Source organism: Limisalsivibrio acetivorans, assembly GCF_000421105.1.
Lineage (GTDB): Bacteria > Chrysiogenota > Deferribacteres > Deferribacterales > Geovibrionaceae > Limisalsivibrio > Limisalsivibrio acetivorans.
This window is the reverse complement of the sequence record NZ_ATWF01000001.1, coordinates 1-115,343: the sequence shown is the minus strand read 5'-3', so window position 1 is coordinate 115,343 and position 115,343 is coordinate 1. Positions and strand designations below refer to the sequence as shown.

The window sequence follows — 115,343 nt, the reverse complement described above, 5'->3', positions numbered from 1 at the left end:
TATCGGCTTTTTCCCCCGATTCAGAATATCGGTTATACACCTCTCTGCGTTTTCGAAGAAATCGCCTGCAGAGTATGTTTCCGAAGGGTCGAGTATATCGATGAGATGATGAGAGATCCCTCTGCGTTCCTCCATGGAGGGTTTTGCAGTGCCGATATCCATATACCTGTAAACCTGATAGGCATCGGCGCTGATAATCTCGCCGTCTATTCTATCCGCAAGCTCCAGAGCAAGCTCGGTTTTTCCCGTGGCGGTGGGGCCTGTTATTATCGGTATCCTCATCTGCCGAACTTCCTGAAGAAGAAATCCTTCTCCATATTAAACATTATCGGCCTGCCGTGGGGGCATGTGGAGGGGTTTGAGGTTTGCAGAAGCTCGGTTACTATCTTATCCATCTCAGCAGGGGTAAGCTTCTCACCCGCCTTAACGGCGCATTTGCAGGACATGGTAAGCACCCTCGCATCCGCATCATGCCCGGGGGTATCGTCATTCATCTCGGCAAGCATCTGGCGTATCTCCTTCTCGATATCCATACGGAGCATATCCGCCGGAACACGGGAGATCTTAAGCGCACCGCCGAAGGGCTCTATGTCAAAACCGAACTCGGAGAGTGCATCGCTGTTCTTCTCCGCCGTGTCTATCTCCTCGGCGTCCGCCTCGAAAGCTATGGGCTCGATAAGCACGACGGTGGGTATGTTCATCTTGCGCTCATTCAGAAAACGCTCATAAAGCACACGCTCATGGGCGACATGCTGGTCGATAAACACCGCCTCACCCTTGTCGTTCTCGCAGACGATGACCGAATCGAAGAGCTGTCCCACAATCCTGTAGCCGGATACGGAGGAACTAACCCGTTCCCCCCTGCTGTCACTTATGGCATAGGGGGTGTTGCGCACCTCTTCCTCGGTTTCGAAGACGCTTCGCATATCAAAGCCCCCCGATAAATATTTATCGGAAGGGGGCTTTTCTCCGCTAAAAGGTCGAGGGCTCTCTCTAACAGGCTCCCTCGCCTCAGCGGTTTTTGTGGCCTCACGGGTGTAGTCATAATCCTGCTGTTTCGGATTTTCTGTTTCGGTGAGGCTCACTTCGGCACCTTTCTTAACCGTATCGTGGATCAGGGAGTAGATATCCCGTGCATTGATAAGCTTAACAACCGATTTAGCTGGATGGACATTGGCATCCACATCCTCGGGGAGGGTGTGCAGGTCAATGGCCGCGGCCGGAAAACGGTTCTCGGGGATAAGCCTGTGGTAGGCTCTTGTTACGGCGTGGATCATGGACTGGTCCTTAACAAGCCTGCCGTTAACACAGAAGAGCACAGCATCACGCCTGTATCGCTGAACGGAGGGGAGGCTCACTGCACCCCGTATCCTGACGCCGCCGTACTCACCCTCAGCCTCGGCAAGCTCCCTTGTGGACAGGGATTCCCTCGCACGATCGATGAAGGGTGTTCCCCGCATTACGGTGAAGTTCTCCCGTCCGTTGGTGCGAAGGATGAAGGAAACCCCCTCGTGGAATATGCTGAACTGTTTAATGAATTTGGTTATCTCCCGCTCAAGGGCCGTTGAGCCGGAGAAGAATTTGAGCCTTGCGGGAACGTTGGAGAAGAGATCCCTCACGGTGACGGCGGTTCCGTCTATGGGAGGAGCTGGACGAAGGGGCTGTTTCTCGCCGAACTTAACACGAAGCTCGGCTCCGGAGTGCCCTTTTCTGGCTGATTTTATACTGAAATCGCTGACAGAGGAGATAGCCGCAAGCGCCTCACCCCGAAAGCCGAAGCTGGCTATGCGGTATACATCATCAATGGTGCTTACCTTGCTGGTGGCGAAGCGGTCTACTGCGCTTTCGAGATCATTGGGAAGTATCCCTTTTCCGTTATCTGTCACACGGATAAGCCCCAGACCGCCGTCCTCGATCTCTATGGTGATGTGGTCAGCATCCGCATCAAGGGCGTTTTCCACAAGCTCCTTCACTGCATTGAGAGGCTTCTCAACGACCTCGCCCGCAGCAACTTTATTGGAGACGCTTTCGGGAAGGTGTATTATCTCCTTCATTATTCGGAGAAAACACCCATGGAGCGGAACTTCTCGTACCTCTGCTCAAAGAGCTGTTCAGGTGAAAGAGCCTTGAGTTCCTTGAGGTCTTTGGCTATTGCAGACTTAACCCTGTAGGCGGTTTCGTGATGGTTTCTGTGAGCCCCGCCGAGGGGTTCCTCTATGATTTCATCGATAATCTTAAGTTCTTTCAGGTCCGCGGCGGTGAGTTTCAGTGCCTCAGCGGCCTTGCCGGAGTATGCCGCATCCTTCCAAAGGATAGATGCACACCCTTCGGGGCTGATAACTGCATAGGTGGAATGCTCGAGCATAAGGACACGGTTACCCATGGCGATGGCGAGTGCGCCTCCGCTTCCCCCTTCACCGGCTATTACGGTAATCATAGGAACGGTGAGTCCCGCCATAACCATAAGGCTTCTGGCGATGGCCTCCGCCTGCCCCCTCTCCTCAGCTTCGATGCCGGGGTATGCTCCGGGGGTATCCACGAAGGTGATAACAGGCCTGTTGAACCGCTCGGCGAGGTCAAACATCCTCTGGGCCTTTCTGTAGCCGTCGGGGTTTGCCATGCCGAAGTTGCGGTGGATATTCTCCTTGGTGTTGCGCCCCTTCTGGTGGCCGATAACCATCACAGGCTCATCCTCGAACTTCGCCATGCCGCAGACGATTGCGGGATCGTCCCTGTAGAGCCTGTCGCCGTGGAGCTCGAGGAAGTCATCACACATAAGGTTGATGTAGTCCAGCGTGTACGGACGCTCGGGGTGCCTCGCAACGAGGAGCTTCTGGGCGGGGGTGAGTCTCTGATAAACGTTGGCCTTCATCTTGTCCAGCTTCCGCTCCAGAGATTCCATCTCCTTCTGCATATCCTCATCGGTTAGGGAGGACATAGTTTTCAGCTCTGCGATCTTGTTCTCTATCTCAATAATAGGAGCTTCGAATTCAAGGGGGGCTGCCATTATTCACCTCTACTGTTGATCCGGACCTTATAAAAAAATAGCCCATATGTGTCATATACTAGGCTTTATTTGGGCTCTTGTTCAAGTAAAAAAATTAAGAAAGGGGGCAGAAAGCCCCCCTGACTTGCTTATTTAAATGATTCTATCGCTTTGTCGTACATATCTGTTTTGTATCCGCCAACGAGTTTTCCGTTGAAGAAGAGAGCGGGTGTTCCTCTAACGCCAAGCTCCTGCCCCCTCTTGCTCTGGTTGAGAACTTTCTGCTTAAGCTCCTCGCTGTTCACGAGCTCCTTAAACTTCTCGGGGTTGTCGGTCTTAGCTGCGAAGTGCTCTATGATCTCTTCGTCGGGCTTCTTGTCGAACTGCTTTGTGGTGCTGTAAAGCTCGTCGTAGAAGTTTGCACCAGTTTGAACACCAGCTTCGAATACCCTTGCATAAAGCTCCGCCTTCTCGTGGAACGAGAGGGGGAAATGCATGAAGTAGATCGCAACATCCTCACCCTGAAGCCTCTGCTTAAGATACTCATGTGCCTTTCTGCAGTAGGGGCACTGGAAGTCGCTCACTTCAACTATAACATTCTTCGCATCCTTGCTTCCGTATGCAAGGGAGAGGTTGGATGTGTCTATATCAACGTTCTCTGCATGCATGAACATGAGAGTATCCTTAAGCCCCTGGCCGGTGGCTACGCTTGTGAGGTCGGGCATAAGATACTCACCGTTGGAGAACACATACTGCTCCTGGGTTTTGCCTGTGTTTGTGTCGGTGAAGGTGATCTTTACGAACTTGATATCCTCAAGCCCCTCCACAGCTGAAATAACCTCAGCTCCGAAGGTAACGCCTTCCATCTGCTTGTTTGCAAAGAACTTGGCAAGATTATCGTTAAGCTGCTGCTGAACAGAAGCGGTGTTGTCCTTCTTTTCAACTACCGGCTTGTCGGCTGCGGCGGTTTCCTTCTCATTTCCTTTGTCGTTTGAAGCTCCGCAGGCTGCAATAGCAAGAGCCAGCGTTAGAATCAGTGCGAGTTTCCTCATTAACAATTCCTCCAAAAATAGTAGTCTTTATCTAGACAGCAAAAGCTACCACATGTTCTGAAAAAAGACAATCGACAGCTTGTTTAAAGGAACTTGATTATCCGCATGATTGGTGTTATGTATTTTGTTCCTTAAAAGAACTGAACAGAGGTGCTCAGATATGGATTACAAAGGCACATTGAATCTGCCGAAAACCAGCTTCCCGATGAAGGCGAACCTTTCCCAGAGAGAGCCCGAAAGGCTTAACAGATGGGATGAAATTAACGCCTACGATAAGATTATGCAGAGCCGTAAGGAGAGCGAGCGCTATGTTCTCCACGATGGCCCCCCCTATGCCAACGGCCATATCCATATCGGACACGCCCTCAATAAGATCCTCAAGGACTTCGTTGTTAAGCTTAAAACCTTCGAAGGGTTCCAGACCCCCTACGTTCCCGGATGGGACTGCCACGGTCTTCCCATCGAGCATCAGGTGGACAAGAAGCTCGGCAAGAAGAAGCATGATATGACCAAGGCGGAGATAAGAAAGCAGTGCCGTGATTATGCCATGAAGTTCATCGACATCCAGAGGGATGAGTTCAAGCGCTTCGGCGGCTTTGGCGACTGGGAAAACCCCTACGTAACCATGGACTACGTATACGAGGCAAAGACCCTTGAGGAGCTTTACCGCTTCTTCGAAAACGGCGGAGTATACAAAGGGAGCAAGCCCGTTTACTGGTGCACCAGCTGTGTTACAGCTCTGGCCGAGGCGGAGGTTGAATACGATGACCACACATCCATATCAGTATATGTAAAGTTCAAAGCGGATGAGAAACTGGCGGAGATGCTCGGCACACCGGCAAGTGTTGTTATATGGACAACCACACCCTGGACACTCCCCGCAAACCTCGGCGTTGCCGTTCACCCCGATTTCAACTACTCCCTTATCAAGGTGAAGGAAACGGAGAACGGGAACCTTGAGGCCGGTGAACACATACTTATAGCCGAAGACCTCGCCGAGAAGATGACGGCGGAGTTCAGGATAACAGACTACGAAACGGTAAAGATATATAAGGGTACGGAGCTTGAGAACTTCAAAGCGAAGCACCCCTTCTACGACAGGGAATCCCTCATAATCCTCGGTGATCACGTAACCCTCGAGCAGGGTACCGGACTTGTACACACAGCCCCCGGCCACGGTCAGGAGGACTACGCCGTGGGAAGGGAGTACGGCCTTGAGGTGTACAACCCCGTTGATGATTACGGCAAGTTCAAGAATGATGTGGAGCTCTTCGGCGGCGAGCATATAAACAAGGCGAACCCGAGGATAGTTGAGCACATGCAGGAGAACGGAAGCCTCCTCTCCAGCGGTGAGATACACCACTCCTACCCCCACTGCTGGCGATGCAAGAAGCCCGTTATCTTCCGTGCCACACCCCAGTGGTTCATCAGCATGGAGACAAACGACCTCCGCAAGAAGGCCCTTGAGGAGATAAACCGTGTTCAGTGGTACCCCGCATGGGGTCAGAACAGGATAACATCGATGATAGAGAACCGCCCCGACTGGTGTATATCACGCCAGAGAACGTGGGGTGTTCCCATAGCAGTATTCCTCTGCGAACAGTGCGAAGAGATACACCTCCCCGAGGATATCAGAAGAAAGGTACTCGAAGAATTCCGGCTGAACGGAGCGGATGTATGGTTCGAAAAAGAGGTGGAGGAATTCATCCCCGCAGGAACCAAATGCTCCAAATGCGGCCATGACAAGTTCAAGAAAGAGACCGACATCCTCGATGTATGGTTCGATTCCGGCGTATCCCACTCCGCAGTGTGCGAAGAGCGGGAGGAGCTCGGGTGGCCTGTAAACATGTACCTGGAAGGAAGCGACCAGCACAGGGGATGGTTCCACAGTACGCTCCTCGAATCGGTGGGCACCAGAGGAAGGGCTCCATATGATGAGATACTCACCCACGGCTTTGTTGTGGACGGAAAAGGGCGCAAGATGTCCAAGTCCTCCGGCAACGTTGTGGCTCCCGATGAGATAATTAAGAAATACGGTGCTGAGGTTCTCCGCCTCTGGGTATCCGCAGAGGATTACTCCGAGGATATAAGGATATCCCAGGATATCATAAACCGCCTAGTGGAGTCATACAGGAAGGTAAGAAACACTGCACGCTACATCCTCGGCAACATAGACGACTTTAACCCCGATGAGGATATGGTAGATTTCGAAAAACTCATCGACCTTGATAAATACATACTGATCAGATGGCAGGCGGTGAAGAAGCGTATATATGATGCTTACAAGAAGTACCAGTTCCATACCTTCTACCACGCCTTCCTGAATTTCTGCATCAGCGATTTGAGCAACTTCTACTTCGCAATCATAAAGGACAGGCTCTACTCCTACAAGGCGGACAGTCTCATGAGACGCTCAGCCCAGACCGTTCTCTTCACCCTGGCAAAGGAGATGAGCATAGTGATGGCTCCCGTACTCTCCTTCACGGCGGACGAGATATGGGAGTTCACCCCCGAATACTCCGGCAAGTGCGAACTGGTGTTCCAGGAGATATTCCCTGAGGTTAAGGACTTCTCCTCAGCAAACCTTGAGGCGAAGTGGGCAAGGATACTTGAGATACGAAAGGATATAAACAAGGCGCTTGAGAACGCCAGGGCGGAGAAGACCATAGGCCATCCCCTCGATGCAAAGGTTATCGTAGGGCTTAACGAGAAGGATATGGAAGTGATGAAGGCGGACGAGGGGATCGAGAAGATCTTCGTAGTATCCGAGCTTGAGATCAAGCCCCTTGCGGAAGTGGCGGGACACACCTCCGAGGATGGACAGGTTCGTGTTGCCGTTACCCCGTCTGCACACGAAAAGTGTGAAAGATGCTGGGTCCGCTCCGAAACCATAGGCGAGGACAGCGAACACCCGACCATATGTTCAAGGTGTGCTGAGGCCGTAAAGTAAGATGAGGAAAAAGCTGATTACCCTTTTCACGGTTATCCTCATCCTGGATCAGGCAACCAAGGTTTTCGTCAAGGAGACGATGCACCTTCACCAGAGCATCGAGGTTATCCCGGGGCTTTTCAATATCACATATATACTCAACCCGGGGGCGGCTTTCGGTTTCCTTGCGAAGCTGAACGAGTCCTACAGGCAGATCTTCTTTGTCCTTGTTACGATTGCAGCGGTCTTCGCTGTGCTTTATCTGCTGTACAAAGAGTACGATAACAGGCTAAGAGCCTTTTCATACACGCTTATTCTAACCGGTGCGTGCGGTAATCTTATAGACAGGATTTACATCGGTAAGGTTGTGGACTTTCTGGACTTTTACGTGTCCAGGTACCACTGGCCCGCCTTTAATATTGCGGACAGTGCTATAACAGTCGGGATCACCATACTGCTTATGGATCTCATCCTAGAGAAAAGGGGAAAACAGATATGACCTTAACACCAAAAACAGCCCTCATCAGTGTATCTGACAAAACAGGCGTTGCTGACTTCGCCGCAAAGCTTGCCGAAAGGGGAGTGAAGATAATCTCCACCGGTGGTACAGCAAAGCTTCTTCGTGAGAGCGGGATCGACATAGTCGAAATCGGCGATTTCACAGGCTTTCCCGAGATGCTGGACGGACGTGTGAAGACTCTTCATCCGAGAGTGCACGGCGGAATCCTGAATATCAGAGACAACGAAGAGCACAGAGCCACCATGAAGGAACACGGCATGGACGATATCGACATGGTGGTCGTGAACCTCTATCCCTTCGAGAAAACAGTCGAGAAGGAGGGGGTTGAGCTGGACGAGGTCATCGAAAACATAGACATCGGCGGCCCCTCCATGGTGCGCAGTGCGGCGAAGAACCACAAGTTTGTTAACATCGTTGTGGACACTGCGGACTACGAAAGGGTCATTGCAGAAATGGACAACGGCGGAACCACCCTCGAAACGAGGCGTGACCTAGCCAGAAAGGCATACAGCCATACAGCCCTCTACGACAGTATAATCGCAAACTACTTCAACAGGCTCCTCGATGTGAAGTTCCCCGAGGAATTCACCCTCCCCGCAAGGAAGAAGCAGTCGATGCGCTACGGCGAAAACCCCCATCAGGATTCAGCCTTCTACACCCACCCCCTTATCAAAGAGGCGGGCGTTTCCACAGGGGAACAGCTTCAAGGTAAGGAGCTCTCCTTCAACAACATCGTAGACATCAATGCGGCGGCGGAGATCATTAAGGAGTTCGCAGAGCCCGCAGTTACTATCATAAAGCACACCAACCCCTGCGGTACTGCCGTAGCAGAGGATGTATCAACGGCATATGACCTCGCCTTTGAGTGCGACCCCGTAAGTGCCTTCGGCGGCATTGTGGGCGTTAACAGAGAGGTGGGGGCTGACCTTGCAGAGAAGCTCGCCAAGATCTTCCTTGAGGTTGTTGTGGCCCCATCATTCAGTGCAGAGGCAAAGGAGATACTCTCCGCCAAGAAGAACCTCCGCCTCATCGAACTCGGGGAGCTTGACGGATACCGTGACCCCGAGCTTGAGATGAAGAAGGTAACCGGCGGAATCCTCCTTCAGGATCGTGACCTCCACGTCTTCGAGGACATCATGGAGCTCAACGTTCCCACAAAACGCAAACCCACCGAGAGCGAATACAAATCCCTCGCCTTCGCATGGAAGGTTGCAAAGCACGTTAAGTCCAACGCAATAATATACGCCAACGAGAACCAGTCCATCGGAGTTGGAGCCGGCCAGATGAGCCGTGTGGATTCCTCAAAGATAGCCGCCAGCAAGGCGCAGAAGCCTCTTAAAGGAACCGTTATGGCCTCCGATGCCTTCTTCCCCTTCCGTGACAGCGTTGATGAAGCGGCGGCAAACGGTATAACCGCCATCATATCACCCGGAGGATCTATCAGGGATGAAGAGGTTATAGAGGCGGCGGACGAACACGGCATAGCCATGGTGTTCACCGGCATAAGACACTTCAAGCATTAATACAGGGTAAACCTATGAAAGTTTTGGTAATTGGCGGCGGGGGACGTGAACACGCCCTCGCCTGGAAGATAGCCTCTGAGAAGGATGTGGAGAAGGTGTATGTAGCACCCGGAAACGGCGGAACCGCCGTTGAGGAGAAGTGCGAGAACATCGACATCAAAGGAAACGAGGCTCTTGCCGCCTTCGCAAAGGAGAACGGCATAGACCTCACCGTAGTCGGCCCCGAAGACCCCCTCGCCTCCGGAGTTGTGGACGTATTCGAGAATGAGGGGCTCAGGATCTTCGGCCCACGCAAGGATGCAGCCAGGATAGAGGCGAGCAAGGCCTTTGCAAAGGAGATTATGGTCGCCGCTGGGATACCCACAGCTTATTACGGTGAATTCACCGACTACGACTCTGCCATAGCCTATGTAAAAGAGAGGGGAGCACCCATAGTTGTCAAAGCGGACGGACTCGCCGCCGGCAAAGGGGTTACCGTTGCGTTCACAGAGGCAGAGGCGGAAGCCGCATTGAAGGATATATTCCATGAAAACGTCTTCGGCGAAGCTGGAAGCAGTGTCGTAATCGAGGAGTTCCTTGACGGCGAGGAGGCGAGCTACCTTGCATTCACCGACGGAAAGACCGTTCTTCCCATGGTATCAAGCCAGGACCATAAACCCGTTTTCGATAACGATAAAGGCCCCAATACCGGCGGTATGGGAGCATACTCCCCCGCTCCTGTGGTTACGGACGAGATCTTCGATTACGCCACGGAGAAGATTGCATATCCGCTCATACAGGAGATGCAGAGACGTGGTATAACATACAAGGGAATCATATACGCCGGCCTGATGGTAACCGGTGATGGGGTTAAGGTACTGGAATTCAACTGCCGCTTCGGCGATCCGGAGACCCAGCCGGTTCTCTCAAGGATGGATTCACCCATAACCCCCATATTCGAGGCATGTATAGACGAAACCCTCAACAAAGCTGAGCTTATATGGAGCAGTGAACCCACCGTATGCGTTGTTGTGGCATCCGAAGGATACCCCTCCTCATACGAGAAAGGGCGGCCCATAACCGGCCTTGATGATGCAAACAGCATCGAAGGGGTCAAGGTTTTCCATGCGGGAACAGCATTGAAGGACGCAAAGATAGTCAACTCCGGCGGAAGGGTCCTCGGCGTTACAGCAAGAGGTCAGGAGCTTGGAGAGACGATAGAAAATGCCTATAAAGCTGTTGAACGGATACAGCTCCAGGGTATGCATTACAGAAAGGATATCGGGGCAAAGGCCCTCAGGAGGTTGAAGGGATGAGTAAGGTAGGAATCATTATGGGAAGCAAGTCCGATCTCGGGGTTGCTGAAACAGCTATCAACATTCTTGATGAATTTGAGATACCCTATGAGGTTATCGTCTCCAGTGCGCACAGGACACCCGAAAGAACAGGTGAATGGTCCAGAAACGCCCAGAAGAACGGTTTCTCCGTTATTATAGCCATCGCAGGCGCAGCCGCTCACCTTGCTGGTGTCGTGGCGAGTGAAACCAATCTCCCCGTAATCGCAGTGCCCGTTTCTGCAACGAGCCTCGGCGGTATCGATGCTCTTCTCTCCATGGTACAGATGCCCGGCGGAATCCCCGTCGCCACCATGGCCATAGGAAGCGCAGGCGCTAAGAATGCGGCTATCTTCTCCGCACAGATCCTCGCCGTTGACAACTACGACATCCAGGCAAGGCTCAAGAGCTACCGTGAAAACATGAGGGACAAGGTTTACAGTGCCAACGAAGAGGTCCAGAATATGCTCGAAGCAAGAAAGCAGGATGCTGGTTCTTAAGGCGAACAAAGAGAACTCAATACATATTTTCAGGATGGCGGGTGAGCTTAACGAGCCCGTCATTTTTCCCACCGACACCATCTACGGCATCGGTGCGCCCGTTACCGACATCGAAGCTAACAGAAAGGTATACGAGGCCAAAGGAAGGGAACGTAACAAGCCCTTCCCCGTCCTTGCAGGCAGTATCGAGCAGGTGCAGTCTCTTATCAGAGGCCCCATCCACGAATACGCATACAAAGTCTGGCCCGGCCCTGTTACCCTCATAATGAACGCCGCAGAGGGGCTCGCCCCCGAGCTTGTAAAAGATATGAAGATCGCTGTTCGTGTACCGGCGGATGAGGATCTTAGAGAGCTACTGCTGAGCATAGGTGCACCAGTTTCAGCCACCAGTGCAAACCTTTCCGGCAAGGACTATTCACCGTATATAACCAATATTATCAGAGACTTTAAAAATTCGATCAAGTTCATACTGAACGCCGGTTCCCAAAGCGGAGAGCCCTCCGCCATCGTTGACTTAACCGAAGAATACCCGAAAATTCTACGTGGAACCCCTGAACATCAGCCTTGACAAGAAAGGGGCTTGTGATATTGTTTTTATCAGCATAATAAGTGTCAAGGAGTGTTATTATGAAGAAAATGATTATGGGCGTTTTACTCGTCTGTCTTACTGCAATGATAGCATTTGCAGCTGCCGGCCCCGACAAAGTAGACCTTTCTAAGTGGGTTGACGGCAAGCCCAGCAAAAAGGCAGTTGAGTTCCCCCACGCCTTCCACCAGGAAAAGAACGAATGTACTGAGTGCCACATGAACGCAGACGGCGGTCCCCTCAAGAGCATCAAAACTGGTAAAGAGATAAGCTTCGACGGAGCTATCAAGCCCAGAAAGATGTCCAACGATGCTCATAAAGAGTTCTGCTGGGAATGCCATCAGGAAAAGAAGGTACCCGGCGGAAAATCATGCTCTAAGTGCCACTAAGCACCAGGGCTAAACTGAATAAGAAACACCAGAGGCTCCCTTTGCGGGAGCCTTTTTTTATTTGAATGTAAGCTCCGGTTCAACTTCCTCAAAGGGCTCAAGCTGGGCGAGTTGTTCCCCGATACAAGGATCATCAAGCCATTCATCCGCCCTTTTCAGCAGTGCCTTTGCCTGCCCCGCATACCTCAGAGCCTCCTCTTCATCATCGATCTCCTTTGCCTTTTTGATAAGCCTCAGGGCATGACAGCTGAGGCTCTGACACATAAAACGTATCTGCTTGCTCTTATCTATCTTCATGGCAAAACGGATAACAAATGAAGCCACAAGGAGATAGCCTATCCAAAGGAAAATATTAAAAGGAAGAGTTATCATATAGACAGTGGACATTATGAGGGCTGTCATAACCATAGCAACAGTCAGTCCGGGAACGCCCACAAAAAAAACAGGGACATTGTCCTCCCCATCGGACTTATAGTACTTAAAGGGGCGAAAGGAGCTTCCCTTGTTCTGCTGTTTCACATTCTTCTCGCAGAGGGTCTCCAGAGATTCGATAATCTTAATATCAGCTGTTTTCATGGCCTACCTCAACTTTTCTCGAAAGAATATCCTATAGAACGCAGAACCTGAAATCAACTGTTAATAGCTGTGCTAGAACCAGAAGACTATGTCAACTGGTCATAAAGATTGTCCATCGGCCTGAATCAGCGCATACCGCAGTCTTATCAATAGCTGTTGCAAGTGATAAAATGTGAATATTCTGAAGATGCTCTTAGAGCTTAACCAATATTTTACACATATACTCAATAATACAGGTTATTAAAATTTAAAATGTTAAGTTATTTTAACCCAAAGTGAATTACTGAATCCTATCTATTCTCTTGGTTATCACAAATTATAAACTCCTGAAACAAGTGAACTATTTTTCTCATGTATATAAAAAGCATTCAGATATTGCATACAGTGTTTTTTAATATTGAATATACCTATATTTCATGTTAAATAAAAAATTGCAAAAATAGAAAATAATTTTAAATTAGGAATATAGGTTAACTGGTATTACCATTCCGGCAAAGGCGTGTTTGACGGAGACTAAAAAGAAATAAATAATTTGAACGTACTTCATTAGCTCTTGAGGGTAAAAAAAATGAGTGTGAAACTTAAAGTAACAGCGTCCTACCTGATTATAGCACTTATAATCGTGGTCCTTGCTGTGGGCTTCATCACCTCCAGCAAAAGAATCGGCAGCTTCATTAACGGCAATCTTACCTATCTGATCGAAAACAGAAGCGCCATCAACGAACTCAACAGCGAGTTCACCCACATCGTTCTCCTGCTTAAAAACATTATACATACAGAGGAGCTTGAAGAGGCCCAAAGTATGCAGGCTGAGGTACAGAAAGATCTCAACAGTCTGGACAAAAAGGTTCAAAAGCAGGTTGAGAACGACTCGATGTGCCAGGAAATCAAGAACGTTGCAAAGCTTCAAAAGAGCCTTAAGAGCGAAATCGATCTTCTCTTTAACGCAAAGCTGCAGGCAATAAGAACAGATAGCCGCATGGAAGAACTCTTTGCCGAACTTGATAACCTATACCGTCAAAATAAGGGCAGGATCATCGTTGTAAAAACCACACTCAAGAACAACCCTGAGCTCCGTGATGAATATATGTTTATGGATCTTCTCATGGAGGACACGCTTGAAATCAAAATCTATGCAAACCAGCTCGTTGGTGCAACGGATATGGAGACCATTGAGGATTCATACCTAAGCCTCAAGAGTTACTCCAACGCCTTTGAAGCAAAAGCAGAAATACTCACAAACGGCGGCTCCTATAAAAACATAAGCTACCAGCCCCTGCAGGGCAAACTCGCAACATCCAGCCTAAAGGTGCTTCGTGATAATAATGCAGAGATCCAGAATATCATAGAAGAGCTCGATCAGGCAGCAATACAGTCCTACGAAACATCTGAAAAGCTTCTGGTAAGCATAGAGAAGATTGAGAACACACTTACCAAAACCACTAAAACATTCGATAACCTTCTTAAGCTTTCAGAAAGGAATATGGGCGAAGGTATCTCAGACATTAATGATCTAATGAGGAAAACAAACCTCACAACCTTCGGACTCGTTGCTGCTGCGATTATCCTTTCTATAATCATCGGGCTCTATTCATCCAGAAAGATAAGCGAGCCCCTCGTTGCCATAAACCGCATTGCAGAAGCTATCAAGCATGGAGATCTCACCGTTGAGGATATCACTTTCCACTCGAATGATGAGTTCGGCTCACTCACCGATTCAGTAAATGAGATGAAGACAAACCTCAAAGGGCTTGTATTCAATGTTAAGCAGATATCAGAATACATCAGCTCCAATGCGGACAGCACCTATCATCATATGCAGAGCATGAGTAACAACCTCTCCATGATAAACTCCGATCTCGCAAGCACTGCAGCCAGTACTGAACAGCTCTCTGCAAGCTCCAGCGAGATTGTCGAAAGTGTAAATAGCGGTATACAGCAGGTTCAGTCCACAAAGGAGCTTGTAATCGAAGGAAACGATAAGCTTCAGGGAACCGTTAACCAGATAAACAATATTGCATCAAACCTTTCCGGTGTTGCAGGGAATCTGGATGAACTGAACAAGGCCAGCGAATCGATCAGCAACATCATCGGAATCATCGTAGATATCGCCGAGCAGACAAACCTCCTCGCACTCAACGCCGCCATCGAAGCCGCAAGAGCGGGCGAAGCCGGAAGAGGATTCGCCGTTGTTGCAGACGAAGTTCGCAAGCTCGCCGAAAAGACGGGACAGTCTATCCAAGAGATCTCCTCCATGGTTAAAACTATACAGGACAACGTGGGCAACGTTGTTGGTACCGTTCATCAAGGCATCGAGGACGTTGAAAAGGGTTCAAAGGCCATCACCAGCGTCGGCGACAACTTCGGCGAAGTTGCAGAGCAGATGGAGGTTACAACCCAGTCTGTGGAGCCTATCATAGGCATTATGGAGCAGCAGAACGAAGCTATCATGACCATCTCAACAACGGTAACAAACCTGAGCCAGAACTCAGAGCAGGGACAGGAGAGCGTTGAGGAGATTAATACCATGACGAAGAAACTGGAGGATCTTTCCGAAGAACTTGCTGATGCAATTTCTAAATTCAAAGTGTAGTATGGTGCATGGCACACGAACTTGTTAAACTTGAGAAACTGACCAAAACATATAGATCCTTCGAGGGACTTTTTAAAGGCTCGGGCACCGGCTTCAACGCCGTTGACCGGGCCGATCTTTTATTAACCGAAGGTATGCGTCTGGGAATCGTCGGCGAATCTGGAAGCGGCAAAACAACCCTTGCAAAGATGCTCTGCGACCTCACACCCCCCACCGAAGGGCATGTTCTATACAAAGGAAGGGATATCCACAGCGATCCTTCCATCTATGACGAGTACCGCAAAAACGTACAGATGGTATTTCAGGACCCTTTCTCCAGCCTTAACCCAAAGCTAACCATAGGCTCCGCCCTCTCCGACGGGGTGGCAAAGCATATTACACAGGATAAAGCTGAAATACGGGACAGATGCGTATCCATCATGGAGATGGTAGGGCTGGAGGAGGAACACCTTGAACGCTACCCCCACGAATTCTCCGGCGGACAGAGGCAGAGGATAAGTATTGCAAGGGCTTTGAGCCTTGAGCCGAAGGTGCTTGTGGCGGATGAACCTGTAAGCTCCCTTGATGTCTCCGTTCAGGCGCAGATACTTAATCTGTTGAAAAAATTGTGCGAAGAAAATAGTATAACACTTGTGCTTATCTCCCATGACATTGCCGTCGTCTCCTACCTGTGTGGAGATATGATAGTTATGAAGGACGGTATCATCGTCGAGAGGGGCAAAACTGCAGAGATAATAGCCAACCCAGCAGAGGAATACACCAGAACCCTGCTGGAGGCCTGCGTTATCTAAGAGAGAGGAAAGGATGCTTAAGCTCTATAATTCACTCACCAAACAGAAAGAGGATTTCACCCCCCATTCAGATAAAAATGTAAACATGTACGTCTGCGGCGTTACGGTGTATGACTTCTGCCATATCGGGCACGCAAGAAGCTCTGTGGTTTTCGATGTTATCAGGCGTTACATGCTGTATTCCGGCTACAACGTAAATTTCGTGAAAAACTTCACCGACATCGACGACAAGATCATCAAGAGAAGCGGCGAAACGGGGATGGACTGGCGGGATCTAACAAAGAAATATATCGATGAACACGACCAGGATATGACCTCTCTCGGAATCCTCCCCCCAACCCACACACCAAAAGCTACCGACTTCATCGATGAGATGATCACCATGTGCCAAACCCTTATCGAAAGAGGACACGCCTATGAAGCGGACGGCGATATATACTTCCGTGTAAACAGCTTTGAGGGGTACGGCAAGCTCTCCGGCAGAAGCCTGGACGAGATGCTCGCCGGAGCAAGGGTCGAGGTGAGCGATAAGAAGGAGAACCCCTACGATTTCGTTCTATGGAAGGCTTCCAAAGAGGGTGAACCAAGCTGGGATAGCCCGTGGGGCCCGGGAAGACCCGGATGGCATATCGAATGCAGCGTTATGAGTGAAAAGATACTCGGCCTCCCCTTCGATATCCACGGAGGCGGACGTGATCTCATATTCCCCCACCATGAAAACGAGATTGCCCAATCCGAGGCATATTCAGGCAATGACTTTGTAAAATATTGGATGCACAACGGTTTCGTGAACATAAATGAGGAGAAGATGTCCAAGTCACTCGGCAACTTCTTCACCATACGGGATGTCACGAACGTCTGGGATCCGGAGATTATCCGGTACTTTTTGCTCACAACCCACTACAGAAGCTCCCTCGATTTCAGTGACTACCGCCTGGTCGATGCGGAAAGCTCGCTTGACAGGATATACACGGCCATCGACGAGATAAACAGCTATCCTGCCGGCAAAAAGGGGCAGGATCTCAGTGAAGATGCACGCAGGATACGTGATGAGTTCATAAACGATTTCTGTAAAGCCATGGATGATGACTTCAACACGCCCATCGCCCTGGCCGCACTCTTTGAGGCTGTGCGTGGCTTCAACAGGCTTCTTTCAGAAAAACCGAATAAGGCCTGCATCGAAGAGGTAAGGAGCTGTGCAGAGGATGTATTCAAGGCAGCCAGAGAGGTTCTGGGAATAACTGTAAAAACACCCCAGGAGTGGTTCAGAGCGAACCTCAGCATACCCGAAGAGGAACTGAACTCGCTCATTACCGAGCGTAATGAAGCCAGGAAAAACAAGGATTTCGCCAAAGCTGATGAGATAAGGAATAAGCTGACGGAGAAGGGGATTGAGCTTCTCGATACCCCTGAAGGGACACGGTTCAGGGCGAAAAAGATAAGGGAGCTGCATGATTAATCTGGGAAATTCCATGCATCCTGATTTTATCTATGGAATTTTCCATCCATGGAAATTCCATTGCTGTTCGGGCAGGGAAACCCTGCCCTCTCGCACTTCCGGCTTCGTGAATTGTGCAAAGCACAATTCAGCTTCGCCTTCAGAGCCAACATCCATGTTGGCTTTATCCGCTTCAACCTTAAACGTATGATTAGCAACTGACTTCCATGGATGGAAGCTTGTTATATCTTAACCTTAATACTTTTTTCAAAATGGGTTTTTGAGGGGTGCGGGGAACTTTGTTCCCCCTGGATTCAATAATTAAGTGCAACTTTTAAGTAGTGGTCAAAAGAGGTCAGGTGCGTTAGCATCGTAGCTCTTTAACCACCACGTCAAAGGAGCACCGAATGAAGAACTATACACACCTGACCCGTGAACAAAGGTACCAGATTTATGTGCTGAGGAAAACCGGACATTCTCAGACGGACATAGCTGATTTGCTTAAAGTACATAAATCTACCATCAGCCGAGAGTTACGCAGAAACACAGGAGGTCGTGGTTATCGCCCAAAGCAAGCTCATCGCAAAGCTATTGAACGAAGAATGGACAAGGTCCCAAGACGGATTGCACAAACTGAATGGTATTTTGTTGAACGTCTTCTGCTTGAAGACTGGAGCCCTGAGCAGGTGAGCAATTGGCTAAATCAAAATTATGGAATAAACGTAAGTCATGAGCGTATCTACCAGCACATTCTTGAAGATAAAAGTCATGGTGGAACACTTTATACTCACCTGCGTTGCCGAAGAAAACGCAGGAAGCGATATGGTGTTTATGAACGCAGAGGAGAGATACATGGCAAGTTAAGCATTGAGCAGCGTCCAAGTATTGTAGAAGAGAAAGCGAGATTCGGAGACTGGGAAGTGGATACAGTTATAGGAAAAGGGAACAAGCAGGCGATTGTTTCTCTTATTGAGCGGAAGTCTTATCTGACACTTATACGCAAGGTAGAAAGAAAGACTGCTGTACTGGTGACAAAAGCGGTTATAGAAATGTTGAAACCGATATCACACCTAGTCCATACAATCACTTCCGATAACGGGAAAGAGTTTGCAGGACATGCCGAAATATCTGAGATACTAGGGGCTGAATTCTACTTTGCTCATCCATATGCTTCGTGGGAACGCGGAATAAACGAAAATACAAACGGACTCATTAGGCAGTATGTACCAAAGAGTAGGATGCTTGAAAGTGTTGATGATATAGAGATTCAGAATATTATGCAGAAACTAAACAACAGACCAAGAAAAGCAACTGGATATAAAACTCCTAACCAGATACTATTCTCTATAGACCCCGTTGCACTTGCTAGTTGAATTCAGGCCCTAAAAAGTTCCCTGCGTATATTTAGGAAATTCATCATCTTGATTTTATCTATGGAATTTTCCATCCATGGAAATTCCATTGTTGTTCGGGCAGGGAAACCCTGCCCTCTCGCACTTCCGGCTACGTGAATTGAGCAAAGCACAATTCAGCTTCGCCTTCAGAACCAACATCCATGTTGGCTTTATCCGCATCAACCTTAAACGTATGATTAGCAACTGGCTTTCATGGATGAAAGCGCGCTTGCGTAAGTGAGAAGGAAGCTTCTTTCTTCGAATGGCAGAATAATTTCCATGGATGGAAAATTATTCAAAATAGATTTTGAAATTATAAAAAAAGAAGCAGGCCGTTAAGGCCTGCTACTCTATAAATGGAACCTACAGGGGATTAGATTATGCGGGCTTCTGCCCGCTGGAAGCTCTCTTGTTATATTACTAAGATAGACCAGATTATCTTTAGTTCAATTGTTTTTCTATTTTTTTTCGGAATTTTATTATCCTTCGCCATAAAGCACTTATACAACCGAGGTATATAGAACGTTTATAACATACTCATACTATAGGATATGTTTTTTGAACATTTTCTAAGGTTGTAGCGAACCCTGGTGAAAAATACCTAGGGATTGAGGGCGTTCATCTTATCCACAGCATTGTAAATTGCTTCAGGGACGATTATTTCAGCAGGATTAACAGGTCCGACAATCTTCCTTTTATTAACAACAGGCTTTGCAAGGTCAACGATGAAAGGTGTTTTGTCATTCCCTCTGCCGTCCTTGAATACGATAACATTCGGCTCGGTGGGCTTTCGTGTGTTCACCCTTCCCACCATTGCCAGCTCATTCGTATTTAGCAGCACTAGGGTTCCCACCGGGTATATGCCGATGTTGGTAACGAAGAACTCGAAAACCTTTTTGTTTATATGTGAGTCCGCCCATTTGAACATCAGCTTCAATGCCTGTGCGGGCTCCATCCCTTTGTGGTATACCCTGTCGCTGGTTATTGCATCGTATATATCCACAACCGCACCAATCTTCCCATGCATGCTGATCTCGCCGTCCTTTAGTTTTCTGGGATAACCGGAGCCGTCGAAGCGTTCGTGGTGTTCATGGGCAAGGGCAAGCATCCGCTCGTCCACACCATTCTTTTTGAGGTATTCGTATCCGTACTCCACGTGCTTCTTCATTGTGACAAATTCCTCATCGGTGAGCTTTCCGGGCTTGTTCAGTATATCAGGGGGAACCATCATTTTGCCAACATCGTGCATGAGTCCACCGGAGGATAAAGCCCTTAGCTCTTCCTCATCAAGTCCCATATGCCTGCCCAGCGATGTGGCGAAAACACTTACGTTCATGCTGTGCTGAAAGGTATATTCATCGAACTGCTTAAGCTTGGATACGCTGGAAAGAACACCTTGGCTTTTGAGCGTTATATCAACAATTTTGTCGGCAACGTTGTTTAAAGCACCTTTGTCAAAGAGCTTTCCTGCACGGATATCGGACATGACATGCTTAACAATACGAACGGATTCCTTATAAAGACCGACGGCACTGTCGAAGTTGTCAAGGTCCACATAGTTGTCCTTGACGATCTCCTCCTGCACCTCAAGAATAGCTTCCTCATCCCCGGCAAGTATGGCCTGGGCGGCCTGCTCTTCTGCTGTACGCTTTTCAATATAGACATGCTCAACACCTTCTCTTATGAGCCTGTCGATAACACCCTGCTCTTTAATTATGAACTTATGTTTAAGAATTGATGTTTGAAGCCAGTTGCGGTCAAGCTTAAGAACCTTATCACCAAGTTTAAGATCTTTGGTTTTAACCTTTAACATGACGCACCCTGAAATAATCGTCTTAGTATTGTGTGTAGCCTTATATATCAGATGTTCAGAAAAAGGTGAAGTATTAAAAGAACTCTACTGAGGAATGATCGCTGGAATCAGCTATTATATCGATTATTTCCGCAGACTGCCGCCCCTCTTCAAACTCCGCTGAATTCATTGAGGCACTGCTTAATGCTGTTTTGTATTCATCAAAGTTTCTTTCAATGGTTTTATCAAGGTCATCAAAAAGTAAGTTTACACTGGAGATAGCCTCTTGCAAGTGCTCCATAAAATCGCTTCCTGAGAAGCGGCTGCGAAAGTATGAAAGTTCGTCATCAAGCTTATCAGCCTTCACTGCCAGGTCGTCAATTTCCCCTTCTCTATGCAGATTCCTCAGTTTCTTAATGTCACCCTCAGCAGAGGTGAGAACATCGCCAAAATCCTCCTTAAGCTCCTCCCAGACCTTAAGACTGCTAGCTAACTTTGATACCAGCTGGCTCAGAACCTGCTCTGTGTCATTCATGGAAACAACAACACTCTGCAGGCTTTCATCGCCAATGCGTGAGACCTCCACAGAGGTTATCACAACAAGGTTTCTGAATGATTTGCCAAACTTTTTGAGATGGTGGATACCCTGGTTAGCGTCACGTATCTGTGAATCGGTGCTATCAATCATCTCCACAAGATCTTCTACAATGGTCTCAATGCTTTCGGAGTATTCCCTTGCCTTATCGAACTCCATACGAACGATATTCGCCCGGCTGACAATATTCTGGATATCCGTATTTATATGATAAAGAAACTCGGAAGTTACACTTTTTATCTCTTCAAAGGTGTTAAGGGTTCTTTCACGAACCTGGGAAATACGTTGACATGCAATCTCGAAAACGCCGTAACGTTTTCCAAGAGAGAAGTTATCATCCTCCTCCGCCTCTGCAAAGGCTCTCTCAATCGCCTCGATCTCCTGTACGATAATATCGTGGAACTGGCTGAACTCTATAAGTCTTGAGATATCCGAGCTTACCTCAAGCGATTCACCATCATCGTCCTCGTCAACTGTCAGTGTATCAACCTTTACACTGTTCTCTGCAAAGGTTTCGGATATTTTCTTGAAGTCTTCATAAATTGACCCAAATGTCTCGGAGATATCACCAAGAAGATCCTTTGCGCTGTTGGAGTTTTTCTTGATCTCCTTGCTTATATGGGCGATGGTTGCGCCCTTGTTACCAAGGGACATGGTGCGGCAGATAGTGTTGTATGAAAGTAGCTCCAAGTCGTCTGTTATGCGGAGGAAGGTGTTGGTTGACTCAACGATTTCATCCTTCATCGCTTCCACATCAAGGTTGTCCACCTTTTTATCAAGAGCGCTTGAGATGTTTCCTGTTATCTCAGCAGTGTTGTTCATGAACCTGTGGGCGGAGTCCTCAAGGTATGAGTTTATCTCAAGCATACTGGCAAAGTTCTCACTGCGCAGATCGACAAGTTTGTTGATAATATCCACAATCTCGACGAAGTAATCGGTAAGCTTCTCTTTCAGGTTCTGCAGTTCGATCATCTGCTGTATTTTTCCACCGCTTCGCTAAGCATCTTCTCAGTTATGGGCTTCAGTATAACCCCTGAGAAATCATTCCTCTTCAGCTGGGCCTCTTCGGATACATCAGCTGTAAAAGCGACGCACCTTGTTTTCGTCCATCCCAGCGTTTCCTTAACATACTTAAGCACATCAATACCGGTTTCGTCCACACCGAGCCTGTAATCTATGAAAAAGATATCCGGCTCGGAGCCGCTATATGCCTTCAATTCACCCAAACTTGAGAATAAATGAACATCATGCTTCATCTTCTCAAGGATGAACCTGCACATCTTGAGGTGCAGGCTGTTGTCATCAATAATAAATATTTTCATTCCATCTCCGTCAGATAAGTCTATTCGTATTTAATACAAGCACTGCCTGACCGTCACCCAGGATAGTTATTCCTCCGACATATGAGAGATGTGAGAAGTATTCGGGAACTGGTTTAATAGCTATGTCGATACGGTTGACGAGCTCATCTACAACGATACCCACCTTACCCTTTTCGGTGTTCGTTATAACAATGCTCACCTCTTCTTTAAGCTCATCCGGATCATTGTCCAAGAGCTCACTCATGGTATAAACGGGGAGAACCATACCACGATAATGTATGGCCATACCGTAATGCAGGTCCTTAACCCTTTCACGCTCAAGCTTTATAGTCTCCGCTACGTTTTCGATTGGTATGGCGTAGGTCTCATCGCGCAGCTCAACAAGGAGAGCAGTGGAAACGCCTATGGTAACAGGTATTTTGAGGATAATCCTTGTCCCGTCACCGAGGTTTGACTGTATATCCACCATTCCGCCAAGATCAAGAACACTCGTTTTAACAACGTCCATCCCAACCCCGCGACCGGATACATCGGTTACCTTTTCCGCCGTGGAGAAACCGGGCTCAAGGATGAGCTGCTTTATCTCTTTATCATCGAGCTGGTCACTCTCGCTGACAAGCCCTCTGCTGATAGCCTTTTCGAGAACCTTCGCAGTATTGATCCCCTTACCATCATCGATAACCTCGATATAGACAAAGCTCCCTTCCTGATAGGCCTTGAGTATAACCGTACCCATAGGGGTCTTGCCTGCACTCTTACGCTCTTCCACATTCTCAACGCCGTGGTCGCAGGAGTTGCGAACAAGGTGCACAAGGGGATCGCTTAGGAGATCGGCAACCTTTTTGTCAATCTCCGTGTCCTCGCCGATTATCTTAAGGTCTATCTGCTTATCCTGCTTCCTTGATATATCCCTCACGATTCTGGGGAACTTATGGAATATCTGCTTAATGGGAACCATGCGGAGCGAGAGAATATCCCTCTGCAGATCCTGTGCTATGCGGGAAATAAGATTAGCTGTATCCTTAAGATCCTTAACAAGGTTTGTGGGCAGACCATACTCCTTGGCAAGGTTGTGAATAAGGTACTCATTAGCGTTCTTTGCAACAACCAGTTCGCCGATAGTGTTTGTGAACTTGTCGATCTTCTCCTGGTCCACCTTCATCAGCTGTGGAACAGATTCAACGCCCTGGGTCTGGGGCTGAGCCTTTTCGGGTATCTTGTCCTTTACAGTATCGGATACCGCCTTCATAACCTCCTGTCTTTTCAGGGCATTATCAAGGTCTTCCTTTTCGAGACGCCCCTCTTCCACAAGGATGTCACCGATCTTCTTCTGCTTGCTCAGGGCGTATTTTATGTCATCCTCGGAAATCTTTCCACTCTCCACAAGAAGCTCTCCCAGCTTCTTTGGGGGTGACTTCAGCGTTTCGATACTTTCGTGGATATCGTTGAGAATGTCCCCATGGGAATCACCGTTCTTGATGGCCGTTTCAAGCCTTGTGGCGGTTTCGTTTATCTCGGTGAAACCTACAAAGCGAGAGGCATTCTTAAGACCCGCCGCACCACGTAGAAGTTGCTTCTTGTCCACGGTGTCGCCGGAGGCGGCCATGTTCATAATCTCCATAAACTGATCCACCTGGGTAAGGAAGATCTTAACCTCATCGTTGAGAACGGTTACAGAATCCTTCATCTCATCGATGTTGGTATTGAGCTCCTGGAGCATCTTATAGGTCTTTGGCACAGGAGCCTGACCCTCACTTTCCAGCTTTTTGAGGAACTCGTTTATGTCGGTTATGACAGTGAGTATAAGATCCGCCGCCTTCTTATCAAAAAGAACCTTGCCGCTTCTTATATCATCCAGAATACTCTCAAGGAGATGGGAATACTTCTCCATGAAGGTCAGGCCCACATAGCCGCAATCCCCCTTGATTGTATGGAAAACACGGAAAAGATCATCGATTCCGGAACCGATCTCACCGTCACCCTTTTCCAGACGGAGTATCAGGGACTCTATAGATTCGAAGTAGTCCTCAACGCCCGAACGCAGCTCGGAAAGCATCGCCGTATCCACCCCTTCGAGGGTTATGACCTCTTCGTCCTGATCAACGGCATAGGGCTCATCCTCTAGATGCTTCTCTTCCATTGCCGGCTCCGGAGGTGTTTTCTCCACGGGCATATCCGCCGGAGGAGCGCTAAGGGATACCTCATACACATCCACAGCTTCGGGATCAAAGGCAAAGTCCGCCAAGTCTTCAGCAGAAAGTTCAGAGATGAGATAAATCTCAGGTTCAAGATATATCTCAAAGGGGTTAACCTCATCTATTTTAGGCACTCTGGAAATGTCACAGGAGGAAAGATAAACGCTTGAACTGTTCTTTATGTTCTGCAGGAAAGGGAGGGGGTCGTATCCGTTTTCGAGCATCTCGGAAGTGAACTTTAATTCAACACGGTAAACCTTACCTTCTCCGTTGAATTTTGAGCGCAGTTCCTCTCTCTTTTCATCGTTAGGTATATAGCGTTCAGATGACTGCTCTGCCTCGGTGGGAGTGTCTGTTGATGAAGGCTCCTCCGGAACGGCCTCACCTTTCATAACAGCAAGCTCCTTAATCAGCGTTTCCGTATCAACGCCATGCTCCTTCCCCTCCTTTGAGGCATCCACCATCTCAAAAAGGCCGTCTACAGCTTTGAGGATGGTGTCCACAAGCTCGGAGGTGAGCTGCAGTTCACCGTTTCTGAGCGAATCGAGCAGTGTTTCAAGATGATGGCTGAACTCGGAGATATGGTCAAATCCAAAACCCGCAGCGCTTCCTTTAATGGTATGGATGGAGCGGAACATCGAGTTGACCAGCTCAGGATCACTATCCGATTCCGCTTTCAGTATATCTTCATTAACCTGTTCCAGAAGCTCCGTTGCCTCATCCAGAAATGAGCGCCGGAACTTCTCCATATCAAGTTCAACCATAACCTTCTCCGTATCTATGTAATGCCGAGCAGCATCTTGATGTTTATTATAAGCTCATCCGGTTTAACCGGTTTTGTTATATAGAGGTTTGCGCCGGAGGTGTAACCAAGCTTCCTGTTCTCCGCCTCCTCCTGGGTTGTTATTATGATAACAGGTGTCTCCTTGCCTGTTTTACGAAACTCCTTGATAAACGTAACACCGTCCATGCGGGGCATATTGAGATCGCAAAGGAGTAGAGAATAGCTGTTCTGTGTGGTTTTCTCCAAAGCATCCATACCATCAATAGCCTGATCCGCATCGAATCCGGCGGACTTCAATATATTGGCATGGAAGTGTCTTACCATATCCGAATCATCAATTATAAGTACCTTAAAAGCCATTTCTTACCCCTTATAATACACAACATTGCGGCCGAACTTCTTAATGCTGAACGCAGTGGTTATTCTGCCTACAGATTCACTGTGACCGAGGAAGATGTAGCCCCCCTTGTTAAGGGCGATGTAGTAATGGTCCACAACCTGCTTCCTCGAGATTTCATCGAAATAAATTAACACGTTGCGACAGAAGATGAAGTTGAACCCTCTCTTCTTACGCATTGTAAGCCTGTCCATCAGGTTCATATGCTCAAACTTCACCATTTGGCGAACTTCTTTCTTAGGCATATGAAAACCGTTCACATAATCGAAGTACTTCGCATAATACTCATCGGGGACATCCTTTACGCTGCGGTCATCGTATCTCGCCTCTCTCCCCTTATCGAGGGCAGTCTGGTCTATATCTGTGGCGACAACCTCGATATTCCAGTCATCAGGGCTGTCGAGCATTTCCCTTGTTATTATGGCGAGGGTGTAGGGCTCTTCACCAGAGGAACAGCCTGCAGACCAGATCCTTATTGTTCTGTCCCCTTCTGCGGCCTTCTTATCGGCAATCTCCTGCAGGCAGAACTCGGCAAATACCTCAAGTGTGCTGAACTCGCGGAAGAAGTAGGTCTCATTCACGGTAAGGAGATTCATAAGCTCCTGGAACTCCTCACCTTCCTTGTCCTTGAATTTAAGGTACCGCAGGTAATCACGAGCAGATTCAAGCTTGAGAACGTTTATGCGCTTTTCTATCCGTTTATTGATGAAATAGCGCTTCTTGTCCTCAAACTTTATGCCCGACTTTTTATAAATAAAAGCTGTAAGGTCTTTATAATCCTCTAAGGTTACAAGAAACATCCGCTACTCCGCCAGATATTCTTTTAGATTGATAAGCTCATCCTTAAGGTCACCTTCGGCCACCTTGAGCCTTCGATCTATTATCTTAAGGGCCTTTTCAAGGTTCGAACCGGAAAGTTCATCCAGAGAACTGAGCATAAGGTTCATGTCATCCTCGTAGGCAAGCTCCTCAAGTATCTTTTCCTTGCCGTCCGCTCCTAATACACTGATAATTCTCATGAAGGTTATCCGTTCGTCGGTGGAGAGGTTCTGGTTTCTGGCACTCTCTATTATAAAGCTGACACTCTCCTCGGGAAGCTCAGAGACGTTCTCCCTCGAGATTATCTTCAGAATGGAGTTCGCGATCTCTGTAAAGAAGAGAGTGTTTTTATTGTTAAGAAATGACAGCAGAAAATCAAGATGCTTCTCAGCACCCTTCTCCGCCACAAGGCGGAATACGGAGGGCTTATAGAACCCGTCCACACTTCTTCCGCCGAGTATATCGATTACCCTGTCCACGGTTTCTGCACCACCGAGGAAAACGAAGGTTTCGATACAGGATATCCTAAGCATAGGCTCATTTGTAGAGGCAAACAGTTCTACAATATCCCTGAGGGATTCCTTGTCCTCGATTTTGCCCAGATACTCCACAGCCGTTATCTGCACGTTAGGCGCTTTATCGTTCAATGCAGCACGCAATGCTGGTATGGAATACTTGGAGCTGGTGGCTACCAGGCAATCGAGGATAAGCTTGCGCACCTCTTTATCCGAGTGGTCCATAATAGAGGTGAGAAAGGGTACTGCAGACTCTCCTTTGGAGCCGAATATCTCTATGGCGCAGTTTCTTATGAATGCATCGGAGCTTTCGAAATACTCTGCAACCTTTGCATAGTGATCCGATATGTCCATGAGCTTAAGCCCTTCAACAATAAGCTCACGAACCATACGGCTGTCCTCACGCAGGTTCATGTCGATTATATCTGGAACAAGCTGCTCTGCCTTAAAGGATATAACATCCTCCACAGCGTAGAGCCGCTCTGTTTCATCCTCATGGTAAAGGGATTTGCGTATGCTTTCAATATCCACTAAACACCTCTTCAGGGTACTATCTTTTTAACAACGTTAAGAAGATCCGCCGGCTTAAAGGGTTTTACAATCCAGGCCTTCGCACCCGCCTGTCTCCCCTCCTCCTTCTTAGAGGACTGGGATTCGGTGGTGAGCATGATTATGGGTGTAAACTTATGTCTGGGATTCTTCTTAACCTCTTTTATCAGGGTGATCCCGTCCATATTGGGCATGTTAAGATCCGAGACTATAAGATTAAAACGACCTTGCCCGAGCTTGTTGAGGGCATCCACGCCGTCCTTGGCATCCACAACATCATATCCGGCGGACTTAAGTGTTGCGGCCACGAGCTGGCGCATGGTGATTGCATCGTCTACTACAAGTATTCTCTTCAAGCTGTACCTCCAAGCTCTATCCCATAAAGTTTAAGCTTATTCTTAACTTCATCAGCCGGTTCTTTCACAGTGTAGTTCGCTCCGGCATCCTTTGCAGAATTAACCACAGAACAGAGGATATTCACAAAGGATGTATCAAAGGTCTGTACCTTTGAGAGGTCTATCTCTGCGCTTCTTTCACTGAAATCTGCATCCTCCAGCTTATCAAGCATATCTATGGCCATAAAGTTTTCGGATTCCTCCGGGAAAACTATTTTCACCTTCGTTTTAAGTACCTTAACATCCATATTCTACCATCCGTACCTTATTCTCTTGGTTATCTCATCGGCTATCTTATAGCTGGGGAGGACAATATCTGCTCCCCCCCTGTCTATGGCTTCCTTTGGCATACCGAAAACAACACAGGTCTCATCGGACTCGGCGATGGTATAGCCTCCAGAGCGTTTAATCTTAACCATGGAATCAGCACCGTCGTCACCCATTCCAGTCATGATAATGCCGATGGTTCTACCATTGAAACAGCTGAGAACCGATTCCAGCATGATATCAACGCTGGGCATGAAATTGTGCTCCGGTCTTTTATTAAGCCTAACGGTCATGCACCCGTTGTGCTTTTTATAGAGGGTCATATGACTCCCCCCTTTACCGAGATAGCATACCCCCGGACGTACAATCTCACCCGCCTCGCACTCCTTAACTTCGATCGTGCAGTATTCATTCAGCCTTTTGGCGAAGGTGGATGTAAATGTAGGCGGCATATGCTGAACCAGAAAAAATGACGCCTTCGAATCCGGGTTGAGGTTCGGCAAAACATCAAAGATGGTTTTCGGGCCGCCCGTTGAAATGCCTATGCCAACGCCGTAGAACTCCTCCCCGCATACCATCTTTTCCGTTTCTATCCTGTCCGTAGCCTCTTTAACCTTCTGCGGCTTTTGGACACTCCTCTTTATCTTGTTATAGCCGGTTCTGCCGGCAGCTTTCAGTTTTCTGATCAGGTCCTTGCGAACCTCTTCGATATTCACGGAGATGGTGCCGCCTGGCTTTGAAACAAAGTCAAAGGCGCCAAGTTCCATGGCTTCAAAGGTCGTCTCCGCACCTTCCTGGGTCAAGGAGCTGAGCATGATTACAGGGCAGATCTCCTCCTCAACTATGACGGAAAGCGCCGCAAGGCCGTCCATGCGGGGCATGTTAATATCCATAGTGATGACATCGGGACGGATGTCTCTCGCCTTTATAACGGCGTCCTCACCATCCCTCGCTGTGCCGACAACCTCCATTCCGGTCTCGGCATCGATCATCTCCCTGATCTTTTTGCGCATAAGCGCAGAATCATCCGCAATCAGTACTCTAAGGCTCATAATATATTATCCGTTATCAATCGTCCTTGAGGTTCTCCAGCTTCTTCTTCTCCGCTTTGGAGAAGAGGTCATCAACAGAGAGAAGCATTATCATGCGCTCTGTATCCTTAGCCTTATAGTTCACAACACCATCAAGGAACTGGTTGTCCACTGTGGAGGAAAGAACCGCAGGAACGTTATCAATGCTCGATTCGCTCACACGCAGAACCTCGTCCACATAGTCCACAACAAAACCGACCTTTACGGAATCAAGATTCACGATGATAACCCTTGTGAACTCGTCCCTTTCCTTCGGCTCAAGATCGAACCTCTTTCTCAAATCTATCAGTGGAATAACATCTCCTCTGAGATTGATAATACCCTCCACAAACGGAGGGGTCTTGGGAACACGGGTTACATTGGTGAAGCGGTTAATCTCCTGCACCTTTTCGATGTAAATACCGTACTCCTCCTCTTCTATGTTAAAGGTTACTATCTGTTTTTCATCACTAATTATTTCTTCATCCATCTCCTGCACCTCCAGTTTTTCCTCACCCTTCTCGGCAAGCTGCCTGAGGGCGGCCAGCTCCTGGTCTGCTAGGATATTTCCGGTATCGAGGATCAGCACAAGCCTGTCGCCGCTCTCCCCTTTGATAACAGAGCTTATCTCGGACTCTTTCCCATCGGTGAAGACACGGGGAGGTGGCTCTATCTGACTCTCAGGAACACTTATAACCTCGCTTACCTTATCCGCCATAAAGGCTATCTTGGTATCCTCAATGTCAACAATGACAACCCTGGTGTCTTCGTTAACATCCGGCAGGCTTCGTCCGAACTTACTGTGGAGTGATATAAGAGGGTTTACCGAATCCCTGAGCGAGAATATCCCTATGACGTAATCCGCAACGCCGGGCACAGTAACGTAATCGGGCACACGAATAATCTCATTTATCATGTGTATCTCAACTGCGTATTCCTGGATTCCGATCTGGAAACTTATGAAGCGTCTCTCATCATCACCATCGTTCTCTTCCTCAAAAACACCCCCTCTTCCGGCGCTCTGGCCGCCGCTCTCCTTGAGGTTTTTGCGAAGCTCGTTAATATTTATGACCTCATCGGTGTTGAGAACCTGAATAAGCCTGCTCTCACCGCCGTTGGTCATCTTGAGGAGTCCGGAAATAAAGCGTTCGTCTATGCCGGCATCGAGCATCTCGGGGAAGTTCTCTGTATTCTGTTTCTCAACGCCTCGAACCTCGCTCACCGATTCCACGACAAAACCCGTCATCGTGCCCGATTTTTCAAGCACAATAACCCTAGCCTCATCGGTAACATTGCAGGGCTTTCCATAACCGAGGCGCAGGGAGAGGTCAATAATCGGAAGAACACTCCCCCGCTGGTTGCTGATGCCAAGGATAAAGTCAGGGGTTTTGGGAACCCTTGTAACCCTTGGCATCCTGATGATTCGACGAACTTCATCTATGGGGATGCCAAAGGATTCGGAACCCACTGAAAACGACACGTATTTGGTTTCTTCGCTCTCTGTTAGCTTCTCAATGCTTTCTGCCATGAGCCGACCTCCTTAGGATAGCCTTCCGGCTCAGTAGTTCTGCATTTCGTCTGCGAGTGAGGCAACCTCTTCGGATGCGGCGGAGATCTCGTTAAGTCCCCTTACCTGCTCGTCGGCAGCGATCTTGGCTTCATCGGTAAGCTTCTTGAGCTTATCGGCAACCTCAAGTCCCTCATCGCACGCCTCGTTCACCTTGCGGACTTTAACGATTCCCTCGTCGAAGTATTTCTCGGACTCCTCCCTCAGCTCACCAGCCCGTCCACGGATCTTGACCATGGAAATAAGGTTGGTAACAGCAAGCTCGGACTTCTCGATCTGCACCCTGATTAGGGCGGTTATCTCGCTGAGCTCATCCTGGAATCCGTTGATCTGCTCATACATTTCCTCGAGGATGTCTTTCATCCTGTCCGCATTATCCCCCGATTCATTAGCGAGGGAGCGGATATCAGAGGCAACAACGGAGAAGCCCCTGCCAAACTCGCCTGAACGGGCCGCTTCTATGCTGCCGTTAACGGCGAGCATGTTTGTCTGTATGGCTACATTATTGATGGTATCTACGATCTTTCTTATGCTTGCAAAGGACTTGCTGAGAGCCTTCACCTCATTGCTTATGTCCTTGAGGTTATCTATGGTGCGTACAAATCCCTTAACCACAAGCTCTATACCCTGATGGAAGTGTTTGAAGTTCTTTTTAAATCCCTTCACACCCTCCATAACCTTTTCTTTGTAGACATCCCTTGCTTCCTGATACTTGCCCTCTTCCATGAGGCGGACTATCTCTGCCGCACCTACATGCACATGGTTGTGGGGTTCACGTATGGCGTTATAGGCCTCTTCCTCTTCATGATCGTGGGGCTTGTATGTTTCGTACCAGGAACCGAAGGAGCATTTTGTGGGGTCTAGAACGCCCTCAAACTTGGTCTGGTTGTTGATGGCCTCTTCAAGCTGGTTGATGAAAACGATATGATCAAGGGCCTTGATCTCCTCAAGACCTTCATCGATCTTGTCACCCTCTTCACGGATGATCTCCCAGCTCCCTTTACCCTCTTCGAGCATCTGCTTCATAGTGGCGAACTCTTTTTTGATGTCGCCGAGTTCATGGAACATCTCATCGGTTCCGGTATCTATCTGGTCTATCGCTTTCAGGATCTCATCCGCAGATGCATTCAACTGCTCAACTGTTGCAGAGAGCTCCTCTGCGGCGGCGGCAACCTCTTCGGAGGATTTCGCCATATCCGTAGAGGTTTTAAGGTCATCAGCCATCTCTGCAATCTCCTGGGCGGCGGAGGTAAGCTCGTTGAAAGCCTTTGACTGCTCATCGGTGAACTTGCTCACTTCCTCGGAGGCTGTGGCGTTCTGCTCTGTGGCAGAGGCGAGGCGGTTCACTATATCAAGGGACTTCTTCGCCTCTTCACTGATCTTGTTGGAGTCCTTCTTGATCGTATTAACTTCACGCACCATAACCTTTGTGGCGTCGTTGATTATGTTGCACTGGTTGCTTATGAAATCCGCTTTAAACAGGTTTGTTTGGGATAGCTTCGTGAAACCGTCCACCTTGCTCACAACGGTTTTTACCTGCTCAAGGGATGAATCAATGACGTCTTTAATATTCTTAGCGGCACCGTCGGAAACCTCGGCCAGCGTTCTTACCTCATCCGCCACAACGGCGAATCCCTTGCCGTGTTCACCAGCTCTGGCCGCTTCGATGGCGGCGTTGAGAGCAAGGAGGTTCGTCTGGTCGGCGATCTTCTTAACAACCTGAACGATCTGCTCGATGGAGCCTGCCTTCTCTTTAAGCTGTTCTACAATCTCAGTGGATTCAACAACCTTGTTGGTTGTGTTGTCCACACTCTCACGAAGCTCTCTGACAGCGGTAACGGTGAAGGTAACGTTCTGTCCCATCTGGGAGATCGCCTCTTCGTAATCTGCAGAGGTATCAAGAACTTTACTGCTCACATCCTCTAGAACTATAGTGTCGTTCTTGATGTTTTCCGAGCTTGAGCTGACCTGACCGGAGGCAACGGTTACCTGCCCCATGGCGTTGCTGAGCTGGTCCGCCGCAGAGCTTGACTGCTCAATGGCAGAGGCCATCTCTTCGGACGCTGTGGCCAGCCTCTCCGCATTAGCCTGCTGCTTCGCCAGAGTTCTGCTCTTCGCCTTTTCGGCGGCACTCTTTCTGGCCTCCTCACGCTTCTTTTGGAGGTCTTCCCCCTCTTTCCTAACGATACCTGTCTTTCCCTCCAGGCTGGAAGGGCGTGCCAGTTTCTTCATTAATTTCCTCCGAAGGATTAAAAAATTCCGATCTTATTTAAGCTTTCATTTTTGATTGTCATGCGGAGAGTAAAATCCCCTTTGCTTCCGCTGTTCAGATGCGCTGCGTTCACGCTGATTATCCCGCTATTGTCTATACTGAATGTAACCTCAATGGTGGGTTCCTCTGACTCTTCAGAGGCTTTTGTCTCTATCTCAAACTCACCAAGGCTTACGAACTGCTCCGGATTTTCAGACACAGAATCGCTTGTATTTAAAGAGGATCTCGCCATATCCTGCAGTATGTGAACCTTGACACGCTCGGTGTCCTCAGAGGCTGTGGTAAACTCCATACTGAACTCAACGGGGTAGATCTCATTCCTATTAAGTATAGCTTGAAAATTGCCGTTGTCATCCTCGATTCCGAGATTATGTGCAGTAACATCGTTAAATGTCTTATCTTTGAGAACACCTTTTAGCATTGCCGCATTAACAGCAGCACCGCATGCAACAGCCTCTTCGGGGTTCATATCCTTCTTAACCGTTCCGTTAAACATATCCCAGATAAGCCCTCGAACGCTATGTATCCTGGAGGCTCCACCTACGGGGAGGACACGGTCGATGTCTTTTATTTCCATTTCTCCGTTTTCGAGGAGTTTTTCAATAATTGTGCGAATCTTGGCCGTAATCGGAGCGGTAACCCTGCTGAACGTGTCTCTATCTATACTGTCCTTAAAATGGAGCGGACCCTCTTTGGATATGGTTATGTAGGGAACAACTACGTTAACCTCGTTCAGCGATGAAAGCTCAACCTTCGCCTTCTCCGCCTGGAAAAGTAGCTGTTGATAGGCTATGGGATCGGATTTCAGGTCAATGCCGTGCTTACTTCGGAAGTTTTCGATAAAGTAGTCCGCAACGGCTATGTCAAAGTCAACGCCGCCTATCTCTGTGGAGCCTCCGGTCAAAATAACACTGCAGGAATCCACGTCCATTTCGATAATGCTTATATCAAGGGTTCCGCCACCAAGATCGAATACAAGGCATGTTTCACCCGTGTTTTTGCCAATATTATTATAGTATAAGGCCGCCGATGTTGGCTCGTTCAGAAGGCGCAGTACATTAAAACCCGCATATTCCGCCGCAGAACGGACCGCCTCACGCTGGTAGTGATCAAAATAAGCTGGAACGGTTATAACAGCCGAGGCATCCTCCTCGCCGGAGTAGTCCTGATATGTCATCATCAGCTTTTTGAATATTAACCCTGCAAGCTCTTCGGGTTTGTAGGTATTCCCAAACTGCTCAAACTCCTTATCCGTACCCAGATAGCGTTTTATGTTTGCTATTGTCTGCTCCGACTCCAAAAGCTGCATGCTCTTGGCGTTGTCGCCTATGACAACCTCGTTTTCCTTCTTGAAGTACACGACGGAAGGAAGGAAACGCTTGCCGCTGTCGGAGCTTATGATATCTATGACACCCTGCTCCTTGTAAACAGCGATCATAGAATTGCTCGTACCGAAATCGATTCCGATACAGTGGCTCATGTCTTCACCCCCGCAGACTCGTTGATTTTACCCATTACATAATCGGCTAAAATACTGAAGTCCATAGCCCCGCGGCTCTTGGGCGCGTATAAATTTATGGGGAGCCTCGCTTCTGGAGCTTCTGCGACCTTGATGTCATGACGTATACGGGGGGATATCATATCCTCGCCGAAATTCTCATTCAATTCGCTTACAACCCTTCTCGCATGGTTGCTCCGCAGGTCGTACTGGTTTGGGATTATGCCCATTATCCTGAGATCAGGATTATGGGCCATGTTTATCCTGTATATGTTCTGGGCGAGCTGTGCAAGCCCTTCTATGGCAAGGAAGTTGAGAAGTACCGGTATAAGCACATGTCTGGATGCCACAAGGGCGTTCAGCGTGAGCACGGCAACTGTGGGCGGAGTGTCTATAAGTATAATATCATACTTATCCTTCACATCTATCAATGCTTTAGCCAGCTTTCCCTCAACCTGCCTGCCGTCTATAATCTGTTTAAGATCCTTGTGTGAGAAATGGGTGGAGGCGGGGATTATGTCGTAGAGTCCGTGCTCAGTTGTGGTGACAGCTTCCGACGAGCTGTAGTCACCGTGGATTACACTGTAGATGTTTTTATATGTATCGTAGGTGTTTACGCCCGACCAATAGGAGAGATGAGCCTGGGGATCCAAGTCGACAAGAAGCACCCTGTTCCCTTTGCTTCCGAGAACAGCTCCCACATTCAAGACGGTGGAGGTTTTACCGCTACCCCCCTTTTTGTTTGCGAAGGTTATTATATCTGCCATCTTGAATGTGATAATAGCATGAAGTTTAACCGGTTTGCAAGGCTAAGAGGAGGCATAAGCTATTGGAAAAACAGGAGGGTTCCCGTTTTTTAAACAGAGCTGAACGATAGGTAATACACACTTGCTGAACAAATAATCAATATCATTAAATAATTTTAAGGATGTGGCTCATGCTGCTAAGGTAACTTCTGTTCATTATTAAGTTATTGAAACTTATTGCCACAGGCTCAGTTTAAAAAAACAAGAAGTATTCCATGGAATCCCATGAAAATATTAATTTTTCTTGACATAGGGTGGGGTATCAGTTATGAAATTCGTTCACGCCCCCGTAGCTCAGGAGGATAGAGTAGTGGATTCCTAATCCAAAGGTCGCACGTTCGAATCGTGCCGGGGGCGTTAATAAATAAGCTAGCAAGGCGAGTCACTTGGCTCGCCTTTTTTTATTTGAAAAAAGCCATTGCTTACGAAAAATCGTCAAATTGTGCCAGTTTTTGTGCCAGTGCACCGCCCAGACTAGGAGGGAACCCCCTCCTGAGAGCTATTACTATTATATTTCCCTATCTATTGGATATTCTAATACAGATTAATAGGTTCATATTAATTACAATACATTATTGGCAACTACCAATAACTTTTTTATTGTCCTTAACTGTTGTAATCAGTCATGATGATTGCAACCTAATACTAATCCTTTGGAGTAGTTCATGAAAGATCTTATACCCACCACCACTTCTCCTGAGTTTCAGCACAATTATTAGAACCCACCCCAAGCTTCCAGCAAAGAGTGATACGAATGTTTCTTGCTGCCTCCCAGATATTACAGAAGAAACTGCGTACCACCGCTTAAGGGTCTGAGCCAATTTCACAAATATTTGTTCCACTTTTCCACGCAACCCTCCCCCCGGACTGTTACCATTACGAATGAGAGGGCTCTATGATTAATAAGCAAAATATCAGGATCTTCTACATATTTCTATCTCTTGGGCTGAGGAGCTTCGGGGGACCTGTTGCACATATGGGTTACTTCCATAAGGAATTCGTGCAAGCCCGTAAATGGCTGGATGAAAAAGAGTTTGCCGACATAACAGCGATGTGTCAGTTCCTCCCCGGTCCTGCAAGCAGCCAGACAGGGTTTTCCATAGGCCTTAGAAAAGGTGGTATGCCGGGGGCGTTTGCCGCATGGCTTGGCTTTACACTCCCCTCCGTTGTTGTTATGGTTCTTGCCGCTTACGGCCTAAGTAGCTTCTCTTTCCTGAGAGACTCATTTATCATACCCGGCCTGCTCATGCTAACCGTTGCGGTGGTAGCCCAGGCGGTCTGGTCCATGGGGAGCAGGCTCTGCACCGACAACCCCCTGCGTATTCTCGCCGCCACCTCAGCCTTCGCCGTACTTGTAACCGGGCATCCACTTATACAGGTACTCGTTATCCTCTGCGCGGGGGGAGCGGGCTACCTAATATACAATGAACCAACCAGAATGAAGCAGAATAGCATCATACCCTACGGCAGATCCGCAACACTGCTGGGTATATTCTTCACCCTACTCGTCGCACTCCCCGCCGCAGCGGCATTATCGGGGAATGAAAGCTTAAGGTTATTCGAGATTTTCTATCGGGCAGGAGCCATTGTTTTCGGCGGAGGTCACGTGGTTCTCCCACTTCTACAGGCTGAGACAGCGGGTGGGCTGTTTCTGGGTGACGACACTTTCCTTTCCGGTTATGGCATCGCCCAGCTCGTTCCTGGCCCCCTTTTCACTTTCTCCGCCTTCGTTGGAACCACAGCGGGCGGATTTATAACCGGTCTCGTTTGCCTACTAGGAATCTTCATGTCCACCTTCCTTCTCGTGCCGGCTGTTCTGCCCATATGGGATCATCTCTCCGCAAAGAACTGGGCATCAGCCTCGCTTAAGGGGGTTAATGCCGGTGTGGTGGGTATTCTTCTGGCAGCACTGTACAACCCTGTATGGGTAAAGGGCGTACATTCTTCCTACGACTTTGCCGTCTGTATGGGAGCATTCGCAATGCTGAAATTCGCAAAAGCACCCATCTGGGCAACTGCTCTTTTCTGTATAGCTATGGCATATTTCAGGCAGGCTTAGTGTCGCTGAGACCCATCAAAACATCCCTGAATACATCCAAAAAGACTTCAAGTTCGTTTTGCTCAATAATCAGCGGCGGATCGATGCGCAGTGCCCTGCCCCTGTTCCCTACGATATAACCCTTCTCAATAAGCTCAGAATAGACCCTCTGAACCATTGCAGGATCGGCAAACTCCAGAACGTGCATCAACCCTCTCCCCCTGTGTTCCGTGACCAGCTTTCCGTCCACAAGCCCCTCAAGCTCTTTGTAGAGGTAATCGCCGCAAACCGTGGCATGGGTAACAAGATCGCTGTTCTCGATGAAACGGATGACGGAAAAAACAACGGAAGCACCGAGCGGGTCATTCTGATGTGACTGGGAATAATGGAACCCTTTATCGAGAAGCTTCTCCGCATCCTCCCCTTTCAGCAGCGCCGCACTAACCGGATATCCGTTTCCTATACCTTTACCGACAGCTATGAAATCCGGCTCCATACGATAATGCTGAAAACCAAACCATTTACCCGTCCTTCCAACGCCCGTGGTCACCTCGTTTACGATTACCTTACCTCCAAGGGCCCGCACCTTGTCAGCGAGGTTCTCAATCATCTTCTCCGGCGGGAAGTTAACTAAACCGGAGGAACTCCCCGGTTCGAAGATGAATTCAGAGATATCCTCAGGCACCTCAGCGAACAAATGGCAGGTTTCATCACACGTCTGTTGAACAGGGCAGTTTTTACATCTCTCCCAGTCAAGGAGAAACCAACCACCACTCTCTTCTGATAAAGATGAATATGACCCGAGATAGGAATCGTGGAGAGTCATGGAGAGTCCCCTGCCTGTAAGGGTTCTAGACATCTGCCTCGTAACTTCCACACCTTCACTGCCAGAACAGAGAAAAACACACTTGCCATCCTCCATTCCTGCCACACGCAAAAGCTCTTTTGCCGCATACTCCATAATCTCACTGGAATAGCAGAACCCGGCATGAATTAATTTGTCGATCTGCTCCTTTACAGCATCGTTAACATAGGGGTTGCCGTGCCCTATGGATGTGCACCAAACACCGGACTCTAGATCTAGATACTTACGCTCCTGGTCATCTGTAATGTAAAGTCCCTCAGCCTTAACGGCATTCTTAATCTTAAGCTCATGACCAGTACAGAAAAATACATGTTCCATAACACCCCCCTGTGAGCTAATGTTACTAACTGCAAAAATATTATCCCATAATCAAAGCCTTTCAAAGCTTTTCTTGAAATTATTCCTATGACAACCTGTGCTCACATACGTCTCCCCCCACTTGACACCCATCTCTTTTATATATAATCTATTTCAGCATGAAATATTCAGGTGAGAGATAAGCTATGAACACAGAGAAATCGATCCTTAAAAAGGTTTACACAGCAAAAACCAAAGAAGAACTGATGGAGGCCTATAACGAATGGGCCAGAGAGTATGACGGTGATCTGGAGGAGTTCGGCTATCAGGCTCCTGTTGAGAGCGTTAACACCTTTCTTAAGTATGTTGATTCCGATGCAAAGGTTATCGATGTTGGCTGCGGAACTGGCCTTGTGGGGAGCCTGCTATGTAAAAACGGCTTCTGCGGCATCCATGGCCTTGATTACTCAAAGGATATGCTGGAAGTAGCTGGTGAAAAGGATATATACGACAACCTCTTCCATGCTGATCTCACCATGCCCCTTGATTTGAAGGAAAAGGCCTACGATGCGTTGATATGCGTGGGCACATTCACTTACGGCCATGTGGAAAGCGACGCCTTCGAAAGGATACTCAGTCTCGTTAAGCCCGGTGGGCATATCGTCTTTACTGTTAGAGAAGGAGCGTATGACGATCTCAACTATCGGGAGAAGATGGTGGAGATGGAGGCAAAGAAACTCTGGGAGCTTAAGGAGATGACCGATGCGGTGTATTTTTCCGGCGAAAACGTCAGCTGCAAGCTTTGCACGTACGAGGTGCTGTAAGGGTATGCTGAGGGGAGATTTCCCCTAAATATCTCTTATTAGTCATATAGATAAAGATGAGTTTTTGAGGGGTGCGGGGAACTTTGTTCCCTAAAAAGTTCCCAGCGATCTTAGTTTTACTAATCTATGGAATTTACCATCCATGGAAATTCCATTGCCGCTACACTTGGCAAGGCCTTCGCTCCGCTTACTTCCGGCTTCGTGAATTGAATACAATTCAATTCAGCTACGCCTTCAGAGCCAACATCCATGTTGGCTTTATTCGCTTCAACCTTGATAATTATCTTAAAATGGGTTTTTAAGGGGATCCTAAGGGGAGATTTTTCCCTAAAAAGTTCCCAGCGATCTTTTTCTTTCATACTTATATTCGAAATTAGTCACTAATTTATTTGTTTTGCGCTTATGCGCCACATACTTTTTAGAAAAGTATGCAAAACTATTCCCTCAGGGTTTTACATCCGCCATTGTCACTCATTTATATTCATAAATTCGTAAGAGATGGCGGTTCCAAAAGAGCTTATTCGGCTGTAAAACATTCGGGAAAGATTAAGAGCTTTTATGGCCAAATAAGTTACTGGCTTTTAGTCTACTTATTGACGGAATTCCATTTCATGTATCACGTTGTTTTCTCTCAAGTGTAAACGTTATAGCTACCGATTAAACCCATGGAATGTGCCATATTAATACGCTATAGAAACTACACACTATTAAATCAAAACTATTGTATTGGCATTTTACCATCTTTAGATTAAGCTCTCTGCTATGGAATTCCTGATAATCTTCGAGCAGTCGATTCTGCCCATATTCTTTCTTATTGGCCTGGCATTCATCTATCAGAAGAAGTATCAGCCCAACATCAAAGCGATCAGCGATCTAACCCTGACCATCCTCGCACCCATAATGGTTTTCGATAACCTGTACAGGCAGTCGGTGCAAGTGGATGTGCTCATTAAGCCCTTTATGTTCATGGCTCTTCTCATGGCTGCCCTGATAGGTCTGTCATACCTGACGGCACTCCTGCTGAGATTGAATACAAACGAACGTATATCCCTCATACTTGGCACATCCATGATAAACTCCGGCAACTTCGGGATTCCGCTCATTATCTTTACCTACGGTGAGGGAACGCTCCCCTATTCTGTTATATACTTCGTAACATTCGTTTTCCCGATACTCACCCTGGGCATACTCATAAGCAGCAACCAGCACAGCATCAAGGAATCGGTGAAGGATATGCTGAAAATGCCTCTGTTCCATGCCTTTATTGCGGCGATGGTGTTTACTACACTGAAGATCCCGCTCCCCTCCTTTGCCGAGAAGAGCTTCGGGCTTCTGGGGCAGGCAGCCATACCGATGATGCTTTTCATACTGGGCCTGCAACTCGCAAACATAAACCTCAAGAAGGTAAACCTTAAGGTTCTTAGTTCGGCAACCATTATTAGGCTTATTCTCTCCCCGCTCATAGCTGCCCCTATCCTCATTTTTGTTGGGATAACAGAACTGGAAGGCAAAACCGCTCTGCTTCAAACATCCTCCCCGACAGCTATCCTAACCCTTATGCTGGCGATCAAGTTCAACCGTTCACCTGATATCCTTGCAGGCATCATCTTTGCGACCACAGCGCTTTCAGGAATAACCCTCACACTGGTTATCCAGATTTCGGATATTTTTCTGTAGTCCTGTTTGATAGAAAACAGCAAACCTGTGTGTTATAAATACTAATACTGTATAAATACACTTCAGGTTGTGCCATGTTTAAATCGATCCCTATCCGAATCAGTATAATCATGAACTTCATTGCTGTGGCAGTAATAGGCGTACTGCTCGTTATGACAGTTCAGTATTACTACAGCAACAAGATGGCCATATCCGCCACAGAGGACCATTTCGCCACCATATCTGAGGACATAAAACAGGGAATTATGGGTTTTGATGAAAGAACATCCGCCGTTGTGAACTATCTTGAGGTTCATCCTGACATTGCTGTTCCGCCGGATACCGAAAGGAAACACCCCCTGACAGCTTCTTTTACCCGGATGCTTGAAAACATGCCCGACCTTTACGCCCTGTATACCGGACATAGTGACGGAAGCTTCTTTGAGATCGTAAACCTTGAGATTGGAAATAACATCCGCTCAACCTTTCTGGCACCGGAAAATGCCCGGTGGTGTATAATCATGATCCCGGGTGGTACAGGGCTTAAGTATACTTATTTCCTTGATGATGCTAAGAAACTGATTCGCTCAAGGATAGAAGAGACTGAGTACAACCCCGTAAACCGTCCATGGTACCGCTCTGCCATAGAAAGCGACAAAACCATACGCACAGAACCATACGTATTCAGCAATCTGAAAAAAGCAGGCGTTACATATGCAAAGCATATATCCGGCAAGGATGTGGTACTAGCCGCAGATGTTTCACTGCATTCTCTTTCTTCCATTCTGGAATCGGAGAAGGTTTATGAGCAAACAGGCATCTTCCTTCTGGACAGCTCCAACGAGTTCATTGCCGCAGCAGGCGGTTCAGATATAAACCTTTTTAATGAATACAGCGAAGATCTCCTCAGCGAAGGCAGAGGGGTGCTGAAGGCTGATGTTAACGGAGTTGAGTATCTCGTCGAAACAACTCCCGTGACCGATGGTTTCTGGGAGTCTGCAAAGATTGTTATCGCTGTGCCTTACAGTGTGATGGCCGGTCCTTACATACGCATAATAACGATATCGTTTATGGTGACCCTGCTCCTCTCAGTAATCATCATACCGCTGATAATGTTCAGCAGTTATATCATAGTCCGTCCCCTTCGTGAGCTCATGGGGGAGAACGAGCTGGTAAGTAAGCGGGAGTTTTCCAAAGTCAAGGGTATAAAAACGATTATCAAAGAATATCAGGAGCTTTCCACATCTCTGGTACATATGTCCGGCGATATCGAAGCCTATCAGAAGGCCCAGCAGGAGCTTTTCGATTCCTTCATCAAGCTTATCGCAGAAGCTGTGGACAATAAGTCCAAATACACAGGCGGACACTGCCGCAGAGTACCCGTGCTTACTGAGATGCTGGCAAAAGCCGCATCGGATTCGAAACAGGGAGCTCTCAAGGACTTCACTCTCAAAAGCGAGGATGACTGGCGCGAACTCTACATTGGCGCATGGCTTCACGACTGCGGGAAATTAGTTATCCCCGATCATATTATGGATAAATCAGTAAAGCTAGAAACGATTTACAACCGCATCCATGAGATACGCACACGCTTTGAGGTTCTCCTTAGGGACAAAGAGATTGAGGCGTGCGAAAGGATCATTAACGGCGAAGAAAGGGATGAGGTAAACAAATGGCTTGATGGTGAAAAGGATAAGCTGAAAAAGGACTTTGAGTTCACTGCCTTCCTGAACAACGGGGATCATTTCGTTACCGATGATGATCTTGAAAGGCTGAGGCAGATCGCAGAAAGAACTTGGAAACCATACTTCGACAGAACAGCAGGGCTCTCCTTCGAGGAGGATAAACAACTCAAAGAATCGGGAGACCTCCCCCAAGAGGAAAACGTTCTCATGGATGCCCCCTTCCACGTCTCTGCCCGATCCGATGATGATACAAAGGATTTCGAAGCCCTCGGCTTCAAGGTGGATGTTCCTCAAAACCTTTATAACAAAGGGGAACTGTACAACCTTAGCACCCAAAGAGGTACACTCACCGAAGAGGAGCGCTACAAGATAAACGAGCATATGATCATGAGCATCCGGATGCTTGAGGAACTCCCATTCCCGCAGAATCTTTCAAATGTTCCTGAATACGCCGGAGCGCATCATGAGACGATGGACGGAACAGGTTACCCCCGCAGGCTCACAAGGGATGAGATGAGCGTCCCAGCCAGAATAATGGCTGTTGCGGATATCTTCGAAGCGCTAACAGCGGCGGATAGACCATACAAAGCCCCAAAGAAACTTTCAGAATCAGTAAAGATCCTCAGCTTCATGGCAAAGGAAGACAAGATCGATTCGGAAATATTTGAACTCTTTCTAACCTCCGGTATCTACAGGGAATATGCAGAAAAAACCCTAAAACCTGAACAGATAGACGAAGTGGATGTTCAGCAGTATATCAGTGGAGGAGAGAGCTAGATGAAAGGTCTTATTATCGCTGTTTTATCCCTTATCCCTTTGAGTGTATTTGCTTCAAACGCCCCTGCAATCAATGGATGCACCATCGAAAAGCTGGTAACCGGAGAGGAGGCGGAACGGCAGATCATCAAGCTGCATCGCAGGGATATCGACCTGAAAAGTGCGTATGTTGCCCATTACGAATGCGGCGAAGCCAAGGCCATACTCTGGACATCCTTCGCCGAGGATAAAAAAACATCCCGAAAGCTCCATGAAGTTATGGACGGTAAGATGGACCAGAGCCGCATGTTCACCAACCGCAGGGAGGTGAGCATCGCAGGGAAAGAAACCGTTTATGTCTTCGGTATGGGCATGGATAACTACTACTTCGTTCATAAGGACGGTAACTACTGGATCACAACGGATAAAGGGGAAGGCTCTGATATTACTTCCAGACTAATAAAAGAACTCAGAGATTAAAGCTTGCCCTCAAAGGTTAGCTTTTCGAGGGGAGCCGGCTGGGAAAGATAAAAGCCCTGGGCATTGTCTATCCCAACCCTGCGAATGGTTTCGAGAATCTCTCTATTTGCAACGAACTCAGCAACGGTTTTCAGGTTCAGCTTCTGGGCAATCGAGCTGATACCTTCAACAATATGAAATCCTTCGGGGGATTCTAGGATATTCTTGATAAGGGAGCCGTCTATCTTTATGTAGTTGATGAGTTCGTTTCTCGCCATCTCCGATACGATATTGAAATTAGAGTATCCTGTTCCGAAGTCGTCTATGGCAAACTTAACGCCGTATTTCATATGGAGCGCGCGAACTATATTCACATTTCGAAACAGCGCCTGCTCCGTTATCTCGAATACTGCTTCCACTTCCTTTTCACGTGCAAGCCTGTTAAACCACTCGAACGTCTTGAGATAATCATCGGACTGCAGAGATTTAGGGTTCATGTTGATAAAAACTCGATTAACATGCTCACCCAGCACTTCAAGGTCTTCAGCCACACGATGCAGTATCTTTCTATCCAGCTCCGTGATCCTGTCCGTCGCTATCAGGTAGTCGATAAATATCCCCGCATTCATGCAGGTTTTGTCATCGCAAACCCTGGCCAGCACCTCAACATGCTCGACCTCCCCCGTTTTGGAGGAGAATATCGTATGGTAGAAAGGGAATATCTTGTCAGCATCGAAGGACTGTATAATGTAGTGGTTGTTCCTTTTCTTCTCCTCAATACGGGCTACCTGCTCCTCAATATCAGAGCGTTCGTAGAGCATCTTCCATTCATTATCATCCTTGCATTTGTTGAGAAGCTGTTTCGTAAGGTAGGCAAGATTCCCCTTATAATCAGAGTCACTGTCGCTAAGGGGAAGAAATACACATATAAATCTGAGGTTTATCTCAAGCAGTTCCTTGGTCACAGACATCCCGTCTATTAGCCCAGCAAAACGTTCAAAGCTGTCCTGAGCCTCTGTCCTTGGAGCGAATACGGCGATATAAAATAAACCTTCGGATGTTCTTATGTATGTGGCATTTTCGTTATAGATCCCGTAGATCTTATCCACAACGCTCTCCACCTCGTTCAGAACAAAATCCCCGTTTTCCTGCCCCCAAACATCGTTGATAACAGCCATATTACGTACATTCAGACATATCAGGGATATATCCTCTCCTTCACTCAGCTTATCCTCCACCAGGCTCAAAAGGATATTCTTCTTGTTCTGCTCAAAGAGGAGTATACGTTCATAGAAGAAGCTGAGCAGACTGTTACACTGCTCAAGAAGGTCGCAGTAAAGAAGGTACGTCTTATTGTAGTCCTGATTATCATAGAAGTAGAATAGACTGTTTGCTGTACTGTGAAGACCTGTATGCATTTCATGGAACCTGCGCTCGTCATCCGTACGGTTAAAGATCATACGGAAGTAAGGTTTACTGAAGTGTCCGCTGAGTATGCAGGCGTTATGGCTTAGCTCAGGGCCCTTCTCGAGGTCTCCTGAGAGTATCCTGTTGTTAACATCCATCATCCAGGAAATCGTTGAGGTAACAATGTTTGTGGTGGAGTAAACGGTGAAAAGGCTTATGTTGTAAAAGTCTGCATTCTGAACCTGCTCAAAGAGGTAAGCTTTGCTTATCTCTGATTTTATCGCACCGAAGTTATCAAGGTTATAGCTGCACATCATGCCGTTCGGGTTTTCTATGGAATATGCGAGGTTATCCTCTATATGCTCAAGAAACTCAATGACATGCAGGAGGGGTATATCAAGATGATAGTGCCTTGCGCCGATATTGAATGCCTGCTCTCGCAGACTCTCATCGAATTCACTGCTCAGCGCCCTGTCCAGAAACATATAGACCTTCTCGGTGACTATGCTGATATTCTCACCGTTAAGAAATGCGCTGAAATATTTATTCCCGTTAAGCTGAGCGGTAAATTCTTCACTGATCAGACGAAGGCAGTTGTCCATTAAGATTCCTCCTCAGTATCAGAAGAATATAATACTTTTTTATATTTGTAAATGTATCATTGGTGTCATTTTGCGTTAAGGAAAAAAGGCGGCACACACAAAGTGTATACCGCCCCTATGAGGATGTGCATAAAGAACGGCTTCAATCAGCCGGTGATCATCCTGTTGAATTCTGTTATGAGCTCATCAATTTCAGGAGCTATCTCAAGAACACTGTTCCAGTAGTTATCGTGGTCGTACCACTGGGCGTTCAGCTCATCGATACTCCTCTCCTGCTGTTCCACCCATGTGAAATACTTGAGGTTATGGATAGCCTTCTTGTCGTAGTAGGTGAGTTCCTTGAAGTTGTCATAGCTCAATGAGTTAAGGAGCTCGTAATCCCTTTCGGCATTCCCTTCGGTGTAGCGCCCCTTCTCCTCTTCGAGCTCCTGCAGGCGTGAGCCGTAAAGCTCGAGGGAATCCGTGGCAACGGTTACAACATAGTCCTTCTCGGTGAGCTCGTTGTACTTGGCGTATTTGATCGCTCCAAGCATATTCCCGATACCGGATATTCCGAGAAGCTCCAGTGTATCGATAACATCGGAGGAAACACCCTCCTTTGCCAGAAGGTTCTTTCCCTTCTCCTCATTGAATAGGCGGAGGATCCGAACAGCCTTCTCGTCATCAACGGCAACAACGAAATCGGTATCTTTGCAGTCATGGACCCAGGGAACATGCTTGTCGCCGATCCCCTCTATGCGGTGATCACCGAAGCCGTTATTGAGAAGCGTGGGGCACTCAAGGGCCTCTCCCACCGCTAGCTTCGATTTGGGAAACTTCTTCTTAAGGTAATAGCCAGCACCAAGTGTTCCTGCAGAGCCTGAGGAGGATACGAATCCGGAGTAGTTCTCACCCTCGCCGACGTAATGGTTGATAAGCTCCTCAATGGCGTGCCCTGTCACGTTGTAGTGCCACATCGGGTTGCCCATCTCCTCAAACTGGTTGAAGATGCGCAGATCCTCGCCGGAGCGGCGGAGCTCCCAGCACTTATCGAAGATCTCCTTAACGTTGGACTCGCACCCGTGGGTTGCTATAACCTCTCCCGCAACGGTTTTGAGCCATTCGAAACGCTCCCTGGACATCTCCTCGGGGAGTATGGCGATTGCACTGTTGGCAAGCAGTGCAGATATGTATGCACCGCCTCGGCAGTAGTTACCTGTGGAGGGCCATACGGCCTTTGTCTTTGCGGGGTCGAAGCTTCCGGTAACAAGAGCCGGGGCGAGGCATCCGTATGTTGCGCCAACCTTATGGGCACCGGTGGGAAACCATTTTCCGGTTAGTGCTATGATGTTTGCTCTGCACCCTGTGAGTTCAGGGGGGAGAACGATGTGGTTCACTCCATTATAAAGCCCCCCCTTCTCCTTCTGCTCGTTTTTCCATGTAATTCTATAAAGGTTCAGGGGGTTTACCTCCCAAAGTCCGACGGACTTAAGCCCCTCCTTAACCTCCGAGGGAACCTTCTCTGGATTCCTCATCATCTCAAAGGTGGGCAGGGTTATCCCCTTCTCTTTCAGGTAGGAGGCGTTTCTCTCACGCCCCTGCTTATCAATATCAAAGCTCATTCAGTTCTCCTTACAATATATCATTCAACGACTTTATTGATTCCTTGGGAGCCTCAACACCCTTAAGGGCAGAGGCTATATCCTTGAGCCCGTTTCCGGTGGAGATAACGGCGATACGTGCATCCTTCTCCAGTTCGGGTATAGTTTTCAGAAAACCGGCATATGCCGCCGCACCTGCGGGCTCGGCAAAGATCCCCGCACGGGAGGCCATAGTATGCTGGGCGTTGAGTATCTCAGCATCGCTCACACGGATAAACCTTCCGTCGTAATCGCTCATCAGCTTAACGGCATGATACCCGTTTCTCGGGATGTCCACACTGATGGAATCCGCCACAGTGGAAGCTGGGAGGTTATCGAACATCCCTTTTTCCGAGGCCCTTGTTAGGGCGTCGCTGTTCTCCGCCTGAACTGCGCATACGCAGGGCATCAAATCTATGAGTCCCGCCTGCATAAGGTCCTTGAACCCTTTAATAACGCCCGCAACAATACATCCATCCCCTGCGGAGACGAAGACGCAGTCCGGTCTTCCCATCTGCTTGAATAACTCGAGGGATACGGTCTTCTTCCCTTCGATAGTCATGGGGTTATACCCTGTATTTCGGTTCATTCCCCCCTTTATCTTCGAGTATTCAAGGGAGAAGTCATAGGCCATGTCGTAGTTACCCTTCACCTTATGAACCGTTGCACCATACTGGAGAGCCTGCACGATCTTCGCCTCGGGGGCGGTCTCGGGGAGGAAGAGAGTAACCTTCTGTCCTGCGGCAGCGCCCACACCAGCCATGGAGGAACCCGCATTGCCTGTGGAGGCAAGGGCGATCTCGTTTATGCCGTGGCTGGCCGCAAAGGCGGAAACGAGGAATGATGCTCTATCTTTGAAGGAGAATGTTGGGTTAAGCCCATCGTCCTTTATAAACAGGTTGCTGAATCCCGTCTCCTTTCTCAGGTTTGCAGGCTGCCAGAGGGGTGTGTTGCCAACGGGTATGGAGGGAAAGAACTCCTTTGAAACGGGGAGGAGATCGAAAACATCAAAATCCACATCAGCCTTCCACGCCGCTTCAACCTCAAGGATCCCCCTTACCGGCTCATCGGCACCCTGCCCCTGGGCACAGGAGGGGCACACCATAAGATCAGGCCTTATGTCGTATCTGGAACCGCACTCGGTGCATATGTATCTGATATCCATTATAAAGTAACTCCGAATTATAGAATTTAATGCTGTGCGCCGTTATCACGGCTCTCCTTAAGCTCTCTAATGTAGCTGTATATGGTGTACTTCGAGAGCTTGAGGTGTTCCGCAACCATGACCACAGAACCCTTTATATCAAATATACCCCGTTCGTAAAGGGTATGTACGATATGCTTGTTCTTTTCATGGTTTGCTATGGAGGTTTTTGTCCCTATCTCCATGTATATATCGTTCACAGCGTTATGTATAAGATCCTCAACGCTGTTCACAAAGAACTCCTCCTGCTTCGCTTCGCCGGCTCCTTCGGATCGGAAAACGTTAAACTCCTTTATGAAATCGGCAAGGGGCATGGAGAGGCTGAAGTTTATGCATATGAGCCCGATGGCCTTGCCCCTGTTGGTTATTATAGTTGTGATGGAGCGCATAGGCTCGCCTAGGGAGTTGTTTGTTATGTAGTTATCAGTGTGCTGGCGGCCGGTCCTCTTATAGTCCAGAATAACCTGAAGGCCTTTGTCCGTGATGGGATGCCCCTCCTGACGTCCGGTCAGATGACCGTTAACTATCTTTGTTATGGAGCACTCGATGTTCTCAAGACTGTGGAGAACCACCTCACAGTGGCTTCCGAAGAAGGCGGCAATACCCTCCAGTACATCCTCATAGGATCTTATAATGTTCTTGTCTTCTTCGGTAAACTGGCTTACGATCTCGCTTAGTGTAGTTTTTTCGCTCATGTTCTCCACCTCTGCTGTGACAAGGTTTTTAAGTTATACAATTTATTGTATAAAATCAACAGCTATCTTATTATACAAAATTTCGTGTATAATTTACAACAATATTACAGTATTTTAACCGATACAACATTACCACCTCCCTCATCATACCCATTTACACCAATGCTTTATACCGACCATCAACAATAGCAAACCCTACACAATTTTGTTGACACCATAAAATAAATTGTATAACTTAGCTTATACGGAGATAAAATTATGAGCATAAACGATCTTAAGTATGTTCTAAACGAAGTTCAGGGCAATTCCAGCTACCCCCTCTTCTCCAGGGAAGAGGCAGAGAAGGCTGTGAGCTTTCACAAGAGTATCCCCGGATACAAGCCTACCCCCCTCGCCCACCTGGGCAAACTGGCAGAATACTGGGGTTTAAAGGATTTCTACGTAAAGGACGAATCCTACCGCTTCGGCCTAAACGCCTTCAAGGTGCTAGGAGGAAGCTACGCCGTAGCGAAACTCCTTTGTGAACGTCTCGACGTGGATATCGCAGATGTTGATTTCGATTATCTCACAAGTCCCGAGGTGCACGAAAAGCTTGGCGACATAACATTCATCACAGCCACCGACGGCAACCACGGCAGAGGAATCGCATGGGCTGCGGAAAAGCTCAAGCAAAATGCGGTGATCTACATGCCCAAGGGTGCCGCAGCTGCAAGGGTAAAGAGCATTGAGGCCCATGGAGCAACATGCCATGTTACGGATCTGAACTACGACGATGCTGTCCGGCTCGCCTGCGAAGAGGCGGAGAAGAACGGCTGGTATATGGTTCAGGATACCGCATGGGAGGGGTATGTTGACATCCCCACATGGATCATGCAGGGTTATATGACCATGCCCTATGAGGCTGTGGAACAGCTCGGCGATGTAAAGCCCACCCACGTTTTCCTGCAGGCTGGCGTGGGGGCTATGGCCGGAGCCGTGCTCGCATTTATGAGCGAGGTTTACGGCGATGAGGCACCCATAACCGCAGTGGTAGAGCCCCACAGTGCGGCATGCCTCTATGAATCCGCAAAGGCTGGTGACGGAAAGCCCCACACCGTAGGCGGGGATCTGGATACCATCATGGCGGGTCTTGCCTGCGGAGAGCCGAACCCCATCGGCTGGGATATACTCAAAAAGTCCGCCAGAGCTTTCATAAGCTGTGAGGATTATCTGGCGGGGAACGGGATGCGCATACTCTCATGCCCCATCCTCGGTGACGACCGGATCATAGCCGGCGAATCCGGCCCGGTGGGCATAGGCGTACTTGATCTTATAATGAACGATCCTAACTTTACGACTATCAAAGAAGAGCTGGGTCTTGGCAGCGACTCTGTCATACTCATGTTCAACACCGAAGGAAACACCGACCCCGTTAATTTTAAAGAGATAGTCTGGTACGGAAAATATTTAAAGCGACAATAATATACATTACGGAGGAAGTTACATGCAGGATTTTGCAAAGATACTGGAAATGGCGGAAAAGTATAAGGACGATATGACGAAATTTCTTCGTGACATGGTCCGCATTCCCAGTGAGAGCTGTGATGAGGAGAAGGTTGTTCTCCGCATTAAGGAAGAGATGGAGAAGGTCGGCTTCGACAAGGTTGAAATCGACCCCATGGGCAACATACACGGAACCATCGGCCACGGAAAAAGGCTCATCGCCTACGATGCGCATATCGATACAGTGGGCATAGGTAACAGAGACAACTGGGAGTATGACCCCTACGAAGGCTACGAGGATGACGAGATCATCGTGGGCAGGGGAACCAGCGACCAGGAAGGTGGCATGGCCTCCATGGTTTATGCGGGCAAGATAATCAAAGACCTCGGCCTTGAGGACGACTACACGCTCGTTATGGTCGGCTCCGTTCAGGAGGAGGACTGCGACGGTCTCTGCTGGCAGTACATCATCAAAGAGATGGACCTCAAGCCCGAATTCGTTATCTCCACAGAGCCCACGGACGGCGGAATATACAGAGGCCAGAGGGGACGTATGGAGATCAAGGTCTCCGTGGACGGTGTAAGCTCACACGGCTCTGCACCCGAAAGGGGCGACAACGCAATCTTCAAGATGGCCCCCATCCTTCAGGAGCTTGAGGAGCTTCATAAAAACCTCATCACCGATGACTTCCTCGGCAAAGGCTCCCTCACAGTATCCGAGATATTCTCCACTTCACCCTCAAGATGCGCAGTTTCCGACGGATGCAGCATATCCGTAGACCGCCGTCTCACAAAGGGTGAGGATAAGGAATACGCAATGAACCAGATCGCCGAGCTCCCCTCCGCAAAGAAGGCGGGCGCAAAGGTAGAGATGTACGTTTACGATGAGCCCTCATATACAGGCCTCGTATACCCCACAGACTGCTACTTCCCCTCATGGGTCGTAGAGGAGGATGACGAATCCGTTCAGGCAGTGGCAGACACATACAAAAAGCTCTTCGACAAGGATCCCAGAATCGACAAATGGACATTCTCCACCAATGGAGTCTCCATCACAGGCCTTTTCGGCATCCCCACAGTGGGATTCGGACCCGGAGCAGAGGCTCAGGCCCACGCCCCCAATGAAAAAACATGGAAAGAGGATCTTGTAAGGTGCGCCGCCCTCTATGCGGCTCTCCCGAAGGTTTACCTCAGCCGAACGTAAGGTGGGCGCATGAAGAAGGATATAGTACTCGTTGCCATAGGGGGTAACTCCCTCATTAAGGATGAGGCGCATAAATCTGTGGAAGATCAGTACAATGCCCTTGTGGAAACCTGCACCCATCTGGCGGATATCGTGGAGGCGGGCTACCGCCTCGTTATCTGCCATGGAAACGGTCCCCAGGTTGGCTTCATCCTCAGACGTTCCGCCATAGCCTTCAAAACCGAGGGGCTCCATGAGGTTCCCCTCTCCATATGTGTTGCAGATACCCAGGGCTCCATCGGCTTCCAGCTCCAGATGGCCCTCGGAAACGAGCTGAGGAAGAGAAACCTCCCCCAACAGACCATGACCCTCGTAACAAGGGCTCTGGTGGACAAAGAGGATGAGAAGTTCAAGAACCCCAGCAAGCCCATCGGCTCATTCTTTAACGAGGAGCAGGTGAAGAAGCTGCAGAGCGAATATCCGGACTGGCAGTTCGTAGAGGACTCCGGCAGGGGGTTCCGCAGGGTTGTTGCATCCCCCCAACCTACGGAGGTTGTGGAGATAGATGCTGTTAGCGATCTCATCGAGAAGGGCTATGTCGTTGTTGCCGGAGGGGGCGGAGGCATCCCCGTCATTTACAAAGACGGCGCCTACGAAGCCATTGACGCAGTTGTGGATAAGGATCTCCTCTCCGCGCTGATGGCGGAGAAGATAGAGGCGAAACGCTTCATAATCTCCACAGGTGTAAGCCACGTATATATAAACTTCGGCAAGGAAAACGAGGAAAAGCTTGAGAAGATAAGCGTTGATAAGATAAAAGAGTATATAAAAGAGGGGCACTTCGGTGCAGGGAGCATGCTCCCCAAGATCGAAGCGGCTGTCAAATTTATCGAAAACGGCGGAGAGGAGGTTATCATAACCGAACCCTCCCTTCTCAAGGATGCTATAGAACACAAAACAGGAACAATAATAACACGATAAAGAGGTATACCGATGAGCAGAATAAACAGCGCAGAGCTTATAAAACAGCTCAGCACACTTGGAACCGAGGAGATGTTCCTCAACGACTTTCTTCACACATGGGACAAATCATCCCAGGAGCTTGAGGCGGTTTTCAAAACAGCACAGATCCTCGCCTCCCTCCGCAAGGACAACATCAGCCCCAGGGTCTTCGACAGCGGTCTTGGAATATCCCTTTTCAGGGACAACTCCACAAGGACTCGCTTCAGCTTCAGCAGTGCATGCAACCTGCTCGGCCTTGAGGTTCAGGATCTTGATGAAGGCAAATCCCAGATCGCCCACGGCGAAACCGTTCGTGAAACTGCGAACATGGTTTCCTTCATGGCGGATGTCATCGGTATCCGTGACGATATGTACATCGGCAAGGGTCACACATACATGAAAGAGGTTTCCGCCTCAGTAGAAGCGGGTTACAGGGAAGGCGTTCTCGAGCAGAGACCCACCATCGTAAACCTGCAGTGCGACATAGACCACCCCACCCAGAGTATGGCGGATGCTATGCACCTCATCGAAACCTTCGGCGGGATAGAGAACCTCAAGGGGAAAAAGGTTGCCATGACATGGGCCTATTCCCCCTCCTACGGCAAGCCTCTCTCCGTTCCCCAGGGTATCATCGGCCTTATGACCCGTTTCGGCATGGACGTCTCCCTCGCCCACCCCGAAGGATACGAGGTTATGCCCGAGGTTGAGGATATCGCCAAGGTAAACGCAGAGAACTCCGGCGGAACCTTCACCAAGACAAACAGCATGGCCGAGGCCTTCAAGGATGCGGACATCGTCTATCCCAAGAGCTGGGCACCTTTTGCCGCCATGGAGAAGAGAACCAACCTCTTCGGCGAGGGTGATCTGGACGGCATCAAGGCCCTTGAGAAGGAGCTCCTTGCGGACAACGCCAAGCATACCGACTGGGAATGCACCGAAGAGCTTATGGCAACCACAAAAGAGGGCAAAGCTCTCTATATGCACTGCCTCCCCGCAGACATCACAGGTGTATCCTGCGATCAGGGTGAGGTCGCCGCATCGGTATTCGACCGCTACCGTGTTCCCCTCTACAAAGAGGCGAGCTACAAGCCCTATATCATCGCCGCAATGATATTCCTCAGCAAGTTCAGGAACCCTGCGGACACACTTCAGGACGTTCTCGAAAGAAACGCCCGGAGGATAATCGGAGAGTAATAATGAAACATATAATAGCAACGGAAAAAGCGCCCGCTGCCATCGGCCCCTATAATCAGGCGGTTGCTGTGGGTAATATGGTCTACACCTCCGGCCAGATCCCCCTCAAGGCGGAAAACGGCGAGGTGCTCGATGGAGATATCGCCGCCCAGACCGAGCTTGTTATGGAGAATCTCAAGGCTGTTCTGGACAAGGCGGGATGCACCATGGCGGATATAGTAAAAACCACCTGCTTTCTAAGCGACATGGGCAACTTTGGCGTATTCAACGAAGTATACGGAAGATACTTTGAGGATCAGCCCCCTGCACGCTCCTGTGTGGCGGTTAAAACCCTGCCCAAGAACGTTCTGGTTGAAGTGGAGGCGGTGGCTTTCAAAGAATAATATAACCGGGGGAGCGTATCGGCTCCCCCTTTATGCAGTATATGCCCTTAATCTGGTGCTGATATGATAAGACTAACGCTAAACGGCCGTATGGCCGAATACAACGGCGACGGTGATTTGAAGCTCATAGAATGGCTGCGTTTCACCATGAACACCAAAAGCGTCAAAGACGGCTGTTCAGGGCAGGGAGCCTGCGGGGCCTGCCTTGTGGAGCTTAACGGAAAACCGATGCTCTCCTGCTCCATTACCATGGAAAAACTTGACGGAGCAGAAGTTGTTACCCTTGAGGGCTTTCCGGAGGATGTCCGGGATATCCTCGCCAAGGCCTTTGTGGCCGCCGGAGCTGTGCAGTGCGGATTCTGCTCACCCGGGATGCTCGCCAGAGCAAAGATGATTCTGGAAAAGAACCCCTCACCCACCCGTGAGGAGGTTGCCAAAAAACTGAAACCCCACCTATGCCGGTGCACCGGCTATGTAAAGATTATTGACGCTGTGCTTCTCGCAGCAGAAAAACTCAGCGATAAAACCGATATAGATATTGAAAACGCCTTCATGGGAAGCTCACCCCCCAAGCTCGACGCACTGGAACGTGCCAAGGGTGCCCCTCTCTTTATTGGGGGACTGGAGTTTGAAAACATCCACCACGGCGCCCTCAAGTTCAGCGACCATCCAAGGGCCCGCATTCTGTCCATAGACACCTCCGAGGCGGAGAAGTACCCCGGCGTTGTCAAGGTGCTGACGGCAAAGGATGTTCCCGGAAGCAGAAACGTGGGCATGTTCGTTCGTGACTGGCCCCTCTACGTTGCAGAGGGTGAGACAACCAGATACATCGGTGACGTGCTCGCCTGCGTCATAGCGGATGATAACCGCACGGCCAGAAAGGCTCGTGAACTGATAAAGGTTGAATACGAAGTGCTCGAGCCGGTGACGGATCCCTTCAAATCACTTGCCGGTGATGTAAGGATCCATGAAAACGGAAACATCCTCAAGGAAACCGTCATCAACTACGGCGAACCGTGCACAGATGTTTTCAAAGAATCCGAATACGTAATACAGAAGACCTACCAGACCCAGCGCATTGAACACGCCTTCCTCGAACTTGAGAACAGCGTTGCCTGCAGAGAGGATGGAAAGCTCACCGTATACACCCAATCCCAGGGGATTTACGAGGACAGGCATCAGATCGCCGATATGCTCGGTTTAGAGGCGAAGGATGTTAACGTCAAACTCATCGCCGCCGGAGGAGCCTTCGGTGGGAAAGAGGACCTCACCGTACAGGGGCACGCCGCCCTCGGGGCATACATTTTAGATGTTCCCGTTAAGGTGAAGCTGAACCGTGCGGAATCACTCCGCATGCACCCCAAACGCCACCCCATGACCCTTGAATACACACTCTCCTGCGATAAGGAGGGTAAGTTCACAGGATTACACGCCCGCATAACTGCGGATACGGGAGCATACGCCTCTGCCGGAGGTCCCGTTTCCGAGCGTGCCGCCACCCATGCGGGGGGAGCGTACCACATCCCCAACATCGATGTTAAATCAACGGCTGTCTATACAAACAACATACCAAGCGGTGCCATGCGGGGCTTCGGCGTTAATCAGGCCACCTTCGCCATCGAAAGCATAATAGATGAACTCTGCGACAAGTTCGGCTTCGATCGATGGGATATACGTTACAAGAACGCTCTGGACAAGGGGCTCACCACCACAAGCGGGCACAAGCTCCGCAAGGCGGTGGGACTTAAGGAGACCCTGGAGCGTGTTAAGGATGAGTTCCGCTCATCGAAATACGCCGGAATAGCCTGCGCAATCAAAAACTGCGGTATCGGCAACGGCGTTCCCGAGCTGAGTCAGGTTAAGATCGAGGTACTCCCCGAGGGGAGGCTGAGGCTTTACCACGGCTGGAGCGAGATGGGTCAGGGTATAGACACAGTGGCCCAGCAGATGCTCTGCGAGCATATCGGCCTGTCGGACATTTCCAAAGTGGATGTTGTCGTAATGACAGACAGCGAAACCAAGGGTGGAAGCACCACGGCAAGCAGGGGAACCTTCCTTGTGGGCAAGGCTGTCATCGAGTGTGCCAAGGGGCTCAAGAAGGATCTTCAGAACAGTACTCTCGAGGAGCTGGCCGGAAAGGTATACCACGGTGAATACCTCTGCGACTGGACCACAAAACCGGACATCGACGGAGACGTTATTAGCCACTTCGCCTACAGTTTCGCCACCCAGCTTGTTAAACTGGATAACGAGGGAGCGATCGAAAAAGTAACCGCCGTTCACGACAGCGGACGTGTGGTGAACCGCAAACTCTTTGAGGGACAGATCGAAGGGGGCGTTGTTATGGGTATCGGCTACGCTCTATCAGAGGATATGCCACTGGATAACGGCTATCTCAAGACCGAACGCTTCAGGGATTACGGCCTCCTGCGAACCACCGATGTTCCAGAGATAGACGTTGTTCCCATTGAGATAGACGACATAGATGCGCCCTTCGGCGCCAAAGGGGTGGGTGAGATATGCTGTATCCCCACTGCGGCGGCTGTGGCTGGTGCATACAGGAGCTATGACGGAGCGGAACGGCTAAGCCTACCCCTCAAGCCCCTTAATAAGAAATAAAAGGAGTTTTCATGCTTTTTCTGAAAAACTGCAGATACATAGATTGGCAGAGCTTTGATATAACCGAAACCAACCTGATCCTCGAAGAGGGTCCGGGCGGTGCGCTCATGTTTGCCGATGAGCTTCCTGAGATAACAGAAAGCGATACGGTGTACGACTGCGGCGGAAGGTTCGTAACCAAATCATTCGGATGCGGACACCACCACATATACTCCACCTTCGCCAGAGGAATGCCGGCACCTAAAAAAACGCCCACCAAATTCACAGAAATACTCGAGTACGTCTGGTGGCATCTGGATAAATGCCTGGATGCAGAGACCATAGAGGCCAGCGCCCTCGGTGCGGCGGCGGTATGCGCAAGGAACGGTGTTACCATGGTCATCGATCACCACTCCTCCCCCAATGCGCCTGAAAACTCCCTCGGAGTCATAAAGGAGGCCTTCGACCGTGTGGGTGTATCCACCCTCCTCTGCCTCGAGCTTTCGGACAGGGACGGCGAAAAGGCACGTGAGGCTGGACTGGAGGAGCACGAAAGGTTCCTCAACAGCGGCGGACAGGGGCATATAGGCCTCCACGCCTCCTTCACTGTGGGGGATGATCTCCTCAAGCGTGCAGTAGCGATGGCTGAGAAGTTCGATACGGGCGTACATGTACACGTCGCCGAAGGCCTCGCAGATCAGGAGGAATGCCTTAAACACCACGGTAAGCGGGTTGTGGAGAGGTTCAGAGATATGGGCGTTACAGAGCTGAAAAAATCCGTATTCAGCCACTGCGTCCACCTTGATGACAATGAAAAGAGGATAATCCGTGATTCCGGCATATGGGTTGCGGAGAATATAGAGAGTAACCAGAACAACAACGTCGGCCTTGCTGACTACGGCTCCATAACAGATAACGTCATGCTCGGAACCGACGGCATGCACTCGGATATGATAAGAAGCGCAAAGGCAGCCTTCATCTCAGGCCAACCCGCCGAAGGTGTGGGGATGGACACGGCCTACGACAGATTCCGAAATATCCACAGATATATTGAAAGTTCAGGCTTTGAAGGGGATGCTTCCAACAACCTTGTCATCCTTGATTACAACTCCCCCACGGAGCTTCGCCCGGATAACTTCCTCGGGCATTTCTTCTTCGGGCTTGAGACCTCCCATGTCCTCAGCGTTGTCTCGGGCGGAAGGCTCATCGTAAAAGATAGGAAGCTAACCACCGTTGACGAAGAAGAGCTTTTCGCCCAGACAAGCGAAGCGGCAAAGAAGCTCTGGGAAAGGATGAGCAGATAGGCCGCCGATGAAAACACTGATCAAGAACGGAACGCTCGTTACACCCGAGGGAAGCCTCAGGGGTGATCTCCTCATGGAGAACGGAAGGATAGCACGCATCGAGGATGAGATTAACTGCGACTGCGGTGTGATAGATGCCTCTGAAAAGCTCGTCCTTCCCGGCGGAGTGGATGTTCATACCCATACGAACCTCATCATCGGCGGCAAGCGTGTGAGCGATGGATTCTACCACGGCTCTTTGGCCGCCCTGGCCGGAGGAACCACAACCATAGTCGACCACCCCGAAGCGGGGGCGGAGGAATCGGGTCTGCTGGACCAGCCGGAGATGTATCTGGAGAGGATGCAGCGTGAATGCATCTGCGATTTCTCCATCCACGGCGTTATCCACAGGACAGGTGAAGATATCGTATCAGATATGCCGGAGCTCATCCGAAAGGGCTTCACCAGCATGAAGATGTACATGACCTACGCCTCTATGCTCAGTGATGATGAGATAGCGTCACTTCTCCCTGTAATCACCGAAAACGGCGGGCTCGCCTGCTTCCATGCCGAAGATGATTCGCTTATTAACGACCTCCGTAAACAGTACGCTTTAGAGGGTAAACTCAGTCCCATATACCATGCAAAGAGCCGCCCGAACTGTACCGAGGCGGATGCTGTGAAGCGTCTTATAGAAATATCCGCCCGGTGCGGGAATGCACCTATATACATCGTACACCTCTCCACAAAGGAGGGGCTCGAGATAATCCGTAATGCAAAGTCACAGGGGGTCAATGTTATAGCTGAAACCTGCCCCCAGTACCTTATGCTGGATGAATCCAGGTATGAGGAACCGGACGGCCTCAAGTACATCATGGCGCCGCCGCTTCGGACAGAAGATGACTGCGAAGCTCTATGGGGCGGGATCTCCGATGGAACCATCGATGTCGTAGCCACCGACCACTGCTCCTATTCCTATGCGGACAAGGTGAAGTACGGGTCCGACGATTTCCGCAATGCACCCGGCGGCGCACCCGGTGTTGAAACACGCCTCCCCCTGCTTTTCAGCGAAGGGGTAAAAAGGGGCAGGATAAGCCTTGAGCAGTTCGTAAAGCTGGTTTCCACCTCCCCTGCGGACATCATGGGGCTTGGCAATCGAAAAGGAAGGATTGCGCCCGGTTACGATGCGGATATACTTATATGGAACTCGGATGCTGAAACAGTTCTCAGTGCAGAAAGAATGCAACAGAGATGCGATTACACACCCTTCGAGGGCTTCGAAGTTACAGGAATGCCTGAGACGGTCTTCCTGAGAGGCAAAAAAGTATATGACACCGCCGGCTTCTATGCCGGTAAAGGAAACGGGGAGTTCATACCCCGTACAAAACGGGAGTATTGAATATGACCAGCGACAGATTCTCACGCTCCAGCCTGAAAACCCTTTTCGGCTGGATTAAAGACTTCGATAAAACCGGAGAGATCCTCGGAATCAGAAGGGAGCTCTTCTTCACACCCGATAAAAACGACCCATTCCGTATGAAGCGGTACGGAAAAACCCTGGAAACACCACTGGGTGTTGCCGCAGGGCCTCATTCCCAGCTCGCCCAGAATATCATGGCTGCCTGGCTCACTGGCTCACGTTACTTCGAGCTGAAAACCGTACAGGTGCTTGATGAGCTGGAGATAACAAAGCCATGTATCGAGATGGGGGATGAGGGTTACAACTGCGAATGGTCACAGGAGCTCAGGCTCCATGAATCCTTCGATGAGTACCTGAACGCATGGGTAATGCTCCATATCATGAAGGATATGTTCGGCTTTGAGGGTGATGAGAGCGGCTTCATCTTCAATATGAGCGTGGGCTATAACCTTGAGGGCATCCTGAGCGATTCCGTCCAGCGATTCCTTGATAAGATGCAGAACTGCCCCGATGAGCTGGCGGCAAAGATCGAGGAGGCGGCGGAGTTCTATCCGAATGTTCGCAAGCTAAGCATCCCCGCCCAGATCACCGATAACGTAACAGTATCCACCATGCACGGCTGTCCGCCCGAGGAGACGGAGAAGATAGGACGATACTTCATAGAGGAGCGCAAGCTGAACACCACCATCAAGCTGAACCCCACCCTTCTCGGGTCGGAGAAGCTAAGGGGTATCCTCAATGACAGCCTCGGCTTTGAGACCGAGGTTCCCGATCTCGCCTTCGAGCATGATCTTGAGTACGGGGCTGGTGTAAAACTGATCCGCTCCCTGATGGAGAGTGCCGAGAAAACCGGTGTTGAGTTCAATCTCAAGCTCACCAATACCCTTGAGAACCTCAACGTTCTGGGTAAGCTCCCCGATGAGGCGGAGATGATCTACATGAGCGGCCGTGCTCTTCATCCCATAAGCATAAACCTTGCGTCCAAACTGCAAGAGGAGTTCGGCGGAGAGCTGGATATATCCTTCTCCGCCGGAGTGGACTGCTTCAACATCGTAGACACCCTCGCCTGCAATCTGCGCCCTGTAACCATCTGTTCAGACATACTAAAGCCCGGCGGTTACGGACGAATGGCTCAGTATGTTGCATACATGCGTAAAGGCTTTGAAGAGGCGGATGCCTCATCCATTGAAGAGCTCACGATGAAGAAGGCAGACGCAGGAGTTCTTTCGGATTCTGTTATTAATAACCTTAAAACGTACTCCAAAGAGGTTTTGACAAACCCTCTATATAAGAAGGAAAGCAGGCCATACGAAGATATAAAGACCGAAAGAAGCCTCGGCTTCTTCGACTGTGCGGCGGCTCCATGCATAACAAAATGCGCAGCCGGACAGAACATACCTAAATATATAGAACACATCGCCGAAGGGGAACTGGATAAGGCACAGAGGACAATCCTCGCCACAAACCCCTTCCCCAATGTACAGGGGAAGGTATGCGATCATGTCTGCCAATCCAAGTGCACAAGGATAAACTACGACACCCCACTCCTCATACGTGAGCTTAAGCGTTATGTGGCGGATTCTGTAGCTTCAGAACCCCTCAAACCAGCACCTTCAAACGGGCTCAGCGTAGCTGTCATCGGAGGCGGCCCCGCAGGGCTGTCATGTGCCTACTTCCTTGCTCTCATGGGCTTTGAGATCGATCTCTACGAAGCCAAGGAATCCCTTGGAGGTATGGCGTCGGACGGCATCCCCGTTTTCAGGCTCGATGATGAAAGCCTCAACAAGGATATCGATAATATCAAGGCCCTCGGTGTAAGGATTCACCCCAACACCTACATAACATCCTCTAAGTTCGAAGAACTCAGGAATAAAATGGATTATGTATTCATAGGCGTCGGCGCTCAGAAAAGCCTCCCGCTGGATATCGAAGGCATCGGCGCAGAGGGTGTATACGATCAGCTCGCCTTCCTCAGCAAGGTTAGAAAACTGCGTGAGAATGAACTCGATATAGGGAGAAAAGTGATAATAATCGGCGCAGGAAACTCCGCCATGGACGCCGCCCGAACCGCCATCCGGATGGTTGGAAATAACGGCGAGGTAACCATCGTATACCGCCGCACAAGGAAGGAGATGCCCTGCGATCCAGAAGAGATCAGAGGAGCGCTTGAGGAGGGTGTTAAGCTGGTCGAGCTCGCCTCGCCGGAGCGTGTTATCGTAAAGAACGGACATGTCACCGGTCTTGAAGTTAGCCGTATGGAGCTCGGCGAAAAGGATTCAAGCGGACGCAGACGCCCCGTTAAGATTGAAGGTTCGGAATACATTATAGAAGCGGACAACATAGTGCCCGCCATCGGTCAGCAGGTGGAGCTGGACTTCTACCCGGAGGATGTACTTGAGGTGGACCAGAGAACCTTTGCAACATCCATCGAGAACGTATACGCCGGCGGAGATGCCCACAGAGGAGCCTCCAGCCTGATTAACGCCATCGGTGACGGACAGAAGGCCGCCGCCGCAATCATAGCAAAGGCGGGCAGAGACGGGCACGATCTCTCACCTATGGATGAACGTAAGCCCGATCTTATTGAAACCCAGATAAAGCAGGCGATAAGGGACTTCGGAGAAGGAACACCTGAACTACCAGCGGATGAAAGAAAGAATTTCAACCTTTTTGTAAGCACGCTAACAAAAGATGAGGCTGAACGTGAGGCGGAACGGTGCCTGCAATGCGACCTCATCTGCAACATCTGCACCACCGTTTGCCCCAACCGGAGCAACATGTATTATCCTCTGGAGGAAACGCTTCTCCCCGTTCAAGTGCTACATGGTGACGGAACAATAGAAAGTGCCGGCACAAAGAGGATCGAGCAACCCTACCAGATCATAAACATCGGCGATTACTGCAACGAGTGCGGCAACTGCACCACATTCTGCCCCACCTCTGGCAGGCCGTACATGGATAAGCCCAAGTTCCACATAAACGAGGAGAGCTTCGAACAGGCGGACTTCGGTTTCCATTTCGATTCCCCCTCTTCCATGCTTATCAAATATTCCGACTTCACCTCAAAACTCTCCCATGACGGGAACCGCTTTCAGTATGAAAGCCCCCTCTTCAGGGCAGAGTTTGATGCAGACACTATGGAGTGCAAAAAAGCTGAGATACTGGAAAAGGATATAGAAAGTATCGACCTGAGCGCAATAACGGACTATATTACTCTTTATAAAGGATTAAGGAGTAGGACACCCTTTACAGGTGTATGATAATGAAGGATAAAAATCTGACAGAGCTGACAATCTGCCTCAAAGGGGGCGGAGACCTCGCAACAGGCGTTGCCCTCCGGCTTTACCATTCCGGTCTCAAGCGCATAGTTATCCTTGAGGCGGATCAGCCCCTTGCGGTACGTCGAACGGTGTGCCTCAGCGAGGCGGTGAACGCAGGAAGCCATACTGTGGAGGATATTACATCTGTGCGCATCGATGATGTGAACGATGCGGAGGCTGTTCTGGCTGAGGCAAAGATCCCAGTACTGCGGGATCCGGAGTGGAAGAGCCTCAAAAGCCTCAAGCCGGACGTAGTAATCGATGCCATACTGGCAAAACGCAACCTTGGCACCACGATGGATGAGGCACCCCTTGTGATAGGGCTTGGCCCCGGGTTCACCGCTGGTGTCGATGTGCACTGCGTGATCGAAACGAACAGAGGGCACTACCTTGCCCGTGTGCTCTGGGATGGCAGTGCACAGGCTAACACAGGTGCACCGGGTGCTGTTAAGGGGTACACCGTTGAGAGGGTTGTCTGGGCTGAGGCTTCTGGCACCTTCCATACGGATAAAGCCATCGGCGATCACGTTGAAGCCGGAGAAAGTATCGGCACACTTGACAATAATATCGTAACAACAGAGATTAAAGGGGTGCTGAGGGGACTTCTCCCCGGCGGCACCAGGATAAATAAAGGAACCAAAATAGCCGACATAGACCCGAGGGATGATGCCGCATACTGCGGGTTCGTCTCCGAGAAATCCCTCGCCATAGGGGGAGGCGTTCTGGAGGCTGTTCTAGGAAGCTATACAGCACAACAGCAGGAGAAGCGCAGATGTCTGTAGGTAAAAATGTACAGAGACAGGATGCCGTTGCGAAGGTGACAGGCAGAGCGAGATATACCGAAGATCTCCCCATGAGCGGGATGAAGCATGCGGTATACGTTCGAAGCACCATCGCCCACGGCATAGTAAAAAGCATTAATTTCGACAAAGCAAAGGGCGTTAAAGGGGTTCGGGCGGTATTTACATATGAAGACGTCCCCGATATATTCCACGCCACGGCCGGTCACCCATACGCATATAACAGAGAGCAGAAGGATGTTGAAGACAGGCTCCTGCTGACAAAGCACGTCCGCTTCGAAGGGGACGAGATAGCGGTTATCGTTGCGGATTCGGAGATGATCGCACGCAAGGCCGCCCGCCTTGTTGAGGTTGAATACGAGGAGCTTGAGCCGCTCATAACACCGGAAAACATCCTCCGTGAGGATGCCCCCAAGATACATGATACGGGCAACATTGTAGGAGCCCACAGCTTTGAGGTCGGCGGTTCGCTGGATGATGCGACTGATTCTTCGGACTATATAGCAGAGGGTGATTACAAAACCGCCATGGTACAGCACTGCCACCTAGAAAACCATGTGGCATACGCATATATGGAGGACAACGATACGATAACAGTGGTCTCCTCCACACAGATCCCCCACATCGCAAGGCGGATTATAAGCGAGGCGCTGGAATTCCCCCTCGGCAGGGTCAAGGTGGTTAAACCATACATAGGCGGAGGCTTCGGAAGCAAGCAGGATACTGTACTGGAGCCGATGGTTGCCTTCCTAACAACAAAGCTCGGGGGCAAGCCTGTTCAGATGAACCTCACCCGTGAGGAATGCCTCTCCTGCTCAAGGACAAGGCACCCATTCTACGGCCATGTCCGTGCCGGTGCAGATAAGGATGGTAGACTCACCTTCCTTGATGTGGATGCGGTTTCACTCACCGGCGCATACGCCTCCCACGGCCACGCCATCATATCCGCTGGTTCCGCCAAATCCTGCGCCATGTACCCCAGATCGGTAATCAAGGTGAACGCAAAGACCGTTTACTCCAACATGCCCGTGGCGGGAGCTATGAGGGCATACGGAACTCCGCAGATCGTATTCATGGTTGAAAACGCAGTGGAGGAGCTTGCGGCAAATGCGGGGATAGACCCCCTTGAGTTCAGGCTCAAGAATGTAGGCGTTCCGGGTGATATAAACCCTCTCAAGAAATCCCCCATGCTGAGCCACGGTCTGAAGGAATGCCTCGAAAAGGGGCGTGAGCTCTTTGACTGGGACAGAAAAAGAAAGGAATACAAAGCATATAAAAAAGGAAGCGTGCGCAAGGGTATAGGTGTTGCATGCTTCAGTTACGCATCGGGAACATACCCCGGCAACGTTGAGATAGCAGGCGCAAGGGCGGTTCTTAATCAGGACGGCTCGGTTCACATACAGGTGGGCGCAACGGAGATAGGCCAGGGCTCGGACACAGCCTTTGCACAGATGGCCGCAGAGAGCTCCGGCATAGATGTTGGTATGATCAAGGTTATCTCCACCCAGGATACGGACTTCTCACCCTTCGACACAGGGGCCTACGCCTCCCGCCAGACCTACGTAACAGGGCAGGCTGTGCACAAGGCGGCCCTTGAATTCCGCGGAAAGATCCTCAATTACGCCGAGGACTTAACCGGAGTCATCGAAAGCAGGCTTATGATAGACGGCGACAGGATCGTCTACACCACCCGCCCCGATGTCACCGTGGTAACCATGAAGGAGCTCGCCATACACTCCTATTACCACAAGGATCTCGGCGGACAGATAAGCGCAGAGGTCTCCTATAAAACAAGGACAAACGCCCTCTCCTTCGGGTGCACCTTCGTGGATATCGACATAGACATCGAGCTGTGCAAGGTGAAGATAAACGACATCATAAACATCCACGATTCAGGACGGATAATTAACCCCCTGCTTGCGGAGGGACAGGTCCACGGCGGAATGGCGATGAGTATCGGTGCGGCACTCTCCGAGGAGCTTCTCATAGACGAGAAAAGCGGCCGTGTTTACAACAACAGCCTCCTCGACTACAAGATACCCACAATGATGGATATACCCGATATGAGATGCGGATTCGTGGAGACAGAGGAGCCCACAGCGGGTTACGGCAACAAATCCCTCGGTGAGCCGCCGATAATCTCACCAGCTCCCGCACTGCGCAACGCCATACTGGATGCCACAGGGGTTGCTGTTTCCTCACTCCCCATGTCGCCGAAGTCGCTTTATGTGGAATTCACAAAAGCAGGATTAATATAAGAGGTTTATGCCATGTTTGATATACAGAACTACGTAAAGGCGGAGTCGATAAAGGATGCCGTCAGGCTCCTTTCGGAGAACGAAGGGGCAAGGCTCATAGCAGGGGGTACGGATGTGCTCATAAAACTGCGTGAGGGGGATGAGGAGTTCTCAAGCCTTGTGGATATCCACAACCTTGAAGAACTGCGCTTCATCGACAAGGACTCAAACGGAGACATACGAATCGGCTCAGCCATGGATTTCACGAGCATCATCGAGCACCCTGTGATCAAAGAGAACATACCCGTTGTTGCCCAGTGCTCCCTCTCCATCGGCGGGCCACAGGTTCGCAACGTTGCCACCATAGGGGGGAACCTCTGCAACGGGGCGATCAGTGCGGATTCCATCTGCGGCCTTGTTGTTCTGGATGCCGTTCTCGAGACCGAAAGCATCGACGGAGCACGTGAGATACCGATGGATCAGTTCTATCTCGGACCCGGGAAAACGGTTCTGGGCGAAACCGAAGTCCTTAAGAACATACTAATAAAGAGGGAGAACTACGAAAACCGTGGTGCGTACTACTACAAGTACGCCATGCGGGACGCCATGGATATAGCCACCATAGGATGCGGAGCCTCCTGCTCTATCAATAACGGCAAGATAGAGGACTTCCGCATAGTCTTCACCGTTGCAGCGCCGAAGCCCACCAGGGCTCTGGAGGCTGAGGAATTTGCAGTCGGTCAGACCCCCTCCGAGGAAACGGCTGAGGAGATCGCAAAGAAGGTTATGTCCAGTCTTAACCCTAGAGATTCATGGAGGGCATCCAAAGCCTTTAGAACACATATAATACAGACCCTTGCAAAACGTGTCGCCATGAAGGCGATGGAGGATGCGGGAGCAGAGCTATGACAAAAGAGATAAACCTTAGAATAAACGGTGAGGAAGTCACCATCGATGTGGACATCCGCCTCTCACTCCTCGATCTTCTCAGAGATGAGGGATACACCAGCGTAAAACAGGGATGCGGAGTTGGCGAATGCGGGGCGTGCACCGTTCTCATAGACCAAGTCCCCACCGATGCATGCATGTATCTCGCCGTATGGGCGGATGGTAAAGAGATCCGTACATCCGAGGGTGAGGGGAGCGAAGGGAAGCTCTCCAGAGTACAGCAGGCGTATATCGACGCAGGCGCCGTTCAGTGCGGTTACTGCACCCCCGGCTTTATCATGACCAGCACAGCCTTTGTGGAGAAGCATAAGGGTGAGGAAGTGGACCGTGAAACGATAAGACGTGAGCATGCAGGGAATCTCTGCCGCTGCACAGGATACGAGACGATAATCTGCGCCGTTGAGGCGTGCCTCAACGATAAGGAATAGTTAATGAAATCGGTGCTGATCAGAAACGGAAACATAGTGACTATGAACAAGGAGAGGGGGATCATCAAGGGCGACCTCCTCATAGAGGGTAACCGGATAAAGCAGATTGCACCGGAGATCCCCTACGTCGCAGACGAAGTGATCGAGGCGGAAGGCTGCGCTGTTATTCCGGGACTGATCCAGACCCACATACACCTTACCCAGACACTCTTCCGTGGTCTGGCGGATGATCTTGAGCTTCTGGACTGGCTTAAGAAACGCATATGGCCCCTTGAGGCAGCCCACACCTACGAGAGCAACCATATCTCTGCCCTGCTGGGCATCTCTGAACTAATATCGGGGGGAACCACATCCCTCATAGACATGGGCACAGTGAACCACACCGATGCGGTTTTCGAAGCGGTAAAGGGTGCAGGAATACGTTTTATGGGTGGCAAGTGCATGATGGATCACGGAAACGATGTTCCAGACGGTCTCATGGAGGACACCGCCGAATCGGTGGCGGAATCGGTGAAGCTTGCCGAGAAATGGCACGGCTCCGAGGGGGGAAGGATAGAATACGCCTTCGCACCACGCTTCGTGGTCTCCTGCACCGAGGAGCTTCTTCTCAAGGTGCAGGATATTGCAAGGGATATGAACCTCAAGGTACACACCCACGCCTCTGAAAACCGCGGAGAGATAGCCATCGTGGAGAAGGAGCGGGGGATGCGCAATATACAGTATCTCCAGCAGCTCGGCCTCACAGGAGAAAACCTTATCCTCGCCCATTGCATATGGCTGGACGAGGAGGAAAAACGGATCCTTGCAGACAGCGGAACCATGGTAAGCCACTGCCCCAGTAGCAACCTTAACCTAGCCTCGGGGATATCACCCGTTCAGGAGCTTCTGGAGATGGGGTGCAACGTTTCCATATCCGCAGACGGCGCACCATGTTCCAATAACCTAGACATGTTCACCGAGATGCGCCACGCAACCCTTAAGCAGAAGATAAGCCGTATGGACTCCACCGCCCTCCCCGCATTGCAGGTGTTCGAGATGGCAACCCTAGGCGGTGCAAAGGCTCTCGGTAAATCGGATGAGCTGGGAAGCCTCGAGGAGGGTAAGCTGGCGGATGTGGCTGTGGTAAACCTCAATACGGTGCACAACGCCCCCAACTTCGGCCGGGATATAGTATCACAGCTTGTCTATTCTGTGAGGGCCTCCGATGTACTGCATACCATTGTAAACGGAAGGATACTTATGCGGGACAGGAAGCTGACATCCATAGATACAGCTCAGGTTCTGAGCTCTGCGGAAAAGGTCAGCGAGGACTGCATGAAGGTTATAGGCAGCCTTTAGCGGCCTCTGAAATCGATAAGCTCGGCAACTATGCTGAACGCTATCTCCACGGGGGATTCAGCGTTTATCTGCACGCCGATGGGGCATCTAACGTTCCTCAGTTCCAACTCGGAGAAGCCCTTCTCCATGAGGTTCCGATATATGATATCCCTCTTCCTCCGGCTTCCGATCATTCCGATATAGGCAGCACCGCTACCAAGGGATCTTTCAAGCACAGCCTCATCCAGCCTGTGGCCGCGGGTTATTATGGCTATACATGTTTTACGTCCGACTTCAAGGGTATCGAAGGCATCGGTAAGCTCAGCGGGGGTGAGCACCTCCTTCGCATCGGGAAAACGCCCCTCATCAGCAAAGCCCGGGCGATCCTCCACAACAATAACATCGAAATCTGCAATGGAGGCCAGCCTGCACACCTCAACGCCCACGTGACCGCCGCCGAAGATGATAAGGGTTCCACTGTCGCTGAAGGGGTTGACAAAAAACTTTGCCCCCTTTTCCATGAGCATCAGCGGAGAATCGGGTGTAAGCCCCCCTATGAAGATCCTTTCCTCTAGAGGGTGGGAGCTCCCCCTTTGGATTATCGAACGTATAACCGAATCATCACCCATCTCTAAAAGCCAGACCGAACCGGACGGAGAGGATGAATACTCCTTGAGGACACCACTCTGTGGACTGTCCGGCGTGAAAAGCTCAAGGATAATGCCGATGCTTCCGCCGCATATCATATCCACGTTAACATCGGTGTTCCCGGGGGTGAGGGTGTACTCAAGGATCTTGGAGGAGGTGCTCCCTTTGAACATATCCTCAGCCTCGGCCAATACCTTGCCCTCCACAAGACCACCCCCGATGGTGGAGAAGGTTTCCCCCGCTTCGGTTATGATCATACCAGCCCCCGGTTGTCTCGGTGTGGAGCCGGTGGCGGAATAGACAGTTGCTAATACAAAGCTTTTTTTATTATCGATGAGCTGGAGAGCTCTGGCTTCTATCTTCATGGCAGTCTCCTGAGTTTCGGAGTATAACAGAACGGACAAAAAAAGCACCCCGCAGGTTCTGCGGGGTGCAATAGAGAATATGTTAGGGGCCTTCCACTATGGAAGGTTTCTCAGATACTTCTTTTTCCGCCTCTTTACCTCTGGGGAGAACCACGTTGCATATGATAGCAGTGAGTCCGCCTGTGGTAATGGATGAGGAGAAGATGTTCTTAAGTACGGGGGGAAGGCTGTTAAGCACTTCGGGTACAAATGTTACGCCAAGACCAAGACCCATGGATATGGCTATGATAAGCATACCCCTGCGGTTAATGGTGCTTGAGGCGATAATCTTGATACCGGCCGCAGCAACGGTTCCGAACATAAGAACAGTAGCACCGCCGAGAACGGAGTTCGGTATAAGGCTGAACAGGGTTGCGAGAATGGGGAAAAGCCCTGCAACAACAAGGAGAAGGGCGATAAAATATCCCACATAACGGCTTGCAACACCGGTAAGCTGGATTACACCGTTGTTCTGGCTGAATGTTGTGTTGGGGAAGGAGTTAAAAACAGCCGCAATTGCTGAGTTTACACCATCACCAAGGACACCGCCGGAGATCGTCTTGATATACTTGTCACCCTTAATAGGCTGGTTTGAAACCATAGAGGTTGCTGTAAGGTCGCCAATAGATTCCACAGCGGTGATAAGGTATATGAGGGCTATGGGTATGAATGCGCTAAGGCTGAAATCGAAGAAGCCGTACTTGAAGGGAATGGGAGCTGCGAAGAGTGAAGCACCCTCAAGCTTGCTGAAGTCGATTAAGCCCATGAATGCGGCGATGACATATCCCACGGCGAGAGCCATAACGATGGCACCCATGCGGATAAAGCGGTTTGAGCTTCGGTTAAGTATAATGATAGTTATGAGTACAAGGAAACCGAAACCGAGGTTTGCGGGCTGGGCAAAGAGTTCGGGCTTATTCTGGTATATGTACATACCGCCACCGAAGTCGATCACAGCCACCTTAATAAGTGAAAGGCCGATAAGCGTAACCACAATTCCGCTCACAAGGGGTGTTATAACCTTGCGTACAGCCGGAAGAAAACGGCTGATGATAATCTCGATGAATGCGCCCACAAAGGCCACTCCGAAGATCATACGCAGAATCTCGGCGTCTCCGCCACCCTGACCTTTAACCATAAAGCCAACGGATATTACAGAGCCAAGGAAAGCAAAGCTCGTTCCCTGGATACTCAGAAGGCCAGAGCCTATGGGCCCGAACTTCCGGCACTGTATAAACGTTGCCACACCTGAAACAAAGAGAGACATGCTTATGAGATAAGCCTTGGTCTGGGGCTCAAGCCCGAGGACGTTTCCGATGATAAGGGGGGGTGTCATTATTCCGACGATGATCGCCAGAAGGTGCTGAATTGCTGCGTAGATCGATTCGCCAACCGGGGGACGGTCTTCCAAGCCGTAGATAATCTCCGCCTTGGGAACATTAGCATTTTCGTTAGACAAAGTGTTCCTCCTGCTGAAAATAAAATATTTTCAAGTCTTAAAACATAATGCTTGGTTCTCCTCGCAAGATCTGTGCCGCTTACAATACATTTGATAATATAAAATAAATTGTATAGCGTCAACAAATTTGCGTATACAGCCCCTTTCTTTTCATTGCATTATCTTTTTTTAGTACGATAATGGAAAGAGTTAGGGTAACTATATTTAAGGATTATTTAGCACATGGAGGTTTTCTATGCAAAACATTATATTTGATTTAGACGGAACCATAAGCAATTCCGCCGAAGGGGTGCGCCAGTCGCTCAATTTTGCCCTTACAGAGATGGGGGCTGAACCCGTTGCGGAAACCGATATTAATAGATACATAGGACCTCCACTCCAGGAGACCTTCGCTCAACTCCTCAAAACAGATGCTCAGGAAGTTATTGACGAGGCGGTGGCAAAATTTAGGCAGGATCACACAAATAGCGGTCATAAATTAAGCAGGATGTACACCGGGATTGAGAAGGCATTGAACGAGCTCAAGCGTGAAGGGCACAAGCTGTTTCTGGCAACCACCAAGTCTCAGGCTCTTGCAGAGAGCGTCATTGAACATTTCGGCATCGGCCACCTTTTCGACGGCATATACGCTGGAGGGGGAACCATGGACAAAACGGAGCTCCTCAGGAAGATCCTTGATGAACATTCCCTGAATGCCAATGCATGCATCATGGTTGGAGACAGGGATTTTGATATAAAAGGGGCTAAGGAGACGGGAATGCGGAGTGTAGGTGTTCTCTGGGGTTACGGAACCAGAGGAGAGATTGCGGATGCGGATTTCCTTGCCGCCACCCCGGACGTTATTCTCAAAAACATAAAGGAATACAGGAAATGAGGTTTTCGGATGCCTTCGGGATATCAACCGGAGATATTATAAGCATCACCGGCGGGGGGGGGAAAAGCTCCCTGATGAAGAAACTTGCGGAGGAGGCAGCGGGTAAGGTTCTTGTTACAACCTCCACCCGGATTGCCGCAGAGGAGCTTGATGATTTTGAGAACAAGGATACCACTGGAAGGCTCTTTGCAGACAAGGACCTCAAAAATCCCGGCGTGTACGCCAGTGCAAAGGTTGCAGGAGAAAAGGGTATAGGGCCCGACCCCGATGAGATATGCCGCATCGCAGGGCGCTTCGACCTTGTTCTTATAGAGGCGGACGGCTCCGCAAGGAAGCCCCTCAAAGGGTGGGAGAGCTACGAGCCTGTGATCCCCGAATGTTCAAACATAACCATAGCAGTGGCTGATATAACGGCGGTGGGTAAACCCGTATCCCCCTTAAACGTACACAGGTTTGAGATCTTCTCAAAGCTCACAAAGCTTAAAGAGGGGGAGACCTTCGGGGTGGAACACCTCGCAGAGCTCATAATGAGCGATGAGGGTTACTTCCGCTGCTCTTCGGGCAAAAAGTGTGTCTTTGCCAGCAAGATGGAGAGTGAAAACGACCGTCTCAACACCATTAAACTAAGAGGCCTCCTCCCTCCTGAATACACACTCTGCGGCGGGAGTATCCACAGCTCAAAGGCGGAGCTGTTTGAATGAAGCCCTCATGCCTTATAATGGCCGCCGGCCTCTCACGCAGGATGGGAAGAGAGAAGCTCCTCCTCCCGCTGGAGGACTCCACCATATTGGGATATATGCTCAGAAGCCTCCCCTTGGATGAGTTTGAAAGGGCTATTGCAGTAGTCTCATCAAAGGATGTGGCAGATATCTTCGAGAACATGGGGATCGAGGTTATCTTCAACCGTGCACCGGAGAAAGGGAAGAGTGAAACGATAAGGCTCGGAACAAAGGCTCTCGAGGGGGCATCGGGCATCATGTTTCTGGTGGCGGACCAACCCCTTATAAGCCCTGAAACAGTCTCAGCCCTTTGCAGGGAATACACTGAAAACCCGAATAGCATCGTTATACCTGTGTATTGCGGAAACGAGGGTAACCCCGTGATATTTCCGCCGGAGTGCTACGAACCTTTGCAAAACCTTTCGGATGATTCAGGTGGAAGGGTAGTTATCGAGGATAACAGAGGCATAGTTCGCAAAGTCGATTGCGGGGATAACTGCCAGTCGCTGGATACAGACACCGAGGAAGACTACAGAAAACTGCTGGAGATAATGGGTAAACTAAACCCCTAGATTTTCGGCGTATGAACCCTGTTGCGCCCTCCCCTCTTCGCCTCATAAAGGGCATCGTCCACACCCTTCAGGAGCGCATCGTGATTATCGTAATCCGTTATGCAGGCGGCTCCGAAGCTGGAGGTTATATTCCCCACCTCATCGAAGCTATGCTCTTCAATGGCCTTTCTCATATGCTCCGCAAGGGTTGCCGCCCCCTCTTCTTCCGTGGAGGGGCAAACAACCATAAACTCCTCTCCCCCCCAGCGGCCAAGTATATCTGTCTTACGAACAGTATCACCTGCAAGGTCTGAAAGCTCCTTGAGCACATAATCCCCCACAAGGTGGCCGTAGGTGTCATTCACACGCTTAAAATGGTCTATATCGAAGAGGATAACCGAATACGGCTCCTTATAGCGGAGGAACCGCTCATGCTCACTCTGGATAACGTCATCCAGCTTAACCCTGTTGAAGATACCCGTGAGCCTGTCCGTCACAGAGATGGTTTCGATCTCCTTCTTGGCTGTTATATCCTGACGTACCGCCATATAGCCGTATATATCCCCGGAACGGTTATAGAGGGGGGAGATAAAGGTATCAACCCAGTAAAATCCACCGTCACTCTTGAGGTTTTTGATTTCGCCATACCAGTTCTTGCCCTTCTGTATCGTATCCCACATCTCCTCAAAAACATGATCGGGCATGTCGGGATGACGGATTATGTTGTGGTTCTGCCCTATGAGCTCATCCCTTTCGTAAACGGATATATCGCAGAAAGCCTTGCTCGCATAGGTGATATTACCCTCCAGATCCGTCTGTGAGGTGATCACATACTCATCAACTATATTGATGTAGCGCTCCAGCTTCGCCTCATCCTCACGCTGTTTTGTAACATCACGCTGCACTCCGAAATGGCCGGTAATCCTTCCATCACAGTCGTACAGGCATATGTAATCCCCTTCAACGACCATCTCAGTGCCGTCGAAACGTTTCTCCACAGTATCTATGTGCATCCTTCCATTATCGAAGAACTCCCTCCAGATATCTCTTCCGCTTTCGATGTCGTGCTCAAAGAAATCCTTAGGGCGTAGACCGATAAAATCCTTCTCTTCTGCTCTATACTGCTGGAGCATAGCTTCATTGATCTTCGTAATCCTCTGGTTCTCGAAGATATAGTTCAGAAGCTTCTCCTTATCCGCATTGTCATCCCAGAATACAGGTTCATCAAGCATCATGAAGAAAAAGCCGGCAAGGGACTGGGCAAAGAAAAGATCAAGAAGCTCCTTGCTTTCACGCAGGTCGTTTTGTATGCGGACAAGATCAGTAATATCTCTAGTAGCTGCAAGGAGTCTCCTGCCATCCGGCATCAGGGAGATAGACATCTGAACATTTATGCGCCGGCCGTCCTTGGCTACGCAGGTTTTCTCAAACTTCTCGATGTAGCCGTGTTCGATTACATGGCGTATCGCCTGCTCCGAGCGAGGGATATCCTCCGGAATGCTCATCTCCCTACAGGAGGTTTTCATAATCTCTTCATAGTTGTAGCCGGTCATCTGAAGATACGCAGGGTTGCACTGGAGGAAGTTTGTTTCCAGATCCATTATTGCAATGCCGTCCCTTGTGGTGCCGAAGATGATCTCCATCTCGTTTTTCGCACTCTCAAGCCTTGCCTGCAGTTTTTTTCGAGGAGTTATATTGTTGAAATAAACCGAAAGCCTTTTATTAGAGGGGTATGCGTGTACCTCATACCATGTATCGAAGGGCTCAAAGTACTCCTCAAAATCCACCACAACCTGCTCTTGCATCGCTCTCTTATACTCGCGATGAAAAATAGAATCTCTTGCCTGGGGAAATAGTTCCCAAAGGTTTTTCCCCATAGATTCAGAGGCTTTCACACCAAGCTGAAGCTCGGCTCTTCGATTCAGATAGATAATGTTAAAATCTTCATCGACCTCAAAGAAGGCATCCGTTGTTCCCTCAATAATCTGCAGGGTGTGCTCCTTCTCTTCCTTGAGCATCTCCTCCCAAAGCTTCCGCTCTGTTATATCCTTATCCACACCCCTGTAGCCGGCGAGAGAACCCTTTTCATCAAAAACAGGTACTCCGTTGGTAAGCACACATATATCCCTGCCACTTCTTGAAATATGCCAGTTCTCCAAATCTACTATGGGTTCTTGATTCTTTATGATACGACTGAAGATCTCTCCAACCCTTTCGGCTTCCGCTTCGCTCATAAAGTCAAAGGGGGTTTTGCCGATAAACTCCAATGGAGTGTATCCAAGGATATCCGACACATTACCGGAGGCAAAGGTATACTGACCGGCGGAATTAACCTCCCACACCCAGTCTGAGGAGCTTTCAGTAAAATCACGAAAGCGCTTTTCGCTGAGCGAAAGTGCGTAATCCTTTCTGAGCTTTTGATAAAGGATCATAAACAGCAGAGCGAAAATCAAAAGGAAAGTTATGTGGATATATAATGAAGCATTGCCCATACTGACCCAGCCCTGCTCGGGCCTCGCATGCATCCGCCAGCTCCCGTTGGGGAAATTGACGCTCATATCAACGGCAGAAGGATCATCGACGATCGCTCCATCACCGTAAATAAGCTCACTACCCGGCTGTGCATCGGGGTTTACAAGGGCATACTCGATTCGAAAGCTTTCTGCCAAAGCATCCACACCTGATATCATTTTATCGAAATCCACAACAGAGGATACGATACCCCAGAACTCCTTTGCCCTGCCTTTCTCAATGAAAACAGGCGCCCTTCCCACTAGCCCTCTTCCCCCCTGAATGAGGTTTACGGGACCAGCAATAACCATCTCACCGGTTTCTGCGGCGAGGCGAACCTTTGGCCATTGATCGGGAAGGTTACGGTAATCCACGCCAATGATGGCCTCATTACCCTCAAGGGGGTATACGTGGGTTAAAACCAGCGAGGGTGCAATGGCGATGTTAAGCAGGCTGTTCGGCTTCTCTGTGAGAGCCTCGGCGTACTCTGAGAACTCCTCACCCGTTATATCGGGATTAACCCGTATGTATGAGGCCATAGAATGTATAAGTAATAGATTCGACGTTACAGTGGTTTCAAGCTTGGCTCTGATAGAGGAGAGCTCTGTCTGCATATCGGCAAGCTGGGTGGATTTCTGCTTTTCGTAGTATGCCCCCTGGGTAAGTGCATCGGCGGCGGCCAATAGGAGAAAAAGTACTAATGAGTACAGCACCAGCTTCTTTACATTTAAATTCACAAAGACCATCCTGTAACAAGTGTATTATTGAAACGAATTCCGCTGTGTTTATAAACTATTATAACTTCCGTATTATAAAAGATCCATAGTTCTCAATATGCTTAATAAGAATTTTATGCTTTATTTTAAAATGCTCAGGTGATAACAATAACTGATGTGCCTGATTATTTTCTCCTACAAACAGCACCCGCAGTATAAGCTGGTCTTTGCGGCGAACAGGGATGAGTTCCACTACCGCCTTACCAAAGAGGCGGGATGGTGGGAACCCGGAAGAGACATCCTCGGCGGAATCGACATAGAAGCCGGAGGGACATGGCTAGGAATAACCCGTACAGGGCGTTTTGCAGCCCTCACCAACTTCCGCAGTCCCGATGAAAAGAAAGAGAATATGCGCTCAAGGGGTATGCTCACCAAGGAGTTTCTAACATGCGATGTCAGCGTGGAAGAGTATACTGACAAACTTGAAGCGGAAGCAAAGGAATTCAACGGTTACAACCTTATATACGGTGATATTGATCACCTTCATTATTTCTCCAACAGGGGGAAAACACCCGCCGCAATCCCCGAAGGACTGCACGGTCTTAGCAACGCTCTGCTCAACGACCCGTGGCCTAAGGTTATGAGGGGTAAGGTTGGAATGGCAAAGATTCTCCAACAGGAAAGCATCACTGCCGAACAGCTCATGCTTATGCTGAAAGATGAGGTTAAGCCACCGGATGAGGAGCTACCCGAAACAGGTGTCCCGAAGGACTGGGAACGCTCTCTCTCCCCCATGTTCATTCGTGCAGGTGAATATGGAACAAGAGCCTCAACGGTAATCCTCATAGACTACGACAATAATGTGCACTTCCATGAAAGAACCTTTACTCCGGACGGTAAGATTACTGATATAAAAGAAGAGTTCCGGATACAGAGCTGATGAAGGGACTCTACACCGTATCCAAAGCCAGCGAGGCTTGCGTTGAGATCAAAAAATCCCAGTTCATCGCCTACCTCTTCCCTTACGCTTCTTTCAATGAGGCAATGGAGAATATACGGGGAAAACATCCCAAAGGGCGGCACTACGTCTGGGCGTACCGCACAATAAACGATAACGGCCAGATTGAAGAAAATTCCAGCGACGACGGCGAACCTAAAAATACGTCGGGCAAACCAACTCTTAAGGCGATGGAAGGGCATTCACTCATAGAATGTGCCATTATCACAGTGCGCTACTTCGGCGGCATAAAGCTTGGCACGGGAGGATTGGTTCGTGCATACAACGATGCTGCACAGAGTGTTATAGGCTCTGCACAGCTTATATCCATGGACTCTCTCTACACGGAAAGCATAACAGTCCCCTACGACAGGATACAGCCCCTTGAATACCTCATTGAAAAGGAGGGGCTTACAATTCTTGATCGCTCCTTCGACGCCCTCACAGCAACCTTCAAGCTTCAGGGTGAAGAGAACAGGTTTGCCGAGGTCAGAGAACTGGAAATATAGAACACTCTTTGCTATTGTTTTAAAATACCATACTGTTTCACCAACCTACACATTGCATCCCCCTAAAACATTCGCTAATAGTTTTTTTTACAACATTATCACCAGACACTTACCATGAATGTTCAAAATATAAAATAATTATACTTGCGAAACATATCCAACTTAGTTATATAAGTTATATAAGTTATACATTTAAACCATATATAAGGAGTTAACTTTGGATACTACACCTCTTTACTCGATGATTAAGGACTCGATCAAAGAGAAGATCGCCTCGGGCATGTGGGAATTCAGAAAGCCCATTCCATCGGAGGCTGAATTATGCAGAATTTTCGATGTATCACCCGGAACAGTAAAAAGAGCACTCCAGGAACTGGTAAATGAAGGATACCTGTACAGAAGACAGGGGATAGGGAGTTTTGTAGCAAGACCGAATTTTGAAAACAGCCTATACAGGTTCTTCCGTTATGATGTGGGCAAGGACAAATCCAGGCCAGTTCCAAGGTCAAAGGTTCTGATATCTGAGGTTATTGAAGCACCCGAAGATGTCTGTAAACACCTCATGATTGAAAAAGGTTCCTTGGTTGTCCACATAAGAAGGGTACGTCTTTTTGATGAAATACCTTTAGTTTACGAAGATCTTTATCTGCCTCACGAGCTGTTTGAGGGCATGGAGAAGAAAGATATCTCTGAAAAACTTCTCTATCCTATCTACGAGCAGGAATTCAAGGTTCTTGTGGTTAGTGCAGACGAGTATCTCAATGCGGCAACAGCCAACGAGGAGCAAGCACAATATCTTGGCATAGGGGAATGTTCCCCCCTTATCGAAATAACGAGAATAGCAAGAACATTCGGAGAAGAACCAGTGGAGTATAGAAGAAGCTTCGGCCGTGGGGATCGTTTCCGATATCATGTACGCATAAGGTAGATAAAATGGAAATTATCAGTATCTCAGGGGCTTACGATCTGCATATTCACACAGATCCATCTCTTTTCAACCGGATGGCGGATGATCTGGAGATGGCCGAACGATGTATGAAAGACGGCCTAGCCGGTATCATGCTTAAAAAACATCTAGCTCCGAGCACAATAGGAGCTTACCACGCTAACAAGCTTTATGACATAGAGGTATACGGAGGCATTGTCCTTAACAGAGCTGTTGGAGGGATTAACCCCGTAGCCACTGAAACAGCTGTAAAAATGGGGGGCAAACAGATATGGATGCCTACCATGGATTCAGCAGCCCATTCAAAAAGATATGGCAGCCCAGGACAACATGGGGCTCATGGTTCTGTATTAGAAACATCATATGAGCCCATTTCTATCTTAGATTCAGAAGGAAACCTTATACAGCAAGCCGAGGAAGTAATGGCCATTGCTAAAAATCATGATGCCATAGTTGGAACTGCACACATATCCAGAGAGGAAGTCCTTGCCCTTGGCGATCTCGCAAAGAGAATGGAGTTCAAAAAGCTACTGATAACCCATCCAGATTTTGAACCTCCTAACTTAAATGACGAAGACATTGAGAGGCTGATTTCTCAAGGTGCTGTGATAGAGATCTGTGCAGGCAACTTGTACCCCATCCCCGGAATGGGTTCTTTTGAAAACCACATTGAAATGATCAAAAAGCACGGTCCGGAAAATTTCATAATCTCAAGCGATGGTGGACAGTGGCGAAAACCCTGGCCATCCGAAATTCTTCGTATCTATGGACAGTGTCTTTCAGATAAAGGAATACCCAAGAGAGATATAGAAATAATGTGGCGAGATAACTGCCAGAGGCTGTTATCTGTCTAAAGGAGGTTCTAAGATGAAAGATTTATTAAACGGTGCTGAAATCTCAAGAAGAAATTTCCTCAGAAACAGCCTGGTGGGTGCAGGAGCACTCATGGCAGCAAGCAGCGGTTTCCCAGTTTTTGCAGAAGATTTCCCATCGAAACCAATCAATCACATTGTTCCTGCAAAAGCCGGAGGCGGATGGGACCGTTCCAGCCGTGTTCTGGCAGAAGCATGGGAGCCTGTGCTTGGTCAACCTGTTAAGTTCTCCTTCTCACCAGGAGCAAGCGGACAGATAGGTTTCGGCAAGATTAGAGCTGCTAAACCTGACGGCTACACAACCATTATGATGACAATAAGCATGCAGGCAATGGTTGTTAAGTATGGCAAACCTGCAGCAGACTTTAACGATATCGGATTCGTGGGCAATGTTATTAGCGACCCCGATTGTGTACTGATACATAAAGATTCACCATGGAACAATCTTGATGAATTCGTTGACCATGTGAGAAATGCTAAAGAGCCTGTTACCATAAGTGCTAGTCACCCTATTGCTTCGAACACTTTTGCTGCAAGAGTGTTTCTTGAGCTTATCGGCGGAAATGCAAAAATCGTACCCTTTGACGGCGGTTCTGCTGCAAGAAAAGCCCTCGCAGGAAAACACGTCGATGCATGTATAGCACCCTTCTTTAGTGCATCTAATCTTAAAGAATTCATTAAAGGTATCGGAATTTTCAACACAAAGAACCCTGCTCCTCACATATGGGAAATGCCGCCTGTGAACGAAGTGCTTGATGTTACCGTTCCCAACTTCGTTGAGCCGTTTGCCTTTCATATCAGAAGAGATGTAGAGAAGAAATATCCTGACAGGTATGCAAAACTTGTGGACACATTCAAAGAAGCTCACTTCTCTAAGAAGGCACGTGAAAAGGCGGCTTCCATCGGCATGGGTGACTTCATGGATTACTGGAGCCCTTCTGAATGCGAAGCATTCCTTAAAGACTTTCAGTCTACACTAAACAAATACGGACATTTAGTGACAAAATGAGCGAAAAGGCAGAAAAGAAATCAACTAACAGCCGGGGCGAATTATTCGTCCCGGCCCTTATGGCAGGTTTTTTAGGCGTATACCTATTCCAGACAGCAGATGCTCCTCGTGTCGCTATGGTTTGGCCATACATTATTATCGGTTTTACATCACTGCTGCTTATGATTGTTCTGTTCAACAACAGAGAAAAACTCCTGCCGTCTGCTGGAAGCAAAGAGTCGAGAAAGCATTACAAAAAACCGGCTATCCTTATAGCTCTGACTATTGTCTATCTAACAGCACTTCCATTTGCTGGTTTTACACTTTCAAGCTTTATCTACTTAGTATCTGTACTATTCTTTCTAGGCGTTCATTCAGTATTTCAGCTTATCCTTGTACCTGGAATAATATGTGCATTTCTATATCTGAGCCTGATAAAGGCGATGCAGATAAGCTTGCCCAGCATTGAACTATTTGGAATTTCTTTCTAGGGGGAATCATGGATTACGTATCAATGCTTGAAGGCATAAAGACTGTTCTTGAGCCAAGAATAATCCAGTTTCTAGTAGCTGGCCTCCTGTTTGGATTTATCATTGGCGCAATACCGGGATTCAATGACACCAACGTCCTGGCACTTGTGCTCCCATTCACAGTATATCTAGGCCCCATGCAGGCTGTAATGTTTATGATGGCTGTATTCTGCGGTTCACAGGCAGGAGGATCCGTTCCAGCCATACTGATGAACATACCTGGAACACCCTCGAATGCACCGACATGCATTGAAGGGTTTGCCATGACAAAAAAAGGTATGGCTGGCGAAGCATTGGGTGCATCCCTTGCAGCATCCACAATCGGCGGCCTTATAAGCGCCGTGGTCTGTTTCGTAATAGCCCCTATCATAGGAGTATACGCCTTATCATTTGGCCCTGCTGAAATGTTTATGGTGGCTGTTTTTGGTCTCACAGCAGTAGGCTCATTAACAGGTAAAAGCGTTTCGAAAGGTCTGCTTTCGTCTGCATTCGGGCTATTGCTCGCAACAGTTGGAACCGAAATCCAAGTCGGCTATACACGTTCAAGCTTCGGGCTATTTGAACTTTACGAAGGTTTCCCTTTGATACCTGTTCTGCTTGGTCTGTTCGGTTTCTCAGAACTGATCACGATGGTAAACGAAAAATCTATCATACAAGAGGGCAAAACATCATTCAAAGGTTACAGCTCTTTGTTTGAAGGTATGAAGAAAGCGGTTTCCATGAAGCTCAATCTTATCAGATCTTCTGTTATCGGGATTATTATAGGTTTAATCCCAGGTACCGGTGCAGCCATTGCGACATGGATAAGCTATGGGCAATCCAAGCAGTGGTCAAAAACACCTGAAAAGTTTGGAACAGGTGACTACGAGGGGCTCGCAGCAAGTGATGCCTGTAATAACGGGGTAACAGGAGGGGCTCTGATACCGACGCTAACCCTAGGCATACCCGGCTCAGGGACAACCCTGATTATAATGGCAGCACTGATGATCAATGGAATTCAGCCTGGCCCTAGCCTCTTTGTAGAGTTCAAAACAGAGGCATATGCGATATTTGCATCAATTGTACTTGTCAATATAGTTATGTTTTTCGCAGGGCTAGTAATTTTTAGATTTCTCCCCCATCTCTCATCAATACCAACAGTTATACTAGTACCAATAATTTCACTCTTCTGCCTTGTTGGCGGTTTTGCATATCGGGAGCTTCTATTTGATATGACGCTTGTGGTTATCTTCGGGCTTTTTGGTGCACTGCTTAAAAAATACGGCTACTCAATACCAGCAATGCTTCTGGCACTAATACTTGGACCGCTGGCTGAGAAAAACCTATTCTGGGTTCTCCAGCTTGGAGGATTAAAGCTTTTTATGCGCCCAATCAGCTTTGTGATTCTGATAATGACACTTCTGACTCTATTTCTTCCAATTTACCTATCAAAAATGAAAAAAACAGGAACTTCATAGACACGCCTCCTGGCCCGGTACAGTTATTGTCCGGGCTTTTTTTCTTTCTATCGATGTGATAGCATTCACTTATTATTGAACAGGAGGAGCTCCATGGATTTCAGAATGGTACACACCAATATCAATGTTCTAGATCTAGATAAGTCAGTTAAGTTCTTCGAAGAAGCACTCGGCCTGAAAGAGGCCAGAAGGTTTGAACAACCCGAAGGGAAGTTTATCCTTGTTTACCTTGAGGACGGGAAGTCAGACTGTCAGATAGAGCTTACATGGCTCAGAGACCGGAATGAGCCCTATAATCACGGCGATAATGATCTGCATATAGCCTTCGTTGTGGACGATTTCGAAGCCGCCCATAAGAAGCACAAGGATATGGACTGTATCGTATTCGAGAATATGGAGATGGGAATCTACTTCATAAAGGATCCCAACGGATACTGGCTGGAGATTATCCCTGCAGATAAGTAAAGGAAAACTCCTTTATCTATCTGAATAATTTCCCGTCCATGGAAATTATTCTGCCGTTCGAAGAAAGAAACTTTCCTCTCACTTACGCAAGCGCGCTTTCATCCATGAAAGCTTATGCTAATCATACAATCAAGGTTGATATGCAACAGGCTTCCAAGGATGGAAGCCCTGAAGGCGTAGCTGAATTGGGCTCTGCTCAATTCACGAAGCCGGAAGTAAGCGGAGCGAAGGCTTTGCCGAGCGTAGCGACAGGGAAATTCTCAGGATGATGAATTTCCCTGATGAATTAAGACTAAGGGGAAATTTTTATGTAAAAAGTTCCCCTTAAGAACCCCTTAAAAACTCCTTTATCTATCTGAATAATTTCCCGTCCATGGAAATTATTCCGCCGTTCGAAGAAAGAAACTTTCCTCTCACTTACGCAAGCGAGCTTTCATCCATGAAAGCTTATACTAATCATACGTTTGAGGTTGAAACTAATAAAGCCAACACGGATGTTGGCTCTGAAGTGAATAATATGGAGCTATGCTTCATATTCTGTAACGGAAGTAAGCGGAGCGAAGGCTTTGCCGAGCGTAGCGGCAGGGAAATTCTCAGGATGATAAATTTCCCAGATTATGTAGATGTTGGCCCTGAAGGCGTAGCTGAATTGGGCTCTGCTCAATTCACGAAGCCGGAAGTAAGCGAAGCGAAGGCTTTGCCAAGCAGAGCGGCAATGGAATTTCCATGGATGGGAAATTCCATAGACTAAACAGGATGATGAATTTCCCAGATTAATGACGACGTAGATCGTTATAAAGCATGCTGTCATGTGCCCGATGCGAGCAAAACAACGTGCCCCGTCTAGAGTTGTTTTGCCAGTAACCATTACTCACGTCACTAAGATATTGCACCCAAAACCCTTTCTTCTCTTCCCCGAATGTTTTTAAGCCGAGCGAGCGATTACTTTTCCGCCAGGAATATTTCCCGCACGATAACCATTGATGAATCTATGAATAATTGCTTCGGCTAACTGTGATAAGTTAATAACCTCCTCAGAATCAGGAAATATTCAGGAAAAGGGAGTGCGAAGCGAGGGAACCGTTATCAGTTATAAGTATTTTATTAAAATACTGATAACAATGACGGCTTAAAAACCCTGAGGGAATAGTTTTGCATACTTTTCTAAAAAGTATGTGGCGCGAAAGCGCAAGACAAAGAGATTAGTGGCTTATTTCTAATTTGAGTATGAAAGGAAAAAATCGCAGGGAACTTTTTAGGGAACAAAGTTCCCCGCACCCCTCAAAAACCCATTTTAATCTATCTGAATAAGATCAATATGCGAATTCGAGCATAGATTTTTCTTATGGATTTATTATATCTATACGCATAAACATGGAAGACATGAACACCCCATCCCTACATACATATGTTTACTGCCAAAATATGATTTATCATCAGACAGTTGAATAACCATCAATAAGCGATAAACTTTTTGCAATCCTATCCGATTAAACTATAGACACAAGCAATGTGGAAGGTGATTACATGAGAAAGAACGGTCTATTCGGAAAGCATCTCAAAAGGGTTCTGCTGTTTGTACAGGCAATTACCGTGTTCCTTGGCTCAATACAGTTTGCCATGAGCTATGAAAAGGCGAAAAACGCCGATCTTAATGAAATGGACCACGACCATCCTGTGGTACAGCTCGCCATGGTGAATGAGAGAACTGAAAGAATGTTTAAAGTCCTCTTTAAAGATTAATCAGCAGTCTCTGAAATACGAGTACCTTCACGCTCTTCTATCCTCTTTTCGGCTATGCCGTGCCCTATCCATATGACACACGCCAGAACAGCCATAACGATGGCCTTTGCATAAACAGCACTCTGGTATCTGGAAGCGAAGTGTTTTTTGAATCTGAATGCGAAGCCCCATAACAGAAGTATCCCTGCAAAGAACGGAATGGAAATGAGCAGAACGTTTCTGTCATCTGGGTTTGCCAGCCAGAAATGAAAGAACATCGCTATGATAAAAAGCAGTGCCCCTCCCCTGTGCACGTTAAGCAGTAGCTTTCTTGAAGGCTTGTATCTTTCAGGCAACAGCCTCCCCCAATACTCCCTGACGTATCTATACTTAAAAACCAGCACAGCCGCAGTTACAGATGTGTAAAGGGCGTATTGGGCAACGGTTCCGAGTAGTTCATGAATCAGTTTCAGCACTCTCAATCTCCTCTTTGTCCGCCCCGGCCATTGTTAGTATCCACCCCGCTATGAGAGCTGTCACAGGTGCCACCAGAACCAGTCCGATGCTCCCTGTAAGGGTGCGGAACACCTCAGCGGCCACGAGCTTGAAATTCATTATTCTCATGAAGGAGGTCTCCCTCGATACGAAAAGCATTATCAGGGTGAGATATCCGCCGGAATATGCGAGGAGAAGCGTTGTTGTCATGGTTCCCACCACAGCTCTACCCACATTAAATCCAGACAGAATAAGCTCCTTCATGGCGATGTCGGGACGTTTCGCCTTTATTTCATCCATAGAGGCGGCCACATCCATGGCAATATCCATTGCCGCGCCGGATGCCCCGATGATAACCGATGCGTAAAAGATCCTGAGCATGTCTAGATCCATATGCCCGGACAGTACAAGTGTCTGGGCGAAGGGCTGTGTCATCCCCATAAGACCGAGCCTGCTTCCAAAGAATACCGTAACGGCAATAGCCGCTGCAAGCCCCGTTATTGTACCTAAAAACGCTGCCACACCTTTCTTTGTAAAACCCGCCACTGAGAATATGATAACAAAGGTCAGCAGAGAAAGTGTCACAACGGTGTAAAATATCGGCTCACCCCCACCCAGCAGTCCGGGGATGAATATCTTCCAGAGGATATATAGAGAAGCAACGAAGGAAAGTAGCGCCTTTAGACCTATAAACCTGGCATAAACGATAAGCAGAACCACAAACACTCCGAAGAGCCCAAGCTCCCAGCCCTGCCTGTATCGATTGATGGTTTTTGCATCACGTATTTCTCCATTTTGAACGAGTAGTGCCGTAATCAGCTTATCCCCCGGCTCGTAGAACTCATCCATCTCCATCTGACCGAGCAGGTTGTTTATCGCTGTAACCCTCTCACCCTTGAATCTGGAACCGGTCAGCATAACCTCTGCAAGCTGGAAGCCTATCCTCCCTATGCCCGTATTAACAACCTCCGAGTTATCCACGGATATAACAACACCCTTTGCCTCGATTACATTCTCATTCTGCTCATCGGTGTTTGTAAGGAGAAAGGTGAATAGAGCGATGAGAACCAGAACAAAGAGAGGGGGAAAAACCCTTTTCATAATACCTCCGCAGAAAAAAGGCCGGACGCATGGGCTGCGCCCGGCCGAAAGAGAGCTTAAAAGAGACCTTTACTTGGAAGCTACATTGTAGCTGGAAAGCCTGAAACCGAGCAGTTCAGCCATGGAATGGGCGATCTGCGTGTTATCCTTGAAACCGCCGAACCTTTCAGCACCAACACCTATGGCAGACATGGGGATCTGGGTAGCTGTGTGGGCGAAGGTTGTCCACTGAACGTTTGCCCTTTCGGACATAAGGTGAGCAACTGCTATCTGAGTGGGTGTGTAGCCGTATGCGGATTTTCCGCCTTCGCTCTTATCCTGAACCTTCATGGCGATCTTGAGATCCATCCTCTCCCTGTCGGAGAGGTCGTTAAGACCGAAGTTCTTCTCAAGGTATGCGAAGAAAGCATCCTCGTCACCTGTATAAGCCTTTGAAAGCTTATCGTCCACGGAAGCCTTCTGAGCGTTGATGGCTTCTGTCTTGAGGAAATAGTTCTTTGCGAAGCCGAGTCCGAGACCGCCCGTTTCATGGTCACCAACTACAACGATGAGGGTTTCCTCAGGGTGCTGCTTATAGAATGAGTAAGCCTCTTCAACGGCTGCGTTGAAAGCGAGGGTATCGTGTACAGACCCTGCAACATCGTTGGCGTGGCAGGCGTGGTCGATCCTTCCACCTTCAATCATAAAGAAGAAGGGCTTGTTGTGCTGTGAGAGAACCTCGATACCCTTCGCTGTGAGCTCTGCGATGCTGGGTATATCGTTTGTGTTCATCCTGTCCACTTCGTAGGGCATGTGGCTGTATGTAAGGCCTGCAAATACTTTTTGGCCGTTGGGCTTAAAGTTGCGGAAGGGCATGGAGGCCTTTTCGCCAACGTATGTCACATATCCCATATCCTTGAGCACGGAGACAACATCGCCGCTTTTTCTCTTGGACTTGAGATGGCTGTCTTTGCTTACGAAGTGCCTGTAGCCGCCGCCAGCGATGTATTCAACGCCTGCATCAGCCATATCAGCGGCGATTTCGTTCTCGTTTCCTCTACTTTCGTTGTGGGAAGCGAAAACAGCGGGAGTAGCGTGGGTAAGGCGTGTAGTGGATGCAATACCTGTAACCCAGCCCTTGGTTTCAGCCACTTCTATAAGGCTTTTTACATCACGTCCGTCGGGGAGTTTGGAGATAACGCCGTTGTTTGTTTTGTACCCTGTTGCAAGGGCGGTTCCAGCCGCGGCGGAGTCTGTTACGAGTGAATCCGTTGAGTTGGTAGTGTTTATTCCTGCCACGGGGAACGTATTCATGATGAGCTTATAGTTCTTGTCACCCTTAACCTGCTGAGCATAGTACTCAGCAACCTGACGCTGGGATGCACCGAGGCCGTCGCCGATAAAGTAGAAAACATACTTGGGAGCCTTTGCCCAGGCACCTGCTGTGAAAACAGCAACGAGCATAATGGCTGTGAGCATACGAAGAGCGAATTTGTTCATTTGAAAACCTCCGGAGTTTTGCCCATATGTTACCCCTCCGGTGTCAGATTGTTGTCACAGTGTTCATAGCAAATGTTCAGAACAGATAATTTTTACCGTATCTAAAAACTTTATTACAACTGACTTTTATAGTGTTTTAATCCTCAGATAGTGATTCCCTTCAGTTACAGACTGTTAGACAGGTACAAATATCTCCACAAAAAAAGGCTCCCGCAGGAGCCTCTGTATTTGATTAAAGATTATCTAAATTCTTATATAAGCATCCGGCCGTCGATGGATTCCTCGCCCCATTGCCTGCTGAACATCTCGAGCAGATCCTTTATGGTGAGTCCGGAGCGTTCCTCACCCTCTATATCAAGAACAGGTCTTCCGCCGTGCATCATAACCGTTCTTGTGCCCAGGCTGAGTGCCTGCTTCATGTTGTGGGTAACCATAAGTGTGGTGAGGTTATATTCCCTGACCAGCTTCTCGGTGAGCTTCAGGATCTTGTCCGCAGTTTTCGGGTCAAGGGCCGCAGTATGCTCATCAAGTAGCAGAATCTTGGGTTGAACAAGGGTTGCCATGAGCAGTGTCAGCGCCTGACGCTGTCCACCGGAGAGGAGTCCAGCCTTATCCTTAAGCCTGTCCTCAAGCCCCAGATCCAGCATGGCAAGGTGTTCCTTGTAGAACTCCCTGTCACGGCTTTTAACCCCCATACCGAACCAGCGTTTCTGGCCACGCTTCATTGCGATGGCCATATTCTCCTCTATGCTGAGGGATTTGGCTGTTCCGCTGAGGGGATCCTGAAAAACTATGCCGATATATGTCGCACGCTTATAATCGTTTACGTTGGAAACATCCACATCATCGATGAATATGCTCCCAGTATCGGGGCGGAGATATCCCGCAATGAGGTTCAGAAGGGTTGATTTACCGGAGCCGTTGCCGCCGATAACGGTGATGAAGTCACCCTTCTTTATATCTAGGCTTACGCCGTCTATCGCCCTGTTCTCATTAACCGTTCCTGGATTGAAGGTTTTGCATATATTATCAACACGTATCATGAGCGCACCGCCCCGATCTTGCTCCTGAGCCCGGGGAACATAAGGGCTATTACAACGAGTATCGCCGTAATAAGGTTAAGGTCGCTGGGTGATAGCCTGAAATCCCCTATCTTTAGAGTTAGCGCAACGGCAATGGCGAGCCTGTAGGCTATGGAGCCGAGGATAACGCCGATAACCGCCTTCACTACCCCGTTGCTGGAAACCAGAGCCTCACCGAGGATAACAGATGCCAGCCCCGCAACAATGATACCGATACCCATATTGACATCGGCAAAACCCTGCGCCTGGCCCACCAGTGCGCCGGAGAGTGCCACAAGGCCGTTGGAGAGGGCAACGCCGAAGAATATCATCCGGCTCGTACTAGCCCCCTGGGCACGAACCATCTTCATGTTATCCCCCGTAGCCCGAAGAGCGAGGCCCACCTCGGTATGAAAAAACCATATTAGAACACCCGCCACAAGGCTCACTATGATGGCCAAAAGCACAACATTAGCCGCATAGCTGGGGAGACCGAAGATGTTTACCGATGTATATATCGTGTCAAAACCGAGAAGGGGTATGTTCGGCATACCCATTATGCGTAGATTAACTGAGTAAAGAGCGATCATTGTCAGAATACCGGAGAGCAGGTTGAGTATCTTGAGCTTGGTGTTCAGCATAGCCGTAACACAACCCGCCGCCGCACCGCCGGCAACCGCCACGATAAGCGTAACCCAGGGGTTGTAGCCCGAGGATATCATAACGGCGGATATGGCCGCCCCCATGGGGAATGAGCCGTCCACCGAAAGGTCGGGGAAGTCGAGGGCTCTGAATGTTATAAAAACACCCAGAGCCATTATACCGAATACAAGCCCCTGCTCTATTGCTCCGAAGAATGCGTAGAGGCTCATTTAATAACCTTGTCCGCCTTGTCTATAACAGATTGGGGAACCTCAACGTTCATCTCTTTAGCAGCCTTAAGGTTTATGAAAAGCTCAAGGTCACTCTGGAACTGTACCGGAATACTGCCTGGCTCCTCACCCTTGAGGATACGGCAGAGAACCTCGCCAGTCTGAAGACCGTGCTTGTAATAGTTGAAGCCTTTTGCTCCAAGTGCCCCTCTGTCAACGGAATCGGTATCACCCATAACAAGGGGTGTGTCGGACTCGTTAGCCACCTGAATAACAGACTCAAGGGCGGAAACAACGGTGTTGTCCGTGGGGATATATATGGCGTCCACCCTGCCGATGAGGGATTTAGCCGCCATGTATACAGCACCGGAGTTTGCCGCTGTTGCGGCGATGAGCTCCATGCCGAAATCATCCGCCGCTTCCTGGGCGAGGTCCGCAAGTGCACGGCTGTTCTGCTCGCCGGGGTTGAAGATTATACCGAGCTTCTTGACATCAATACCTATATCCGTAAGGAGAGCGATCTGCTCCTTAACGGGGGTAAGGTCAGAAACGCCTGTGATGTTTTTACCCGGTTTTTCGATGGAATCTGCAATCTTTGAACCAACAGGGTCGGTAACCGCAGAGAATATGAGGGGGATGTCCTTTCCGGACTGCTCTATTACATGTTTGAGTGCCTGCGTGTTAAGGGTGGCGATACCGATAACGATATCCTTATTGTCGCCGGCAAACTTCTTTGCTATCTGGTTTGCTGTGGCAACATTACCCTGGGCTATCTGAACATCGTAATCGATGTCTGAGCCTTCGGCGTATCCGCATTCTGCGGCTTTGTCTATGATCCCTTTCCTTGTTGCATCAAGGGCGGGGTGTTCAACTATCTGGCTGATACCAACCTTAATGGGTGCGGCATAAGCAAAAACGGGGATAATCATTACAGCAAGAAGTGCTGTGAAAAGCCTTTTCATCATCCAACCTCCGTGGTTTCTAGAGGTTAGAAGTTTACAATTAAATGGGAAAAAAACAAGAAAAAACGTGGTAAGACCAATCAGACCCCAATCCTGTCCTTCTGCTCCCTGTTATACTTGTTCTCAAGGAACTCAATGATCTTACTGGCAACATTAACCCCACTCGCTTTCTCGATTCCCTCCAGCCCGGGGGATGAGTTTACCTCAAGGACAAGGGGCCCCCTCTCCGAACGAAGAAGGTCTATACCGGCAACGGCCAGACCCATTGCCTTGGCAGCGGCGATGGCTGTGGCGCGCTCTTCACGGGAGAGTCTGGTTTTCTCAACGCTTCCGCCACGGTGAACATTGGAGCGGAAATCACCCTCCACACCCTGCCTTTTCATGGCGGCAACAGCTCTGCCATCCACAACAAATACACGGATATCGGCTCCCTTAGCCTCTTTGATGAACTCCTGAACGAGGATATTCACCCTAAGGCCGAGGAAAGCCTCGAGTACTGATTTCGCCGCCTTCTTTGTTTCCGCAAGGACAACACCTATCCCCTGGGTTCCTTCAAGGATCTTGATAACCACAGGCGCTCCACCAACACGGTCTATTACGTCGTCGATATCGTTAGGGGTTGAGGCGAAGGCGGTTTTGGGGATGTTTACCTTCCTGCGGGAGAGGATCTGCAGTGTGCGCAGTTTATCACGTGAGCGAACGATGGCCATGGACTGGTTAGCACAGAAAATGCCCCTCATCTCAAACTGACGGACAACGGACGCACCGTAGAATGTTTTGGATGCGCCGATACGTGGTATTACAGCATCGTAGCCTATCAGCTCCTCGCCGTCGTTATATATTGAGGGGTTGCCGGGCTCTATCATCATGTAAGACTTAACGTAATCAGCAACATGGATCTCGTGTCCTCTTGCTTCGGCCTCTTCAGAGATTCTTCTGGTGGAATAAAGCTCGGCATTCCTTGAAAGTGTCAAAATCTTCATAGCTTCCTCTTCTTTCCGGTCTTGAGTTTATATGAGAGGTTTTTTACTGAAACATCTACAAGGAAGTTGCCGTTGAGCAGGTTTCTTCCTAGAAGTGCAGGGTAGCGCATCTTGGAACGGTTTGTAAGGGAAAACTCAGTTTCGTAAAGTTTTCCGAAGATCTTCACCGTTGTCTGGATAAAATATCTGTTCTGAAGCTCTCCGTTCGAACTGCGGATCGACTTCTCCGTATGGCACTCCATAACTATGGGCTTATCTTTGAACTGAGGGAATGAGTCATCCAAAGGCAAGAAACGGACATACTCCGTATCCTCCTCCACAAAGTACTCTATCATTTCGCAGTGGAGCGAACATGAATCCGCCCCAGTGTCCACCTTAACGGGCAGATTTATAAAACCGAGCTCGGGAAGGTCTATCTTGTCGGTACGACCGATAACAGGAAGTTCCAAGGGCCTTATTCTCCTCAAATCCAAAGGGCAGAATCTATTAAACCTTTTTCCATACGATAGCAAGATAAATAATCATTTGCCAATTGACTTAATCATGTACGTGCAGTAACTAAAATTATGGATGTTTTGATCATAGACAATAACGACAGCTTCACCCGTAATCTGGAACAGCTGATAATCGCAGTATCAGGTGGGACTACAGAGGTGGCTGAGTATTCACGCATACCTGTATTAGACATATTTTCATATGATCATATCTTTATTTCGCCAGGGCCAGGACACCCAAAAGAGTATCCCGTTTATCGGTTCATAAAGGAAATAAACACACCAGTGACAGGGATATGCCTCGGCATGCAGGTAATCAACGAGATTTTCGGAGGTAAAACCGGAAGGCTTGGGCGGGGCATACACGGGAAGACATTACCCTTCGAATATAACGGCGAAACGCGTCAAACAGCAAGGTACCATTCATTATACTGCTCCGAGGTCAGCGACTGCTTCAATATTACATATGACTGCTCATCTGTTCCAATGATCATATCTCATAAGCAAAAACAGATAACCGGCATCCAGTTTCATCCAGAATCATTCATGACAGAAAAAGGGGAGGAATATATTGAATACGTTCTCAGAAGAATACCTCAAGGTGCTCCGCTCAGCTGAGAAGAACGGCGCAGACCTTTTTCTTTCTGCCGAACCTTACAACGAAGGGTGGGGAAACTGGATTCTGGATGACATAGAGGATGAGCTCACGATTACCGAGAAGATTAGTGTCGATGAGATCAAGGATTTTGCTTTTCAAGGTTTCACAGCCGGATGGCTCTCCTACGACTATGGGATGATTCTAAGGGGAATCAACCGTACAAAGAAACCGGAACTCCCCCTAGGCGTCCTTCGAAGATACAGGAATCGCCTGATGGTCAGTGGAGCCAAGTTCACCGGCTCAAAACTTCCAAGACTGGTTTGCAGCAGGATAGATGCAGGCACATCCGAAACTGAATATATATCGATAACAAACAACATAATTGATCATATAAGCAATGGTGATATCTATCAGCTTAACCACGCTGTCCGATTCAATGCCCACCCCGAACTAACTGCATCGTTCATTGACCTTTTTATGAGTAAGCCCTCACCCTACGGGGCACGCTTCAACATGGGTAATCACGATCTATTCAGCCTCTCTCCGGAGCTTTTTCTGGAGGTCGAAGACGGAAGGGTTGTATCAAAACCGATAAAAGGTACCCTGAAAGCATCTCTGCCTGGGTTTTCTGAGTCACACGAACTCACTGACAGTGTAAAGGAGTCCGCAGAGCTCTCCATGATCGTGGATATGGTGCGCAATGATATCTCGGAGCATTGCCAAAACGGCTCCGTGAAAGTTAAGGACCATAAATCTGTATTTCGCATCAACGACCTTCTTCAGATGTACTCGACCGTCACCGGGGTGCTGGACGATAACAGCGATGTTGTTGACCTCCTGCTCACAGCTTTCCCTGGTGCTTCTATAACCGGATGCCCTAAAAAGAGAGCGATGGAACTGATTGACCTTTACGAACCTTTCAGCCGTGGTATATACTGCGGTTCGTTCTTCTTGATTCCGGACAGAAAAAACCTTATTTCTTCAATTGCAATAAGAACAGGTTGCTGGAACAAATCCTCCGACATATTCAGCTACTATGCCGGAAGCGGAATCGTTATGGATTCGAATGCAGAGAACGAATACGCCGAAACAATGGCAAAGGGCAACACTTTCAGGGAGTTTTTTCATGAAGATTTATAATAACGGCAGAATTACCGACGACATAATAGAGACATCCGTAAAGTCACCACACTTCCGCAGCGGAAATGGTTTTTTTGAAACAATATGCTACAACGGCAACGAAATCTGCCACCTTAAAAAGCATATAGACAGGCTCTCCACATCCCTCGCAGACTTCGGGATGGACAAGCCGGATTTCGATGCAGAAAAGGGGATCATGGATGTTATCATCGCTAACAACCTTAAGGATAAGGTATGCAGAGTTAACATTTTCGCCGTTGAATCCCCTTACGGAACCGACATGATCATCACAGCGGAGGAATACGCAGGCTCCCCGGATGTTTTCAAGCTCAACATCCACGACAAATTCCAGATTTCCACCATGAACCGCTACAAATCCACAAGCTGGATGCACCACCAGAACGCCCGCAAGCGTGCTCTGGACGGTGGATACGACGATGCACTCCTAGTGGATGAGCACAACAGAGTCTTCGAAACAGCCACAGCCTCTATTGTGTTCAAGAAGGAAGGCAGATTCATAACAACAACATCCGAAAACCGCCTCGCCGGAATATCCCTCGAACTCCTCAAGGAGCTTCGACCCGTTGAGGAGAAAGAGATAACACTGCGTGACTTCATGGGTATGCAGAACTGCTATGTGCTCAACTCAATGATAGGCATAAAACCTGTGGAAAGCATATCCGTATTCAATTTTGAGGTAGACTCAGAGTCCGTTGAATACATTGCGGATATAATCCTCCAGAGATAGTACACCACAGATCTCTTACACAAATCATACATTTTTTTAACCGGAAGATGTGAAACAGATCTTGACAATTATTTCATGTATGATATATTTCATCATGGAAATTAAAAATATGAAAACGTTAAACATGAACCTTAAACCCTAAACCCGCCAATGAATCCCGACAAAGACAAAAATTAATAATCAAAAGTATATTAAAGAATCCCAAGGAGGATATGTTATGACTTCGCTATCAACTGTGCAGCAGGAGATTGCAAACAAGATAAGCCCTAAGACTGTGATTAAAGACTGGAAAGACTGGAAATGGCAGATGCGCCACTCCATCAAGGATATCGAAACCTTTGAGAGAATGACAGGTATCGATTTCCCCGCAGATGAGCGTGAAATGCTTAAGGAGACCCTCGACAAGTTTCCGCTTGCCGTAACGCCCTACTATCTTTCCCTCATAAATACCGACGACTACAAGAACGATCCCGTATACAAGCAGTGCTTCCCCTCGCCCCTTGAGCTGGACACCTGCAAATCCGAGATGGCGGACCCTCTTAGTGAGGATGCGGATTCACCCGCTCCTGGAATCACCCATCGATACCCAGACAGGGTCCTTCTCCACGTTTCAAACATGTGCGCAATGTACTGCAGGCACTGTACGAGAAAGAGAAAGGTGGGCGATCAGGACTTCATTCCCAACAAGGAAGTTATCGAGGAAGGCCTTGAATACATCAGGAAAACGCCCGTTGTGAGGGATGTTCTCCTCTCCGGCGGCGATCCCTTTATGCTCCATGATGGTGCACTCGAGTGGATCCTCGATGAGCTCTCCAAGATAGAGCACGTTGAGGTTATCCGTATCGGAACGAGGATGCCCGTGGTTCTCCCCTATAGGGTTACAGAGAAGCTCGTTAGCATACTCAGCAAATACGACAACCTGTGGATCAATACCCATTTCAACCACCCTAGGGAGCTCACCGATTCCTCAAGGGAAGCACTTAAGATGCTCGTTAAGGCAGGTATCCCCCTCGGAAACCAGACGGTGCTCCTTGCCGGAGTAAACGACTGCCCCTTCGTTATGAAGAGGCTTGTCCAGAAGCTCGTCAAGAACAGGGTAAGGCCCTACTACCTCTATCAGTGCGACCTTTCCGAAGGTCTTGGCCATTTCCGTACACCCGTGGGCAAGGGTATCGAGATCATGGAATCCCTAAGAGGACACACAAGCGGCTTCGCCGTTCCCACATACGTAATTGATGCCCCCGGCGGCGGCGGAAAGATTCCTGTTGCGCCCAACTACGTAATCTCATGGTCCACCAATAAGATAATCCTGCGTAACTACGAAGGTGTTATCTGCACATACAAAGAGCCCGAATCCTATGAGCAGATTTTCTGCGACAGGGAATGCGAATCGTGCAACCTTGAGCTTAACATCGAAGGAACCGAGGAGATGAACTCCATCGGTATCGAGAAGCTCATGGCGGACTACGAAGAGGAGATAACCCTCATCCCCGCAGATAATGAGAGATACGAGAGAAGAGAAAATGGACAAGATAGTTAAACTCGGCTCAAGTACCGTTCACCACGGTAAGTTTAACGACCGGGTCTATCTTATGAGCATGGCGGACGAGGATGCGGAGAACATAACCGAGATGCTCGGCCAGCTCTGCGATGATAACGACTACTCCAAAATTGTAGCCAAGGTTCCCTCCAGATACACAGCCCTCTTTATACAGGAGGGCTACGAAAAGGAGGCAAGCCTCCCCCTCGGGGACAACGGAGGCTACGTTTTCATGTCCAAGTTCGTTGACCCGGAACGCAGAACAAGAACCGGTGAACTAGACGAGATGAACATAATAGAAACCGCAAAGCAGAAGGTTCCGGACGTTCCCCTTGCGGCATCACTCCCCGCAGGCTATCACTGGAGCGAACTAACAAAAGAGGACGCAGCGGAAGCCGCAGAGGTTTACAGCAAGGTGTTTGAAAGCTACCCCTTCCCCATAAACACTGCTGAATACATCCTCGAAACCATGGAAGATCATGTCCGCTATTTTGGAGTATGGGGGGGCGGAGGCATCGCAGCCCTGTCCTCTGCGGAGATGGACAAAAAGAACAAAACCGTTGAAATGACCGATTTTGCAACACTTCCAGACTTCAGAGGAGCAGGACTTGCACTCTTTCTGCTTGACCGTATGGAGGAAAAAATGGTTGAATCCGGCTACGGCCAGATGTTCACCATCGCCCGGTCAAAATCACCCGGGATGAATATAACCTTCGCCAAGAAGGGTTACTCCTACGGCGGAACGCTTGTGAACAACACAAACATCTCCGGCGGGCTGGAGAGCATGAACATCTGGTATAAAAATGCCGGAGAATAGCCATACTAACGCATCTAACCCTGTTCATAACGATACTTAACCCTATAGCATTATTCCTTTATCTTGCACCGCTCAGAGAGGACCTTGATGAAAAGGTCTTCCTGGCGGTTCTTCTAAAAGCCACCATCATCTCTTTGATGATAAACCTCTTTTTCACTTTTTCAGGGGTCTATTTCTTCGATAACGTGCTTAAGATCTACTTCGACTCCTTCCGGATTTTCGGCGGTATCGTTATGATATCCTTCGCTCTTATGTCGATTATCCAGGGTAAGAAAGGCTTCATCACCATAAAAGGGAGCCTCGACGACCTTGCAAGCGAGATCGCCCTCCCCTTCCTCACAGGCCCCGGAATCATCTCCGTATGCGTCATCATCGGCGCTACTGCAACCAAGATAAACGCCTTGCTCGTTAACGTCCTAGGGCTGGCATTTGCCTATGCTGTTATAGTAGGCCTTCTCTACATCCGCTACCATATCAACTCCCGCAGAATCAAGACAGCATTCGATAAGCTCTTGACAATATTCATGAGGATCAACGGCTTCATCCTCGGAGCCTTCGGCGTGGATATGATAATCAAAGGTCTGCACAACGTAATAATAATTGCATCGGGAAACTGACTCTTAACCTTAAATTAACTGCCCATAACCTATACTCATTTCTAGGCTTGTAAGGGTTTGAAACACTATCTCGAAAGACATTGTAAAGTAAAACCTTTTTAAGAGTGTTACAATTGTTTGAAGTGTACATTTGCTAACACAGTGTGGTTAACGGGGCGGCAATGATTCACGAAGCGATATCATTTATTGAAAGAGAGTATGAGTCTATCCTCAGGGACTCCCTGAGCGTCCTTGAAAAAGCGGGCTTTCTTGAATTCACCACAGCCCGCAGGGAAGATGGTGTTAAAGCTCTCGATCTCATTCTTAAAGCTGTTAAGGATATGATACGTCTCGAAAACAGCGGCGATTTCATAGACATGTACAGCCGAAAGGATATCCTCATGCCCCTTGTTGACGTGGCTAGACGCCACTACACACGTGGTATCACCTTCGAAATGTACTTCACCTGCTTCAAAATAATCCTCCACAGCCTGGAAAACGCCCTGCTCCGCTCGGATATGAGCGATGCGGAGAAGCTGGAGCATATCGTCAATATGCGCAGGGTTGTGGACGCATCGGAAGCCGCTTTTACTGTAGAATGGGCAAACATAAGCTCGGACGAGTTCAACACCATGCTCATGGAAAAAAACCGCAACCTCTCCATGACAAAGTCACGCTACAAAAACATCCTCGAAAGCACCGAGGATATCATAATACTCCTCGATGAAGACGGACTGATCACCGATGTGAACAGAAAAGCGGAGGAGTTCTTCGGAAACGTTTCAAAGGGGAATACACTCCAGCAGCTCCTAGGTTTTGATGATACAGACTTCGAAGGGCTAAAGGCAAGATACTCCGGCAACGTATCCGAGCTCCCCTTCTGCGACACGCATTACCTCTCCCTCCGCCTTATACCCATGGGCAATATCGCCTACGGGCTGCGCAACTACATGGTAATAATACACGACATAACATGCATGGTAGACCACAGGGTAGCGCTCGAAAACGCCGTAAACACACGTACAAGGGAGCTTGATAAATCCAAGCAGTTCTTCAAGTCAATATTCTCCTGCGCCGGCGAAGGGATGCTTATCTTCGACGATCAAATGACCCTCCTACACAGCAACCGCAGAGCATGTGTCCTCTTCGGCGTTGCAGACAGGGAAAACTGCCTCGAGAAACTGAAGGCCGTATTCTCCATAGGCTCCCAGGAGATTCTCAAGGAAACAGCAAGAAAGCTTGATAGAGGTGAATCGTGGTCTGGTGAAATGGATATGAACGGCATCAAGGGAACCTTTCCTGCACTAGCAACGGTAAACCACTTTGATGTTGAAGGGGAAAGCTACTACTCATTCATACTCAGAGACATCTCCGGCTCCAAGGAGATGGAGAAGCAACTGAAAGAGGAGAAGCAGCTCACCGAAGAGAAGAATATAACGCTCAAGAATATTATAAAGACCATATCCGAGGACGAGCAGGCGTATAAAGGTGCTGTCAGCAGAAAGTTGAACGGAGAGGTTCTCCCCCTTCTCGACCGTCTCCACGCCGAAAAGGATGAACGCTCCAGAAGCATGACCCACTCCATCCTCAAAAGCACGCTCAGGTCTATGGTAAACACCTCACCGGCAAAACAAAACGCCGCAATGGGTAAGCTTTCGAAAACCGAGAAGAACGTCTGCCTTCTGATACAGGCGGACTACTCAACCAAAAGGATAGCAGAAGAGATGTGTGTCTCCGTGGAAACGGTTCAGACCCACAGGAAGAATATAAGAAAGAAGCTGGGTATAAAGGATAGAACCGTAAACCTTTATTCCTATTTAAAAACATTAGATTTCAACGGTGGTTAGGATGTTCACCCATAAAGTACCCGAAACATCCCCCATTTTTAACGGCTTTTTCACACTACTTACAGTAGTGTGAGTGACATAGAATAAGTTTAAGGATTTCTACGGCCCGGTTGAGTCCTAGAATGCAATTTATTCCAAGGAGGTCTTATGAGATACCTGTTATCGGTTTTGGCGGTTACGGCCTGTTTGCTAACCTTTACGGCAGATAAGTCGCCCGCTTTTGACGACCCCGGGTTAAACACCCCGGACAGCTGGTCGCAGCACGTCTCTCCCGGTTCCATTAAGGAGAGTTACAACGGTATCGGCATGGGCAAGACCAGCCTGTACATGACACTTACGTCACGCTACAGACTGAGAAGCAGCAACTATGCCGACGACCAGGACTTTTACCAGTACCTTAGAGCCCATACGGACGCTACGGAACTTGGTAATGGAACCATGAGAGTTTCCGCATTTGCACGCTTTGCCGACGATATCGACGGCGAGCAGAATAATGACTGGAGCGACTCGCAGTACTACTACCACAGGGATGCGCTTGATGCAGAGCTGGAATCAAATGACTGGGCTCCCAGACTGTATCACGGATTTGTAACCCTGGACAATGTGGTTAAGAACACGGTAATAACTGCCGGACGTTTCTATCTCGACCACATCAACACCTTCCAGCTTGACGGTGCGGATGCATCTGTAACCGTTATGGAGAAGGTGGAAGTGTACGCCTTCGGCGGTAAACCTGTCAGCTACTATTACGACATAGAAGACGACAGGGTTTACGGTGGTGGAGTTAAGGTAACACCCCTTGACGGAACCACTGTGGCCGTTGAATATGCTAATCTTGATGTTAGCGATATTGAGGACGACTACGCCAGAGCACGCCTTACCCAACTCATCCCCAATGGTAACATCTCCGTTGAGTATGAAGCTCTTGACGAATCCAAGACCCTCAGCGCCGACGCAACCTACGAGATTGCAGCTACAAAAACCATCGTTACAGTAAGCTACAAAGGGCTCCTTGAGGAAGTTGAAGAGGGGGAAACAGACTCATACGTTGTTAACCCGCTCACAAACGCACTCATGCCCGAAGAGGAATACTCCCTCTACAAGCTCTCTGTATACCAGGGGATTTCAAACTTCGCTGCTCTCGGTCTCGGAACCGACCAGAAAAGCGTAAGCGGTGACGAAGGCTTCACAAACAGAAGCTACTCACGCTTCTACGGTAACTTCGACATCTTCGGCATACCCACAGAGAACACCTACATCTCATTTAAGATGGATCTCTGGAATGTGGATGAGAACGACATGGCCGACGAAAACGAAAAGATCCAGTACGGTATTGAGATCAGCCAGCGTATCAACGACAGTATGGATGTATGGCTTGGTTCCTCCTACAACAAGTACGAGTACGACTATGTAAACGACACAAGAAAGGATTCTGTGAGAAGTTACTACATAGGCGGCCAGTACTCACCCACTGATTACCTCAGCTTCCTTGCAGATGTTAACATCGAGGACACCGAATTCTTCGACGATATCGAAGATGATGATCTCGACCGCAACCTCACCGCAGAGCTGTGGGCAAACATTATCTTCTAAGAGTACGACAAGGAGGACGCATGAAAGTCAAATTTCTAATATTATCAGCGATTCTGCTCACTGCTCTTGTGGCTTTCGCAGTGGAATCAAACAAACCCTCCACCCACGATACTTCGTGGATTAAGAGGCATGGACAGGCCAGCAAGGTCAACGGGGAAGAGTGTAAGATGTGCCACGTTGATCAGGTATCCTGTATCAAGTGCCATCAGGAGACTCCGCCCCGTAACCATACCCCCTCATGGACAAAGAAGGGGCACGGTTTGGAAGCTAAATGGGACAGAGAAAGCTGCGCTACCTGTCACAAGGAAGACAGCTGTATCGAATGTCACAGTAGTACTCCCCCCTCCACCCACAGACCCGGTTGGAGAGAGCCTGTGAACAGGCACTGCGACAGTTGCCACTATCCCGTTCAGCAGACAACATGTTTTACGTGTCATAAGAGTGCTCACGCACCAAACACGTATCTCAAATAACCCCGAGTTTATTAAGGAGGACATATATGAGTCTTAAAGAGAAACTGCTCGGAAAAAGCAAGGTCAGCCGAAGAGACTTCCTTAAGGGAGTCAGCGCGGCCGGTGCTACTGCAGCTGTTTACGGCTGTGGGGGCGACGGTGATGCAGGCAGAACCTATATGGAAGAGGACGAAGCATCAAGACCCACGCCTCCCGAGATTTCAGGCACGACTGTTATGGGAGCAACTCCCCATAACTGCGGTGGTCGATGTGTAAGTAAATACTATATCGAAGAGGGCGTTGTTAAGCGTATCGTCACAGACGAGAACGAGGATGTTAACGACCTCGGAACTACAAATAACGATCCCCAGAGACGTTCCTGTGTTCGCTGCCGCTCAAGGAAGCAGTGGTTCTATCGTCAGGACCGTCTTATGTATCCCCTCAAGCAGACTGGCGAAAGGGGCGACGTAAACGGTTTCGTAAGAATATCCTGGGAACAGGCGTTCAGCGAAATCGGCGCAAAGCTCAAGGAAATTGCAGAAGACCCCAACAAAGGACCCGAGACCTTCCACAGAGTTTACGCTTCTGCGGATTCCACTGGTTGGTCCTCAGCCTCCGTTGGCAGACTTTTCAACATGCTCGGCGGTTCACTCCCCTACAGGGATGACTACAGCTGGCCCTCACTCGACCATATGGCCACCTTCGTTGAAGGCGTAGGCTATATCCCCGAGGGAAGCTGCAGACAGGATATCGTGAACGCAGAGCACGTTTTCCTCTGGAGCTACAACGGTCTTGAGGCTGTATGGGGAACCCAGTCCGGCTGGTACCTTGTACAGACAAAAGAGATGGGAATCCCGATGACAGCTGTGGATACAAGGTTCTCCAAAACCGCAGCAACCGTTGCCAATGATTTTGTAAACATCACACCTGGAACGGATGCGGCTCTTCTCCTTGGTATCCTCTATCACCTGCTCACAAGCAGATACTCCGATCTGGACATCGATTTCATCAAAGCCCATGTACACGGTTTCTTCGATGATCCCAGCTCAACCTCTTACCATGACAGCGTAGCAGACGGAACCTACAACGTTCCCGAAGGTGCTTCACTCTCCGCTTATGTTATGGGTAATGAGACTGCACTTGTTGATGCAGGGCTCAACGCCAAGACCTCAGTTTACCCCGATACTATCGGTTACAACGTAAACAGCGAAGATGAGCTCTACGGCAAGAGAACAATGATCTACGGCCAGACTCCCAAGACTCCCGAGTGGGCCGAGAAGATAACAGGTATCCCCGCTTCCAAGATCCGCTCCATGGCTAATACCCTTCTTGATAAGAAGTGTACTATTTGGAACGGTTCAGGCTTCCAGAGAAACACCGAAGCCGAGCAGCCCGTATGGCTTCTCCGCATCATGTCCGCCGTTACCAAGAACTTCGGCGCGGAAGGATGCAGCTACGGTATGCAGAGATGGAGCTGGGTAGGCGGCCCCAGTAACGGTATGTACAACATAGGCTCCAGCGTGGATCTCTCCTCAGACCTCTACGACAGCAGCGAGCTTACCGTTTCAGGCTTTTACTCAAACAGCACCAACTCCGGTACAATCCCCGTCTTCATCTGGCAGGATGCGGTTGACTACGGCGGTACCGGCAAATCACGCTGGAACGACGGACAGATCAAAGCCCTCAAAAAGGGTGTCAAGGTTGTATTCAACTTTGCAGGAAACTGTCTTGCGAACCAGTCCGGTGATGTAAACTACTACAATGAAGTACTTAAGGACAGAAGCAAGGCCGAGCTTCTCGTTACGGCTGACCACTGGTTGACTTCATCCGCCCTTCTCTCAGACTACGTTCTCCCCGCCTCCATGCAGATGGAGAAGCCCGGAGCATCAACAGGCTGGTTCAGTGAAGAGGTTGTGGCAATTAACCAGGTACTCGAAACCCCCGCCGAGGTTAAGAGCGAATACGATATCTGTGCAGGTATCGCAGGCGCACTCGGAAGAGAAAACGAGTTCACCGAAGGTAAGACAATGGAGCAGCGTCTTTCCGAAGGCTGGCAGTCAAGGTACGAAAGCGGCTACTATGACATTACCTGGGATCAGTTCAAAGAGCAGGGTTTATGGAAGCCAGCAGCACCCACTGAGATCTCCTTCAAAGACTTCAGGGACAACCCCTCAGCTAACCCCGTAAGCACTCCTTCCGGTAAGTTCGAGGCATACTCCCAGTTCGTTATGGAGGACTATCAGGCACGCTTCTATGACAACTACGACAGCTTTGGAACACTTGAGAACGGCGGCGCCATCGCAGATGCGAAGAACCCTGCCGGCTCAAACGCCATGAGATTCGTTTATCCGATTCCCATGTATATCCCCCCTGTTGAAGGACGCCACGCAGATGGAAGCCACCCTGATCCTCTTGGTAAAGAGAACAGCGGCTTAGACTTCACGCTCCACACATGGCACCTTATGTACAGATCACACTCAACGCTGAACAACGTTGCTTACATGAACGAGCTTTACAAGTACGACGAAGAGGGCAACCCCGCCTTCCTCCCCGAGACAAGAGAGCCCGCCAAAGACAAGGCTCCCACAACTTGGGAAGATGGAGCATACGAGAGCGTATGGCTTAACCCCATCGATGCAGAAGCAAAGGGCATCAAGACGGGTGACAGGCTCAAGATCTCCAACGGAAGAGGTGCTATCCTCGTTTCAGCGATTGTAACCCAGCGTGTTCCCTCCAAGGTTGTTTATATCGGACAGGGAAGCTGGCACTATGACGAGAACGGCGTAGACGTAGGCGGATGTGCAAACACCCTTACCCATGCAAGACCCGCAAGGATCTCCCAGGGTATGACACTCGCAAACGACTGCCGTGTCAAAATCGAGAAAGCGTAATAATCGGAGGAAACGATGGCTGATAAACAGTATGCATTTTATTTCGACCAGACCCGCTGCATGGGATGTAACGCCTGTGTAGTTGCATGTAAGGACTGGAACGATGTAAAGCCGGGTCAGGCCCGCTGGAGAAGACTCACCAGCGAGGTAGCCGGAACCTTCCCTAGTGTGGAAGTATTTAACCTCGTTCTCTCCTGTAACCACTGCGTAAACCCTGCTTGTACCGCTTCCTGCCCCGTTGGCGCTATCTATAAGCGTGAAGAGGACGGAATCGTTATCGTAGACAGGGACAAGTGCCAGGACATCAGAGCATGTGCAGTTGCATGCCCCTTTGATGCTCCCCAGTTCGGCGATGAAGTCAGTGAGCCCGTTTCAAAGGCTTCCTGGGCCGTTGAACACCCCATGCAGAAGTGCACCTTCTGCTGGGACAGATGGGAAGAAGGCAAGAAGCCCGCATGTGTAACTTCTTGCCCCAACAGAGCACTTGATGCAGGTACAGTTTCCGAAATCAGGGCGAAGTACCCCAACGCCGTTAGAACGGTTCAGGGATTCCCCGAGTCTGACAGGGATCAGAACGGAAACACTCTTGAATCAGGGGACACCCTTCCCAACATATATTTCAAGCCCAAGAGCTAGTCTCTAACCACACGCACGGGCGCCCCTTTCTGGGGCGCCCACCTATTTTATTTAGTATGCAGGGGTGAAAATGATTACCGGCATAACAAGGGAAAATCTGAACAGCATAACCGACGAAGAACTAAAGAAAGACGCAGAGCGCTACGTATATATATACGAAGACTTCATGGATTTCGTCTCCGAATCGGGGATGGATGAAAGCAGGGATAATGATAACACCGAAGAGCTTATTAAACGGCTCAGGGATAAAGGTGCTGGTGTCAGGAACTCCGGCACAAGCGTACACCACGGCGAGATATCCCCTGCCTGCATCGATTGCCGAACCGGTAAGGGTTCAAGAACGATCTTCTACTCACTCCTGTGCAACAGGGACTGCTTCTTCTGTGCAAACATGAACCAGGAGCATTATGACCATTTCATTAAGCACAGGAACGATGCCGTTGCAGAGCTGGACAGTTACGGAAAGGCCGAAAAGCTCTCCTCCATAGGCCTCACAGGGGGTGAGCCACTCCTGCTCCCCGAGCAGACCATCGCCTTCTTTGAGCATTCTAAAAAGAACTACCCCGATGCCCATAGACGGCTTTACACCAATGGCGACCTCTTGGATGCCTCCACCGTCGAAAAGCTCAAGAATGCAGGCCTTGATGAGATACGTATAAGCATTAAGATGGACGAAGAGGGTTACGATACATCTGTCCTTGAAAAGCTAGAGCTTGCCTCAGGGGAGATACCCTCGGTTATGGTCGAGATGCCAGTTATTCCAGGTACATTTGAGCAGATGAAGGGCCTCCTTGATAAAATGGAGGAGATAGGATGCACAGGGATAAACCTACTCGAGTTCCTCTACCCATGGGTTAACGAAGAAATATATAAGGAACGCGGCTACAGGATAAAGAATCGTCCCTACAGGGTGCTGTATTCCTACCAGTACGCCGGCGGTCTCCCCATCGCAGGAAGCGAGGAGGAGTGTCTCATGCTGGTTGAGTACGCCATGGATAAGAAACTCAGCCTCAACGTTCATTACTGCTCTCTGGAGAACAAGCTCAGCGCACAGGTATACACCCAGAACAGCGGTATCAGGCTAATGCCCTTTGAATACCGCTCGGAGAACGATTTTTTCATCAAAACCGCAAGGGTTTACGGAAAGAACACCGATCGTGCCCTTGAGATTTTTAATAAAACAGACTTCAACGACTATGAGGTCTCCCCCGATAAACGCTTTATCGAGTTCCATCCCAGAGCCGCAGGGCTTCTTGATGACGGAACAGAGATAGGGCTCACCTACAACGTTGTAGAAGAAGGGGAGCAGGGAAAATATATGCGTGAGGTCAAGATAGACCTCATAAAACCGGAAACTTTTATTTTTAAAACAGATGCCTAAGGAGTAGCTATGGAAACCTCTGAACTAGTAAGCCTTAACAGGGGCAGAGACGTTATTTTCAATTACCTGTCGCAGTGTTTCGGCGACATACCCCAGAAGTCCTTCGAGGAGATGGGAATAAATATCAGAACATTCATCAAGGAGATTGCGGACAATTCCGGCAATGAGGATATGAGTAAGGGAGCCGATCTAATGTGCGCCACATTCGCAAGTATTGTGGATATGAGCAGCGAACAGCTCGAAGAACACAGGCTAAAACGCTCCAAGGACTACACAAAGCTCTTCATGCTCGGCAAAGGGATAATCCCCTACACCGAATCCGCCTACTCCTCCGAAGAAAGGATGATCAAGCAGGAGCCATGGAAACAGGTTAAGAGGATATACGCTGATAATAAACTCAAGATCGTATCCGACAGGAAGGAGCTTGAGGACCACATAGCCATCGAGCTTCTCTTCATGGGAACGATGAGCAAGAAGAGTGCGGATGCCTTCGAAGCGGACGATTTCGATACCGGAGCCGAAGCTCTCCAAACCCAGCTTGGTTTCTATGAAACCCATCTTAACCGCTGGGCCGGTTCATTCTGTAATGATATAATCGGCCGGTCCGATGAACTGCTTACAGACTTCTATGTGGGAGCCGCCCTCTTCATGCGTGGATATTTAGCAGAGGACTACTCCTTCCTTAAGGAACTGCTGGAGGACTAAGCAAAATGAATATTTCGGGCAGACTGCTGGAGAAGTTCGCAGAGACCCTCGTTATAAATAAATCCGCCTGCGTGAGGATGCGCCATAAGAATGCCGCCTGCACCAAATGTATTGATGTATGCCCTTCGGGCGCAATATCCATAGGCAAGGTGGGCGGAAGAATCTCCATTGACTGGGCCATATGCAGGGACTGCAGGCTCTGCTCCTCGGTCTGCCCTACTTCTGTTTTTGTTCCAAGAACCCACGACCGCACAAAGCTTTATGAAGAAACAGCGGAGATGATCCGCAAGAAAGGCTCGGTGGAATTCCGATGCAGAGAGGCAGAGAAGGACAAAAACGGAGAGAGTGTACGTGTTGAGTCCTGCGGAGCTGTGAACCTCTCCACCCTTCTCTGGGCTGCCTCCAGAGGAGCCGAGAGGATACACCTGCACACGGGAGACTGCGGAGAATGCGACATAAAGCTGTGCTCCGAGCTTTTCTCCGATACTGCTGGAGAGCTGGAGAAGATCTACGCCGAGGCGGATAAGAATCTCCCCCAGCTCAGCCTTGGAAATGCCCCCCTTGAGACGACGGAAGGGGCAGAGACCAATGAAAAGCCCAAAGGACTGAAGGAGCGGCTCGCGGCCTCCAACGAGAGATACAGCCGGCGTGAGTTCATGGGTCTTTTCAAAAAAAGGGCCAAGGAAACCCTTGGGGAAACCCTTGTATACATCAACGAGAGCGAAAGCAAAAGTACACAGCTTTCCCAGAGGGAAGCGGCAAAATCATCCCGCAGACTCTTTGTGGAATCTCTCCATAAGGTAGTTCCGGAGGGCACTTCCATCGACACAGTCGGCATGGAGCACCTTAACTCCGTTGAGATCGATCAGGATAAATGCAAGACATGCGGTGTCTGCTCACGCCTATGCCCCACGGAGGCACTGACAGAGGAGCGGGACACCGTTAAGGGAAGGAGCGTTTGCACCGGCATAACCGTTAACTCGGCTTACTGCGTCGGGTGCGGGCTCTGTAAGATGGGCTGTTTCTACGATGCCGTATCCCATACGGATAGATTACACCTGTAGGTTTTACACCTTGTTCAATTAGTTGGAAGGGGCTCCCGTTTTGGGAGCCTTTTTCTTTTTATACGAGTATAATACCTTTTAATGACGTCCTTGCGCTGCTTCTGAGATACGTCCTCTCGTCTGTATAGCGAACATACATCCCCCCTCCTCTGGGAGATGCCTGATAGGCGTTAAACTCCGTTTTATCCGTTACTTCATGCCAATAGGAGCTTAGGATGCAATGGGCAGAACCGGTAACCGGATCCTCATTGATGCCGATGGCGGGTGCGAACATCCTTGAGACAAAGTCGTAGTCCTTTGACGGGCAGGTTACTATAACACCATCGGGGATAGCCTTGGCGAGCTTTGTCATATCCGGTTTCAGCTCTACAAGCTCCTTTTCACTGCCAATCCTGACAAGGTGCATAAAGCCGGATTCGCCAATGTATTCAACATCTGCACCGATGGCCTCATCAAGCCCTTCGGGCATCTCACCCCTGCTGATAACCCCTGTGGGGAAATCCAGAATTATCTCATCCCCGCTGTACTCCGCTTTCAGCTTTCCGCTCCTTGTACTGAATTCAACGGTTCTGCCGTCCGTTAGCCCTTCCTCACGCATAATATGAGCTGTAGCAAGGGTTGCATGGCCGCAAAGGTCTACCTCCACAAGAGGGGTGAACCAGCGCAGAATCCTCTCGCCATTCTTCAGATAGGTGAATGCAGTCTCAGACTGCCCCATCTCCATGGCAATACTCTGCATCAATCCTGCATCCAGTTCTGTTTCGGTGATACAAACCCCGGCGGGGTTCCCCTTGAAAGGCTCTTTAGTAAAAGCATCCGCAATGGATATATTAAGCTTCATTACTTCCTCCGTACACATGAATGATACAGGGCATTTTCCCATTAATAAATATGCAGTTTGGACAAAATATTATGTTATATTGTATACTGTTATTTCGGAGGAGATATGGATATCAGTGATCTTTTTTCTTTACACAGACTTACCTACAGCGGTGGAATAACCCTTGAAGAAAAGGAGAATAATGCTTCAGAGTTCCGGAGCGATTTCCTGCGTGATCACGACCGGATTATCTACTCAAACCCCTTTCGCAGACTCTCCAAAAAGACACAGGTACACCCCCTCTCACAAAACGACCATGTGCACAACAGACTCACTCACAGCCTTGAGACGGCAACTGTGGGTCGTTCACTCGGATATAGATTCGGAAAATGGCTAATCGACAACGACCCGGACTTCCCCTACTACCCCCATGACACCGCATCGATAATCCAGACCGCATGCCTTGCCCATGATATAGGGAATCCGCCCTTCGGCCATGCTGGTGAAGAGGCGATAAAGAACTGGTTTAAAGAGAGAATCGAGTCGACTCCCGACCTTTTTGAAGAACTGAGCGATGAGCAAAGGAATGATTTCACCCGCATAGACGGCAACGCCCAAAGCTTCCGTATAGTTAGCCAGCTGGAGAACTACCCCTTCGAAGGTGGAATGCGTCTCACAGCAACCAGCTACGCTGCCATGATAAAATATCCATGGGATTCCGGACACCCCACAGCAATTGAGAAGGATAAGTTCTGCTTTTACCAAGGGGATTTAGATATAGCCCGCCTCATCTTTGAGCACTTCGGGCTATATAAGAATGGGGTCTTCAAGCGGCACCCCCTCTCATACCTCACAGAGGTATCCGACGACATATGCTACGCACTGCTCGACCTTCAGGATGCTGTGGAACTCAAGCTTATACGGATAGAGGATGTAAAACACATATTCAGAGATATATGCGGAGAAGAACGGCTCAAAAATGTTCTGGACAACTCAAAACTAAACGACGCAAAAAAAGTGGGGCACCTGTGCGGCATAGCTATAAATGACCTTACCCTCCACGCATTCGATGTTTTCATCGATTGCCTAGAGAATGAAAGGTTCCAAAAGGATCTGGTGAGCTCTTTTACAAGAGAAGGCTTTAAGGAAGGGCTGGTCGAGGCAAAAAGGTTCGCCGCTAAGAATATCTACACAGAGAAAAGGAAGCTTGAGATAGAGATAGGCTCCTTCCTTGTTATTGAAACACTTCTGGAAGAGTTCATAACAGCCGCCCATGCGTTCCATACCTCGAAGAATCCCGGAAGTAAAACGGAGAGACTGCTCAAGATGATGGACGAGTGCCGGATGGAACAAAATTCCACCCTATACTCAAAGTACCAGCGTGTTCTTGACTACATAATCGGCATGACAGACAACTACGCAACATACATAGCCGGCCAGCTGAGGGGTATACATTTTTAGCAGAGCGGAAGCTTTATTGTAAACACAGCACCATCTGAATCGTTATGAACACTTAAGCTACCGCCCATATTTTCCTCTATAATCGTCTTGGACATATAAAGACCAATACCGGTACCCTTATCCCCTTTCGTAGTGATATAGGGGGCAAAGAGTTTATCTGGAAGCAGATCAGAGGGGATTCCACCAGCATCATCCCTTAACTGTACAACTGCACCATCACCTTCCTTATATATTCGTATACTGATGCGCCCTCGTTTATTCTTTTCATAGGCAGCATCCTTAGCATTGGTAACCAGGTTTAGAATAACCTGCTTAAACTCGTTGCACAGACTGCAGACTTTCAAAGAACTATCCCCATCGATTCCGCAGTTTATGTTATACTTGTCGAGCGTAGACTGCATCAAACGAACAACGTCCTCAACGCTGTCACGTATAGAAAACTTAACCTTGGCCTTATCCGGCTTGAAGAAGTTTCTGAAATCATTCATGGTGGAGTCCATAAACTCAATGGTTTCCATCGTCTCCTTTGTATAGGATGATATTTCATCCATATCAATACCGTCCATCTCCGCCTCATCCTCAAGAAGCTGAACACGAAGCCCAAGGACATTAAGCGGCTGTTTAAGCTGATGGGTGATCGCCCCGACCATCTCACCCATGGCCGCCATTTTCGACTGCTGCACAAGAAGCTCCTTCTGAAGTTTATGCTCCTCGGTGAGCTTCATCCGTTCGGCAACTTCCTGCTCAACTTTCTGAGAGAGCCTCGTATTAAACTCCTCCAGCTCCTCTCGAAGCTTTATATCTTCGGTCATATCAGAGAATGTGGCTACCGATCCGCTCACACGACCTTTCTCGATAAAAGGCGTGCTTTTGACTCTTGCAATAAACCGTTCACCATTCTTTTTGATAAAAACTTCATCACCGCTGTAGCGGTTTTTATCGATAATTGTCTTATATATCGGACATTCTGCAAGAGGTACGCTACCTCCCCCATCGGTATGGACGTGGAATAGTTCATGAGCTGAAGAACCAAGAAGCTCATCCTTGGAAAAACCGAGCATCTGCTCCATACTCTTGTTGGCGTATACTATTCTGCCCTCTTTATTCATGAGGTAGAGAGCATCGTCCATGGTCTCGTATATATCTTCAATTCTCTTTCTCTCCCTATTCTTCTCCTCCCTGTTTCGTAAATATTCAAAGATGAGCATCGATGCGATTACACAGCTTACAATACCCACCCAAAGGCTTACGCTATAGCTCTGGTTCATGGAAGCAAGGATTTCTGATGTTTCATAGCCCACAAGGTAACCGGCGTTCTTACCCTCAACATCATTAACAGAAGTCAGTGTCACTATATAGCTCTTCGAGCCAGACTTAACCATTACTGCTCCGGACTGTCTTTCCGAAAGAAGCTCCTGTATCTTGCTGTTATTCTTCAATTGCACAGAAAGATTCTTGTACCCCTCAGCAAGGGGAAGAGCAGAATCAGGTAATGTGTTGTCGGGATCTTCCAGCCAATAATTGCTACTAACTGGCCATGGCTCATGAAGACCTTTCTGTTCTTTGAAAAGCCTCGCCTCAAGCTGACCAGCGTTAATTACAAATTGAAACTCTCTTTCTGGAAGAAGGTTAGCAGTTTCCTGGCGTATTAACTCGAATGGAACGCTTAACTCAACACTTCCCAGGTGTTTACCTTCCGATATGAGCGGGTATACTGTTCGAAATCCTGAAACAACCTTCCCTGCTTCAAATCCACGTATTACACGCTTTTGAGTATTTGCCAAATATACGGAATACCTTGCAGAAATAAGATTATCGCCGAACTTTTCAGGCTTATGAAAACGCAACAAACTGTTTCCGTTAGGCATATGGAAGTGCAGCTGGCGGATGCCTCTTTTGCTTATACGCTCATAAAATTCGTACAGATGCCGGTATAGTTTAATCCTTGCTGAACGTCTGTGGCTATCATTCAGAGAGCTCTCTATAATTTCTACAACTTCTTTACGATTTACAAGCTCCTCATACCATGTCTGGACACTGTCATAATGCATCCGAACAGAACCTTTCCAAGCAACTTCCTGTCTTGCAGAATTAAGTTTAAGGATTGTTTTGATCTGACTTTTATAGCTTGAATGCAAAACAGCATAAAAAACAATGATAAGAATAAAGCATAATAATACAAATTCTGAAATGCGTTTGAGATGGGTCATTATTCACCCATTTCAAGCATAAAACTAAGGTTGTCGTATGAACCATTATCAACAGCTTCAAAACCATACCTTCCAATATCCCAATGCTTACGCTCATCTTCATCCAGCTTCAGTAGTCCGTTAACCAAAGTATCAATCGCCTCCGCCTCCATTGTCCCTGTATTTACAACTAACGCAAAACCTGGCAATGGCGGTGTCGATGCAATAATATTTAGACCCAGTTCTTTGAATCTTTCAGCTGTCGTGTCCTTTATCCCACCAACGTCAAATTCACCACGAACAAGCGAGAGAGCCACGCTCTCATGACTGCATAAATAATCGTGTATAGAGTCTTCAATTTTGATACCATAGTCTCTTAGAAGCCAAAAGGTACTTAGTGGACCGCATGTTGAAGATTCTTGAGTGAGTGCAACTCGTACAGGCCTAATTGTACGCAGCGCATCCCTGTCGGAAACACCGTCTAAAGGTGAGCACAATGTACAGCGATACCTTGCATTACCATTATTGTTTTTGAATAGAAGAACCGGCTCCGAAGTATGTGTATTCTGCTGCAGCTTAATAACAGGGAGAGGGCCAAGGTAGGCTATATCTATATTACCCCTGGAGAATTCATTAATTATATTGTCATAGTTTTTATGGTAAACAATTTCAACTTCTGCGTTCAATATTTTACGAATACTCTGAATAAGACCCATATTCTTAGATATTGTACTTTTTGAACTCTCTGTGGGTAAAGGAGCGTAATGATATATTCTCTTAGCGTATGATTTGTTGCTTAGCACTATAATAAATAATATGAAAGTAACCAGAATAAGATTTATTTTCTTTATATGATTCATATTAATCAATCCTGCTTGTTGATTATTATGTACATTAGCACATAGATTCAAGTCTCACAATATTATTTATTTGTTCGGATTGTTTCTTTTGATTAACAAACTACTTTATTGTACTACTTGTAAGTGTGGAGGATGTAAAATCCTGAGGGGATAGTTTTATGTACTTTTCTAAAATGCATGTAGCGCTAAAGCGTAAAAGAAAGTGATTAGTGACTAGTTTCGGATTTAATAATGTAAAGGATTATGACTAAGAGGAAGTTTTTAGGGAAGACTTACCCGTAGAATCCACTTAAAAACCCATTTTGAAACACATATAAAGGTTGATATAATAAAAGGCTTCCAGGGATGGAAGCCCTGAAGTGAAAATTATGGAGCTGTGCTTCATAATTCGTAACGGAAGTAAGCGTAGCGAAGGCTTTGCCGAGCGCAACGGCAGGGAAACTCTCAGGATGTTGAATTTCCCTGATTGTATTGTTGTTTAGGGTAACTTTTTAGGGAACAAAGTTCCCCTAAGACCCCTCAAAAACCCATGTAGTATATAATGGTTTTATAGAATACAGCTTTCCATGGATGGAAAGCCTGAAGGCGGGAGGAAGAACAGCTTTGCTGGCCTGACGAAGCCGGAAGTGAGTGAAGCGAAGGCTTTGCCGAGCGTAGCGTCAGGAAAATTCTCAGGATGATGAATTTTCCAGATCAATTAGGAAGGAAGCTCTGAAGGCGTAGCTGAATTGGCTTTTCCGGCATACAAACGCAAAAAAGCCGCCCTACGGCGGCTTATATATATGAAGCAGAACGTCATCGCTCTGCCTATGAAAGCTATTTAAGTTGATTAAGACAGATACCTCATTAATCTGAGGTAGAAAGGTTTAGTTAATGGATGTTGGCTCTGGCGGAGTTAAGAGGGCAAAGTCTCTTTACCAGAACAACAATGGAATTTCCCAATTTGTATGGACGGTAAATCCCATACATATATCCAGATATAAATAATCCCTGGCGGCGTCCTACTCTTCCACATGTTACCTTCATGCAGTACAATCGGCGCAGGAGGACTTAAC

At 48.7% G+C, this 115,343-nt stretch carries 97 protein-coding genes, 1 tRNA gene and 2 pseudogenes (1 of these 100 running past the window's edge); 59 read left to right on the top strand and 41 right to left on the bottom strand.

The genetic code is table 11. From position 1 onward, the window contains the following. The 4 genes from miaA to K300_RS14045 all read right to left on the bottom strand — a co-directional run. Nucleotides 1–282, bottom strand: the start of a protein-coding gene (gene miaA, locus K300_RS14050) for a tRNA (adenosine(37)-N6)-dimethylallyltransferase MiaA (RefSeq protein ID WP_022849697.1). Its footprint begins 618 nt before the window's first position; the window shows 282 of its 900 coding nt (coding positions 1–282); its start codon is at nucleotides 280–282; its stop codon lies beyond the left edge, outside the window. After that, nucleotides 279–2,054, bottom strand: a complete 1,776-nt coding sequence (mutL, locus tag K300_RS0100495) for a DNA mismatch repair endonuclease MutL (RefSeq protein WP_022849696.1) — start codon at nucleotides 2,052–2,054, stop codon at nucleotides 279–281. Before mutL ends, miaA begins: the two co-directional genes overlap by 4 nt. Next, the gene (locus tag K300_RS0100490) at nucleotides 2,054–3,007 is read right to left on the bottom strand and encodes an acetyl-CoA carboxylase carboxyltransferase subunit alpha (RefSeq protein ID WP_022849695.1); all 954 of its coding nucleotides are present in this window, start codon (nucleotides 3,005–3,007) and stop codon (nucleotides 2,054–2,056) included. Before K300_RS0100490 ends, mutL begins: the two co-directional genes overlap by 1 nt. Before the next feature lie 128 nt (nucleotides 3,008–3,135). After that, nucleotides 3,136–4,038, bottom strand: a complete 903-nt coding sequence (locus tag K300_RS14045; RefSeq protein WP_022849694.1) for a DsbA family protein — start codon at nucleotides 4,036–4,038, stop codon at nucleotides 3,136–3,138. A 160-nt stretch (nucleotides 4,039–4,198) separates the two neighbouring features. On the opposite strand from K300_RS14045, the gene ileS reads away from it, so the two are divergent. Genes ileS through K300_RS0100450 form a run of 7 tightly spaced genes read left to right on the top strand, consistent with a single transcriptional unit; the run spans nucleotide 4,199 to nucleotide 11,798 of the window. Continuing rightward, the gene (gene ileS / locus K300_RS0100480) at nucleotides 4,199–6,988 is read left to right on the top strand and encodes an isoleucine--tRNA ligase (RefSeq protein WP_022849693.1); all 2,790 of its coding nucleotides are present in this window, start codon (nucleotides 4,199–4,201) and stop codon (nucleotides 6,986–6,988) included. A 1-nt stretch (nucleotide 6,989) separates the two neighbouring features. Beyond that, the gene (gene lspA / locus K300_RS0100475; protein WP_022849692.1) at nucleotides 6,990–7,466 is read left to right on the top strand and encodes a signal peptidase II; all 477 of its coding nucleotides are present in this window, start codon (nucleotides 6,990–6,992) and stop codon (nucleotides 7,464–7,466) included. Beyond that, nucleotides 7,463–9,010, top strand: a complete 1,548-nt coding sequence (gene purH / locus K300_RS0100470) for a bifunctional phosphoribosylaminoimidazolecarboxamide formyltransferase/IMP cyclohydrolase (RefSeq protein ID WP_022849691.1) — start codon at nucleotides 7,463–7,465, stop codon at nucleotides 9,008–9,010. Before lspA ends, purH begins: the two co-directional genes overlap by 4 nt. Nucleotides 9,011–9,024: 14 nt before the next feature. Then, nucleotides 9,025–10,305, top strand: a complete 1,281-nt coding sequence (purD, locus tag K300_RS0100465; protein WP_022849690.1) for a phosphoribosylamine--glycine ligase — start codon at nucleotides 9,025–9,027, stop codon at nucleotides 10,303–10,305. After that, nucleotides 10,302–10,823, top strand: coding sequence for a 5-(carboxyamino)imidazole ribonucleotide mutase (gene purE, locus K300_RS0100460; protein ID WP_022849689.1), 522 nt, complete (start codon nucleotides 10,302–10,304; stop codon nucleotides 10,821–10,823). The genes purD and purE overlap by 4 nt, the downstream gene beginning before the upstream one ends. After that, complete coding sequence (locus K300_RS0100455; protein WP_022849688.1) at nucleotides 10,810–11,391, top strand: L-threonylcarbamoyladenylate synthase; 582 nt, start codon at nucleotides 10,810–10,812, stop codon at nucleotides 11,389–11,391. Before purE ends, K300_RS0100455 begins: the two co-directional genes overlap by 14 nt. A gap of 59 nt (nucleotides 11,392–11,450) precedes the next feature. Then, nucleotides 11,451–11,798 (top strand): cytochrome c3 family protein, encoded by a 348-nt coding sequence (locus K300_RS0100450; protein ID WP_022849687.1) that lies wholly within the window; start codon nucleotides 11,451–11,453, stop codon nucleotides 11,796–11,798. Nucleotides 11,799–11,855: 57 nt separating this feature from the next. On the opposite strand, the gene K300_RS0100445 is transcribed toward K300_RS0100450, so the two are convergent. Further along, nucleotides 11,856–12,374, bottom strand: coding sequence for a hypothetical protein (locus tag K300_RS0100445; protein WP_022849686.1), 519 nt, complete (start codon nucleotides 12,372–12,374; stop codon nucleotides 11,856–11,858). A 568-nt stretch (nucleotides 12,375–12,942) separates the two neighbouring features. Here K300_RS0100445 and K300_RS0100440 point away from each other — a divergent pair. The 4 genes from K300_RS0100440 (at nucleotide 12,943) to K300_RS0100425 (ending at nucleotide 18,569) form a co-directional block, all read left to right on the top strand. Further along, complete coding sequence (locus tag K300_RS0100440) at nucleotides 12,943–14,967, top strand: methyl-accepting chemotaxis protein (RefSeq protein WP_022849685.1); 2,025 nt, start codon at nucleotides 12,943–12,945, stop codon at nucleotides 14,965–14,967. Nucleotides 14,968–14,975: 8 nt separating this feature from the next. Beyond that, nucleotides 14,976–15,758: an ABC transporter ATP-binding protein gene (locus K300_RS0100435; protein WP_022849684.1), complete on the top strand. Its 783-nt coding sequence runs from the start codon at nucleotides 14,976–14,978 to the stop codon at nucleotides 15,756–15,758. Nucleotides 15,759–15,771: 13 nt separating this feature from the next. Further along, the gene (cysS, locus tag K300_RS0100430; protein ID WP_022849683.1) at nucleotides 15,772–17,217 is read left to right on the top strand and encodes a cysteine--tRNA ligase; all 1,446 of its coding nucleotides are present in this window, start codon (nucleotides 15,772–15,774) and stop codon (nucleotides 17,215–17,217) included. A gap of 386 nt (nucleotides 17,218–17,603) precedes the next feature. Next, the gene (locus K300_RS0100425) at nucleotides 17,604–18,569 is read left to right on the top strand and encodes an IS30 family transposase (protein ID WP_022849682.1); all 966 of its coding nucleotides are present in this window, start codon (nucleotides 17,604–17,606) and stop codon (nucleotides 18,567–18,569) included. Between the two features lie 622 nt (nucleotides 18,570–19,191). Here K300_RS0100425 and K300_RS0100420 read toward each other — a convergent pair. From K300_RS0100420 to K300_RS14030, 15 genes and pseudogenes are all read right to left on the bottom strand, one after another. Next, a complete protein-coding gene (locus K300_RS0100420; RefSeq protein ID WP_022849681.1) occupies nucleotides 19,192–20,403 on the bottom strand; it encodes an HD-GYP domain-containing protein in 1,212 nt (403 codons plus the stop codon). A gap of 73 nt (nucleotides 20,404–20,476) precedes the next feature. Continuing rightward, a complete protein-coding gene (locus K300_RS0100415; RefSeq protein WP_022849680.1) occupies nucleotides 20,477–21,949 on the bottom strand; it encodes a hypothetical protein in 1,473 nt (490 codons plus the stop codon). After that, nucleotides 21,946–22,299 (bottom strand): response regulator, encoded by a 354-nt coding sequence (locus tag K300_RS0100410; protein ID WP_022849679.1) that lies wholly within the window; start codon nucleotides 22,297–22,299, stop codon nucleotides 21,946–21,948. The genes K300_RS0100415 and K300_RS0100410 overlap by 4 nt, the downstream gene beginning before the upstream one ends. Before the next feature lie 10 nt (nucleotides 22,300–22,309). Continuing rightward, complete coding sequence (locus tag K300_RS0100405) at nucleotides 22,310–25,258, bottom strand: chemotaxis protein CheA (protein ID WP_022849678.1); 2,949 nt, start codon at nucleotides 25,256–25,258, stop codon at nucleotides 22,310–22,312. A gap of 14 nt (nucleotides 25,259–25,272) precedes the next feature. Then, nucleotides 25,273–25,638, bottom strand: coding sequence for a response regulator transcription factor (locus tag K300_RS0100400; RefSeq protein ID WP_022849677.1), 366 nt, complete (start codon nucleotides 25,636–25,638; stop codon nucleotides 25,273–25,275). A 3-nt stretch (nucleotides 25,639–25,641) separates the two neighbouring features. Further along, a complete protein-coding gene (locus K300_RS0100395; RefSeq protein ID WP_022849676.1) occupies nucleotides 25,642–26,475 on the bottom strand; it encodes a CheR family methyltransferase in 834 nt (277 codons plus the stop codon). 3 nt (nucleotides 26,476–26,478) lie between these two features. Further along, nucleotides 26,479–27,540, bottom strand: coding sequence for a HEAT repeat domain-containing protein (locus K300_RS0100390; RefSeq protein WP_022849675.1), 1,062 nt, complete (start codon nucleotides 27,538–27,540; stop codon nucleotides 26,479–26,481). 11 nt (nucleotides 27,541–27,551) lie between these two features. Beyond that, the gene (locus tag K300_RS0100385; RefSeq protein WP_022849674.1) at nucleotides 27,552–27,914 is read right to left on the bottom strand and encodes a response regulator; all 363 of its coding nucleotides are present in this window, start codon (nucleotides 27,912–27,914) and stop codon (nucleotides 27,552–27,554) included. After that, nucleotides 27,911–28,201, bottom strand: coding sequence for an STAS domain-containing protein (locus K300_RS0100380; protein ID WP_022849673.1), 291 nt, complete (start codon nucleotides 28,199–28,201; stop codon nucleotides 27,911–27,913). Before K300_RS0100380 ends, K300_RS0100385 begins: the two co-directional genes overlap by 4 nt. 3 nt (nucleotides 28,202–28,204) lie before the next feature. Next, nucleotides 28,205–29,272 (bottom strand): protein-glutamate methylesterase/protein-glutamine glutaminase, encoded by a 1,068-nt coding sequence (locus K300_RS0100375; protein WP_022849672.1) that lies wholly within the window; start codon nucleotides 29,270–29,272, stop codon nucleotides 28,205–28,207. A gap of 16 nt (nucleotides 29,273–29,288) precedes the next feature. After that, nucleotides 29,289–30,818 carry a chemotaxis protein CheW gene (locus K300_RS0100370; RefSeq protein ID WP_022849671.1) on the bottom strand — a complete coding sequence of 510 codons (1,530 nt, stop codon included), beginning with the start codon at nucleotides 30,816–30,818 and terminating at the stop codon, nucleotides 29,289–29,291. A 30-nt stretch (nucleotides 30,819–30,848) separates the two neighbouring features. Then, on the bottom strand, nucleotides 30,849–31,874 hold the full coding sequence (locus tag K300_RS17150; RefSeq protein WP_430681894.1) for a methyl-accepting chemotaxis protein: 1,026 nt from the start codon (nucleotides 31,872–31,874) through the stop codon (nucleotides 30,849–30,851). A gap of 378 nt (nucleotides 31,875–32,252) precedes the next feature. Beyond that, nucleotides 32,253–32,720 (bottom strand): annotated as a pseudogene (locus K300_RS17145) (methyl-accepting chemotaxis protein); the annotation flags it as partial. A 386-nt stretch (nucleotides 32,721–33,106) separates the two neighbouring features. After that, the gene (locus tag K300_RS14035) at nucleotides 33,107–34,609 is read right to left on the bottom strand and encodes an Hsp70 family protein (RefSeq protein WP_022849669.1); all 1,503 of its coding nucleotides are present in this window, start codon (nucleotides 34,607–34,609) and stop codon (nucleotides 33,107–33,109) included. Next, nucleotides 34,606–35,394: a ParA family protein gene (locus K300_RS14030; RefSeq protein ID WP_022849668.1), complete on the bottom strand. Its 789-nt coding sequence runs from the start codon at nucleotides 35,392–35,394 to the stop codon at nucleotides 34,606–34,608. The genes K300_RS14035 and K300_RS14030 overlap by 4 nt, the downstream gene beginning before the upstream one ends. A gap of 322 nt (nucleotides 35,395–35,716) precedes the next feature. Here K300_RS14030 and K300_RS0100350 point away from each other — a divergent pair. Together K300_RS0100350 and chrA are read left to right on the top strand one after the other, a co-directional pair. Next, nucleotides 35,717–35,790: transfer RNA gene (locus K300_RS0100350), tRNA-Arg, on the top strand. 538 nt (nucleotides 35,791–36,328) lie between these two features. Then, nucleotides 36,329–37,492, top strand: coding sequence for a chromate efflux transporter (gene chrA / locus K300_RS0100340; protein WP_022849666.1), 1,164 nt, complete (start codon nucleotides 36,329–36,331; stop codon nucleotides 37,490–37,492). Here chrA and K300_RS0100335 read toward each other — a convergent pair. Next, nucleotides 37,479–38,654, bottom strand: a complete 1,176-nt coding sequence (locus tag K300_RS0100335) for an aminotransferase class III-fold pyridoxal phosphate-dependent enzyme (protein WP_022849665.1) — start codon at nucleotides 38,652–38,654, stop codon at nucleotides 37,479–37,481. The two genes, chrA and K300_RS0100335, sit on opposite strands and share 14 nt — an antisense overlap. Before the next feature lie 185 nt (nucleotides 38,655–38,839). Here K300_RS0100335 and K300_RS0100330 point away from each other — a divergent pair, with 185 nt between their 5' ends. Continuing rightward, on the top strand, nucleotides 38,840–39,457 hold the full coding sequence (locus K300_RS0100330) for a class I SAM-dependent DNA methyltransferase (protein WP_022849664.1): 618 nt from the start codon (nucleotides 38,840–38,842) through the stop codon (nucleotides 39,455–39,457). A gap of 119 nt (nucleotides 39,458–39,576) precedes the next feature. Here K300_RS0100330 and K300_RS0100325 read toward each other — a convergent pair whose 3' ends face one another. After that, nucleotides 39,577–39,816: a hypothetical protein gene (locus K300_RS0100325; protein ID WP_022849663.1), complete on the bottom strand. Its 240-nt coding sequence runs from the start codon at nucleotides 39,814–39,816 to the stop codon at nucleotides 39,577–39,579. A gap of 403 nt (nucleotides 39,817–40,219) precedes the next feature. On the opposite strand from K300_RS0100325, the gene K300_RS0100320 reads away from it, so the two are divergent. The 3 genes from K300_RS0100320 (at nucleotide 40,220) to K300_RS0100310 (ending at nucleotide 44,034) form a co-directional block, all read left to right on the top strand. Continuing rightward, nucleotides 40,220–41,134: an AEC family transporter gene (locus K300_RS0100320; protein ID WP_022849662.1), complete on the top strand. Its 915-nt coding sequence runs from the start codon at nucleotides 40,220–40,222 to the stop codon at nucleotides 41,132–41,134. Between the two features lie 74 nt (nucleotides 41,135–41,208). Further along, nucleotides 41,209–43,575 carry an HD domain-containing phosphohydrolase gene (locus K300_RS0100315; RefSeq protein ID WP_026836212.1) on the top strand — a complete coding sequence of 789 codons (2,367 nt, stop codon included), beginning with the start codon at nucleotides 41,209–41,211 and terminating at the stop codon, nucleotides 43,573–43,575. Beyond that, the gene (locus K300_RS0100310) at nucleotides 43,576–44,034 is read left to right on the top strand and encodes a hypothetical protein (RefSeq protein ID WP_022849660.1); all 459 of its coding nucleotides are present in this window, start codon (nucleotides 43,576–43,578) and stop codon (nucleotides 44,032–44,034) included. On the opposite strand, the gene K300_RS0100305 is transcribed toward K300_RS0100310, so the two are convergent. The 4 genes from K300_RS0100305 to K300_RS0100290 form a co-directional block, all read right to left on the bottom strand. Continuing rightward, on the bottom strand, nucleotides 44,031–46,022 hold the full coding sequence (locus K300_RS0100305; RefSeq protein WP_022849659.1) for an EAL domain-containing protein: 1,992 nt from the start codon (nucleotides 46,020–46,022) through the stop codon (nucleotides 44,031–44,033). The genes K300_RS0100310 and K300_RS0100305 overlap by 4 nt on opposite strands. A gap of 146 nt (nucleotides 46,023–46,168) precedes the next feature. Continuing rightward, nucleotides 46,169–47,623, bottom strand: a complete 1,455-nt coding sequence (locus tag K300_RS0100300; RefSeq protein ID WP_022849658.1) for a pyridoxal-phosphate dependent enzyme — start codon at nucleotides 47,621–47,623, stop codon at nucleotides 46,169–46,171. A gap of 10 nt (nucleotides 47,624–47,633) precedes the next feature. After that, a complete protein-coding gene (locus K300_RS0100295; protein WP_022849657.1) occupies nucleotides 47,634–48,806 on the bottom strand; it encodes a threonine synthase in 1,173 nt (390 codons plus the stop codon). A gap of 26 nt (nucleotides 48,807–48,832) precedes the next feature. Next, complete coding sequence (locus K300_RS0100290; RefSeq protein WP_022849656.1) at nucleotides 48,833–49,540, bottom strand: helix-turn-helix transcriptional regulator; 708 nt, start codon at nucleotides 49,538–49,540, stop codon at nucleotides 48,833–48,835. Nucleotides 49,541–49,798: 258 nt separating this feature from the next. Between K300_RS0100290 and dpaL the strand changes: the two genes are divergently transcribed. The 14 genes from dpaL (at nucleotide 49,799) to K300_RS0100220 (ending at nucleotide 69,156) form a co-directional block, all read left to right on the top strand. Continuing rightward, nucleotides 49,799–51,001, top strand: a complete 1,203-nt coding sequence (gene dpaL, locus K300_RS0100285; protein ID WP_022849655.1) for a diaminopropionate ammonia-lyase — start codon at nucleotides 49,799–49,801, stop codon at nucleotides 50,999–51,001. Between the two features lie 22 nt (nucleotides 51,002–51,023). Then, nucleotides 51,024–52,226, top strand: coding sequence for a YgeY family selenium metabolism-linked hydrolase (locus K300_RS0100280; RefSeq protein WP_022849654.1), 1,203 nt, complete (start codon nucleotides 51,024–51,026; stop codon nucleotides 52,224–52,226). A gap of 9 nt (nucleotides 52,227–52,235) precedes the next feature. After that, nucleotides 52,236–53,186, top strand: coding sequence for a carbamate kinase (locus K300_RS0100275; RefSeq protein WP_022849653.1), 951 nt, complete (start codon nucleotides 52,236–52,238; stop codon nucleotides 53,184–53,186). A gap of 12 nt (nucleotides 53,187–53,198) precedes the next feature. After that, nucleotides 53,199–54,401, top strand: coding sequence for a knotted carbamoyltransferase YgeW (gene ygeW, locus K300_RS0100270; protein WP_022849652.1), 1,203 nt, complete (start codon nucleotides 53,199–53,201; stop codon nucleotides 54,399–54,401). Between the two features lie 2 nt (nucleotides 54,402–54,403). Continuing rightward, complete coding sequence (locus tag K300_RS0100265) at nucleotides 54,404–54,784, top strand: RidA family protein (RefSeq protein ID WP_022849651.1); 381 nt, start codon at nucleotides 54,404–54,406, stop codon at nucleotides 54,782–54,784. Between the two features lie 63 nt (nucleotides 54,785–54,847). After that, nucleotides 54,848–57,403 carry a selenium-dependent xanthine dehydrogenase gene (gene xdh, locus K300_RS0100260; protein WP_022849650.1) on the top strand — a complete coding sequence of 852 codons (2,556 nt, stop codon included), beginning with the start codon at nucleotides 54,848–54,850 and terminating at the stop codon, nucleotides 57,401–57,403. Between the two features lie 11 nt (nucleotides 57,404–57,414). After that, the gene (locus K300_RS0100255) at nucleotides 57,415–58,686 is read left to right on the top strand and encodes an amidohydrolase family protein (RefSeq protein ID WP_022849649.1); all 1,272 of its coding nucleotides are present in this window, start codon (nucleotides 57,415–57,417) and stop codon (nucleotides 58,684–58,686) included. Nucleotides 58,687–58,693: 7 nt separating this feature from the next. Further along, nucleotides 58,694–60,064, top strand: coding sequence for a dihydropyrimidinase (gene hydA / locus K300_RS0100250; RefSeq protein ID WP_022849648.1), 1,371 nt, complete (start codon nucleotides 58,694–58,696; stop codon nucleotides 60,062–60,064). 2 nt (nucleotides 60,065–60,066) lie between these two features. Beyond that, nucleotides 60,067–63,345, top strand: coding sequence for a putative selenate reductase subunit YgfK (gene ygfK, locus K300_RS0100245; protein WP_022849647.1), 3,279 nt, complete (start codon nucleotides 60,067–60,069; stop codon nucleotides 63,343–63,345). Nucleotides 63,346–63,347: 2 nt separating this feature from the next. Beyond that, nucleotides 63,348–64,187 carry a selenium-dependent molybdenum cofactor biosynthesis protein YqeB gene (gene yqeB, locus K300_RS0100240; RefSeq protein ID WP_040463148.1) on the top strand — a complete coding sequence of 280 codons (840 nt, stop codon included), beginning with the start codon at nucleotides 63,348–63,350 and terminating at the stop codon, nucleotides 64,185–64,187. After that, nucleotides 64,178–66,463 carry a xanthine dehydrogenase subunit XdhA gene (xdhA, locus tag K300_RS0100235; protein WP_022849645.1) on the top strand — a complete coding sequence of 762 codons (2,286 nt, stop codon included), beginning with the start codon at nucleotides 64,178–64,180 and terminating at the stop codon, nucleotides 66,461–66,463. The genes yqeB and xdhA overlap by 10 nt, the downstream gene beginning before the upstream one ends. 12 nt (nucleotides 66,464–66,475) lie before the next feature. After that, a complete protein-coding gene (gene xdhB / locus K300_RS0100230; protein ID WP_022849644.1) occupies nucleotides 66,476–67,351 on the top strand; it encodes a xanthine dehydrogenase subunit XdhB in 876 nt (291 codons plus the stop codon). Then, complete coding sequence (xdhC, locus tag K300_RS0100225) at nucleotides 67,348–67,818, top strand: xanthine dehydrogenase subunit XdhC (protein ID WP_022849643.1); 471 nt, start codon at nucleotides 67,348–67,350, stop codon at nucleotides 67,816–67,818. Before xdhB ends, xdhC begins: the two co-directional genes overlap by 4 nt. A 3-nt stretch (nucleotides 67,819–67,821) precedes the next feature. After that, complete coding sequence (locus tag K300_RS0100220) at nucleotides 67,822–69,156, top strand: 5'-deoxyadenosine deaminase (RefSeq protein WP_022849642.1); 1,335 nt, start codon at nucleotides 67,822–67,824, stop codon at nucleotides 69,154–69,156. Here the strand turns inward: K300_RS0100220 and K300_RS15820 are convergent. Together K300_RS15820 and K300_RS0100210 are read right to left on the bottom strand one after the other, a co-directional pair. Beyond that, nucleotides 69,153–70,148 (bottom strand): XdhC family protein, encoded by a 996-nt coding sequence (locus K300_RS15820; RefSeq protein ID WP_022849641.1) that lies wholly within the window; start codon nucleotides 70,146–70,148, stop codon nucleotides 69,153–69,155. The genes K300_RS0100220 and K300_RS15820 overlap by 4 nt on opposite strands. Nucleotides 70,149–70,230: 82 nt before the next feature. After that, nucleotides 70,231–71,646 carry a uracil-xanthine permease family protein gene (locus tag K300_RS0100210; RefSeq protein WP_022849640.1) on the bottom strand — a complete coding sequence of 472 codons (1,416 nt, stop codon included), beginning with the start codon at nucleotides 71,644–71,646 and terminating at the stop codon, nucleotides 70,231–70,233. 235 nt (nucleotides 71,647–71,881) lie between these two features. Between K300_RS0100210 and K300_RS14020 the strand changes: the two genes are divergently transcribed. Genes K300_RS14020 through K300_RS0100195 form a run of 3 tightly spaced genes read left to right on the top strand, consistent with a single transcriptional unit; the run spans nucleotide 71,882 to nucleotide 73,811 of the window. Beyond that, nucleotides 71,882–72,520: an HAD hydrolase-like protein gene (locus tag K300_RS14020; RefSeq protein WP_022849639.1), complete on the top strand. Its 639-nt coding sequence runs from the start codon at nucleotides 71,882–71,884 to the stop codon at nucleotides 72,518–72,520. Next, the gene (gene yqeC / locus K300_RS0100200; protein ID WP_022849638.1) at nucleotides 72,517–73,221 is read left to right on the top strand and encodes a selenium cofactor biosynthesis protein YqeC; all 705 of its coding nucleotides are present in this window, start codon (nucleotides 72,517–72,519) and stop codon (nucleotides 73,219–73,221) included. The genes K300_RS14020 and yqeC overlap by 4 nt, the downstream gene beginning before the upstream one ends. Continuing rightward, complete coding sequence (locus K300_RS0100195; RefSeq protein ID WP_022849637.1) at nucleotides 73,218–73,811, top strand: nucleotidyltransferase family protein; 594 nt, start codon at nucleotides 73,218–73,220, stop codon at nucleotides 73,809–73,811. The genes yqeC and K300_RS0100195 overlap by 4 nt, the downstream gene beginning before the upstream one ends. Here K300_RS0100195 and K300_RS15815 read toward each other — a convergent pair. Then, on the bottom strand, nucleotides 73,808–77,038 hold the full coding sequence (locus K300_RS15815) for a PAS domain S-box protein (protein ID WP_022849636.1): 3,231 nt from the start codon (nucleotides 77,036–77,038) through the stop codon (nucleotides 73,808–73,810). The two genes, K300_RS0100195 and K300_RS15815, sit on opposite strands and share 4 nt — an antisense overlap. 154 nt (nucleotides 77,039–77,192) lie before the next feature. Here K300_RS15815 and K300_RS0100185 point away from each other — a divergent pair, with 154 nt between their 5' ends. From K300_RS0100185 to K300_RS0100135, 10 genes are all read left to right on the top strand, one after another. Beyond that, nucleotides 77,193–77,957: an NRDE family protein gene (locus K300_RS0100185; protein ID WP_022849635.1), complete on the top strand. Its 765-nt coding sequence runs from the start codon at nucleotides 77,193–77,195 to the stop codon at nucleotides 77,955–77,957. Beyond that, a complete protein-coding gene (locus K300_RS14010) occupies nucleotides 77,957–78,523 on the top strand; it encodes an IMPACT family protein (RefSeq protein WP_022849634.1) in 567 nt (188 codons plus the stop codon). Before K300_RS0100185 ends, K300_RS14010 begins: the two co-directional genes overlap by 1 nt. A gap of 241 nt (nucleotides 78,524–78,764) precedes the next feature. Continuing rightward, nucleotides 78,765–79,451 (top strand): GntR family transcriptional regulator, encoded by a 687-nt coding sequence (locus K300_RS0100175; RefSeq protein WP_051135275.1) that lies wholly within the window; start codon nucleotides 78,765–78,767, stop codon nucleotides 79,449–79,451. Nucleotides 79,452–79,456: 5 nt separating this feature from the next. Further along, nucleotides 79,457–80,323 carry a DUF6282 family protein gene (locus tag K300_RS0100170; RefSeq protein ID WP_022849632.1) on the top strand — a complete coding sequence of 289 codons (867 nt, stop codon included), beginning with the start codon at nucleotides 79,457–79,459 and terminating at the stop codon, nucleotides 80,321–80,323. A gap of 13 nt (nucleotides 80,324–80,336) precedes the next feature. Then, nucleotides 80,337–81,350, top strand: a complete 1,014-nt coding sequence (locus tag K300_RS0100165; protein WP_022849631.1) for a Bug family tripartite tricarboxylate transporter substrate binding protein — start codon at nucleotides 80,337–80,339, stop codon at nucleotides 81,348–81,350. After that, nucleotides 81,347–81,820, top strand: coding sequence for a tripartite tricarboxylate transporter TctB family protein (locus K300_RS0100160; protein WP_022849630.1), 474 nt, complete (start codon nucleotides 81,347–81,349; stop codon nucleotides 81,818–81,820). The genes K300_RS0100165 and K300_RS0100160 overlap by 4 nt, the downstream gene beginning before the upstream one ends. 8 nt (nucleotides 81,821–81,828) lie before the next feature. Further along, nucleotides 81,829–83,316 carry a tripartite tricarboxylate transporter permease gene (locus tag K300_RS14005; RefSeq protein WP_022849629.1) on the top strand — a complete coding sequence of 496 codons (1,488 nt, stop codon included), beginning with the start codon at nucleotides 81,829–81,831 and terminating at the stop codon, nucleotides 83,314–83,316. Between the two features lie 93 nt (nucleotides 83,317–83,409). Then, nucleotides 83,410–83,781 (top strand): VOC family protein, encoded by a 372-nt coding sequence (locus tag K300_RS0100150; protein WP_022849628.1) that lies wholly within the window; start codon nucleotides 83,410–83,412, stop codon nucleotides 83,779–83,781. Between the two features lie 439 nt (nucleotides 83,782–84,220). Beyond that, nucleotides 84,221–84,532 carry a hypothetical protein gene (locus tag K300_RS0100140; protein WP_022849626.1) on the top strand — a complete coding sequence of 104 codons (312 nt, stop codon included), beginning with the start codon at nucleotides 84,221–84,223 and terminating at the stop codon, nucleotides 84,530–84,532. Nucleotides 84,533–85,308: 776 nt separating this feature from the next. After that, the gene (locus tag K300_RS0100135) at nucleotides 85,309–85,524 is read left to right on the top strand and encodes a hypothetical protein (protein WP_022849625.1); all 216 of its coding nucleotides are present in this window, start codon (nucleotides 85,309–85,311) and stop codon (nucleotides 85,522–85,524) included. Here the strand turns inward: K300_RS0100135 and K300_RS0100130 are convergent. From K300_RS0100130 to K300_RS0100095, 8 genes are all read right to left on the bottom strand, one after another. After that, nucleotides 85,521–85,979, bottom strand: a complete 459-nt coding sequence (locus K300_RS0100130) for a hypothetical protein (RefSeq protein ID WP_022849624.1) — start codon at nucleotides 85,977–85,979, stop codon at nucleotides 85,521–85,523. The genes K300_RS0100135 and K300_RS0100130 overlap by 4 nt on opposite strands. Further along, nucleotides 85,960–87,099, bottom strand: coding sequence for a YibE/F family protein (locus tag K300_RS14000; RefSeq protein WP_022849623.1), 1,140 nt, complete (start codon nucleotides 87,097–87,099; stop codon nucleotides 85,960–85,962). Before K300_RS14000 ends, K300_RS0100130 begins: the two co-directional genes overlap by 20 nt. A 69-nt stretch (nucleotides 87,100–87,168) precedes the next feature. Further along, nucleotides 87,169–88,578: an alkaline phosphatase gene (locus K300_RS0100120; RefSeq protein ID WP_022849622.1), complete on the bottom strand. Its 1,410-nt coding sequence runs from the start codon at nucleotides 88,576–88,578 to the stop codon at nucleotides 87,169–87,171. 251 nt (nucleotides 88,579–88,829) lie between these two features. Next, complete coding sequence (locus K300_RS0100115; protein ID WP_022849621.1) at nucleotides 88,830–89,621, bottom strand: ABC transporter ATP-binding protein; 792 nt, start codon at nucleotides 89,619–89,621, stop codon at nucleotides 88,830–88,832. Next, nucleotides 89,618–90,511: an ABC transporter permease gene (locus K300_RS0100110; RefSeq protein ID WP_022849620.1), complete on the bottom strand. Its 894-nt coding sequence runs from the start codon at nucleotides 90,509–90,511 to the stop codon at nucleotides 89,618–89,620. Before K300_RS0100110 ends, K300_RS0100115 begins: the two co-directional genes overlap by 4 nt. Then, complete coding sequence (locus tag K300_RS0100105) at nucleotides 90,508–91,476, bottom strand: ABC transporter substrate-binding protein (protein WP_022849619.1); 969 nt, start codon at nucleotides 91,474–91,476, stop codon at nucleotides 90,508–90,510. Before K300_RS0100105 ends, K300_RS0100110 begins: the two co-directional genes overlap by 4 nt. 77 nt (nucleotides 91,477–91,553) lie before the next feature. After that, on the bottom strand, nucleotides 91,554–92,456 hold the full coding sequence (rimK, locus tag K300_RS0100100; RefSeq protein ID WP_022849618.1) for a 30S ribosomal protein S6--L-glutamate ligase: 903 nt from the start codon (nucleotides 92,454–92,456) through the stop codon (nucleotides 91,554–91,556). Beyond that, the gene (locus K300_RS0100095; protein WP_022849617.1) at nucleotides 92,453–92,905 is read right to left on the bottom strand and encodes an ATP-dependent zinc protease family protein; all 453 of its coding nucleotides are present in this window, start codon (nucleotides 92,903–92,905) and stop codon (nucleotides 92,453–92,455) included. The genes rimK and K300_RS0100095 overlap by 4 nt, the downstream gene beginning before the upstream one ends. A gap of 117 nt (nucleotides 92,906–93,022) precedes the next feature. Between K300_RS0100095 and K300_RS0100090 the strand changes: the two genes are divergently transcribed. The 14 genes from K300_RS0100090 to K300_RS0100025 all read left to right on the top strand — a co-directional run bounded on the left by K300_RS0100090 (nucleotide 93,023) and on the right by K300_RS0100025 (nucleotide 108,958). Then, entirely contained in the window at nucleotides 93,023–93,568 is a 546-nt protein-coding gene (locus tag K300_RS0100090; RefSeq protein WP_022849616.1) for an aminodeoxychorismate/anthranilate synthase component II, read from the top strand. After that, nucleotides 93,522–94,688, top strand: a complete 1,167-nt coding sequence (locus K300_RS13995; RefSeq protein ID WP_022849615.1) for a chorismate-binding protein — start codon at nucleotides 93,522–93,524, stop codon at nucleotides 94,686–94,688. The genes K300_RS0100090 and K300_RS13995 overlap by 47 nt, the downstream gene beginning before the upstream one ends. Next, nucleotides 94,675–95,436 carry an aminotransferase class IV gene (locus K300_RS0100080; protein WP_022849614.1) on the top strand — a complete coding sequence of 254 codons (762 nt, stop codon included), beginning with the start codon at nucleotides 94,675–94,677 and terminating at the stop codon, nucleotides 95,434–95,436. Before K300_RS13995 ends, K300_RS0100080 begins: the two co-directional genes overlap by 14 nt. Before the next feature lie 217 nt (nucleotides 95,437–95,653). Next, a complete protein-coding gene (gene kamA, locus K300_RS0100075; protein WP_026836205.1) occupies nucleotides 95,654–96,976 on the top strand; it encodes a lysine 2,3-aminomutase in 1,323 nt (440 codons plus the stop codon). Beyond that, entirely contained in the window at nucleotides 96,936–97,793 is an 858-nt protein-coding gene (gene ablB, locus K300_RS0100070; RefSeq protein WP_081646834.1) for a putative beta-lysine N-acetyltransferase, read from the top strand. Before kamA ends, ablB begins: the two co-directional genes overlap by 41 nt. Next, a complete protein-coding gene (locus K300_RS0100065; protein WP_081646833.1) occupies nucleotides 97,790–98,410 on the top strand; it encodes a MarC family protein in 621 nt (206 codons plus the stop codon). The genes ablB and K300_RS0100065 overlap by 4 nt, the downstream gene beginning before the upstream one ends. A gap of 161 nt (nucleotides 98,411–98,571) precedes the next feature. After that, nucleotides 98,572–100,236 (top strand): PAS domain S-box protein, encoded by a 1,665-nt coding sequence (locus K300_RS0100060; RefSeq protein WP_022849612.1) that lies wholly within the window; start codon nucleotides 98,572–98,574, stop codon nucleotides 100,234–100,236. A gap of 147 nt (nucleotides 100,237–100,383) precedes the next feature. After that, nucleotides 100,384–101,829, top strand: a complete 1,446-nt coding sequence (locus tag K300_RS0100055; protein ID WP_022849611.1) for a hypothetical protein — start codon at nucleotides 100,384–100,386, stop codon at nucleotides 101,827–101,829. 20 nt (nucleotides 101,830–101,849) lie between these two features. Continuing rightward, nucleotides 101,850–102,302, top strand: coding sequence for a hypothetical protein (locus K300_RS16460; protein ID WP_081646832.1), 453 nt, complete (start codon nucleotides 101,850–101,852; stop codon nucleotides 102,300–102,302). Nucleotides 102,303–102,328: 26 nt separating this feature from the next. Further along, entirely contained in the window at nucleotides 102,329–105,172 is a 2,844-nt protein-coding gene (locus K300_RS0100045; protein WP_022849609.1) for a molybdopterin-dependent oxidoreductase, read from the top strand. Between the two features lie 15 nt (nucleotides 105,173–105,187). Continuing rightward, on the top strand, nucleotides 105,188–105,808 hold the full coding sequence (locus K300_RS13990) for a 4Fe-4S dicluster domain-containing protein (protein WP_022849608.1): 621 nt from the start codon (nucleotides 105,188–105,190) through the stop codon (nucleotides 105,806–105,808). Nucleotides 105,809–105,878: 70 nt separating this feature from the next. Beyond that, nucleotides 105,879–107,189, top strand: a complete 1,311-nt coding sequence (locus K300_RS0100035) for a radical SAM protein (RefSeq protein ID WP_022849607.1) — start codon at nucleotides 105,879–105,881, stop codon at nucleotides 107,187–107,189. Nucleotides 107,190–107,198: 9 nt separating this feature from the next. Beyond that, nucleotides 107,199–107,894, top strand: a complete 696-nt coding sequence (locus K300_RS15810) for a TorD/DmsD family molecular chaperone (RefSeq protein WP_022849606.1) — start codon at nucleotides 107,199–107,201, stop codon at nucleotides 107,892–107,894. 5 nt (nucleotides 107,895–107,899) lie between these two features. Then, a complete protein-coding gene (locus tag K300_RS0100025) occupies nucleotides 107,900–108,958 on the top strand; it encodes a 4Fe-4S binding protein (protein WP_022849605.1) in 1,059 nt (352 codons plus the stop codon). 58 nt (nucleotides 108,959–109,016) lie between these two features. Here the strand turns inward: K300_RS0100025 and K300_RS0100020 are convergent, their stop codons facing one another. Further along, on the bottom strand, nucleotides 109,017–109,799 hold the full coding sequence (locus K300_RS0100020; protein WP_022849604.1) for a PhzF family phenazine biosynthesis protein: 783 nt from the start codon (nucleotides 109,797–109,799) through the stop codon (nucleotides 109,017–109,019). A gap of 105 nt (nucleotides 109,800–109,904) precedes the next feature. Between K300_RS0100020 and K300_RS13980 the strand changes: the two genes are divergently transcribed. Beyond that, nucleotides 109,905–111,239, top strand: coding sequence for a deoxyguanosinetriphosphate triphosphohydrolase (locus tag K300_RS13980; RefSeq protein ID WP_022849603.1), 1,335 nt, complete (start codon nucleotides 109,905–109,907; stop codon nucleotides 111,237–111,239). Here K300_RS13980 and K300_RS0100010 read toward each other — a convergent pair. The 3 genes and pseudogenes from K300_RS0100010 to K300_RS0100005 form a co-directional block, all read right to left on the bottom strand. Further along, complete coding sequence (locus tag K300_RS0100010; protein WP_347336498.1) at nucleotides 111,236–112,678, bottom strand: PAS domain-containing sensor histidine kinase; 1,443 nt, start codon at nucleotides 112,676–112,678, stop codon at nucleotides 111,236–111,238. The two genes, K300_RS13980 and K300_RS0100010, sit on opposite strands and share 4 nt — an antisense overlap. Nucleotides 112,679–112,903: 225 nt before the next feature. Next, nucleotides 112,904–113,290 (bottom strand): annotated as a pseudogene (locus K300_RS17140) (cache domain-containing protein); the annotation flags it as partial. Between the two features lie 158 nt (nucleotides 113,291–113,448). Beyond that, nucleotides 113,449–114,288 carry a PhnD/SsuA/transferrin family substrate-binding protein gene (locus K300_RS0100005; protein WP_022849601.1) on the bottom strand — a complete coding sequence of 280 codons (840 nt, stop codon included), beginning with the start codon at nucleotides 114,286–114,288 and terminating at the stop codon, nucleotides 113,449–113,451. Nucleotides 114,289–115,343 lie beyond the last annotated feature (1,055 nt).

Excerpts from the sequence above, each read along its gene's own strand:
- mutL (WP_022849696.1), bottom strand. The coding sequence starts at position 2,054 with ATGAAGGAGATAATACACCTTCCCGAAAGCGTCTCCAATAAAGTTGCT.
- K300_RS0100490 (WP_022849695.1), bottom strand. The coding sequence starts at position 3,007 with ATGGCAGCCCCCCTTGAATTCGAAGCTCCTATTATTGAGATAGAGAAC.
- K300_RS14045 (WP_022849694.1), bottom strand. The coding sequence starts at position 4,038 with ATGAGGAAACTCGCACTGATTCTAACGCTGGCTCTTGCTATTGCAGCC.
- ileS (WP_022849693.1), top strand. The coding sequence starts at position 4,199 with ATGGATTACAAAGGCACATTGAATCTGCCGAAAACCAGCTTCCCGATG.
- lspA (WP_022849692.1), top strand. The coding sequence starts at position 6,990 with ATGAGGAAAAAGCTGATTACCCTTTTCACGGTTATCCTCATCCTGGAT.
- purH (WP_022849691.1), top strand. The coding sequence starts at position 7,463 with ATGACCTTAACACCAAAAACAGCCCTCATCAGTGTATCTGACAAAACA.
- purD (WP_022849690.1), top strand. The coding sequence starts at position 9,025 with ATGAAAGTTTTGGTAATTGGCGGCGGGGGACGTGAACACGCCCTCGCC.
- purE (WP_022849689.1), top strand. The coding sequence starts at position 10,302 with ATGAGTAAGGTAGGAATCATTATGGGAAGCAAGTCCGATCTCGGGGTT.
- K300_RS0100455 (WP_022849688.1), top strand. The coding sequence starts at position 10,810 with ATGCTGGTTCTTAAGGCGAACAAAGAGAACTCAATACATATTTTCAGG.
- K300_RS0100450 (WP_022849687.1), top strand. The coding sequence starts at position 11,451 with ATGAAGAAAATGATTATGGGCGTTTTACTCGTCTGTCTTACTGCAATG.
- K300_RS0100445 (WP_022849686.1), bottom strand. The coding sequence starts at position 12,374 with ATGAAAACAGCTGATATTAAGATTATCGAATCTCTGGAGACCCTCTGC.
- K300_RS0100440 (WP_022849685.1), top strand. The coding sequence starts at position 12,943 with ATGAGTGTGAAACTTAAAGTAACAGCGTCCTACCTGATTATAGCACTT.
- K300_RS0100435 (WP_022849684.1), top strand. The coding sequence starts at position 14,976 with ATGGCACACGAACTTGTTAAACTTGAGAAACTGACCAAAACATATAGA.
- cysS (WP_022849683.1), top strand. The coding sequence starts at position 15,772 with ATGCTTAAGCTCTATAATTCACTCACCAAACAGAAAGAGGATTTCACC.
- K300_RS0100425 (WP_022849682.1), top strand. The coding sequence starts at position 17,604 with ATGAAGAACTATACACACCTGACCCGTGAACAAAGGTACCAGATTTAT.
- K300_RS0100420 (WP_022849681.1), bottom strand. The coding sequence starts at position 20,403 with ATGTTAAAGGTTAAAACCAAAGATCTTAAACTTGGTGATAAGGTTCTT.
- K300_RS0100415 (WP_022849680.1), bottom strand. The coding sequence starts at position 21,949 with ATGATCGAACTGCAGAACCTGAAAGAGAAGCTTACCGATTACTTCGTC.
- K300_RS0100410 (WP_022849679.1), bottom strand. The coding sequence starts at position 22,299 with ATGAAAATATTTATTATTGATGACAACAGCCTGCACCTCAAGATGTGC.
- K300_RS0100405 (WP_022849678.1), bottom strand. The coding sequence starts at position 25,258 with ATGGTTGAACTTGATATGGAGAAGTTCCGGCGCTCATTTCTGGATGAG.
- K300_RS0100400 (WP_022849677.1), bottom strand. The coding sequence starts at position 25,638 with ATGGCTTTTAAGGTACTTATAATTGATGATTCGGATATGGTAAGACAC.
- K300_RS0100395 (WP_022849676.1), bottom strand. The coding sequence starts at position 26,475 with ATGTTTCTTGTAACCTTAGAGGATTATAAAGACCTTACAGCTTTTATT.
- K300_RS0100380 (WP_022849673.1), bottom strand. The coding sequence starts at position 28,201 with ATGGATGTTAAGGTACTTAAAACGAAGGTGAAAATAGTTTTCCCGGAG.
- K300_RS0100375 (WP_022849672.1), bottom strand. The coding sequence starts at position 29,272 with ATGAGCCTTAGAGTACTGATTGCGGATGATTCTGCGCTTATGCGCAAA.
- K300_RS0100370 (WP_022849671.1), bottom strand. The coding sequence starts at position 30,818 with ATGGCAGAAAGCATTGAGAAGCTAACAGAGAGCGAAGAAACCAAATAC.
- K300_RS17150 (WP_430681894.1), bottom strand. The coding sequence starts at position 31,874 with ATGCTCGAAGAGGGTAAAGGGAGCTGGGAGATCATCCGTGAAGAGGGT.
- K300_RS14035 (WP_022849669.1), bottom strand. The coding sequence starts at position 34,609 with ATGAGCCACTGTATCGGAATCGATTTCGGTACGAGCAATTCTATGATC.
- K300_RS14030 (WP_022849668.1), bottom strand. The coding sequence starts at position 35,394 with ATGGCAGATATAATAACCTTCGCAAACAAAAAGGGGGGTAGCGGTAAA.
- chrA (WP_022849666.1), top strand. The coding sequence starts at position 36,329 with ATGATTAATAAGCAAAATATCAGGATCTTCTACATATTTCTATCTCTT.
- K300_RS0100335 (WP_022849665.1), bottom strand. The coding sequence starts at position 38,654 with ATGGAACATGTATTTTTCTGTACTGGTCATGAGCTTAAGATTAAGAAT.
- K300_RS0100330 (WP_022849664.1), top strand. The coding sequence starts at position 38,840 with ATGAACACAGAGAAATCGATCCTTAAAAAGGTTTACACAGCAAAAACC.
- K300_RS0100325 (WP_022849663.1), bottom strand. The coding sequence starts at position 39,816 with ATGAAAGAAAAAGATCGCTGGGAACTTTTTAGGGAAAAATCTCCCCTT.
- K300_RS0100320 (WP_022849662.1), top strand. The coding sequence starts at position 40,220 with ATGGAATTCCTGATAATCTTCGAGCAGTCGATTCTGCCCATATTCTTT.
- K300_RS0100315 (WP_026836212.1), top strand. The coding sequence starts at position 41,209 with ATGTTTAAATCGATCCCTATCCGAATCAGTATAATCATGAACTTCATT.
- K300_RS0100310 (WP_022849660.1), top strand. The coding sequence starts at position 43,576 with ATGAAAGGTCTTATTATCGCTGTTTTATCCCTTATCCCTTTGAGTGTA.
- K300_RS0100305 (WP_022849659.1), bottom strand. The coding sequence starts at position 46,022 with ATGGACAACTGCCTTCGTCTGATCAGTGAAGAATTTACCGCTCAGCTT.
- K300_RS0100300 (WP_022849658.1), bottom strand. The coding sequence starts at position 47,623 with ATGAGCTTTGATATTGATAAGCAGGGGCGTGAGAGAAACGCCTCCTAC.
- K300_RS0100295 (WP_022849657.1), bottom strand. The coding sequence starts at position 48,806 with ATGGATATCAGATACATATGCACCGAGTGCGGTTCCAGATACGACATA.
- K300_RS0100290 (WP_022849656.1), bottom strand. The coding sequence starts at position 49,540 with ATGAGCGAAAAAACTACACTAAGCGAGATCGTAAGCCAGTTTACCGAA.
- dpaL (WP_022849655.1), top strand. The coding sequence starts at position 49,799 with ATGAGCATAAACGATCTTAAGTATGTTCTAAACGAAGTTCAGGGCAAT.
- K300_RS0100280 (WP_022849654.1), top strand. The coding sequence starts at position 51,024 with ATGCAGGATTTTGCAAAGATACTGGAAATGGCGGAAAAGTATAAGGAC.
- K300_RS0100275 (WP_022849653.1), top strand. The coding sequence starts at position 52,236 with ATGAAGAAGGATATAGTACTCGTTGCCATAGGGGGTAACTCCCTCATT.
- ygeW (WP_022849652.1), top strand. The coding sequence starts at position 53,199 with ATGAGCAGAATAAACAGCGCAGAGCTTATAAAACAGCTCAGCACACTT.
- K300_RS0100265 (WP_022849651.1), top strand. The coding sequence starts at position 54,404 with ATGAAACATATAATAGCAACGGAAAAAGCGCCCGCTGCCATCGGCCCC.
- xdh (WP_022849650.1), top strand. The coding sequence starts at position 54,848 with ATGATAAGACTAACGCTAAACGGCCGTATGGCCGAATACAACGGCGAC.
- K300_RS0100255 (WP_022849649.1), top strand. The coding sequence starts at position 57,415 with ATGCTTTTTCTGAAAAACTGCAGATACATAGATTGGCAGAGCTTTGAT.
- hydA (WP_022849648.1), top strand. The coding sequence starts at position 58,694 with ATGAAAACACTGATCAAGAACGGAACGCTCGTTACACCCGAGGGAAGC.
- ygfK (WP_022849647.1), top strand. The coding sequence starts at position 60,067 with ATGACCAGCGACAGATTCTCACGCTCCAGCCTGAAAACCCTTTTCGGC.
- yqeB (WP_040463148.1), top strand. The coding sequence starts at position 63,348 with ATGAAGGATAAAAATCTGACAGAGCTGACAATCTGCCTCAAAGGGGGC.
- xdhA (WP_022849645.1), top strand. The coding sequence starts at position 64,178 with ATGTCTGTAGGTAAAAATGTACAGAGACAGGATGCCGTTGCGAAGGTG.
- xdhB (WP_022849644.1), top strand. The coding sequence starts at position 66,476 with ATGTTTGATATACAGAACTACGTAAAGGCGGAGTCGATAAAGGATGCC.
- xdhC (WP_022849643.1), top strand. The coding sequence starts at position 67,348 with ATGACAAAAGAGATAAACCTTAGAATAAACGGTGAGGAAGTCACCATC.
- K300_RS0100220 (WP_022849642.1), top strand. The coding sequence starts at position 67,822 with ATGAAATCGGTGCTGATCAGAAACGGAAACATAGTGACTATGAACAAG.
- K300_RS15820 (WP_022849641.1), bottom strand. The coding sequence starts at position 70,148 with ATGAAGATAGAAGCCAGAGCTCTCCAGCTCATCGATAATAAAAAAAGC.
- K300_RS14020 (WP_022849639.1), top strand. The coding sequence starts at position 71,882 with ATGCAAAACATTATATTTGATTTAGACGGAACCATAAGCAATTCCGCC.
- yqeC (WP_022849638.1), top strand. The coding sequence starts at position 72,517 with ATGAGGTTTTCGGATGCCTTCGGGATATCAACCGGAGATATTATAAGC.
- K300_RS0100195 (WP_022849637.1), top strand. The coding sequence starts at position 73,218 with ATGAAGCCCTCATGCCTTATAATGGCCGCCGGCCTCTCACGCAGGATG.
- K300_RS0100185 (WP_022849635.1), top strand. The coding sequence starts at position 77,193 with ATGTGCCTGATTATTTTCTCCTACAAACAGCACCCGCAGTATAAGCTG.
- K300_RS14010 (WP_022849634.1), top strand. The coding sequence starts at position 77,957 with ATGAAGGGACTCTACACCGTATCCAAAGCCAGCGAGGCTTGCGTTGAG.
- K300_RS0100175 (WP_051135275.1), top strand. The coding sequence starts at position 78,765 with ATGATTAAGGACTCGATCAAAGAGAAGATCGCCTCGGGCATGTGGGAA.
- K300_RS0100170 (WP_022849632.1), top strand. The coding sequence starts at position 79,457 with ATGGAAATTATCAGTATCTCAGGGGCTTACGATCTGCATATTCACACA.
- K300_RS0100165 (WP_022849631.1), top strand. The coding sequence starts at position 80,337 with ATGAAAGATTTATTAAACGGTGCTGAAATCTCAAGAAGAAATTTCCTC.
- K300_RS0100160 (WP_022849630.1), top strand. The coding sequence starts at position 81,347 with ATGAGCGAAAAGGCAGAAAAGAAATCAACTAACAGCCGGGGCGAATTA.
- K300_RS14005 (WP_022849629.1), top strand. The coding sequence starts at position 81,829 with ATGGATTACGTATCAATGCTTGAAGGCATAAAGACTGTTCTTGAGCCA.
- K300_RS0100150 (WP_022849628.1), top strand. The coding sequence starts at position 83,410 with ATGGATTTCAGAATGGTACACACCAATATCAATGTTCTAGATCTAGAT.
- K300_RS0100140 (WP_022849626.1), top strand. The coding sequence starts at position 84,221 with ATGAAAGCTTATACTAATCATACGTTTGAGGTTGAAACTAATAAAGCC.
- K300_RS0100135 (WP_022849625.1), top strand. The coding sequence starts at position 85,309 with ATGAGAAAGAACGGTCTATTCGGAAAGCATCTCAAAAGGGTTCTGCTG.
- K300_RS14000 (WP_022849623.1), bottom strand. The coding sequence starts at position 87,099 with ATGAAAAGGGTTTTTCCCCCTCTCTTTGTTCTGGTTCTCATCGCTCTA.
- K300_RS0100120 (WP_022849622.1), bottom strand. The coding sequence starts at position 88,578 with ATGAACAAATTCGCTCTTCGTATGCTCACAGCCATTATGCTCGTTGCT.
- K300_RS0100115 (WP_022849621.1), bottom strand. The coding sequence starts at position 89,621 with ATGATACGTGTTGATAATATATGCAAAACCTTCAATCCAGGAACGGTT.
- K300_RS0100110 (WP_022849620.1), bottom strand. The coding sequence starts at position 90,511 with ATGAGCCTCTACGCATTCTTCGGAGCAATAGAGCAGGGGCTTGTATTC.
- K300_RS0100105 (WP_022849619.1), bottom strand. The coding sequence starts at position 91,476 with ATGATGAAAAGGCTTTTCACAGCACTTCTTGCTGTAATGATTATCCCC.
- rimK (WP_022849618.1), bottom strand. The coding sequence starts at position 92,456 with ATGAAGATTTTGACACTTTCAAGGAATGCCGAGCTTTATTCCACCAGA.
- K300_RS0100090 (WP_022849616.1), top strand. The coding sequence starts at position 93,023 with ATGGATGTTTTGATCATAGACAATAACGACAGCTTCACCCGTAATCTG.
- K300_RS0100080 (WP_022849614.1), top strand. The coding sequence starts at position 94,675 with ATGAAGATTTATAATAACGGCAGAATTACCGACGACATAATAGAGACA.
- kamA (WP_026836205.1), top strand. The coding sequence starts at position 95,654 with ATGACTTCGCTATCAACTGTGCAGCAGGAGATTGCAAACAAGATAAGC.
- ablB (WP_081646834.1), top strand. The coding sequence starts at position 96,936 with ATGAGAGATACGAGAGAAGAGAAAATGGACAAGATAGTTAAACTCGGC.
- K300_RS0100060 (WP_022849612.1), top strand. The coding sequence starts at position 98,572 with ATGATTCACGAAGCGATATCATTTATTGAAAGAGAGTATGAGTCTATC.
- K300_RS0100055 (WP_022849611.1), top strand. The coding sequence starts at position 100,384 with ATGAGATACCTGTTATCGGTTTTGGCGGTTACGGCCTGTTTGCTAACC.
- K300_RS16460 (WP_081646832.1), top strand. The coding sequence starts at position 101,850 with ATGAAAGTCAAATTTCTAATATTATCAGCGATTCTGCTCACTGCTCTT.
- K300_RS0100045 (WP_022849609.1), top strand. The coding sequence starts at position 102,329 with ATGAGTCTTAAAGAGAAACTGCTCGGAAAAAGCAAGGTCAGCCGAAGA.
- K300_RS13990 (WP_022849608.1), top strand. The coding sequence starts at position 105,188 with ATGGCTGATAAACAGTATGCATTTTATTTCGACCAGACCCGCTGCATG.
- K300_RS0100035 (WP_022849607.1), top strand. The coding sequence starts at position 105,879 with ATGATTACCGGCATAACAAGGGAAAATCTGAACAGCATAACCGACGAA.
- K300_RS15810 (WP_022849606.1), top strand. The coding sequence starts at position 107,199 with ATGGAAACCTCTGAACTAGTAAGCCTTAACAGGGGCAGAGACGTTATT.
- K300_RS0100025 (WP_022849605.1), top strand. The coding sequence starts at position 107,900 with ATGAATATTTCGGGCAGACTGCTGGAGAAGTTCGCAGAGACCCTCGTT.
- K300_RS0100020 (WP_022849604.1), bottom strand. The coding sequence starts at position 109,799 with ATGAAGCTTAATATATCCATTGCGGATGCTTTTACTAAAGAGCCTTTC.
- K300_RS13980 (WP_022849603.1), top strand. The coding sequence starts at position 109,905 with ATGGATATCAGTGATCTTTTTTCTTTACACAGACTTACCTACAGCGGT.
- K300_RS0100005 (WP_022849601.1), bottom strand. The coding sequence starts at position 114,288 with ATGAATCATATAAAGAAAATAAATCTTATTCTGGTTACTTTCATATTA.